The sequence below is a fragment of the Candidatus Sulfotelmatobacter sp. genome (genome assembly GCA_035504415.1).
Taxonomy (GTDB): domain Bacteria; phylum Vulcanimicrobiota; class Vulcanimicrobiia; order Vulcanimicrobiales; family Vulcanimicrobiaceae; genus Vulcanimicrobium.
Window position 1 is genome coordinate 1 of the sequence record DATJRY010000013.1, and the last position, 112,181, is coordinate 112,181.

At 70.2% G+C, this 112,181-nt stretch carries 115 protein-coding genes and 2 pseudogenes (1 of these 117 running past the window's edge); 34 read left to right on the top strand and 83 right to left on the bottom strand.

Going from position 1 to position 112,181, the window contains the following annotated elements; genetic code table 11:
- The first annotated feature begins 155 nt into the window (after window positions 1–155).
- Genes VMD91_11175 through VMD91_11190 form a run of 4 tightly spaced genes read left to right on the top strand, consistent with a single transcriptional unit; the run spans window position 156 to window position 3,531 of the window.
- Window positions 156–920 carry an ABC transporter ATP-binding protein gene (locus VMD91_11175; GenBank protein HTW84622.1) on the top strand — a complete coding sequence of 255 codons (765 nt, stop codon included), beginning with the start codon at window positions 156–158 and terminating at the stop codon, window positions 918–920.
- Window positions 917–1,630 carry an ABC transporter ATP-binding protein gene (locus tag VMD91_11180; GenBank protein ID HTW84623.1) on the top strand — a complete coding sequence of 238 codons (714 nt, stop codon included), beginning with the start codon at window positions 917–919 and terminating at the stop codon, window positions 1,628–1,630. The genes VMD91_11175 and VMD91_11180 overlap by 4 nt, the downstream gene beginning before the upstream one ends.
- A 6-nt stretch (window positions 1,631–1,636) precedes the next feature.
- Complete coding sequence (locus tag VMD91_11185; GenBank protein ID HTW84624.1) at window positions 1,637–2,515, top strand: branched-chain amino acid ABC transporter permease; 879 nt, start codon at window positions 1,637–1,639, stop codon at window positions 2,513–2,515.
- Window positions 2,512–3,531, top strand: coding sequence for a branched-chain amino acid ABC transporter permease (locus VMD91_11190; GenBank protein ID HTW84625.1), 1,020 nt, complete (start codon window positions 2,512–2,514; stop codon window positions 3,529–3,531). The genes VMD91_11185 and VMD91_11190 overlap by 4 nt, the downstream gene beginning before the upstream one ends.
- A 14-nt stretch (window positions 3,532–3,545) precedes the next feature.
- Here the strand turns inward: VMD91_11190 and VMD91_11195 are convergent, their stop codons facing one another.
- The 10 genes from VMD91_11195 to VMD91_11240 form a co-directional block, all read right to left on the bottom strand.
- Window positions 3,546–4,877 carry a G1 family glutamic endopeptidase gene (locus VMD91_11195; protein HTW84626.1) on the bottom strand — a complete coding sequence of 444 codons (1,332 nt, stop codon included), beginning with the start codon at window positions 4,875–4,877 and terminating at the stop codon, window positions 3,546–3,548.
- 176 nt (window positions 4,878–5,053) lie between these two features.
- Complete coding sequence (locus VMD91_11200; protein HTW84627.1) at window positions 5,054–6,037, bottom strand: hypothetical protein; 984 nt, start codon at window positions 6,035–6,037, stop codon at window positions 5,054–5,056.
- 269 nt (window positions 6,038–6,306) lie between these two features.
- A complete protein-coding gene (locus VMD91_11205; protein HTW84628.1) occupies window positions 6,307–6,822 on the bottom strand; it encodes a MarR family transcriptional regulator in 516 nt (171 codons plus the stop codon).
- 76 nt (window positions 6,823–6,898) lie between these two features.
- The gene (locus tag VMD91_11210; GenBank protein ID HTW84629.1) at window positions 6,899–7,291 is read right to left on the bottom strand and encodes a hypothetical protein; all 393 of its coding nucleotides are present in this window, start codon (window positions 7,289–7,291) and stop codon (window positions 6,899–6,901) included.
- 93 nt (window positions 7,292–7,384) lie between these two features.
- On the bottom strand, window positions 7,385–9,130 hold the full coding sequence (locus tag VMD91_11215; protein HTW84630.1) for a methyl-accepting chemotaxis protein: 1,746 nt from the start codon (window positions 9,128–9,130) through the stop codon (window positions 7,385–7,387).
- A 48-nt stretch (window positions 9,131–9,178) separates the two neighbouring features.
- Window positions 9,179–9,955 carry an SDR family oxidoreductase gene (locus tag VMD91_11220; GenBank protein HTW84631.1) on the bottom strand — a complete coding sequence of 259 codons (777 nt, stop codon included), beginning with the start codon at window positions 9,953–9,955 and terminating at the stop codon, window positions 9,179–9,181.
- 1 nt (window position 9,956) lies between these two features.
- Entirely contained in the window at window positions 9,957–11,021 is a 1,065-nt protein-coding gene (locus VMD91_11225; protein ID HTW84632.1) for a phosphotransferase family protein, read from the bottom strand.
- Window positions 11,018–11,695 carry a histidine phosphatase family protein gene (locus tag VMD91_11230; protein HTW84633.1) on the bottom strand — a complete coding sequence of 226 codons (678 nt, stop codon included), beginning with the start codon at window positions 11,693–11,695 and terminating at the stop codon, window positions 11,018–11,020. Before VMD91_11230 ends, VMD91_11225 begins: the two co-directional genes overlap by 4 nt.
- The gene (locus tag VMD91_11235; GenBank protein ID HTW84634.1) at window positions 11,695–12,894 is read right to left on the bottom strand and encodes an acyl-CoA dehydrogenase family protein; all 1,200 of its coding nucleotides are present in this window, start codon (window positions 12,892–12,894) and stop codon (window positions 11,695–11,697) included. The genes VMD91_11230 and VMD91_11235 overlap by 1 nt, the downstream gene beginning before the upstream one ends.
- A complete protein-coding gene (locus VMD91_11240; protein HTW84635.1) occupies window positions 12,891–13,643 on the bottom strand; it encodes a TetR/AcrR family transcriptional regulator in 753 nt (250 codons plus the stop codon). The genes VMD91_11235 and VMD91_11240 overlap by 4 nt, the downstream gene beginning before the upstream one ends.
- Window positions 13,644–13,711: 68 nt before the next feature.
- Here VMD91_11240 and VMD91_11245 point away from each other — a divergent pair, with 68 nt between their 5' ends.
- Window positions 13,712–15,277, top strand: coding sequence for a DHA2 family efflux MFS transporter permease subunit (locus VMD91_11245; protein HTW84636.1), 1,566 nt, complete (start codon window positions 13,712–13,714; stop codon window positions 15,275–15,277).
- Window positions 15,278–15,318: 41 nt separating this feature from the next.
- Here VMD91_11245 and VMD91_11250 read toward each other — a convergent pair whose 3' ends face one another.
- A complete protein-coding gene (locus VMD91_11250) occupies window positions 15,319–16,398 on the bottom strand; it encodes a tartrate dehydrogenase (protein HTW84637.1) in 1,080 nt (359 codons plus the stop codon).
- A 203-nt stretch (window positions 16,399–16,601) separates the two neighbouring features.
- Between VMD91_11250 and VMD91_11255 the strand changes: the two are divergent.
- Window positions 16,602–17,006: pseudogene (locus VMD91_11255) on the top strand (Uma2 family endonuclease).
- Here the strand turns inward: VMD91_11255 and VMD91_11260 are convergent.
- The 8 genes from VMD91_11260 to VMD91_11295 form a co-directional block, all read right to left on the bottom strand.
- Window positions 17,003–17,899 carry a hypothetical protein gene (locus VMD91_11260; GenBank protein ID HTW84638.1) on the bottom strand — a complete coding sequence of 299 codons (897 nt, stop codon included), beginning with the start codon at window positions 17,897–17,899 and terminating at the stop codon, window positions 17,003–17,005. The pseudogene VMD91_11255 and the gene VMD91_11260 overlap by 4 nt on opposite strands.
- Window positions 17,899–18,822 carry a Ku protein gene (locus tag VMD91_11265; protein HTW84639.1) on the bottom strand — a complete coding sequence of 308 codons (924 nt, stop codon included), beginning with the start codon at window positions 18,820–18,822 and terminating at the stop codon, window positions 17,899–17,901. The genes VMD91_11260 and VMD91_11265 overlap by 1 nt, the downstream gene beginning before the upstream one ends.
- A gap of 7 nt (window positions 18,823–18,829) precedes the next feature.
- Entirely contained in the window at window positions 18,830–19,792 is a 963-nt protein-coding gene (ligD, locus tag VMD91_11270; protein ID HTW84640.1) for a non-homologous end-joining DNA ligase, read from the bottom strand.
- Entirely contained in the window at window positions 19,792–21,432 is a 1,641-nt protein-coding gene (ligD, locus tag VMD91_11275) for a non-homologous end-joining DNA ligase (GenBank protein ID HTW84641.1), read from the bottom strand. The genes ligD (VMD91_11270) and ligD (VMD91_11275) overlap by 1 nt, the downstream gene beginning before the upstream one ends.
- Window positions 21,433–21,459: 27 nt before the next feature.
- On the bottom strand, window positions 21,460–21,705 hold the full coding sequence (locus VMD91_11280; GenBank protein HTW84642.1) for a hypothetical protein: 246 nt from the start codon (window positions 21,703–21,705) through the stop codon (window positions 21,460–21,462).
- On the bottom strand, window positions 21,705–21,953 hold the full coding sequence (locus VMD91_11285) for a hypothetical protein (GenBank protein ID HTW84643.1): 249 nt from the start codon (window positions 21,951–21,953) through the stop codon (window positions 21,705–21,707). Before VMD91_11285 ends, VMD91_11280 begins: the two co-directional genes overlap by 1 nt.
- Window positions 21,954–22,030: 77 nt before the next feature.
- A complete protein-coding gene (locus tag VMD91_11290; protein ID HTW84644.1) occupies window positions 22,031–23,203 on the bottom strand; it encodes a hypothetical protein in 1,173 nt (390 codons plus the stop codon).
- The gene (locus tag VMD91_11295) at window positions 23,200–24,675 is read right to left on the bottom strand and encodes a DUF2723 domain-containing protein (protein ID HTW84645.1); all 1,476 of its coding nucleotides are present in this window, start codon (window positions 24,673–24,675) and stop codon (window positions 23,200–23,202) included. The genes VMD91_11290 and VMD91_11295 overlap by 4 nt, the downstream gene beginning before the upstream one ends.
- Window positions 24,676–24,679: 4 nt before the next feature.
- Here VMD91_11295 and serA point away from each other — a divergent pair, with 4 nt between their 5' ends.
- The 3 genes from serA to VMD91_11310 all read left to right on the top strand — a co-directional run bounded on the left by serA (window position 24,680) and on the right by VMD91_11310 (window position 27,883).
- The gene (serA, locus tag VMD91_11300) at window positions 24,680–26,296 is read left to right on the top strand and encodes a phosphoglycerate dehydrogenase (GenBank protein HTW84646.1); all 1,617 of its coding nucleotides are present in this window, start codon (window positions 24,680–24,682) and stop codon (window positions 26,294–26,296) included.
- Window positions 26,296–27,153 carry a hypothetical protein gene (locus VMD91_11305; GenBank protein ID HTW84647.1) on the top strand — a complete coding sequence of 286 codons (858 nt, stop codon included), beginning with the start codon at window positions 26,296–26,298 and terminating at the stop codon, window positions 27,151–27,153. Before serA ends, VMD91_11305 begins: the two co-directional genes overlap by 1 nt.
- A 103-nt stretch (window positions 27,154–27,256) precedes the next feature.
- Window positions 27,257–27,883 carry a histidine phosphatase family protein gene (locus VMD91_11310; GenBank protein HTW84648.1) on the top strand — a complete coding sequence of 209 codons (627 nt, stop codon included), beginning with the start codon at window positions 27,257–27,259 and terminating at the stop codon, window positions 27,881–27,883.
- Here VMD91_11310 and VMD91_11315 read toward each other — a convergent pair.
- The 5 genes from VMD91_11315 to VMD91_11335 form a co-directional block, all read right to left on the bottom strand.
- Window positions 27,880–30,300: a methyl-accepting chemotaxis protein gene (locus VMD91_11315; GenBank protein ID HTW84649.1), complete on the bottom strand. Its 2,421-nt coding sequence runs from the start codon at window positions 30,298–30,300 to the stop codon at window positions 27,880–27,882. The two genes, VMD91_11310 and VMD91_11315, sit on opposite strands and share 4 nt — an antisense overlap.
- 78 nt (window positions 30,301–30,378) lie before the next feature.
- On the bottom strand, window positions 30,379–30,981 hold the full coding sequence (locus VMD91_11320; GenBank protein HTW84650.1) for a hypothetical protein: 603 nt from the start codon (window positions 30,979–30,981) through the stop codon (window positions 30,379–30,381).
- Window positions 30,982–30,989: 8 nt separating this feature from the next.
- The gene (locus VMD91_11325) at window positions 30,990–31,472 is read right to left on the bottom strand and encodes an RNA polymerase sigma factor (protein HTW84651.1); all 483 of its coding nucleotides are present in this window, start codon (window positions 31,470–31,472) and stop codon (window positions 30,990–30,992) included.
- Entirely contained in the window at window positions 31,469–32,350 is an 882-nt protein-coding gene (locus VMD91_11330; protein HTW84652.1) for a metallophosphoesterase, read from the bottom strand. Before VMD91_11330 ends, VMD91_11325 begins: the two co-directional genes overlap by 4 nt.
- Window positions 32,347–32,664 carry a cupredoxin domain-containing protein gene (locus VMD91_11335; GenBank protein HTW84653.1) on the bottom strand — a complete coding sequence of 106 codons (318 nt, stop codon included), beginning with the start codon at window positions 32,662–32,664 and terminating at the stop codon, window positions 32,347–32,349. The genes VMD91_11330 and VMD91_11335 overlap by 4 nt, the downstream gene beginning before the upstream one ends.
- Window positions 32,665–32,726: 62 nt before the next feature.
- On the opposite strand from VMD91_11335, the gene VMD91_11340 reads away from it, so the two are divergent.
- On the top strand, window positions 32,727–33,443 hold the full coding sequence (locus VMD91_11340) for a FecR family protein (GenBank protein HTW84654.1): 717 nt from the start codon (window positions 32,727–32,729) through the stop codon (window positions 33,441–33,443).
- 16 nt (window positions 33,444–33,459) lie between these two features.
- Here VMD91_11340 and VMD91_11345 read toward each other — a convergent pair whose 3' ends face one another.
- Window positions 33,460–34,101: a hypothetical protein gene (locus tag VMD91_11345; protein ID HTW84655.1), complete on the bottom strand. Its 642-nt coding sequence runs from the start codon at window positions 34,099–34,101 to the stop codon at window positions 33,460–33,462.
- Window positions 34,098–36,719, bottom strand: a complete 2,622-nt coding sequence (gene alaS / locus VMD91_11350; protein ID HTW84656.1) for an alanine--tRNA ligase — start codon at window positions 36,717–36,719, stop codon at window positions 34,098–34,100. The genes VMD91_11345 and alaS overlap by 4 nt, the downstream gene beginning before the upstream one ends.
- Before the next feature lie 64 nt (window positions 36,720–36,783).
- Here alaS and VMD91_11355 point away from each other — a divergent pair, with 64 nt between their 5' ends.
- Window positions 36,784–38,853 carry a radical SAM protein gene (locus VMD91_11355; GenBank protein HTW84657.1) on the top strand — a complete coding sequence of 690 codons (2,070 nt, stop codon included), beginning with the start codon at window positions 36,784–36,786 and terminating at the stop codon, window positions 38,851–38,853.
- A gap of 11 nt (window positions 38,854–38,864) precedes the next feature.
- Here the strand turns inward: VMD91_11355 and VMD91_11360 are convergent.
- From VMD91_11360 to VMD91_11370, 3 genes and pseudogenes are all read right to left on the bottom strand, one after another.
- Window positions 38,865–39,533: pseudogene (locus tag VMD91_11360) on the bottom strand (SAM-dependent methyltransferase).
- Window positions 39,494–39,742: a hypothetical protein gene (locus tag VMD91_11365; protein ID HTW84658.1), complete on the bottom strand. Its 249-nt coding sequence runs from the start codon at window positions 39,740–39,742 to the stop codon at window positions 39,494–39,496. Before VMD91_11365 ends, VMD91_11360 begins: the two are co-directional and overlap by 40 nt.
- Before the next feature lie 34 nt (window positions 39,743–39,776).
- Window positions 39,777–42,320 carry a helix-turn-helix domain-containing protein gene (locus tag VMD91_11370; protein ID HTW84659.1) on the bottom strand — a complete coding sequence of 848 codons (2,544 nt, stop codon included), beginning with the start codon at window positions 42,318–42,320 and terminating at the stop codon, window positions 39,777–39,779.
- 247 nt (window positions 42,321–42,567) lie between these two features.
- Between VMD91_11370 and VMD91_11375 the strand changes: the two genes are divergently transcribed.
- Both VMD91_11375 and VMD91_11380 read left to right on the top strand, forming a co-directional pair.
- On the top strand, window positions 42,568–43,170 hold the full coding sequence (locus VMD91_11375; protein ID HTW84660.1) for a TetR/AcrR family transcriptional regulator: 603 nt from the start codon (window positions 42,568–42,570) through the stop codon (window positions 43,168–43,170).
- Entirely contained in the window at window positions 43,154–44,431 is a 1,278-nt protein-coding gene (locus tag VMD91_11380) for a TCR/Tet family MFS transporter (GenBank protein ID HTW84661.1), read from the top strand. The genes VMD91_11375 and VMD91_11380 overlap by 17 nt, the downstream gene beginning before the upstream one ends.
- A 7-nt stretch (window positions 44,432–44,438) precedes the next feature.
- Here the strand turns inward: VMD91_11380 and VMD91_11385 are convergent, their stop codons facing one another.
- From VMD91_11385 to VMD91_11435, 11 genes are all read right to left on the bottom strand, one after another.
- Entirely contained in the window at window positions 44,439–45,266 is an 828-nt protein-coding gene (locus VMD91_11385) for a SigB/SigF/SigG family RNA polymerase sigma factor (GenBank protein HTW84662.1), read from the bottom strand.
- A gap of 3 nt (window positions 45,267–45,269) precedes the next feature.
- Window positions 45,270–45,710, bottom strand: coding sequence for an ATP-binding protein (locus tag VMD91_11390; protein ID HTW84663.1), 441 nt, complete (start codon window positions 45,708–45,710; stop codon window positions 45,270–45,272).
- Window positions 45,707–46,051 carry an STAS domain-containing protein gene (locus VMD91_11395; GenBank protein HTW84664.1) on the bottom strand — a complete coding sequence of 115 codons (345 nt, stop codon included), beginning with the start codon at window positions 46,049–46,051 and terminating at the stop codon, window positions 45,707–45,709. Before VMD91_11395 ends, VMD91_11390 begins: the two co-directional genes overlap by 4 nt.
- An 8-nt stretch (window positions 46,052–46,059) precedes the next feature.
- The gene (locus tag VMD91_11400) at window positions 46,060–46,317 is read right to left on the bottom strand and encodes a YtxH domain-containing protein (GenBank protein ID HTW84665.1); all 258 of its coding nucleotides are present in this window, start codon (window positions 46,315–46,317) and stop codon (window positions 46,060–46,062) included.
- Between the two features lie 28 nt (window positions 46,318–46,345).
- Window positions 46,346–46,792 carry a DUF948 domain-containing protein gene (locus VMD91_11405; GenBank protein ID HTW84666.1) on the bottom strand — a complete coding sequence of 149 codons (447 nt, stop codon included), beginning with the start codon at window positions 46,790–46,792 and terminating at the stop codon, window positions 46,346–46,348.
- A 60-nt stretch (window positions 46,793–46,852) separates the two neighbouring features.
- Window positions 46,853–48,001 carry a cysteine desulfurase family protein gene (locus VMD91_11410; protein HTW84667.1) on the bottom strand — a complete coding sequence of 383 codons (1,149 nt, stop codon included), beginning with the start codon at window positions 47,999–48,001 and terminating at the stop codon, window positions 46,853–46,855.
- A gap of 1 nt (window position 48,002) precedes the next feature.
- Window positions 48,003–49,403: a replication-associated recombination protein A gene (locus VMD91_11415; GenBank protein ID HTW84668.1), complete on the bottom strand. Its 1,401-nt coding sequence runs from the start codon at window positions 49,401–49,403 to the stop codon at window positions 48,003–48,005.
- A gap of 5 nt (window positions 49,404–49,408) precedes the next feature.
- On the bottom strand, window positions 49,409–50,152 hold the full coding sequence (locus VMD91_11420; GenBank protein HTW84669.1) for an LptA/OstA family protein: 744 nt from the start codon (window positions 50,150–50,152) through the stop codon (window positions 49,409–49,411).
- 38 nt (window positions 50,153–50,190) lie between these two features.
- Complete coding sequence (locus VMD91_11425) at window positions 50,191–51,222, bottom strand: rod shape-determining protein (GenBank protein HTW84670.1); 1,032 nt, start codon at window positions 51,220–51,222, stop codon at window positions 50,191–50,193.
- 113 nt (window positions 51,223–51,335) lie between these two features.
- Complete coding sequence (gene murA / locus VMD91_11430) at window positions 51,336–52,682, bottom strand: UDP-N-acetylglucosamine 1-carboxyvinyltransferase (protein HTW84671.1); 1,347 nt, start codon at window positions 52,680–52,682, stop codon at window positions 51,336–51,338.
- On the bottom strand, window positions 52,679–53,308 hold the full coding sequence (locus VMD91_11435) for a hypothetical protein (protein HTW84672.1): 630 nt from the start codon (window positions 53,306–53,308) through the stop codon (window positions 52,679–52,681). Before VMD91_11435 ends, murA begins: the two co-directional genes overlap by 4 nt.
- A 98-nt stretch (window positions 53,309–53,406) precedes the next feature.
- Here VMD91_11435 and VMD91_11440 point away from each other — a divergent pair, with 98 nt between their 5' ends.
- Genes VMD91_11440 through VMD91_11450 form a run of 3 tightly spaced genes read left to right on the top strand, consistent with a single transcriptional unit; the run spans window position 53,407 to window position 57,116 of the window.
- Window positions 53,407–54,711, top strand: coding sequence for an MFS transporter (locus VMD91_11440; GenBank protein ID HTW84673.1), 1,305 nt, complete (start codon window positions 53,407–53,409; stop codon window positions 54,709–54,711).
- A gap of 3 nt (window positions 54,712–54,714) precedes the next feature.
- A complete protein-coding gene (locus tag VMD91_11445) occupies window positions 54,715–56,226 on the top strand; it encodes a gluconokinase (protein HTW84674.1) in 1,512 nt (503 codons plus the stop codon).
- Window positions 56,223–57,116 (top strand): DMT family transporter, encoded by an 894-nt coding sequence (locus VMD91_11450; GenBank protein ID HTW84675.1) that lies wholly within the window; start codon window positions 56,223–56,225, stop codon window positions 57,114–57,116. Before VMD91_11445 ends, VMD91_11450 begins: the two co-directional genes overlap by 4 nt.
- Here VMD91_11450 and VMD91_11455 read toward each other — a convergent pair.
- On the bottom strand, window positions 57,064–57,891 hold the full coding sequence (locus VMD91_11455; GenBank protein HTW84676.1) for an isocitrate lyase/phosphoenolpyruvate mutase family protein: 828 nt from the start codon (window positions 57,889–57,891) through the stop codon (window positions 57,064–57,066). The genes VMD91_11450 and VMD91_11455 overlap by 53 nt on opposite strands.
- A gap of 78 nt (window positions 57,892–57,969) precedes the next feature.
- Between VMD91_11455 and panE the strand changes: the two genes are divergently transcribed.
- Genes panE through VMD91_11470 form a run of 3 tightly spaced genes read left to right on the top strand, consistent with a single transcriptional unit; the run spans window position 57,970 to window position 59,688 of the window.
- Window positions 57,970–58,896 carry a 2-dehydropantoate 2-reductase gene (panE, locus tag VMD91_11460; GenBank protein ID HTW84677.1) on the top strand — a complete coding sequence of 309 codons (927 nt, stop codon included), beginning with the start codon at window positions 57,970–57,972 and terminating at the stop codon, window positions 58,894–58,896.
- The gene (locus VMD91_11465; GenBank protein HTW84678.1) at window positions 58,896–59,303 is read left to right on the top strand and encodes a tautomerase family protein; all 408 of its coding nucleotides are present in this window, start codon (window positions 58,896–58,898) and stop codon (window positions 59,301–59,303) included. The genes panE and VMD91_11465 overlap by 1 nt, the downstream gene beginning before the upstream one ends.
- A gap of 1 nt (window position 59,304) precedes the next feature.
- Window positions 59,305–59,688, top strand: a complete 384-nt coding sequence (locus VMD91_11470; GenBank protein ID HTW84679.1) for a tautomerase family protein — start codon at window positions 59,305–59,307, stop codon at window positions 59,686–59,688.
- Window positions 59,689–59,700: 12 nt separating this feature from the next.
- Here VMD91_11470 and VMD91_11475 read toward each other — a convergent pair whose 3' ends face one another.
- Together VMD91_11475 and VMD91_11480 are read right to left on the bottom strand one after the other, a co-directional pair.
- Window positions 59,701–60,588 (bottom strand): fumarylacetoacetate hydrolase family protein, encoded by an 888-nt coding sequence (locus tag VMD91_11475; protein ID HTW84680.1) that lies wholly within the window; start codon window positions 60,586–60,588, stop codon window positions 59,701–59,703.
- Window positions 60,585–61,046 (bottom strand): cupin domain-containing protein, encoded by a 462-nt coding sequence (locus VMD91_11480; protein HTW84681.1) that lies wholly within the window; start codon window positions 61,044–61,046, stop codon window positions 60,585–60,587. Before VMD91_11480 ends, VMD91_11475 begins: the two co-directional genes overlap by 4 nt.
- A gap of 51 nt (window positions 61,047–61,097) precedes the next feature.
- Here VMD91_11480 and VMD91_11485 point away from each other — a divergent pair, with 51 nt between their 5' ends.
- Window positions 61,098–62,288 (top strand): aminotransferase class V-fold PLP-dependent enzyme, encoded by a 1,191-nt coding sequence (locus VMD91_11485; protein ID HTW84682.1) that lies wholly within the window; start codon window positions 61,098–61,100, stop codon window positions 62,286–62,288.
- A 4-nt stretch (window positions 62,289–62,292) separates the two neighbouring features.
- Entirely contained in the window at window positions 62,293–65,232 is a 2,940-nt protein-coding gene (locus VMD91_11490) for an FAD-linked oxidase C-terminal domain-containing protein (protein HTW84683.1), read from the top strand.
- Here VMD91_11490 and VMD91_11495 read toward each other — a convergent pair.
- From VMD91_11495 to upp, 20 genes are all read right to left on the bottom strand, one after another.
- The gene (locus VMD91_11495) at window positions 65,207–66,160 is read right to left on the bottom strand and encodes a hypothetical protein (GenBank protein HTW84684.1); all 954 of its coding nucleotides are present in this window, start codon (window positions 66,158–66,160) and stop codon (window positions 65,207–65,209) included. The genes VMD91_11490 and VMD91_11495 overlap by 26 nt on opposite strands.
- A 130-nt stretch (window positions 66,161–66,290) precedes the next feature.
- Window positions 66,291–66,803 carry a hypothetical protein gene (locus VMD91_11500; protein ID HTW84685.1) on the bottom strand — a complete coding sequence of 171 codons (513 nt, stop codon included), beginning with the start codon at window positions 66,801–66,803 and terminating at the stop codon, window positions 66,291–66,293.
- Window positions 66,804–66,865: 62 nt separating this feature from the next.
- Entirely contained in the window at window positions 66,866–67,837 is a 972-nt protein-coding gene (locus tag VMD91_11505) for a zinc-binding dehydrogenase (protein HTW84686.1), read from the bottom strand.
- 54 nt (window positions 67,838–67,891) lie between these two features.
- Entirely contained in the window at window positions 67,892–68,074 is a 183-nt protein-coding gene (locus VMD91_11510) for a hypothetical protein (GenBank protein ID HTW84687.1), read from the bottom strand.
- An 86-nt stretch (window positions 68,075–68,160) separates the two neighbouring features.
- Window positions 68,161–68,577, bottom strand: a complete 417-nt coding sequence (atpC, locus tag VMD91_11515) for an ATP synthase F1 subunit epsilon (protein ID HTW84688.1) — start codon at window positions 68,575–68,577, stop codon at window positions 68,161–68,163.
- A 126-nt stretch (window positions 68,578–68,703) separates the two neighbouring features.
- Window positions 68,704–70,203 carry a F0F1 ATP synthase subunit beta gene (gene atpD, locus VMD91_11520; protein ID HTW84689.1) on the bottom strand — a complete coding sequence of 500 codons (1,500 nt, stop codon included), beginning with the start codon at window positions 70,201–70,203 and terminating at the stop codon, window positions 68,704–68,706.
- 29 nt (window positions 70,204–70,232) lie between these two features.
- Window positions 70,233–71,090, bottom strand: a complete 858-nt coding sequence (atpG, locus tag VMD91_11525) for an ATP synthase F1 subunit gamma (protein HTW84690.1) — start codon at window positions 71,088–71,090, stop codon at window positions 70,233–70,235.
- Window positions 71,091–72,590 carry a F0F1 ATP synthase subunit alpha gene (gene atpA, locus VMD91_11530; protein HTW84691.1) on the bottom strand — a complete coding sequence of 500 codons (1,500 nt, stop codon included), beginning with the start codon at window positions 72,588–72,590 and terminating at the stop codon, window positions 71,091–71,093.
- 16 nt (window positions 72,591–72,606) lie between these two features.
- Window positions 72,607–73,143, bottom strand: a complete 537-nt coding sequence (gene atpH / locus VMD91_11535; protein HTW84692.1) for an ATP synthase F1 subunit delta — start codon at window positions 73,141–73,143, stop codon at window positions 72,607–72,609.
- A complete protein-coding gene (locus VMD91_11540; protein HTW84693.1) occupies window positions 73,143–73,634 on the bottom strand; it encodes an ATP synthase F0 subunit B in 492 nt (163 codons plus the stop codon). Before VMD91_11540 ends, atpH begins: the two co-directional genes overlap by 1 nt.
- Window positions 73,631–74,059, bottom strand: a complete 429-nt coding sequence (locus VMD91_11545) for an ATP synthase F0 subunit B (protein HTW84694.1) — start codon at window positions 74,057–74,059, stop codon at window positions 73,631–73,633. Before VMD91_11545 ends, VMD91_11540 begins: the two co-directional genes overlap by 4 nt.
- 30 nt (window positions 74,060–74,089) lie before the next feature.
- A complete protein-coding gene (atpE, locus tag VMD91_11550; protein HTW84695.1) occupies window positions 74,090–74,389 on the bottom strand; it encodes an ATP synthase F0 subunit C in 300 nt (99 codons plus the stop codon).
- 12 nt (window positions 74,390–74,401) lie between these two features.
- Window positions 74,402–75,136 (bottom strand): F0F1 ATP synthase subunit A, encoded by a 735-nt coding sequence (gene atpB / locus VMD91_11555; protein ID HTW84696.1) that lies wholly within the window; start codon window positions 75,134–75,136, stop codon window positions 74,402–74,404.
- Window positions 75,136–75,468 carry a hypothetical protein gene (locus VMD91_11560; protein ID HTW84697.1) on the bottom strand — a complete coding sequence of 111 codons (333 nt, stop codon included), beginning with the start codon at window positions 75,466–75,468 and terminating at the stop codon, window positions 75,136–75,138. The genes atpB and VMD91_11560 overlap by 1 nt, the downstream gene beginning before the upstream one ends.
- 115 nt (window positions 75,469–75,583) lie before the next feature.
- Window positions 75,584–75,769: a hypothetical protein gene (locus tag VMD91_11565; protein ID HTW84698.1), complete on the bottom strand. Its 186-nt coding sequence runs from the start codon at window positions 75,767–75,769 to the stop codon at window positions 75,584–75,586.
- Window positions 75,766–76,944, bottom strand: coding sequence for a UDP-N-acetylglucosamine 2-epimerase (non-hydrolyzing) (wecB, locus tag VMD91_11570; protein HTW84699.1), 1,179 nt, complete (start codon window positions 76,942–76,944; stop codon window positions 75,766–75,768). Before wecB ends, VMD91_11565 begins: the two co-directional genes overlap by 4 nt.
- Entirely contained in the window at window positions 76,944–77,945 is a 1,002-nt protein-coding gene (locus VMD91_11575; protein HTW84700.1) for an MraY family glycosyltransferase, read from the bottom strand. Before VMD91_11575 ends, wecB begins: the two co-directional genes overlap by 1 nt.
- Window positions 77,942–78,451, bottom strand: coding sequence for a cytidine/deoxycytidylate deaminase family protein (locus VMD91_11580; GenBank protein ID HTW84701.1), 510 nt, complete (start codon window positions 78,449–78,451; stop codon window positions 77,942–77,944). Before VMD91_11580 ends, VMD91_11575 begins: the two co-directional genes overlap by 4 nt.
- Window positions 78,452–78,525: 74 nt before the next feature.
- Window positions 78,526–80,019, bottom strand: a complete 1,494-nt coding sequence (locus VMD91_11585) for a hypothetical protein (protein HTW84702.1) — start codon at window positions 80,017–80,019, stop codon at window positions 78,526–78,528.
- Window positions 80,020–81,136: 1,117 nt separating this feature from the next.
- Entirely contained in the window at window positions 81,137–81,793 is a 657-nt protein-coding gene (gene upp / locus VMD91_11590; protein ID HTW84703.1) for a uracil phosphoribosyltransferase, read from the bottom strand.
- 81 nt (window positions 81,794–81,874) lie between these two features.
- Here upp and VMD91_11595 point away from each other — a divergent pair, with 81 nt between their 5' ends.
- The 3 genes from VMD91_11595 (at window position 81,875) to VMD91_11605 (ending at window position 83,909) form a co-directional block, all read left to right on the top strand.
- Window positions 81,875–82,138 (top strand): hypothetical protein, encoded by a 264-nt coding sequence (locus tag VMD91_11595; protein ID HTW84704.1) that lies wholly within the window; start codon window positions 81,875–81,877, stop codon window positions 82,136–82,138.
- 95 nt (window positions 82,139–82,233) lie between these two features.
- Complete coding sequence (locus VMD91_11600) at window positions 82,234–83,367, top strand: aminotransferase class I/II-fold pyridoxal phosphate-dependent enzyme (protein ID HTW84705.1); 1,134 nt, start codon at window positions 82,234–82,236, stop codon at window positions 83,365–83,367.
- A complete protein-coding gene (locus VMD91_11605) occupies window positions 83,364–83,909 on the top strand; it encodes an isochorismatase family protein (GenBank protein ID HTW84706.1) in 546 nt (181 codons plus the stop codon). The genes VMD91_11600 and VMD91_11605 overlap by 4 nt, the downstream gene beginning before the upstream one ends.
- On the opposite strand, the gene VMD91_11610 is transcribed toward VMD91_11605, so the two are convergent.
- On the bottom strand, window positions 83,906–84,658 hold the full coding sequence (locus VMD91_11610; GenBank protein ID HTW84707.1) for an AraC family transcriptional regulator: 753 nt from the start codon (window positions 84,656–84,658) through the stop codon (window positions 83,906–83,908). The two genes, VMD91_11605 and VMD91_11610, sit on opposite strands and share 4 nt — an antisense overlap.
- Window positions 84,659–84,712: 54 nt before the next feature.
- Between VMD91_11610 and VMD91_11615 the strand changes: the two genes are divergently transcribed.
- A complete protein-coding gene (locus VMD91_11615; protein ID HTW84708.1) occupies window positions 84,713–85,105 on the top strand; it encodes a VOC family protein in 393 nt (130 codons plus the stop codon).
- Here VMD91_11615 and VMD91_11620 read toward each other — a convergent pair.
- From VMD91_11620 to VMD91_11630, 3 genes are read right to left on the bottom strand one after another with little or no spacing between them, the layout of a single operon-like run.
- On the bottom strand, window positions 85,102–85,626 hold the full coding sequence (locus tag VMD91_11620; GenBank protein ID HTW84709.1) for a GNAT family protein: 525 nt from the start codon (window positions 85,624–85,626) through the stop codon (window positions 85,102–85,104). The genes VMD91_11615 and VMD91_11620 overlap by 4 nt on opposite strands.
- Before the next feature lie 40 nt (window positions 85,627–85,666).
- Window positions 85,667–86,914 carry a serine hydroxymethyltransferase gene (glyA, locus tag VMD91_11625; protein HTW84710.1) on the bottom strand — a complete coding sequence of 416 codons (1,248 nt, stop codon included), beginning with the start codon at window positions 86,912–86,914 and terminating at the stop codon, window positions 85,667–85,669.
- Window positions 86,915–86,925: 11 nt separating this feature from the next.
- The gene (locus VMD91_11630; protein ID HTW84711.1) at window positions 86,926–87,183 is read right to left on the bottom strand and encodes a hypothetical protein; all 258 of its coding nucleotides are present in this window, start codon (window positions 87,181–87,183) and stop codon (window positions 86,926–86,928) included.
- A 44-nt stretch (window positions 87,184–87,227) separates the two neighbouring features.
- Here VMD91_11630 and VMD91_11635 point away from each other — a divergent pair, with 44 nt between their 5' ends.
- Window positions 87,228–87,953, top strand: coding sequence for a hypothetical protein (locus tag VMD91_11635; protein ID HTW84712.1), 726 nt, complete (start codon window positions 87,228–87,230; stop codon window positions 87,951–87,953).
- Between the two features lie 225 nt (window positions 87,954–88,178).
- Here VMD91_11635 and VMD91_11640 read toward each other — a convergent pair whose 3' ends face one another.
- Together VMD91_11640 and VMD91_11645 are read right to left on the bottom strand one after the other, a co-directional pair.
- Window positions 88,179–89,219 carry an LCP family protein gene (locus tag VMD91_11640; protein ID HTW84713.1) on the bottom strand — a complete coding sequence of 347 codons (1,041 nt, stop codon included), beginning with the start codon at window positions 89,217–89,219 and terminating at the stop codon, window positions 88,179–88,181.
- Between the two features lie 54 nt (window positions 89,220–89,273).
- Window positions 89,274–89,921 carry a hypothetical protein gene (locus tag VMD91_11645; GenBank protein ID HTW84714.1) on the bottom strand — a complete coding sequence of 216 codons (648 nt, stop codon included), beginning with the start codon at window positions 89,919–89,921 and terminating at the stop codon, window positions 89,274–89,276.
- 99 nt (window positions 89,922–90,020) lie between these two features.
- On the opposite strand from VMD91_11645, the gene nudC reads away from it, so the two are divergent.
- Window positions 90,021–91,001 (top strand): NAD(+) diphosphatase, encoded by a 981-nt coding sequence (gene nudC / locus VMD91_11650; protein HTW84715.1) that lies wholly within the window; start codon window positions 90,021–90,023, stop codon window positions 90,999–91,001.
- Here the strand turns inward: nudC and VMD91_11655 are convergent.
- The gene (locus VMD91_11655) at window positions 90,962–92,374 is read right to left on the bottom strand and encodes a deoxyribodipyrimidine photo-lyase (protein HTW84716.1); all 1,413 of its coding nucleotides are present in this window, start codon (window positions 92,372–92,374) and stop codon (window positions 90,962–90,964) included. The two genes, nudC and VMD91_11655, sit on opposite strands and share 40 nt — an antisense overlap.
- Window positions 92,375–92,451: 77 nt before the next feature.
- Between VMD91_11655 and VMD91_11660 the strand changes: the two genes are divergently transcribed.
- The 5 genes from VMD91_11660 to VMD91_11680 are packed head-to-tail and all read left to right on the top strand — an operon-like array spanning window position 92,452 to window position 97,536.
- Window positions 92,452–93,462 (top strand): dipeptide epimerase, encoded by a 1,011-nt coding sequence (locus VMD91_11660; protein HTW84717.1) that lies wholly within the window; start codon window positions 92,452–92,454, stop codon window positions 93,460–93,462.
- Window positions 93,463–93,515: 53 nt separating this feature from the next.
- Window positions 93,516–94,517, top strand: a complete 1,002-nt coding sequence (locus tag VMD91_11665; GenBank protein HTW84718.1) for a DUF1611 domain-containing protein — start codon at window positions 93,516–93,518, stop codon at window positions 94,515–94,517.
- A complete protein-coding gene (locus VMD91_11670; protein HTW84719.1) occupies window positions 94,510–96,135 on the top strand; it encodes a peptide ABC transporter substrate-binding protein in 1,626 nt (541 codons plus the stop codon). The genes VMD91_11665 and VMD91_11670 overlap by 8 nt, the downstream gene beginning before the upstream one ends.
- A gap of 1 nt (window position 96,136) precedes the next feature.
- Window positions 96,137–97,021, top strand: coding sequence for a C39 family peptidase (locus VMD91_11675; GenBank protein HTW84720.1), 885 nt, complete (start codon window positions 96,137–96,139; stop codon window positions 97,019–97,021).
- A complete protein-coding gene (locus VMD91_11680; protein ID HTW84721.1) occupies window positions 97,018–97,536 on the top strand; it encodes a tRNA (cytidine(34)-2'-O)-methyltransferase in 519 nt (172 codons plus the stop codon). Before VMD91_11675 ends, VMD91_11680 begins: the two co-directional genes overlap by 4 nt.
- Here the strand turns inward: VMD91_11680 and VMD91_11685 are convergent.
- Window positions 97,494–98,696 carry an MFS transporter gene (locus VMD91_11685; GenBank protein ID HTW84722.1) on the bottom strand — a complete coding sequence of 401 codons (1,203 nt, stop codon included), beginning with the start codon at window positions 98,694–98,696 and terminating at the stop codon, window positions 97,494–97,496. The genes VMD91_11680 and VMD91_11685 overlap by 43 nt on opposite strands.
- Window positions 98,697–98,746: 50 nt before the next feature.
- The gene (locus tag VMD91_11690; protein ID HTW84723.1) at window positions 98,747–100,057 is read right to left on the bottom strand and encodes a hypothetical protein; all 1,311 of its coding nucleotides are present in this window, start codon (window positions 100,055–100,057) and stop codon (window positions 98,747–98,749) included.
- Window positions 100,058–100,107: 50 nt separating this feature from the next.
- Here VMD91_11690 and VMD91_11695 point away from each other — a divergent pair, with 50 nt between their 5' ends.
- Entirely contained in the window at window positions 100,108–100,809 is a 702-nt protein-coding gene (locus VMD91_11695) for a uracil-DNA glycosylase (protein ID HTW84724.1), read from the top strand.
- A 118-nt stretch (window positions 100,810–100,927) separates the two neighbouring features.
- On the top strand, window positions 100,928–101,125 hold the full coding sequence (locus VMD91_11700; protein ID HTW84725.1) for a hypothetical protein: 198 nt from the start codon (window positions 100,928–100,930) through the stop codon (window positions 101,123–101,125).
- A gap of 695 nt (window positions 101,126–101,820) precedes the next feature.
- Here the strand turns inward: VMD91_11700 and VMD91_11705 are convergent.
- The 11 genes from VMD91_11705 to rfaE1 all read right to left on the bottom strand — a co-directional run.
- Window positions 101,821–102,666 (bottom strand): BglII/BstYI family type II restriction endonuclease, encoded by an 846-nt coding sequence (locus VMD91_11705; protein HTW84726.1) that lies wholly within the window; start codon window positions 102,664–102,666, stop codon window positions 101,821–101,823.
- 337 nt (window positions 102,667–103,003) lie between these two features.
- Window positions 103,004–104,773, bottom strand: a complete 1,770-nt coding sequence (aspS, locus tag VMD91_11710; GenBank protein HTW84727.1) for an aspartate--tRNA ligase — start codon at window positions 104,771–104,773, stop codon at window positions 103,004–103,006.
- Window positions 104,766–105,662, bottom strand: a complete 897-nt coding sequence (locus VMD91_11715; protein ID HTW84728.1) for a glycosyltransferase — start codon at window positions 105,660–105,662, stop codon at window positions 104,766–104,768. The genes aspS and VMD91_11715 overlap by 8 nt, the downstream gene beginning before the upstream one ends.
- A complete protein-coding gene (locus tag VMD91_11720; GenBank protein ID HTW84729.1) occupies window positions 105,659–106,636 on the bottom strand; it encodes a glycosyltransferase family 9 protein in 978 nt (325 codons plus the stop codon). The genes VMD91_11715 and VMD91_11720 overlap by 4 nt, the downstream gene beginning before the upstream one ends.
- Before the next feature lie 5 nt (window positions 106,637–106,641).
- A complete protein-coding gene (locus VMD91_11725; GenBank protein HTW84730.1) occupies window positions 106,642–107,568 on the bottom strand; it encodes a glycosyltransferase in 927 nt (308 codons plus the stop codon).
- A gap of 7 nt (window positions 107,569–107,575) precedes the next feature.
- Window positions 107,576–108,568: a glycosyltransferase family 9 protein gene (locus tag VMD91_11730; GenBank protein ID HTW84731.1), complete on the bottom strand. Its 993-nt coding sequence runs from the start codon at window positions 108,566–108,568 to the stop codon at window positions 107,576–107,578.
- On the bottom strand, window positions 108,558–109,502 hold the full coding sequence (locus VMD91_11735) for a glycosyltransferase family 9 protein (protein HTW84732.1): 945 nt from the start codon (window positions 109,500–109,502) through the stop codon (window positions 108,558–108,560). The genes VMD91_11730 and VMD91_11735 overlap by 11 nt, the downstream gene beginning before the upstream one ends.
- 5 nt (window positions 109,503–109,507) lie before the next feature.
- A complete protein-coding gene (locus tag VMD91_11740; GenBank protein ID HTW84733.1) occupies window positions 109,508–110,365 on the bottom strand; it encodes a glycosyltransferase in 858 nt (285 codons plus the stop codon).
- Entirely contained in the window at window positions 110,362–111,573 is a 1,212-nt protein-coding gene (locus VMD91_11745; protein HTW84734.1) for a hypothetical protein, read from the bottom strand. The genes VMD91_11740 and VMD91_11745 overlap by 4 nt, the downstream gene beginning before the upstream one ends.
- A 6-nt stretch (window positions 111,574–111,579) precedes the next feature.
- The gene (locus VMD91_11750) at window positions 111,580–112,065 is read right to left on the bottom strand and encodes an adenylyltransferase/cytidyltransferase family protein (protein HTW84735.1); all 486 of its coding nucleotides are present in this window, start codon (window positions 112,063–112,065) and stop codon (window positions 111,580–111,582) included.
- On the bottom strand, window positions 112,058–112,181 hold the end of the coding sequence (rfaE1, locus tag VMD91_11755; protein HTW84736.1) for a D-glycero-beta-D-manno-heptose-7-phosphate kinase. Its footprint extends 863 nt past the window's final position; 124 of the gene's 987 nt are visible here — the last part of the coding sequence; its start codon lies off the right edge, out of view; the stop codon is at window positions 112,058–112,060. Before rfaE1 ends, VMD91_11750 begins: the two co-directional genes overlap by 8 nt.

Consider the following 112,181-nt stretch of genomic DNA (forward strand, 5'->3'; position numbering starts at 1 on the left):
GGAGGTGGTGCGCGCCGCCGACCACGCGCTGCTCCAGCCGATGTTCGTGGCCAAGCTCGAGCCGGCCGGGACCGGCTTCGAGCCCAAGCTGCTGCGCACGATCCCGCGCGAGGCGGTCGCACCGCCGGTGCGTCCCTTCAAATAGCACCCAGGTGATGGCCGCGGACGGCCCGCCGGTGCTGCGCACGGCGGGCCTCGGCTTGCGTATCGGCGGCGTCGCGATCGTCGACGACGTCTCGCTGGACGTGCGGGAAGGCGAGTTCCTCGTCATCATCGGCCCCAACGGCGCGGGGAAGACGACGCTCTTCAACCTGCTCTCCGGCGTCACGCAGCCGACGTCGGGTACGATCGACTTCGCCGGTCACGACGTGACCCACGCGCCGACCTACGTGCGCGCGCGGCTGGGAATGGGACGCACGTTTCAGACCTCGACCGTGTTCGCCGGCCTCTCGACGCTCGAGAACGCGCGCCTGGCCGCGCAAGCGTACCTGGGCGGAAGCGCGTCGCTGCTGCGGTTGGCCGACCGCGAGCGCGCACCGCTGGCGCGGGCGCGCGAAGCGCTGGCGAAAGTCGGTTTGAGCGCTCGCGAGAACGTGCACGCGGCTTCGCTCTCGCACGGTGAGAAGCGCAAGCTCGACCTGGCGATCCTGCTGTGCGGCGATCCGCGCGTCGTGCTGCTCGACGAGCCGACGGCGGGGATGGCGGTCGAGGACGTCCCCGAGATGATGGAGCTGATCGACCGCATCCACCGCGACGAGAACAAGACCGTGCTGATGGTCGAGCACCGCATGGACTTGATCATGGGGCTGGCCGATCGCATGGCGGTGATGCACCACGGCTCGCTGCTCGCCGTCGACACGCCGGAGGCGATCGTCGCCAACGAGACCGTCCAGTCGGCCTACCTGGGAGACCCGCTGTGAGCGCGTTGCTGAGCGTGCGCGACCTCAACGTGCACATCGGCGAGTCGCACATCCTGCAGGGCGTCTCGTTCGACGTGCGCGAGGGCGGCATCACCGGACTGCTGGGACGTAACGGCGTGGGCAAGACGACCACGCTGCGCGGGATCCTCGGCTTGGTGCCACGGACCGGCAGCGTCACGCTGGCCGGCGAAGAGCTGATCCACGCGCGTACGCACGACATCGTGCGGCGCGGCGTCGGCTACGTCCCGGAGGACCGCGACGTCTTCGCCGGCCTGACCGTCGAAGAGAACTTGCGGCTGGCCGAGCGCGCCGGCTCGCCGCTGCGCTACGACCTGGTCTACGAGCTCTTCCCGGAGCTCAAGGAGCGTGCAAGCCAGCGGGCCGGCACGCTTTCGGGCGGCCAGCAGCAGATGGTCTCGCTGGCGCGCGCGCTGCTCAACGCACAAAACCGGCTGCTGCTGATCGACGAGCCGACCAAGGGACTCTCGCCGCTGTACGTGCGCAACGTCGCCGACGCGCTGCGCCGCGCCACCGAGGTCGCGACGATCCTGCTCGTCGAGCAGAACCTGCGGGTCGCGCAGGCGCTGGTCGGCGACGTCGTCGTGCTCGACCAGGGCCGGGTCGCGTTCACCGGCCACGTCGAGCAGCTGCTCGAGGATCCGGCGCTGGCGCGCCAACATCTCGGTCTCGCGACCGCGGGGAGTCACTGACCAGCGTTGAGTACGATCGCGTTGCTCGCCATCACCGGCATCGGGTTGGGAGCGCTCTACTTTCTCATCGCCGCCGGCCTCTCGTTGATCTGGGGCCTGATGCGGGTGCTGAACTTCGCGCACGGCGCGTTCTTCACGGTCGCCGCGTACGCCGGCTGGGTCGCCGGAAGCGCCGTCCCGGGTGGCCCGTGGCTGCAATGGCTGGTCGGTCTGGTGGCGGCGATCGTCGCCGGCGGCGTGTTCGCGACGCTGACCGAAGTCGTGCTGATCCGCCCGCTCTACGCGCGCCACGTGGGTCAGGTGCTGGTGACGGTCGGCCTCGCGCTGGCGACCGTCGCGCTCGTGCAAGGCGGCTTCGGCAGCGATCCCAAGCAGCTGACGCTGCCCGACTGGATGGGCGGCACGACGCCGGTGCTCGGCGCCGACATTCCGAACACGCGCTGGATCACGATCGGCGCCGCGCTGCTGGTGCTGGCGCTGCTGCTGTTCTTCCTGCGGCGTACGCGCTACGGTTTGATCGTGCGCGCGGGCGTCGAGAACCGCGCGATGGTCGAAGCGCTCGGCATCGACGTCCAGCGCGCCTTCACGCTGGTCTTCGCGATCGGCGGCATGGCCGCGGGTTTGGCCGGCTGGCTGGCCGGCGCATACTACGGCACGATCGATCCGGTGCGCGGCAGCGCGATGCTGATCTTCGCTTTCATCGTGGTCGTCATCGGCGGATTGGGCTCGGTCGTCGGCTCGGCGATCGCGGCGGTGGTGGTCGGTGTCCTGCAGCAATTCCTCAACTTCTACGGCGCCGCCGGCGTCGGCGATTTCGCGGTCGTGCTGCTGCTGGCGGGCGTCTTGCTGATTCGACCGGGCGGCTTCGCCGGAGCGGCGGCGTGAACCGCGTCGCGCGCATCGTGGTGCTGGCGCTGATCGGCGTCGTGCTGATCGCGCTGCCCTGGATCGGCGTGTCGATTCCGGCGATCTTCGACGCGCCGCTCGACGCGCCGGGAACGCTCAACCTGCTCGGCCTGTGCTTCGTGTTCGGCGCGCTGGCGCTCACCTACGACCTCGTCTTCGGCTACGTCGGCCTGCTCTCGTTCGGGCACGCGCTCTACTTCACCGCCGGCGTCTACGTCACGGCGATCGCGCTCAACCGCTGGCACTTGCCGCTGGGCGGCGCGATCGCGGTGAGCGCGGTGGTCGGGATCCTCTTGCCGCTGGTGCTAGGCGCGATCTGCCTGCGCATGCGCGACATCCCGTTCGCGATGGTGACGCTCGCCTTCGCCGAAGCCGGCTCGATCCTGGTGATGCAGAATCCCGGCGGCCTGACCGGCGGTGAGGAAGGCTTGGCGCTCGGACCGGACGTGCTGCCGTCCGCGCTGGTCGGCGTCGCCAACACGCACAACCTCTACTGGATCGCGCTGGCCGCGCTGATCGTCACCTACGCCGTCGCCTGGTGGGCGGTGAACTCGCCGGCCGGGCACGTCTGGCAGGCGATTCGCGAGAACGAGCGCCGGGTCGGCGTGCTCGGCCTCAACCCGTATCTCTACAAGCTCGGCGCGTTCGTGCTGGCCGGCTTTCTCGCGTCGTGCGCGGGGATCGTGTACCTGCTGCTGCAGGGCGGCGCGAATCCCGAAGTGACCACCTCGAGCTTCACGCTGGCGCTGCTGGTGATGGTCGTCTTGGGCGGTGTCGGAACGCTATGGGGCGCGGTGCTGGGCGGGATCGTTTACGAGTATCTCGACTTCCGCCTCGTCGGCCTCTCCAACAGCGGCGCCGTCGCCTCGCTGCCGGCGTTGCTGCGCGTCCCGCTCTCCGAGCCGCTGTTCTTGCTCGGCGTGCTCTTCATCGTGCTGGTGCTGTTCGTCCCCGGCGGCCTCGCCGGCGCGGTCCGACGGCTACGGCCCGCCTAGCGAGGCCGCAAAGCCTAGTAGTAATTGACCCAGTTCAGGTAGAGCTCGGAGTCGGAAGACGTCGCCGTCCCGGTCGCCAGCGTATCGCCGCTAACGCCGAGCATCGTGTCGTTCTCGAGGTTCCAATAGGTCGCCGTTTGACCATAGTCAAGGTACGTGCCGCCGCTCTCCACCTCGGCGCCGTATATCAGGACGCTTCCGACATCGGTCAGGTCGTACTCGTCGCTGCCGTTGAGCGTCGGGCGCTCGAGGATCCATTCGGCCGAGTCCATCGCGAACGCCGAACCGACGTTGCTCCAGTTCCCCGATGACGCCGTCCCCGACGTCAGGTCTTCGCAATAGTGACGGACGCTGACGCCGCTTCCGGTCACCTGGGCGGTGGAGCAAAAGACCGTGTCGCCGGGCGCGACGTTGAAGTCGTTCTCGTCGCTCGGCTCGACGGGGTAGTACTCGTGCCACATCACAAAATCCCAAAACTGCGGCAGCCAGATGCCGAACTCGTCCTTCTCGTGGGTCGCGTTGATATCGACGCCCTCTTGGAACACGTTCGCGTGCTCGACGGGTCCATTGCCGTCGATTCCGACCCAGATCGCCGACTCGCAAAACGTCGTCGCGCAGACCGGATCGGCCGGGATTGTCCAATACCCTTGCACGTATTGAAACGTGCCCTGCGGACCTTGACTAGTGTAGCCCGACCAATTCGGGTACCCGACGAAGGTGGTGGTATGCTGAACGTTCGGATCCGCGGTCGAGGTAGTGACGAAATGCTGAATCGGCGTTACGGCTGCCTTCAACCAGGCGTTGTAGGACGCGGTCCCCGTGGTCGCCGGCGGCCGTGTCGGCAGGTGCGCCGCGATCAGTTGCTCCGGTGTGGCGGACCGCGGGTCAAACCCGAGTCTCGCAATCGCCTGCTGGACGTCGCTGTCGCTTGCGATCGGCGCGATCGGAGCCGCAGCCGTCACGGGTCGCGCGGTCTTGGGATCGATGGTGATCGTTCGTTGACCCGCTCCGGAACCGCAAGATGCGGTCACGGGATCCAGCTTGCTGGTCGCCATCGCGCTGACGTAGAGCGTGCCGTCCCCGTTCTGATCGGTATAGAATGCCAATGGCGCTGAAGCGCCCGTAGACGACGACAGCGTGCAGCGAACGTTCGGCGCAGCTGCAATTCGAATCGCGCTGAACTGCTGCGGCGGGTTCGACGGCAGTGAGGCCGTTCGCCGAACGACGGACGCCGGGGCGTCCGCGTGACCAGGATCAACGAACGAACCAGCTCCTCCTGAGCACGCGTTCAGCACGAACACAGCAAAGGGCAAAGAAGCCGCAGCAAAGCCAGCGAAGAGCCGCATCGGTTCTTCCTTTCTCAACACCCTAAGAAGGCAAAGTGTCAAGTTGCTTTACGATCGTATGGTGACGCAACCGGATCGTCAACTTATCAAAACAGATAAGAAAAAGCGACCCGGCGTAGCCGGGCCGCTTTTCGTTGTACGGGGGTTCTGGACTTCGTTCGTTGTCTCTTCGGCGGCTAACCGCGGAAGTGGAAGTCCAGGCCGATGTTGACGGTGGTCAGACGGACCCAATCGTTGGTCGCGCCGGCCGGGTTGGGCAACCCGTCGCGGATCGTGCCGAACGGGTAGTTGAGGCTCGTCTCTTCCTTCAGGTTGACGATCGCGGCGTGGAACACCAGCCACGGCGCGAACACCTTGACCAGACCGGCGACCGTCACGTTGTAGTATTCCGGACCCGGGTCGGAGGCGAAGTAGTCCGCCAGGCGTCCGAACTGGAAGAACGGGATGATCGTGTGGTTGTGGTCGATCGGAACGTGCACGGCAATCGACGCCGGATAGATGAAGCCACTGCCGCCATAGGGTTGATAGACGGGGTTCGACTGCGGCAGACCGGTGAACGCGTTGATGATCGTCGGCGTCTGCCACGGCGCGGCCAATGCGGCGTTGTACGGGTGGTCGACGTACTGAGCCTGCAGGTCGAAGTCGAAGATCGGCCCGATCGAACTCAGCGGCCCGAAGGCGTAGTTCACGCCGACGAACGGACCGTGGTAGCCGATCCAGCCGGGGTTCTGGGCGTCGGCCGGGCAGCATTCGCGGCTGCGGTTCTTGTAACCGGCGGTGATCGAGACGCCCGAGCCGGCGTTCCATTTCAGACCTTCGGTGTCGAAGCGGTCGCGCAATTGCCCGATCGGGACGCGTGCCGGACCGATCTGGAGCGTGTCCAGGGTGAAGTCGGCGTTGTCGTGCGAGTAATAGATGCTCAGCGCCTTGTTGATCGTGATGTTGGCGCCGTAGTCGAGGAACGTTTCGTTGGTGTCGCCGGCCGCCGTCTGATTCTGTTCGGGCTGACCGCCGTTCGTCGACACGACGTAGAGCGGGGTCACGGTGAGAACGACGCGGCTGAATGGGTCGTCGGCGAAGGCGGGAGCGGCTGTCGTTGCCGCCAGCACTACGCCGAACGCGGCGGCGGCCGCCTTGGCGAAGAGAGTGCGTCCTGTCATCGGCTCTCCTGAAAGAGATGAGGAGTGGTGAGACGCTCTCGCTGCAGGTTCCGAGGCCCGGACGTGGGGAGCCGCTCCGAAACGACGCGCCCCATGAAGAAAGTCCCGTGCGTCTACGCCGACGCCCGAAACTCCTTTGTGCCCTTGATCGTGCAAAAAGAACGTTTTTCCGTTAAGCAGCCCTGTGAGGCAATACTTAACACCCCAACGACCTGCTCGTCAAATAAGTTCCTGAAAAGGGTGCCGCTAGGCCTGCCGGGGACCGCGGCCTATTCGTCGCTCGACGTGCTCGAATGGGCCGCCCAGGGGCGGTGCGTGACCGTCTCGGTGGCGGCGGAGGCCAGCGCCACGGAGCAGCGCTGCAGCGCGCTCATGAGCGTGTCGAACTGCTCGGGGCCGAGCTCGTCGCGCAAATAGTTCTCGATCGCGGCGGCCCGCGTCTCGGCGCGCGCGAGGAGATCCTCGCCGGCCGGCGTCAGCCGCGTCTCCAACGTGCGCCCGCCGGTCGGGCACGGAACCCGCCGGATCAGGCCGCGGGCCTCGAGCCGCGCGACGGTCGCGCTCATCGCCTGGGGGGTCACGAAGCTCGCCCGGGCGAGCTCGGCGGCGGAAATGTCGGCGTTCATCGCGATGAGCGCCATCGCCAGGAACTGTTGACCGGTCAGGCCCAGCTCGTCGAGCTCGCGCTCGAGGGCCGCTTTCGAGACGCCTTGGGCGTACTTCAGGACGGCGAGCAGGTGGCCACTGTAGCAGTAGAGGGCGGCGTCGGGGAGGAGATTTTCCATGGGGCGGGGTCCGGCCATGGCCGTCCCACTTCGGGACGGCCACGACGGGTCTTGCAAGAAACCTTCTTGCGCGGGGCTAGGCGTGCCAGGTGGTGCCGTCGCTGAACGTGACGGCCTCGACGTCGCACGAGGTCGGGGCGGCGACGGTCGGGACGAAGTCGTTCGTGATCTCGGTGCCGGGGGCGAAGCTGCCCTGGGCGACGATGGTCTGCGTCTGGCCGCCGGCGTGGACGGCGAACTCGACGGCGGTCGCCGGGCGGTCGCCGTTGTTGACGAACGAGATGCTCAGGTCGCCGGAGCTGAACGTCGGGGACGCGCCTTCGTTGTAGGCGCCGTTCTCCTGCACGTTGACCGCGCAGCCGACGACGGAGACCGGAGAGACGCCCTGTTGTGCGCTGGCGGGGAGGGCCGCGGCCGACACGCCCAGGGTGGCAGCGGCGAAGGAGGCGAGGAGAAGCTTGCTGGTCATGGTGTGTCCGTTGGTGTCCTTTGGCGGCCGAGCCGCCGGTAGTTCTTGAACACACCCTTTATATCATATTGATTGATATAAAGACAACAGACTTTAGTCGGAGAGCTCCTTCGTTTCGCTCAGACCCTCGCTGGACTCGTAGCCGATGCGCACGCAGCCGAAGCGGTCCTCACCCAGGTAGACCGGGACGGCCAGATCGTTGAGGATGACGCCGGTGTCCCGGGCGTACGTCTGCAGCGCGAAACCGCGCGGGCCGGCGGGCCGGCGCAGGTCGATCCCGTGCCGGGCGAAGTCGGCCCGCCGGGCGCGCTTGGGGACGCCCGTCGCGCCCAGCCCGGCCCGCGCGGCGCCCAGGCCGATCGGGTCCTCGAAGATCCGTTTGACCCGGTTGCCGGCCAGGTCCAGCGCGCGTTCACCCGTCCAGTCGCACCGCAGCGCGCGCGAGGTCATCACCGCGAAGCCGTTGAGGTCGGTGACGCTGGCGAAGACCAGGCGCGGATCGCACGCGGCCCAGGCGTCGCAGACCGGCGCCAGCGCTTCGTCGACGAGCTGGTCGCCGGCGGTGCGGTACTTGGGCGGATCGAAGCCCGCGCCGGCGCGCGTGACGTCGAACAGGCGCGCGAGGGTGCGCACCAGCGCGCCGGTCAGCGGCTCGTAGGTGTCGTCGAGCAGCTGCGCGCGTTGCGCGTGCCCGCGCGCGAGGGCGTCGGCGAGCACGTGCTCGACCTCGGCGGCGAAGGCGTCGCCCCAGCCGCGCACGCGGTCGAAGAAGGTGCCCAGCGCGAAGCCGCCGGCCAACCCGAAGATCGCGGCGTTGATCTCCCCGAGCACCAGACCGCGCGCCCGCGCGGCGTGCGCGGCCGACTCCTCGCCGTGCTGATTCAGCGTGGCGACGTTGCGCGAGACTTGGTGCAGCGTCGCCGACTGCTCGTCGACCGCGGCCGCGATCGCCGCGATCTGACTGCTCGCCTCCAGCACGACGCTGCCCATGCGGGTGAGGTCCTCGCGCACGGCGGCGGAGTCGCTGGTCACGGCGGCGGTCTCGCCCGCGCTGTGCGTCGTCGCCTCGTGCGCGGAGCCGACGGCGGCGCGCACGTCGCGCACCAGCTGCGCGATCGCGCGCGTCGAGCTGCGGGTCGAGTCGGCCAGCTTCTTGATCTCGTCGGCGACGACGGAGAAGCCGCGCCCGTGCTCGCCGGCGTGCGCCGCCTCGATCGCGGCGTTGATCGCCAACAAGTTGGTGCGCACCGAGACGTCGTCGATGACGTCGAGCATCAACTCGATCTGCCCGGCGTGCTCGACCACGACGGCGACGTCGGCGACGGCCTGCTGCGCGTGCGCGCGCAGCTCGCCCAGCCGCTCCAACGAGCGGTCCATCGTTTCGAACGAGGTCGCCGCAAAGCGCTGCAGCTCGTCGGTCAGCGAACGGGTCGCGTCGCTCGACTCGGCGACGACGGCGGCGGCTTGCGCGGTCTGATGGACCGCCGTCGCCAACTGCGCGGTCTCGTCGGCTTGCCGTTCGGTGACCTCGGCGATCCGGCGCAGCAGGAACGCGTTCTCGGCGGCGGCGCGCGAAGCGTCGTTCGAGCTGCGGCAGATCGCGGCCAAGACGCCGTGCACGCGCGCGACGAACGCGTCGAGCGCGGCGAACGCCTCCGCTTCGAGCGGACCGGCGCCCGGCGGCGGTGCGAAGGTGCGGGTCAGATCGACGACGTGCTGCGGGTTGGCCAGCTCGCGCAGATGCGCGGCCAGAAGCGCGAGCGCCGGCGCAGCGACTTCGCCGCGCACGCTGGAGTCGAGTTCCATGCGGACCACCGGGACGAGGGCTATGGTTCCCATCATCGGCAGTTCGGTTCGCTCCCGGCTACCCCCGAAAGGCTAGGTGCGCTACATCCCCGCGTCGATCGTCAACCCGCCGTCGACGACGATGGTCTGGCCGGTCACGTACGCGCTGGCGCGCGAAGCCAAGTAGAGCGCGGTCCCCGCGACGTCGTCGGGATCGGCCAGCCGCCGCAGCGGCGCGCGCGCGACGGCCGGGTCGGCGACGGCGGGATCGTCCCACAGCGCCTTGGCGAAGTCGGTCCGCACGATGCCCGGTGCGATGCAGTTGACGCGGACGCCGCGCGGGCCCCACTCGACGGCCAAGCTGCGTGCCAAGCCGATCAGCGCGGTCTTCGAGACCGCGTAGGCGCCGATGTTGCGCGTCCCGGTCAAGCCGACGATGCTGCTCAAGAAGATCGCCGCGCCGCCGCCGCGCGCGGCGATGTGCGGAAAGCTCGCCTGTGCCAGCCACAGCGTGCCGCGCACGTTGCTCTGCAGGATACGATCCCAAGCGTCGTCGCCGATCTCGGCCAACGGCCCGTAGTAGGGGTTGACGGCGGCATTGGCGACGACGACGTCGAGCCCGCCCCAGTGCGCGACGGTGCCGGCGACGAGCGCCGCGAGCTGCTCCTTCTTGCCGACGTGCGCCGGAATCGCGAGGGCCGCGTGGCCGGCGGCGGCGAGCTCCGCGACGACCTGCGCGCAGGCCTCCGCGTCGCGGCTGGAGATGACGACCCGCGCGCCGCGCTGCGCGAACCGGGTCGCGATCGCGCGCCCGATCCCGCGCGAGGAGCCGGTCACGATCGCGACCTTCCCGCGCAGGTCGAAGAGATCGTCGCTCACCTCAGAGCGAACCGCGTTCGAGCAGCTCCATCCCGCGCTCGGTGACGACGTTCACCGCCGCGCCGAGATTCTTGAAGCGCTCGTCGTGCGTCTGCCCGCGCACGTAGCGCACGTAGATCTGCTGCAGGATCACCGCATAGCGGAAGGTGTTGAAGACGACGTACCAGTGCAGGTCGGAGAGGTCGGCGCCGGAGACCTGCGCGTACCGTTCGGCCGCTTCGCGCCGCGTGTAGAAGCCGGGGTGATCGGTCGGCATCCGGCCGTGCTGCCCGGCGGCGCCGTCGCCGCGTTCGCCCCACAGGCACAGCAGCGCGCCCAAGTCCATCAGCGGCTCGCCCCGGGTGGACATGTCCCAGTCGAGCACCGCGACGGTGCGGTCGGGATGCTCGGCGTCGAGCAACGTGTTGTCGAGCTTGTAGTCGTTGTGCAGCAGCGTCGCGCGGCGCGCGGCGGGGACCGTTTGGCGCAGCCACCCGACGTACGGCTCGACCGGCGCGACGTCGGGCGTGAGCGCGTTGTTCCAGCGCTCGATCCAGCCGTCGACCTGGCGCTGCACGTAGCCGTCGGGCTTGCCCAGCTCGCCCAGCCCGACCGACGCCGGATCGACGGCGTGCAGCGCGGCCAGGTTGTCGATCAGGCTCTTGCCGACGCCGTGCATGATCTCCGGACGCGACGCCCACTGCACCGGGATCTCGCGCCGGAACGCGATGCCGTGCCGGCGCTCCATGACGAAGAAGTCGGCGCCGATGATCGCGTGGTCGGTGCACAGCAGGTAGCTGCGCGGCGCGAGCGGATAGCTGGCGTTGAGGACCGAGAGGACGCGGTGCTCCCGGCGCATGTCGTGCGAGCCCGGCGCGACCGGGCCGAGCGGCGGCCGGCGCAGCACCCACTCGCGCTCGCCGAAGCGGATCAGATAGGTCAGGTTGGCGTGACCGCCGCCGAACTGCCGCAGCTCGAGCGGGCCGCGCGCGCCCTCGAGGTGCTCGTGCAAATAGGTTTCGAGCCGCCCGACGTCCAGCCGTTCTTCCTCGCGGACGTCCATCGTATCGGCGTCGCGCTGGATCACGGCGTGCTCCGCGCCGGCGCGGCCGTCAGGTGCGCCGTCTCGTTCGCGCTCATCAGCAGCCGCCGGCCGCCGCCGATGCGCACCACGCAGATCGACGTGTTGGCCAGCGGAAACAAGAAGTCGTGCGCGGTGCCGGCGATCGCACCCACGGCGGCGTTGATCGCGCCGGCGTGCGAGACGACGGCGACCCGCTCGCCGCGATGGCGCGCGGCGATCCCGTCGAGCGCGCGCAGCATGCGCTCGCGCACCCGCGCGCCGTCCTCCGTACCGGGAATCCCGCGCCACGAGCCGTCGCGCATCGCGACCATCGCCAGCCACGCCAGCCGCGCGCGCAGCGGCATCCCCTCTTCGACCGGCCCGATGGTGATCTCGGTGACGTCCGGCTCGAGCTGCACGGGCAGTCCGCTCGCCGCCGCGATCGCCTCGGCGGTCTCGCGCGCGCGGCGCACCGGGCTCGCGTAGATCGCGGTCAGCCCGACCTCGCGCAGCCGCTGCGCGGTGCGCTCGGCTTGATCGCGTCCGCGCGCGCTGAGCGGGTGCTGCTCGTAGTCGTCGTAGACGGTGAACGCGTCGTCGGATTCCGGGACCGCGTCGGCGTGCCGCACCACGTACAGCTCCGCCGCGCCCGACCCCAGGCTCAGGCCCAGTTCCTCGAGCGGGTCGACGCGCGCCACTATCGCGTGCCTTTCCGCAGCTCTTCCTTGGCGATCGTCACGCGGTGGACTTCGTCCGGGCCGTCGGCCAGCCGCAGCGTGCGCTGGTGCGCGTAGGCGCGCGCGAGGAAGGTGTCGTCGCTGACGCCCTTCGCGCCGTGGATCTGGATGGCGCGGTCGAGGACGCGCAGCGACATCGACGGGCAGACGACCTTCGCCATCGCCAGCGAGGCTTTCGCGGCCTTGTTGCCGTGCTCGTCGAGCTGCCGCGCGGCGTCGTACACGAGCAGGCGCGCCTGATCGATGTCCATGCGCGAGTCGGCGATCGCTTCCATCACCACGCCCTGCTCGGCGAGCGGCTTGCCGAACGCGACGCGCTCCTTCGACCGCGCGACCATCGCTTCGAGCGCCCGTTCGGCGACGCCGATCGAGCGCAGGCAGTGGTGCAAGCGCCCGGGGCCGAGCCGCCCTTGCGCGATCTCGAAGCCGCGGCCCTCGCCCAGCAGCATGTTCTCGGCCGGGACGCGCACGTTCTCGAAGCGCACCTCGCAGTGACCGTGCGGCGCGTCGTCGTAGCCGAACACCGGCAGCGGGCGCACGACGCGCACGCCGGGCGTATCGATCGGCACGATGATCATCGACTGTTGCTGGTGCTTGGGCGCGTCGGGGTTCGAACGGCCCATGAAGATCAGCACCTTGCAGTCGGGATGACCGGCGCCCGACGTCCACCACTTGGTGCCGTTGACGACGTATGCGTCGCCGTCGCGCCGGATCGTCGACTGGATGTTGGTCGCGTCGGACGATGCGACGTTGGGCTCGGTCATCGCGAAGCCCGAGCGGATCGTCCCGTCGAGCAGCGGGCGCAGCCAGCGGTCCTGCTGGTCCTTGGTCCCGTAGCGCGCGAAGACTTCCATGTTGCCCGTATCGGGCGCGCTACAGTTGAAGACTTCCGGACCGATCGTCGAGCGGCCCATCACCTCGCACAACGGCGCGTACTCGCGGTTGGAGAGCCCGGCGCCGTACTCCGGTTCGGGCAAGAACAAGTTCCAGAGCCCCTGCGCTTTGGCTTTGGCCTTGAGCTCCTCCATGATCGCCGGCTGTATCCACGGCGAGGGACCCGCGCGCAGCTGTTGCGCGTAGACGGACTCGCTCGGATAGACGTCGGAGGCCATGAACGCCTCGAGACGCTCGAGCAGCGAAGCGGCGGCGGTTGTCGTCATGATGTGACTATCTTTCGCGTCGGATCGGGGAATACTGCGCGGTCGAGCACGTCCGCCGCGGCGGCGAGACGCGCCTCGTCGGGGCCGACGCCTTCGACGATCGCTTCGCGGGCCATCCCCTGCAGCAAGTTCAGCACCACCCCCGCGGTTGCATCGGGATCGCGCACGTCGGCCAGCCCGCGCGCGCCCAGGGCCCGCAGATGCTCGGCCAGCCGGCGCGTCGCCGCCCGCTGGAACGCGCGGCGCTCTTCGATCAGCACCTCGTCGCGCAGCGCCAGCACCTGGGTAGCCCGCAACAGTCCCGGGTGCTGCAGCGGTTTGCGCAAGCCGTCGACCAGACCGCGAATCTGCGCGCGCGCCTCCGCCAGGCCGGCGACCGCGTCGTCGAGCCGGTCGAAGCTGACCCGGTTCTCCTCGCGGACCCGGCCCAGCGCTCCCCGCAGGGCATCGCGCTTGTCGCGGAAGTGCCGGTAGAAGGTCCCGTGGGCCAGGCCGGCCTCCGCCGCGATGGCGTCGGCGGTGACCTGTTCGTAGTCGCGGTCGGCGAGCAAACGCTCGAACGCGTCGAGCAGCCGCTCCCGTGCGTTCCCGCGGGGTGCCCGCGGGCGCGCGACCCCGTCGGGGTCGGGGGATGCCCGGCCCAGATAGGTCCAGCGGTTGCGGCGCTTCCCGCTGGTCTCGTCGCGGACGCTCTCGACCCGGTAGCGGTAGGCGCGACCGGCGATCGTCTTGGTGACCTCATACGCCATGTGTGGTAAGATGACTTGAACGTCATGCGCGATTTACCTACAAGGAGACGGACCGAGGGCGGCGCGTCATGAGCGCGTCCCTCGCCGCCCGCCCGGCTGCCCAGGCGGCGGCCGCTCCGGCGCGCGCCGCCGAGCCGCCGCTGGGGATGATCACGCTGACGGTCATGCTCGGCCTGATCATGGCGATCATCGACACCTCGATCGTCAACGTCGCGCTCAACGACATGGCCGGCAACCTGGGCGCCTCGCTCGACGAGATCGGCTGGGTCGCGACCGGCTACATCCTGGCCAACGTCATCATCATGCCGCTCAACGGCTGGCTGACCGCGCGCTTCGGCCGGCGCAACTATTACGCCACGTGTCTGGCGGTGTTCACGCTGGCCTCGCTGCTGTGCGGTACCGCCACCAGCGTCGGTCAGCTGGTGTTCTATCGCGTCATCCAAGGCTTCGGCGGCGGCGCGCTGCAGCCGACCGCGCAGGCGATCTTGTTCGAGTCCTACCCACCGGCCAAGCGCGCCGGCGCGATGGCGATCTTCGGTCTGGGCGCGATGGTCGGGCCCGCGATCGGGCCGACGCTGGGCGGCATCATCGTCGACAACTACAACTGGCCGCTGATCTTCTTCATCAACATCCCGATCGGCATCGTCGCCTTCATGATGACGCTGACGTACATCAAGGACCCGGTCTACGTGAAGCGCGATCGCTCGCCGATCGACTTCATCGGGCTGGGCTTGCTGACGGCCGGCGTCGCCTCGGTGCAGTACGTGCTCGAGCGCGGACAGCGCGAGGACTGGTTCTCTTCCTCGACGATCGACATCCTCACCGTCGTCGCCGTCGTGGCGCTGACGCTGTTCGTCGTGCGCGAGCTGCGCGACCGCCTGCCGCTGGTCGACCTGCGCGTGTTCAAGTCGCGCGCCTTCAGCGCCGGCAGCGGCTTGGGCGTCATCACCGGCTTCGGCCTCTACGGCACGGCGCTGATCTTGCCGTTGTTCTTCCAGAACGTCATGGGCTTCACGGCGACCGACACGGGCCTGGCGCTCTTGCCCGGTGCGATCGCGACGGCGGTGAGCATGCCGATCGCCTCGCGACTGGTCGCCAAGGCGGACGGCCGCTGGCTGATCGCGAGCGGCTTGGTGATCTTCGCCATCGGGGCATGGTGGATGGGCGGCCTCACCCAAGAAGCCGGCTATTGGGACGTGTTCTGGCCACGCGCGGTGCAGGGCTTCGCGCTGGGCTTCCTGTTCGTGCCGCTCTCGACGGCGACGCTGGGCGAAGTCTCGCGCGAGAAGATGGCCAACGCGACCGGCATCTACACGCTGGTGCGTCAGCTGGGCGGCTCGCTCGGCATCGCGATCCTGCAGTTCTTGCAGACGCGCGATCAGGACAACGACTACGCGGCGCTGGCCTCAGGCGTCACCGCCGCGAACCCCGCCGATCAGAACTACCTGCAATCGATGCACGGCACCGCGACCGGCTTGTGGAGCATGGTGATGACCAACGCCACCGTCATCTCGTACGACCAGGTGCTGCGGCTGTGCGCCGTCATCTTCATCGCCTCGATCCCGCTGGTGCCGCTGCTGAACTGGAAGCGCGTCGGCGCCGCACCGGCCGAAGCAGCGGCGGTCGCCGACTAGGGCGCCACGGTCCTGGGGCGCCCCGCTCTTCGAACGGATCCTTAGCGCGCGACCGGCGCGAGCGTGAGTTGTTCGCAGACCGCGGCGGTGACTTCGGCGGTGCGGGCCGTGCCGCCCAGATCGGGCGTGCGCACGCCGGACGCGGTCACCGCTTCGATGGCCTCCATCAGGTGCGCGGCGTGCGCGCGTTCGCCGAGGTGATCGAGCATCATGACCGCCGACCAGAACGCGCCGATCGGGTTGGCGACGCCTTTGCCGGTGATGTCGAACGCCGATCCGTGGATCGGCTCGAACATCGAGGGGTAGCGGCGCGATGGATCGAGGTTCGCGGTCGGCGCGATCCCCAGGCTACCGGCACACGCGGCAGCCAGGTCGCTGAGGATGTCGGCATGCAGGTTGGTCGCGACCACGACGTCGATCGACTTCGGTTTCATCACCATGCGCGCGCTCATCGCGTCGACCAGCTCGCGCTCCATGGTGACGTCCGGGAAGTCGCGCGCGACCTCGGCGGCGACTTCATCCCAGAGCACCATGCCGTGACGCTGCGCGTTCGATTTCGTCACGACGGTGAGCAGCTTGCGCGGCCGCGTGCGCGCCAGCTCGAACGCAAAACGGATGATGCGCTCGACGCCGACGCGCGTGAAGACCGCGACCTCGGTGCCGACCTCGATCGGTTGGCCGCGATGCGCGCGCCCGCCCATCCCGGCGTACTCGCCCTCGGTGTTCTCGCGCACGATCACCCAGTCGAGATCGCCGGGCTCGGCACCGCGCAGCGGGCTCTGCAGGCCGCGTAGGATGCGCGTCGGGCGCACGTTGGCGTACTGATCGAACCCCTGGCAGATCGCCAGGCGCAAGCCCCACAGCGTGACGTGATCGGGTACCTGTTGGCTGCCGACCGCGCCGAAGTAGATCGCGTCGAACGGTCGCAGCCGCTCGACGCCGTCGGCCGGCATCATGACGCCGTGCCGCGCATAGTAGGTCGAGCCCCAATCGAAGCGCTCGACCGCCAGCCGCAAGGCCGGATCGCGTCGCTGCAACGCGTCCAGCACCGTCAGGCCCGCCTCGATCACCTCGGGCCCGATCCCGTCCCCACCGATCGCCGCGATCTTGTAGCTGCCCATAGCCCCGCCGTCTACGCCGACGGGCGTCCGCACCCCCTCGTCAGTCTGCGCGACCGCGTGATAGAGTGGCGAAGGAAGACGCACATGATCGTACCGCCTCGGCCTCTTACCGACGACGAGTTGATGGCTCTGAGCGCGGCCAACCCTGGCTGGCACATCGAGCGCGAGCCTGACGGCTCGCTGCACGTGAGCCGCCGGCTTCGTACCGTAACAGCATTCGGGCGGCTGAGGCGACCCGTCAGTTGCAGGGCTGGGGCGGCGAGCGCGGCTGGGCCGCCTCGGCCGACGGTGGCGTGAAGCTGCCGGACGAGTCGGTCCGCGCCCCGGACGCCTCGTGGATGTCGTTCGAGCGGTGGGGCGCGCTGAGCGAAGACGACCGCTCCAACTATCCGCCGATCGTACCCGACGTCGTCATCGAGATCGTGTCGGAGTATGATTCTTACGCCGCGCAGCGGCGCAAGACACAGCGCTACGTCGAATACGGCGCACGTTTCGCCGTTGTGATCGATCCCGAGCGACGCATGGTGGAGACGTTCGGAGAGCCGCCGGCGGGACTCGTACTCGACGTCGACCGAATCATCGACGCCGGAGCGTGGCCGAAGCGCTAACGCCCGGTCGGCGTGGCGTCGACGAGCGCGACGAAGTGGGTGGCGTCGAGTGCTTCGAGGGTCAGCAGCGTGACGTAGGCTTGGCCGTCGACGGTTTTGGTGAAGCGCTGTGCGCGCAGCGTCGCCGAATGCGCCTGGTCGCCCGGCGCCCAGCCGGCACCCTGCAGCTGCGCGGCCAGGCCGGCGAAGACGCCGTCGAGGCCGAGCGAGGAAACGATGCTCGCGCCGCTCGTCGAGCCGTCCGTGGCGGGGCCGGACGCGATGAACGTGACGCCCGCCGGCGCGGTGAACGACGGGAGGGGCGAAGCGAACGGGCTCGCGTTCCCGGCCGGCGGCGTGCACAACGAGATCGGACCGGCTAGGGCCGTGCCGATGCCGATGTCGAGCGCGCGCGGATCGCCGGCGGGCTGCGTCACCGTCACGGTCGTCGCGTGCGCGCCGGGCGAGCACCAGATGCGATTCCCGCTATCGGGCAACTGCAGCGGGAAGCCGCCGCGCGGGAGCAGCTGCGCGAACGCCGCGAAGCCCGGCGAGCGCGACCAGCCGGCGCTGGTCAACGCTCCCTCGAACGCGGCGACGACTGCCGCCCGGTCGGGGGCGTCGTAGAACAGCGTCGTGTCGTCGCCGCGCGCGCCGAAGGTGAAACCGCCGAACGGGCTCGTCTCGTTCGCCGGCGGTTCGGTGACCACGCTCGCCAGCAGCGGCGCCGCGGGCAGCGGCAGTCCCGCCGGCAGACCGGGCGGCAGCGCGTGCAGCCGCACGTGCGCCGTGCGCATGCCGCGCTCGGCGAGCCGTTGCGCGAGGCGCAGGGCGTCGTCCGCATCGTTCGCGCGCACCGCCAGGGGCGCGACCGCGACGACCAGCGCGAGCACCCCTGCGACGCGCGCGCGCATCACGCGGCCGGCTTCTTTCGCTTGGGTTTGGCGGCGCCGTTGGCGGCCGACTTCTTCTTGGCGGCGGCCGGCGCTTTGGCGGCCGACTTCTTGGCGGGCGCGGCGGCTTGCGCGGCGCGGGCGGGTTTGGCGGCGCCCTTACGCGCCTGCGACTGCTCGAGCGAACGCTGCAGCACGTCCATCAGGTTGACGACGTTGGTCGCGGCCGGGCGATGGACTTCCTCGACCTCGACCGTCTCGCCGTTGGCGCGGGCCTCGATCATCGCCAGCACGGCTTCCTTGTAGTTGTCGTGGAACTCGGCGGGGTCGAACTGGTCGACGCTCATCGTGTCGATCAGCATCTGCGCGACCTTCTTCTCGGCCGGCGCGACGTGCTCGTTGGCGGCCGGGAAATCGAAGCTGCCGGCCTCGACCAGCTCGTCGTTGAAGTGCATCAGCTCGAGCACCAGCGCCTCGCCGTTCGGTTTGACCGCGGCCAGATGCTCGCGCGAGCGGATGACGACGGTCGCGATCGCGACCTTGCCCGACTCGATCAGCGCGTCGCGCAGCAGCGCGTAGGCGTGGCGGCCCTTCTTCTCGGGTTCCAGGAAGTAGGGCGTGTCGAAGAACATCGGGTTGATCTGATCGAGCGCGACGAACTGCTGGATCTGCACCGACTGCGTCGCCTCCGGCCGCACCGACTTGAGGTCGTCCTCGGTGATGACGACGTAGCGGCCCTTCTCGTACTCGAAGCCGCGCACCAGGTCGCCGTACTCGACCTTCTCGCCGCAGACGCTGCAGTGGCGCTCGTTGTAGATGCGCCCGTCGTCTTCTTTGTGCAAGAAGTTGAAGCGGATCTCGTCGGTGCGGACGGCCGTGTAGAGCTTGACCGGGATCGTGACGAGTCCGAAGTTGATGGCGCCGGACCAGATCGCGTGTGGCATGCGAAGTCTATTCCCAAAGCGAGCGAGCGCGTTTCAGGGCGCTTTCGAGCGGCTGGGTCTTCCAGCCCTCGTTTTTCCACGGGTCGCCGCCCGTGGCCAGCAGCTTCGGCACGGAGGCCATCGTCCACCGCCGCATCTCGGCGGTCGTCTCACGGGCCCGTTTGCGCCGCATCGCCTCGACCTCGTCCCACACCAGCGGCATCGAGACGGGGGCGCCGTCCCGCGGCCGCACGCTGAAGGGCGCGACGTACGTCTTGCCTTTGCCGACCTGCACCCAGTCCAAGTAGACTAGGTCCTCCGGCCGCTTCTTGATGGTGCGTTCGAGGGTGGTGTCGTCCGGCAGCACGCCGTGCACGCGACGGGCCACCAGCTCGGCGATCCCCTTGGCCTGCTCGTAGTCGTACTTGGGCGCCAGCGGCAGCACCACGTGCAGTCCCATCCCGCCCGTCGTCTTGACCAGCGGATGCAGGCCGATCGCGGCCAGCTCGTCGCGGAAGGCGAGCGCGACCTTGGCCAGCCGCGCCAGCGGGCACCGCTCGCCGGGGTCGAGGTCGAACAGCACCAGGTCCGGGCGGTCGAGGTTCGGCTCGCGCGAGGTCCACACGTGCAGCGCGATCGCGGCCAGGTTCGCGACCCACGCCAGCGTCGCTTCGTCCTCGCACACGACGAAGGTGACCTTGCGTTTCTCGCCGGTGCTGGGCTCGGTCTCGACGCGGTGCACCCAGTCCGGCGTGAAGCGCGGCATCTGCTTCTCCCAGAACGCGCGCGTCGCGTCGATGCCGTCGGGATAGCGCTCCATCGTCAGCGGCGCGCCGTGCAAGTACGGCAAGATCGCCGGTGCCACGGCGCGATAGTACGCGACCAGGTCGCCTTTGGTGTAGCCGTCGCGCGGGAAGAGCACCTTGTCCTGGTTGGTCAGCGCGACCGCGTGGCCGTCGATCGTCGCGCTCTGCGGCGCTGCTTTGGGCATCAGGCGTCGGGATCGGCGTGCTGCTCGCGCTCGCGCACGACGTCCTTGGCGTCCTTGTCGCTGCGCAGCGCCACGAACGCGGGCTGACGCAGGATGCCGTCGCGGGTCCACTCGGCGAAGACGACCTCGCAGACCAGCTGCGGGCGCACCCAGTGCGCCGGCGTGTTCGTCTTCGGCGCGTCGACGAACGGCGAGGTCTTGCGCTCGAGCGGTTCCATGCGCTTGGCGATGTCGCTCAGCCGCGCTTCGTCGAAGCCCGTGCCGACGTGCCCGGCGTAGCGGAACGCGCCCTGGTCGTAGTAGCCCAGCAGCAGCGCGCCGAACTTCTTGCGGCTGCCGCGCGGCTCGGTCCAGCCGCCGATGACGAACTCTTGGCGCCGCCGCACCTTGATCTTCACCCACTCGCGCGAACGCATCGAGCGATACGGGGAAGTGCGCACCTTCCCGACGATGCCTTCCAACCCGCGGCGTGTCGCCAGCGCGTACAGCTCCTTGCCGCGCCCGATCCAGTGCTTGGAGAAGAGCACGTTGCGATCGGGGACGATCAGCTCCTCGAGCAAACGTTTGCGCTCCTCGAGCGGCTGCTCGCGCAGATCGCGGCCATCGGCGTAGAGCAGGTCGAACACGACGTAGGTGACGACGGTCGCCTTCTTCTTGAGGCCCTTGACCGGTTTTTCGCGCGCTTGCAGCGCTTGGAAATCCGGCCGCCCGTCGGCGTCGAGGACGCACAGCTCGCCGTCGACGACGATCGGCAGCGAGCGAAACGCGTGCGGCAGCTCCTTCATCTCGCGGAACTGCTCGCCGAAATCCTTGCCGGTGCGCGAGGTGAGCGTGACCGCGTCCTTCTCGATCGTACCGATGGCGCGGTAACCGTCCCACTTGAGCTCGAACAGCCAGCGGTCGTCGTCGAACGGCTCGTCGACCAGCGTCGTGAGCATCGGCGAAACGTCGCGCGGCAGCGGGTCCTTGCGCGCCTTGGCGCGCGCCGCGGCGCGCCGCACCAGCGTGCCGTCGGGCGAGGCGGCACGGTTGCTGCGCCAGATCGGCGCGTCCTTGCGCTCCGCCTGCAGCTCGGCCAGCGTGCGCCCCGTCTTCACGCTCTCGGCGTGATCTTCGATCTTCCAGTCCGGCTCGTCGTACTCGTCGCGGTCCTTGAAGAGCAGCCACGGTTCGCCGTGCTCGCCGGCGCGCGGCTTGATCTTGACCAGCGTGAAGAGCCCCTTGAGCTTCTTGCCGTTGAGAACGAACTTCAGCTTGCCCTTGGCGATCTCGGCGGCGGGATCGTCGCCTTCGTAGAGCGCGTAGGTGCCCTCGTCCCACACGATGACCTCGCCGGCGCCGTAGTTTCCCTCCGGGATGACGCCCTCGAAGGTCCGGTAGTCCATCGGGTGGTCTTCCGTCTTCATCGCCAGCCGCTTCTCGAGCGGCACCAGGGTCGGGCCTTTGGCGACGGCCCACGACGGCATCACGCCGTCGGCCTCGAGCCGGAAGTCCCAGTGCAGCCGCGTCGCGCGGTGCTCCTGCACGACGAAGCGGAGCCCTTTCTTCGAAGTGCTCCGCTTGCCCCCGCTGGGTTCGGGCGTCGCCGAGAAGTCGCGCTTACGGACGTACTCGGCGAGCTTTTTCTTCGGTGTGCTCAGACGCGGTGCTCCGGCACGCGGCCGACTCTACGGCTCGCGCTCGATCTCGTCGCGCGTCTCCCGCGCGCCCTTGTCGATGTTCGCCTTGACGTCGTGCCCCAACTCCTTGGCGTGCGAAACGACGTGCTCGCCCGGCGACATCGACCCGCCCGCGACGGCGCGCTTCGCGCGCTCGCCTGTCGCCAGCGTCCGTTCCTTGGCCTCGTCGACCAGGTCGCGCGTGTCGGCCTTCACGGTCTCGACCTTCTCGCGGTTGCGATCAGTGCGGTCCATCAGTGCGATCCTCCGTTGGTGCTCGAGGAGCCGCCGGCACCGGACGTGCCGCCCGCGGCGGTGCCGCTGTTCGCGCCACCGGCCGGCGTGGTGACCGTGGTGGTCGTCGAGCTACTGGTGCGCGTGGTCCACGGCTGCCAGACGAACAGGCCGATGAGCGCCGCGACGACGACGACGGCGATCAGGCTGAACATTGCCAGCGAGCTGCCGTTGTCGGTCGAGTCGGTGATCACGTTACGTCGTTCCATTAGGGCTCCTCACGGTCGATGATTGCGACTGAAGGTCTACCCATGTAGAACGCGCCGTAACGGAACGTGGCAAACGTTCAGTAGACGCCGAGCTTGGCGCGCATGACGTCCCAGTACCAGCAGCCCCACAGGCCGACCGCGACGCTCCACACGATCGCCGCCTGGCCGATCCGCCACGGAGCGCCCGTCTGGTCGCGCACGCCCAGCGCCATCAGCAGCACCAGGAACGGTTCGAAGTCGAGCGCATGCCGCATCCCGAACTGCGAGCCGCCGTTCGCATAGTAGAGCAGCGACGGGGCGGCGACCAACAGCGTCGCGACCCACAGCGAGACGACCAGCGCGCGCGGACGGCGCGCGAACAGTGCCAGCACCAGCGCGGGACTGGTGAACCACAGCGCCGTTCCGCTCAGCGCGAACTCGACCCAATGGCCGTCGGCGTGCCAGATCGGCGGCTGGATGAGGAACGACCACAGCTCGACCGGGACGTTGGCGAGCCCGAACGGCGACCCCGTCGGCGCGCCCATGAACGGATCCTGGTGAAAGAAGATCGTGTGCCCGCTGTCCCACGGCACGCCCCAGCGCACTTCGTTGTAGCCGATCCAGGCGAGGAAGAACGGCACGAGCGTCAACGCGAACGCGCGCGCCGCGCGCGGCCGCCGCTCCGGCGCGAGAAAGCCGTTCCAGCACCACCAGAACAGGACCGGCAGCGCCATCACCAAGGTGAAGCGCGAACCCAGCGCGAGCCCCGTCCACAGCCCGACCAACCAGCCGCGGCGCTTACCGGCCAGCTCGCACATCGCGAGCAGCGTGAACGCGACCGCACAGGTCTGCGCGAAGAACCAGACGTCGCCCAGCATCGAGCACCACAGCAGATCGGTTCCGGCCAGCAGAAACGCGACCATCCAGATGCTCTTCACGGTGGTAAGGCCGAGCCGTTCGAGCAGATGCCACGCGGCGCCGATCGCGATGCCGCACATCAGGCACGCGACCAGCGTCTCGTTCGCCGCCAGGCCGAAGACCGCGACCAGCGGCAGCATCAACAGACCCGGGATCGGATCGTTGACGATGTAGCGATGACCGTGCCAGAGCACGGCGTCGATCGCCGGGCCGGGCCAGGTGGCGTCGATCCACACTTGGCCGTGCAGCAGCGCGTACGCGAAGAGCACGTAGTTGTCGTACGGCGTCGCATGGCCGCGCGAGACGGCCAGGGCGACGATCGCGCCGAGGATTCCGGCCAGGGCGGCGTTCACGGAAGCACCTCGACGATGACGTTGCGATCGGCGGCGGCGAGCAGTCTGGTGTGCAGGTCCGGCAAGTCCGGATCGTTGGCGTCGACGATGGCGACCTGACGCGTGCGCAGCCAGGTGCGGTATTCGTGCTCGTGCTCGTCGGGCAGCGCGCACAGCAGAATGCGATGCCCGAACGCGTGCTGCACGTACGCGCGGTACGCCAGCGGAGCGGCCAGGTTCCACGGCGCGACGACGATCGCGTCGTCGCGCGTCGCCGCGACCACCGCGGCGCCCAGGTCCGCGGCCGTCCGGTCGTGGCGCACGTCCCAAATGGCGCCCGAGACGAGCGCGTCGTGCAGCAGCGCCAACGCCAGGATGCCGGCGACCACGAACTGCGCGAGCGCCGGGAGCTCGCGGCCGAACGCGCGCGCCGTGCGGTCGGCGGCGACCGCGATGCCCAGCGCCGAGACGACGTACAGCGCCAACACATAGCGCTCGGGGTCGGCTTCGGCCTGGTACGACGCGCCGAACAGCGCCGGCAGCAGGGCGGTCGCGATGAGACCGACGCCCACCAGCGGGACGTCGCCGAGCACGAAGCAGACGCCGATCAGCGCGGCGACCAGCAGCCCCTGCGGCTCGGCGTCGGCCAGCGCGTCGCCGTAGCGGGCCTGCGCGTTGGCGAACTCGTCGGGGCTGATCAACCGCGCCAGCGTGTACTGCGGGCTCCACTCGTCGCCGGTCACCAGCGAGCGCAAACCGTCGAGCGAGCGCGGATCGTGATCGTCCCAGTACGGGCGGCCGGGCGGCACGCCGAGCGCGAGGGTCGGGTCGAGGCGATGGGCGACGACGTAGGCGCTGCGCAGCGGCAAGTAGGCGTAGGTCGCGAGCACCAGCACCGCGCCGGCCAGCAGCGCCAGCGCCGGGGCACGCAGCGGCCAGCGGCGGCCCAGGGCGATCAGCACCGCGCCCGGCAGGACCAGCACGACCGTGTCGTCGACCGCGACGGCCGCCGCCGCGGCCAGAACGGCGGCGGTCAGCGCGCGCACCTCACCGCGGCGCATCCAGCGCACCGCGCAGACCAGCGCGGCCAACGCGAGCGCCAGTCCCAGCGGGTGGACGTCGGCGTAGGTTCCGCGCTCCCAGACGACCTTGGCGAAGGCGAACAGCCAGGCGCCCAGCACCGCGAAGAGCGGAGCGACCTCCAGCTCGAGCGCCAGCGCGGCGACCAGCGCGGCGCAGGCCGACACCGCCGCCGCCGAGAGCGCGTTCAGCCGCGCGGCGACTTCGCCGATGGCAAAGATGTGCGTCCACAGCCAGCCGGCGAGGACGTAGCCCGGATAGCCGGTGGGATAGGGGATCCCCGCGATCCAGGCAACCGTCTGGAGGTCTCCGGTGTCCCAAAATCCTACCGACGTCCGAATCGACGCGAGCAGCACGGCGAGTGGGACTGCGAACGCGATCGCGACGACGATCCCACGAGAGCGGAGGACCAAGCACGTGCAAGTACGCCTGACGACGGTGAGCGGCCTCTCACGGCCGCGCGTCGTCGTCGCCGAGCCGTTCGCGGAAGCGGGGCTGGCCGTGCTGCGCGATGCCGGGATCGAGGTCGACTCCCAGGTCGGCGGCTCGCGCGCGGACCTGGTCAGCGCGCTCGCGCTGGCGGACGGCCTGATCGTGCGCTCCGAGACGCGCGTCGATCGTGACCTGTTGGCCGCCGGGCCGAAGCTGACCGTGGTCGCCCGCGCCGGCGTCGGCGTCGACGCCATCGACGTCGGCGCGGCGACCGACGCCGGTATCCTCGTCCTCAACACGCCGGGCGCCAACACCATCGCCGCCACCGAGCAGACCTTCGCGCTCATGCTCTCGCTGGCACGCCGTACGCCGGCCGCCGTGCAACAGCTGCGCGAGGGGATCTGGGACCGCAAGCAGCTGATCGGGTCCGAGCTGTTCGGCAAGACGCTCGGCATCATCGGGCTGGGCCGCATCGGCGGCAACGTCGCGACCCGCGCCCGCGCGTTCGGGATGACCCTGCTGGCGTACGACCCCTACATCACGACCGCGCGCGCCGACGCGTTCGGGGTCAAGCTGGTCGAGCTCGAGACGCTGCTGCGCGAGAGCGACATCGTCACCTTGCACGTGCCGCTCAACCGGCAGACGCGCGGGATGATCGACGCTGCGCACTTGCGGCTGCTGCAGCCGCACGCCTTTCTCGTCAACTGCGCGCGCGGCGGCGTCATCGTCGAACGCGACTTGCTGGCCGCACTCGACGCGAACGTGCTGGCCGGCGCCGCCATCGACGTCGTCGCCGAAGAGCCGCCGCCGCCCGGCGGCACCGGCGCGCAGCTGCACCGCCATCCGAAGGTGTTCGCGACGCCGCACTTGGGCGGCTCGACCCACGAAGCGCTGGCGCGCATCGCCACCGAGCTGGCGCAAGACGTCGCGCGCGTGCTGCTGGGCGCGCCGGCCAGCGGCGCCGTCAACGCGCCGGTGCCCTCGGGCCCGGGCGCCGAGCGCGCGCTGCCGTTCCTCGAGGTCGCCTACCGGATCGGCCGCTTCTATCCGCAGTACGCGCGGACCGAAAGGCTGCCGCGCTTCGCGCTGGTCCTGGGCGGCGCGCTGGCCGAGACCGATACCGCGCCGGTCGTGCGCGCGTTCCTCAGCGGCCTGTTGCAGACGACGACCGACCGGCGGGTCTCGGTCGTGAACGCCGAGGCGATCGCGCAGGAGCTGGGAATCGTCGTCGACGCGCGCGCCGACGCGACCGCGTCGGCCTACGGTGCGTCGCTGCAGCTGCAGGCCGAGGGGACCTCGATCACCGGCACGTCGATCGGCGGCGCGCCGCGCATCGTCGAGCTGGACGGTTACGAGATCGACGCCACGCCGGTCGGCGGGATGCTGATCACGCAACACGCCGACGTGCCCGGGATGATCGGGCGGGTCGGAACGATCTTGGGCAACGCGCAGGTCAACATCTCGACGATGCAGGTCTCGCGCAACACCGTCGGCGGCGACGCGATCATGGTGCTCTCGATCGACCGTCCGGCCGACGAGGCGACGCTGGCCGCGCTGCGCGCCGTCAACGGCGTCGGTTCGGTTCGCAGCCTGGACCTGTGATGGTCGGCGTGCGCCGCTGGCGGACGTTCGCGTTCGCGCTCGTGCTCCTGACGCCGCTCGCGGCGTTCGCCCAACCCGCGCCCGACCAGCCGCGTCCGGAATATGCGTTCGATCCGCCCGAGGGCTGGGCCGTCTCCTCGCGCGACGCACACGCGACGGTGTACCGCATCGGCGGCGGCGAGCAGCGCCACGTCATCGTGATCGCGACGGCGGCGTCGAGCGACGAGGCGGCCGTCGCCGAGGCGATGATGCAAACGCTTCATGCCGACACGAAGGACGTCGTCGACGAAGGCGCGGCGACGGTCTGCGGCGGCCAAGCCGCGCACCGCTGGTCGGCGATCGGACGGATCGAGGACCGTCCCGTGCGAGTCCATCTCGTCCTGGCACCCGTCACCGGCGGCCTCGCCGGCGTCGAGTACCTGCACGCGCCCGGCGTCGCCGACCGGGCGGACGCGATGGCGGCACTCGACACGATCTGCCCGGCGCCGTTCGCATTCCCGGCCATCGCGGGATGGGCGGCGTCGACGAGCAGCCCGGCGGGGATCTTCGTGCTGCGCGCGCCCGACGGGGCCTCGTCGCTCTACGGCAGCTATCGCCGCCTGCGGGCCGACCGTTTCCCGTCCGTGTTTCACACCGACCCGCGGGCCGTCGTCGTGCGCAGTTGGTCCGAACCGTGCGGCGTCGGTCAGTTGCTGCGTTTCTCGCTGCGCCGCGACTCCACCTTACTCGAGGTCGCGCAAGGCTACGAGCGCGGCTACGCCTACGCGTTCACCTACGAGCGAACGGCACCGGCGGCCGATCCGGCGGCGATGGCCGTCTTGACGTCGATTTGCCAACCCACCACGGTACACGACTGACTCAATCGTTCGCGAACTCGACGGTGAACAAGGAATCGGCGGCGACGGGCTTGCAGTCGGCGCGCGGCAAAGGTTCGCGCACGGCGGCCCGAAGGAGAAGCGCATGCGCGTGTACGTCGCACGGCACGGCGAGACGACGTGGAATCTCGCCGGCCGCTATCAGGGACGCCGCGAGTCGGCGCTGACGGCGCTCGGGATGCGGCAGGCGTTCGCGCTGGCCGGCGCGATGGACGCGCTCGCGATCGGCCGCGTCGTCGCCTCCCCGCTGCTGCGCTGCACCGCGACGGCGAAGCCGACGGCGGAGCGGCTCAACCTGCGCGTCGAGACCGACGACCGGCTGTTGGAGATCGCGCACGGCACCTGGGAAGGCCGCATGCGTGACGAGATCGCTGCCAACGACGGTGCGCGCTACCGCGCCTGGCGCGAAAATCCCGATCAGGTCGCGTTCGACGGCGGCGAGACGCCGCACGCCGTGCTCGCGCGCTGGCGCGACTTCGCCGGTACGCTGCGGCCGGCGATGCCGACGCTGGTGGTGACGCACGACGCCGTCGTGCGCGTCGCGCTACTGGACGGCTTGGGCGCGGACGTGCCCGCCTTCTGGCGCACCCGCGTCGAGAACGGCGCCTACGCGGTCTTCGAGGTCGAGGCCGAACGGTGGACGCTGCTCGAGGAACGGGTCGACGCGCACCTGACCGGGCTGCGCGCCGACACCGGCACCCAGGCGCTTTAAGCGGCCGCGATCGCGGGCGCCCGCGCGCCCCCTTCGCCACGCACCCGCTGCAGCAGCGCTTCGAGCTCGGCGCGCTGCACGCGGTGCGCCTCGGCGGCCGCGGTCAAGCCGCGCACGGACTCGATGTAGCTCGCGACCAGTGCCTGCTGGGCCGTGTTGTGCGCAAGGATCGCAGTGCCTTCGGCGCGGATCTGCGCGATCACCGTGAGCAGCCGGTCGTTCGACGCGGTCTGCTCGTGGAGCGACCGCGAGCCGTCGCGCATGACCGCGGTCATCTGGCCGAGCGAGCCGCTGATGGCGCCGATCGCCGTCGCTTGTTCGCCGGTGGCCCGGGCGATGTGCGCGATCTCGCGGTTGACGCCGCCGACGGCGGCCGACACCTCACCGATCGACGCCGCCGCGACGTCCGCGAGCGCCAGCGCGCTGGTCGCGCTCGCTCCCGATGCCGACGCCGCCGCCACCACGCCGGCGATGTCCTCGCGAATCGCCGCCACCAGCTCGCGAATCTGCCGCGTCGCGGCGGCCGATCGTTCGGCGAGATTGCGCACCTCGGCCGCGACGACGGCGAACGCGCGGCCGTCGGCACCGGCACGCGCCGCTTCGATCGCGGCGTTGAGTGCCAGCAAGTTCGTCTGCTCCGCGATCCGCTCGATCGCTTCGATGATGGTGCCGATCTCGGTCGAGGTCACTTCCAGCTCGCGCATCCGATCGCTGACGGTCGCGACGTCGCCGACGATCTCGCGCGTCGCGCGAATCAGCTCGTCGACGGCGGCCGCACCCTCGCGCGTCTTCTCGTCGGCCGATCGCGCACGCTCGGCGGCGTCGCCGGCGCCCTGAGCGACGGTGCGAATCGAGCCGCCGAAGGTCGTCACCGCGTCGCTGACGACGGTGACGTTTTGCGCCAGCGCGACGCTATTGGCCGACACGCTGGCCACGGACGCCACCATTTCCTCGACGCCCGCGCTCGCGACCGCGGCGTCGTTGGCCAGCTTCGTGCTCGACTCGTTGACGGCAGCCAACTGCTCGACGACCACGCGAAACGGTTTGCGCGCTTCGGCGCCGGCCGCGTCGCGCCGGCGCTGCAGGCCTTCGATGACGGCGTATTGCTGGTCGAACGCGCCGAGCGCGCCCTGCAGCGCGGGCGTCGATCGCGCGTCGGCCAGCGCATCGACGGCCTGGTCGGCGCGATTGGTCGTGCCGTCGAGCTCTTCACGAACGCGGATCATGACCGCGGAGGTGCCGAGCCAGATCTCTTCGGCATTCCGCTCGGCCGCGATCGCCTCGTGCAGCGCGCGGCCGTACCCTTCGATCGCGTGCACGACCTGCGAGAGGTGTTCGCCGGTGCGCGCCTGCTCCTCGAGCGCCGCGGCGGCTTGCCCGAGCAGCTGCGCCATCGAGTCGACCGACGCCAGTACCGCCGGCGCGGCTCGGACGTGCTCGGCCGCCGCTGCCGCGATGCCGTCGATCGCCACCGTGGCCTCGCCGACGGCGGCGGTGATCGCGGCAACGATCTCGGCCGACACGTCGGCGGCGTGCAGGCCGTGCTCGGCGCGTTCGATCGACGAACGGGTCGAGGTGGCGACGCTGCGCGTCTTGGCGCGTACTTCCTCGACCCGCGCGCCGATGTCGCGCGCAGACACGGCCGAGTACTCGGCCAGCGCGCGCACCTGCTCGGCGACGATGCTGAAGCCGCGGCCCGTCTCGCCCGAGCGTGCCGCCTCGATCGCGGCGTTGAGCGCCAGCAGGTTGGTCTGATAGGACAGGCTCGCGATCGTCGCCACGATCTCGGCTACCCGCTCCGAACCGGCGTCGAGCGCGCGCATCTTCTCGTCGACCAGCGCGACTTCGCCGGCGATGGCGCGGGTCGCACCGATCAGCTGCGCGACGGCCTGCGCGCTCTCGCGTGCTTTGCGTTCACCCTCGCGCGCGCGTTCGAGACCCTCGCGACTGCGTTCCGCCGCGTGTCCGAGCGAGACTTCCATCTCGCTGACGGCCGAGTTGACGTCGGAGACGCCGCCGGCGAGCGAGGATACCGCGGCGTTCAGCTCGCTCAGCGTCGCGATCGCCACCTCGACTGCGTCGCCGGCCGCGCCGATGCTCGAGGCGAGCGAAGCGGCCGCGGTGACCCCGGTGCTGGCCGAGTCGCGGAAGCCGCGCTGCAAGCGGATCCCCTCGGAGCCCGCCTCGTCGCGCACGACCGACGCTGCGCGGACGCGAGCATAGACGTCCGCGATCTCGCCGGCCAACGCGACGAGTGCGGGCTCGGCGGCCGGCGCGACGACCAGCGCCGGCGCATCTGCGCCGGCCGTCTCGGGACGCGAGCGCCGCCTGCGCCGCCGCGCGACCGCGACGAGACCGAGCAAGCCTAGCAGCACGGCCGACGCCGCGACGATCACCGGCGCGACGGTCGCTATCACATTGGCTAGATCGGCGGCCCTGCGGCGCGCTTTATGGCCACGTGACGCGCTTCACCGAAGCATTACCGACGCACGCGGTCAGTATCCCGGTATGCCGCTGGCCTCGACGGTCGTGCCGGCGACGATGGCGAACTCGGAGACCCGGCCGGGACGGCGGACGAACAGCGTCGCCGGCCGCGTCCCCGCGAGCGCGCCGAGGTCGCGTCGCGCGCCGTGCTGCGTGACGACGACGTGCGCGCCGGCCGGAACGCCGTCGGCGACGACGTAGCACCAGGCGCCGTCGCGCGCATAGATGGCCTTGGCGATCACGCCCGGCCGACCGGCCAGCGTCGTGTGCATGAAGTGCGCCGACGCCATCGCCAACAGCGCGGTGTCGGTCTGCGCGACGTGCGTGCCTAGCGCGCGCTCGTGGACGACGTCGACGCCGCCGACGACCAGCACGAAGGCCGCGGCGAGGGCGAGCGGCCACCACGCGCGCCCGCCGCGCGGGCGCAGCCGAACGACGTTCGACCCGGGAACCGGGGGCAGCGTCGCCGCCAGCAGCGCGCCGACTTCTTCGGCGGCCCGCACGCGATCGGTGCAAGTCGCGCACATGCGCAGGTGCGCTTCGATCTCCTCGCGGCGATCGGAGAGCATGCCCAGCGCGTAGAGTTCGGCGTCCTCGCCGAGGTGGTCGGTCATGGATTCCTTCATCGAACGAGCTCCGCGGCGAGGCGGCGCAGTCCCAGCGAGACGCGTCCTTTCACCGTTCCCAGCGGCAGGTCGCACGCCCGCGCGATCTCGCTTTGTGTTTGGTTGCCGTAGTACGCGCGCACGAGCGCGTCGCGCTGCTCGGGCGGAAGCCGCTGCAGCGCGGCGCGCACGCGCGCCGCCTCGATCGGGTCGACGCTCGGCCCCTCGTCGATCAGCGGCGCTTCGCGCGCCACCCGCTCCTCGCGCGCGCGCCGCCGCCCTTCGCGCCGCAGCTGATCGAAGGCCTCGTTACGCACGCAGGTGATCAAGAACGGCAACAGCGCGCCGCGCTCGGGCCGGTAGGCGTCGGGCGCGCCCAACAGGCGCGTGAACACGGCGTGCACGCAGTCGTCGGCCGCGTCGACCTCACCGAGCACGTGATACGCGACGGCGCGCAGACGGGCGCGATGCTCGCGATACGTCTGCGCGACCGCGTTCACGCCGTGCGCAGGGTGTGGTTCTCCCACGTCGCCGTCCCGCCGACGAGCTCGACGGTCCGGTACCCGATGACGTCGAGCAGATGATCCGGCGGCACTGCCAGCGGGCCCGGGCCGGGCGCCGTCCCCGGCGCCGGTTGCGGGTACGCCGTCGCGGCCGCCGTGGCGAAGCGGATCGCGCCCTCGCGATGCTCGATCACCTGATGGATGTGCCCGTTGAGGACCGTCACCGAGGAGAACCTCCGCAGCAGCGCCAGCGCCTTGGTGCCGTCGTCGGTCGTCCACCCCCACGCCGGATAGAGCGCGTACAGGGGGACGTGTCCGAACACGACGATCGGCGTGTCGGCCGAACGCGTCTGCAAGTCGTTCGCGAGCCAGCCCAGCTGCTCCGGCCCGAGCAGCCCCATCGTCTCGCCCGAGAAGACGTTGACCAGCGCGACGTAGTGGACGCCGCCGGCGTCCCACGAGAACCAGCCCTTCGGCGCGTCGGCGCGGCCGAACGTCGACCGGAACCGCGCGCCGCCTTCGGCGTTGATCACGTCGTGCTCGCCGGGAATCACGATCAGCGGCGCCTTGAGCGTCGCCAAGATGTCGTGCGCGGTGGCGAACTCGTCCGCCTTCGCCAAGTGGGTGACGTCGCCGGTGTGCACGACGAACGCCGGCTGCTGCGGCAGCGCGTTGAGCGCGTCGACCGCCATCTTCAGCGTGTCGGCCGGATGATCGTTGACCTTGCCGGTGAAGCCGATGTGGCTGTCGCTGATCTGCGCGAACGCGATCCGTTCGCCCGGCGTCGCGGCGCGCGCGACGCCGTCGGCGCTCAGCGCAAAGCTCAGCCCGAGGCCCGTCCAGCCGACGTGCGAGAGAAACGTGTCGCGCTTCACGGCTTCACCATCACGATGCCCTTCATGAACGGGTGCATCGTGCAGTGATACGCGTAGCTGCCGGCGCTCGTGTAGGCGTGCTTCCAGCTCTCGCCGGTGCCCAACCCGCCGGAGTCGTAGGAACCGTTGTCCGCCGTCGCGGTGTGCGCGTCGTCGTCGTCGTTGACGAAGACGACGATCGTCCCCGGCTTGACCACGACGCGCGCCGGGACGAACGCGTCGTTGCGAATGTGGACCGTGGCGCTCGGAGCCGGCGCGGCGACCGGCGCGGCGGTGGCCGCGAGCAGGAGCGCGGCGGCGAAAATCGTCTGCATGCCCCTGGTACGGCGCTGCCGCGCCGCGCGGATCAATCGCCGCCGCGGCGAAGTACGGGCCCATGCTGCCGCCCGCGACGGCCGCCCTGGTCGCCGCTGCCACCGCGCCCGCACCCGTGCTGATCCGGCTGACGGGAACGGTCGGTTTCGCGCTCTCCTCGACCGACGTGCTGCAAAAGCTCGAGGACCGGCTCGACCTGGGCGCCGGCGGCTACGCGCTTACGCTGGCGAGCAGCCAGGCCCAGCTCAGCTTCGACGACGGCACCCGCGTCGCGATCGGCGAACGCACCATGCTCGGTTACGCCGCGTCCGACGGCAAGACGGCGACCATCGAGCTGGCGCGCGGCGCGGTGCACGTGATCGTGCGCCCGACCAGCGTCATCGCGATCCTCACCCCGACCGCCGGCATCGCGCTCTCCGATGCCGACGCGTTCATCGTCACCGGTCCGCGCGGAACGCAGATCGCGTGCGTGCGCTGCGCGCCGACGACCGTGCTGCGCACGCCGGCCGGCCATGCACAGCTCGGCAACTGCACGCTCGGGGACGCCGGCGCGAACGCGCTGCGGGTGCGCAGCTCGATCGCGAGCGAGAACCCGGCGATGGACGCGCTGGTCGGCGGTGCCGACGCGACCGCCGGCTGTCCGCGCAGCTCGCGCACGCACGTCGATCCGACCGGCTCGGATCCCGGCGCGCGCGATCCCTTGGCCAATGGCTGGGGAACGTTCACGGCCGGGGCGCTGTTCGCCATCTTGACGATGATCGGTCCGCACGCGGGCTGACGCGCGCGCGGTGCGCTCAGAGCGTGGGCGGGCTCGGCAGCGGTCGCGCCACCGCGAAGGTCGATCGCGGCAACTCGGTCGGGAAGTGCCAGCCGCTGAACGTCAGCTGCTCGTAGGCGTCGCCGCCGGCTTCGTGCGCCGACGCCTCGGCGCCGCTCGCCACCCAGTACGAACCGCTCTTCGAGAAGGTGACGCGCCCGCGGCCGCTGTGCCCGCTGGTGAACGCGATCGAGTCCGGCAAGAAGGTCAGACCGTCGATGACGACCGCGGTGTGCACGAAGGCGCGCGCGTGCCGCGGCGTGAGGTCGAACGCGTAGTCGGTGTGGTGACCGTCCTTGACGGCGCCCGCGTAGGTGAAGACGTAGTCGGCCGGGCGCGGTGCGAGGCGCGTAACGGCGTAGCGGTAGGGGCGATTGCGGAAGATGCGCACCTCGGGCTGCGTCGCGCGCGTCCCGTTGACGGCGATGACCTCGTCGCGTTCGTCCTTGCCGCTGCGGAAGATGCGGTGCGTCTGCTCGACCGAGCGCGTCCCGGTCTGCTCGAGCGTGTACTGCACCGTGAAGACCTGCGGGTCACGCACCTGCGCCAGCGCCGTCGCGTACTTGGCGACCACCGCCTGCGGCGCGAGCAGGGTGAGCGCGGCGAGGAACGCGATCATGCCGGCTGTTTGGCCAGCGCGTCGCGCAGCGCCGCCAGCGCCGCCGGCGCACCGGCGGGATCCTTGCCGCCGCCTTGTGCTTGACCCGGCGCGCCGCCGCCCTTGCCGCCGAGCAGCGGCGCGGCCGCGCGCACGAGGTTGCCGGCGTGCACGCCGGCCCGCACCGCGTCCTCGCTGGCGTTGACGAACACCGACGCCGTGTCGCCGTCGACGCCGATCAGCGCGATCACGCCGGACGGCATGCGCGAACGGATCGCGTTGCCGAGCGCGCGCAGCGCCTCGGCGTTCGCTTCCCGCACGATCGTCGCGACGACGCGCACGCCGCCCAGCTCTTCGGCCTGCGCGAGGTAGCTCGCCGCGTCGCCGGCGGCCAGGCGCGCCTTGATCTCGGCCAGCGCCTTCTGCAGGTCGCGCACGTCGGACTGCAGCCGTTCGACCCGTTCGACCAGCTCGTCGGGCTTGACGGCCAGCGCCTCGCCGAGCGTGGCCAGCGTGTCCTGCTGCGCTTCGACGTACGCCTCCGCGGCCTTCGAGACCACCGCTTCGATGCGCCGCACGCCGCTTCCGATCGAGCTCTCGGCGAGCATGACGAACATTCCCAGCTCGCCGGTCGTGTGCGCGTGCGTGCCGCCGCAGAACTCGACCGACGGGCCGAACTGCACGACCCGCACGCGATCGCCGTACTTCTCGCCGGCCATCGTGATCGCGCCCGTCTCCTTGGCTTCCGCGATCGGCAGCTCGCGCATCTCCTGGTGGAAGTCGTCGCGGATCAGCTCGTTGACGCGCTGCGTCACCGCGCGCCGCTGCGCGGGCGTCAACGCGCCGCCCGGGCTGCGGAAGTCGAAGCGCATGCGATCGACGCCGACCCACGAACCGGCCTGGACGATCTCCTCGCCGAGCACGTCCTTGAGCGCGCGCTGCAAGAGGTGCGCCGAGGTGTGATGGCGCCGAATCTCGCGCCGCCACTCTTCGTACACGCGCGTATGGACCTGATCGCCCAGGGCCAGCACGCCGTCGACCAGCCGCCCGTGGTGCGCGATCGCCTCGCCGACGAATTGCGTGTCGGTCACCTCGAAGCGCGCGCCGGACGCGGTGGTGATGACACCGTGGTCGCCGACCTGGCCGCCCTTCTCGGCGTAGAACGAGGTGCGGTCGAGCAGCAGCTGCGCCTCGGTCTCGGGCTCGATGACGGAGACGACGGCGCCGCCGACCAGGATGCCGCGCACCTCGCCATCGGCTTCGAGGCCTTCGTAGCCGGTGAAGTCGGAGCTGAGCGCGGGCGCCTCGCTGACGCTGACGACGGCGCGCTTGCGCGCCGCATCGCTGCGCGCGCGTTCGCGCTGCTCGCTCATCCGGTGCTCGAAGCCGAGGCTGTCGACCGCGACGCCGCGCTCGGCCGCGATCTCGCGCGTCAGCTCGAACGGAAAGCCGTACGTATCGTGCAGCGTGAAGGCGTCTTCGCCCGAGATCAGCATCGTGCAGTCGCGCACCGCGTCGTCGATCAGCGCCTCGAGCAGCTCGCTGCCGCGATCGAGCGTGCGCGAGAACGCCGCTTCCTCGTTGCGCAGCGCGGTCTGCACGTCGTTCAAGCGCGCCGGCAGCTCGGGGTAGCCGCTCCGGAGCGAGGTGACGACGGCGGCGGCCAGCTCGGCGAGGAACTCGCGCGGATAGCCCAGCAGTCGTCCGTTGCGGATCGCGCGCCGGATCAGGAAGCGCAGCACGAAGCCGCGATCGGTGTTCGAGGGGTAGACACCGTCGGCGACCAGGAAGGTCGCCGCGCGCGCGTGGTCGGCGATGATGCGCCGGCGCACCAGCTGCTCGGCCGCGGCGAGCGAGGTCTGCCCGATCGACGGCTGCGCCGCGATGAGGTCGGTGAACAAGTCCGTCTCGTACATCGAGACCTGACCGTTGGCGACCGCCAGCATCCGCTCGAAGCCGGCGCCGGTGTCGATCGCCTTGCGCGGCAGCTCGGTCATCCCTCCGTCGGCACCGCGGTTGAACTGCTGGAAGACGACGTTCCAGATCTCGACGTAGCGGTTGCCCTTGTTGGGGCCGTCGTCGTCGGGACCGAGCGCGTTGGCCGCACCGGTGTCGTAGAAGATCTCGCTGCACGGTCCGCACGGGCCGGTCGGCCCCATCGTCCAGAAATTGTCCTCGTCCCAACGCGTGATGCGCGAGGACGGCAGCCCGATCTCGCTCTCCCAGATCCGCTGCGCCTCGTCGTCGCCGGTGTGGACGGTGACGTACAGCTTGGCGGGATCCAGGCGCATGACCGCGGTCATGAACTCCCACGCGAAACGGATCGCCTCGCGCTTGTAGTAGTCGCCGAACGAGAAGTTGCCGAGCATCTCGAGGAACGTCCCGTGGCGACCGGTGCGGCCGACGTTCTCGATGTCGGACTTGGCGCCGGCCACGCGCAGGCAGCGCTGCACGGTCACGGCGCGCGGTGCCGGCGCCGGCTGTTCGCCCAAGAACACCGGGACGAACTGCTCCATCCCGGCGATGGTGAAGAGCGTCGTGCTCATCTCGTCGGGGATCAACGAGGCCGACGGCAGATGCGCGTGGCCGTTGCGCACGAAGTAGTCGACGAAGGCTTGGCGGAGTTCCTGGGACGTCATGGGCGACCCTCGGGGTTCCACACGGCGACCGGGAAACCCGGTTGGTCCGCAGGAAGGGGTGGGCGTGCGGGTCGTTCTCGTCGACAACGTGCTGCTGGAGCAAACGGGCACCGGGTTCACGGCGACGCTCCAGCCGCACTTGGGCTTGATCTCGCTGATCGCGGTGCTGCGGGAGCTGGGTCACGACGCGCGCCTGCTCGACCCCAAGCTCGACCTGGTGCGCGGCGAGGTCGCGCTCGGGCCCCACTTCTACGGCGCGGTGGCGGAGCGGATTCTGGCCGGCGATCCGGACGTCGTGGGCTTCACCTCGCTGGGCTGCAACTTCGCCTGCACGGTGCGCATCGCCGCGCGCGTCCGCGCGGCGCGGCCGGCGCTGCCGATCCTGTTGGGCGGCCCGCACGCCAGCATCGTCGACGAGCCGATCCTCGCCGCGTACCCGCAGTTCGACGCGATCGTGCGCAACGAGACCGAGGCCGTCATCGGCGCGGTCCTCGACGCGCTCGGCGGCAACGGCAGCCTGGCCGACGTCCCCGGGGTGACCTACCGGCGCGAGGGCGCGATCGCGCGCACCGCCGGCGCCGGCCCGCTGCTCGAGCTCGACGCGCTGCCGTTCCCCGCCTATGACGTCTATCCGATCGCGGAGCTGGCGCTGACGACGCTGCGCGTCGATGCCGGGCGCGGCTGCCCGTTCGGCTGCACGTTCTGCTCGACGGCCAGCTTCTTCGGCCGGCGCTACCGGCTCAAGTCGCCCGAGCGGCTGGTCGGCGAGCTCGACCGCCTGGCGCAGACCTACGGCGTGCGGCGCTTCAACCTGACCCACGACCTGTTCACCGTCGACGCGCGGCGCGTACGCGCGTTCTGCGAGGAGGTCGCCGGCCGCGGCTACGCCTGGACGTGCTCGGCGCGCATGGATTGCGTCGACGACGCGCTGCTCGCGCAGATGCGCGACGCCGGCTGCAGCGCGATCTACTACGGCGTCGAGACCGGTTCGACGCGCTTGCAGCCGCTGGTCGGCAAGCATCTCGACCTGGCGCTCTACCGGCCGATCGTCGAAACCTCGTTGCGGCTGGGGCTCGACACGACGGTCTCGTTCATCACCGGGTATCCGAACGAGCTGGCGTCCGACGCGGACGCGACGCTGGAGCTGCTCGGCGAGAGCATCGAGACCTATCCCGACGCGCTCTCGGTGCAGCTGCATCTGCTCACGCCCGAACCCGGCACCGCGCTGCACCACGAGTACGCGCACGCGCTGGCATACGACGGTCACGTCAGCGACTTCAACTTCCCCGCGCTGGTCGACGGCGACGAAGAGCTGATCGCCGCCGACCCGGCGTCGTTCGTCTGCCACCACTACTTCGCCGCCGGTCTGCCGCGCGAGGAGCACCTGGCCGCGACCGAAGGGTATCGCATCCTCTACGGCCTGGGGCACGCGCTGGTGCGCGCGATCCGGCGCGCCGCCGACATGCCGTTCGCGGCGCTGGTGCGCGCGGTGGGCCGCTTCGTGCGCGGCTATCCGGGTCCGGCCGACGCCGCGCTGGTCGCGTTCCTCGAGGCGCGTTTCGGCGCCGGTTCGTCGTTCGCCGAGATCGTGCGCTACGGGCGCGCGGCCGCGAGCCTGCGGCCGGACGACGCGCCGCGCGCCGCGCACGTCGACGCCGGCACGCCGCTGCGCCTGGCGCGCACCATCGCGCCGGTCGCGTTCGGACGCGACGGCGCCGAGCTCACCCGCCGTGTGCGCGCGGGGCTGCCGCTCGACGAGCCGGCCCTGCCGTCGTCATGGTGGCTGACCTTCGGCGACGGGCGCGCGGCCGGAGCGTCGTTCGCCGTCGATCGCGTCACCTACGAGCTGGCGTGCGTCTTGCGCGAGGGGACGACGCGCGCACAGCTCGAGCAGCGCTTCGAGACCGCCGACGTCGAGGCGCGCTTGTGGTCGCTGAGCCTGATGAGCGGCCTGTGTTACGCCGACGACGCGACGGCCGGCTCGTCGTCCGTCAGCCCCAGCCGGCGCAGCATCGCCGGATCGGCGGCCGCCGGCGCCGCCGGCGGGACGTACAGCGTCGACATGGTCGGAATCGCCGCCTCGGCGAGCCGCGCCAGCGGCACGCGCTCGATCTCGGGATCGCAGATCTCGTAGACGGCCGCCTTGTAGACGACCACCTCGTGTCCGGCCGGGTAGTGCGGTGCGAGCACCTCGGCCAGCACCGCCAACCCGTCGCGGTTCCACGGACCACCGCCCTCGCGCATGCCGCGCTCGGCGATCACGCCGATCTGCCAGATGATCAGCGCGCTGCGTGGATCGAAGACACGCCGGTGCACGAGGAAGTCCGTCGCCTCGAAGCTCTGGCAGCCGCCGTCGCCCGGATCGACGCCCAGGTCGGCGAACAGACAATCCTCCGCCGACACCGCCGCGAACATCGTGGCGGGATAGCCTTCGGCGCGCGCGCGGCGGATCGACTCGTGGGTCGGGAACGCGAACACGCCGGGATGGCCGTAGACCGCCAAACACACGTCGAGGCCGTCGCGCACGGCGCCCAGCACGTGCTCGACGATCTCTTCGTAGGTGCGCCGGCGCGGCTTACCGACCTCGTAGTGCGCGTGCAGGGGCTCCGCGCTCGGATTGAGCCCGCGCAGCCAGTGCAGCGTGAGCGAGTCGGCCGACAGAAAGAAGACCTTCTGCGCCCGCTCGATCGCGACCAGCGTCTCCGCCGTGACCTGGGCGCCGACCCGGATGCCGGTGCCGACGACGCACAACGATCCCGCCACGGTGCGCCCGCCTAGCGCAAGTCGATCATGAAGACCATCAGCACCGGCCATGACCCGCCGCCCGGGTTGGGTGGGAACTCCGCCTGGATCGCCTTGCTGATGCGATCGGAGTCCTTGCTCAGGATCGCGTCCTGCTGCGCCGCCGAGAGCCCCGCGGCGCTCATCGCCGCGCGCGCGTCGGCGTCGGATTTCCGATGGGTGGCGGCGGCGGCGGGATCACGCGCAAGCGCGAGCAGATAGTCGGCGATGGATGCGGCCATGGTCGTCCTCCCCGGTTCAGGTGCGAGCTGGGTGCTATCGCCCGTCCGCCTCCTCGGCCGCTTGTTCCTCGTCGAACAGCGCACCGATGCTGGCGAGTCGGTCGAAATCGGTTCCGCCGAGCCGCTCGATGAGCTCCGCCCGGGTGCGATCGCGCAGCCGCGGAATCAGGAACACCGAGCGGAACGGCAGCGCGCCGGCGCGCGCTTGCGCGAAGCCGAGCAGTCGCGCCGCGCGCAGGTCGTCGCCCGCCCGGACGTGGACCGCCGCCGCGACGATGATCGCTTCCAAGAACGCGATCGGGTTCTGCGCCTCGAGCAGGTCGGCGATCGCGCGCGTGACGTGCACGCGCGCCTCGGCGATACGCCCTTCGGCGAGCAGCGCGTGCGCGAGCCGGTAGTGCGCGGTCGCGATGCGGCGCGCGTCGCGCAGCCGTTCGGTCAGCGCCAGCGAGCGTTGCGAGAGGTCGACGGCGCGCGGGGCGTCGTCGACCCACAGCGCGGCCTCGGCGAAGCCGCGCAGCACCAGTGCCGCGTCGCGGTCGCGCTTGGTGCGCGCCGTGACTTCGTCGGCTTCGGCGAACCGTTCGAGCGCCTGCGAGAGCTCGCCGGTGTAGAGGTGCACGAAGCCGAGCAGCGCCAGCATGCGGCCCGCCGCGATCGCGTCGAAGGCCGCGCGCGCCAGCGCGATCCCTTCGTGCAGCGCTTCACGCGCATCGCCGTAGCGGCCCAGGTTGATCAGCGCCTGCGCGCGATACGCGAGCGTCTCGTAGGTGCCGGTCGCGTCCGCGACGTCGCGGAAGCCGGCCAGCGCGCGCTCCGCCAGCGAGAGCGTCTCGTCGGAGAACAGGTGCACGCGCACCGACTCGAGCAGCACGCGCGAGGCGAGCTGCGGCGAGAGGCCGTCGGAGGCCGCACGCGCCAGCCCGAGCCAGTACGCGCCTTCCTGGAAACGCCGCGCGTCCCAGAACGGCCCGAGCAGCGCCGCGATCTGCGCGCCGGACGCGACGTCGGCGCGCTCGCCGAGCGTCCAGGTCAGCGCCGCGCGGACGTGCTCGATCTCGCGCTCGACTTGCGCCAGCCAGACGTCCTCGGGCAACTGCCGGCTGGTCGTGCGCGCGCGGTGCGCGAACGCCAGCTCCATCGCGACGTGGCGCGCGCCGACCTCGGCGCGCTCGCCCAGCTCGTCCAGCCGCGAGAGCGCGTACGTGCGGGCCGACTCGAGCAGATGGAAACGGCCTTCGCCGTCGTCGTCGGCCTCGGCCACGACCAGCGACTTCTCGACCAGCGAGACCAGCAGCTCGGGGACGTCCTTGGCATCGATCGCGCCGCCGCCGCACACCGGGATCGCCGCTTCGAGCGTCCACGAACCGGCCAGCACGCCGAGACGGCAGAACACCGTCGCCTCGTCGTGAGTGAGTAGCTCGAAGCTCCAATCCATCAGCGCACGCAGCGTCCTTTGCCGGGGAACGTTCCGTCGGCCGGCGGTGAGCAGTCGCAGTCGTTCGTCCAATCGCGCGGCCACCTGCGCCACGCCCAGAGCGGGAATCGTCGCCGCCGCCAGCTCGAGCGCCAGCGGGATGCCGTCGAGACGACTGCAGATCGTCGCCACGGCGGCGCCGTTGCGTTCGGTCAACTGGAAGCGTGGGTCGTGTGCGGCGGCGCGCTCGATGAACAGCTCGACCGCGCCGAAGCGCAGGGCGTCGTCCGGCCCGACGGGGGCGCCTTCGTCGGGAACGGTGAGCGGCGGCAGGCGGTAGACGACTTCACCGTCGACGTGCAGCGGCTCGCGGCTGGTCGCCAGCACGTCGACGTACGGACAGCGCGCCGCGATCTCGGCGGTGACGCGCGCGGCCTCCTCGACGACGTGCTCGCAGTTGTCGAGCACCAGCAGCAGCGAGCGAGCGCGCAAGCCCGCGACGATGATGTCGAGCAGCGGCCGATCGGCCTGCTCCGGGATCTCGAGCGCGGCGGCGACCTCCTGCGCGACCAGCCGCGCGTCGCTGACGTTGGCCAGCTCGACCACCCACACGCCGTCGCCGTACCGTTCGAGCAGCTCGAAGCCGAGCTCGAGCGCGACGCGCGTCTTGCCGACGCCGCCGATCCCGGCGACGGTCACGACGCGACCGTCCGCGATCAGCCGGCGCAGCTCGCGCCGTTCCCCCTCGCGACCGACGAAGCGCGTGAGCGGACGGTTCAGGTTGTGGCGCCGGGCCGGCGCGGCCGGCATCGTCGTCGCGGTGACCAGCGTGAGCGGCGTCGGCCGCGTCGCCGCCGCTTCCAGACGCGCACGGTTCTCGACGTCGAGCTCGAGCGCTTCGATCAGGAGTGCGAGGGTTTGACGCTGCGGAACCTTGCGGCTCCCGCGTTCGAGCGTGCTGATCGCGTCCACGCTGAGCGTCGCGCGCTCCGCGAGGGCTTCCTGCGACAGCCCCCGCGCCAGCCGGAGCTGACGCAGGAGCCTGCCGAACGGCGCCCGCCCGGGTTCGTCCACCACCCATCCCCCGATTGAGTCCGCCACACCCAGTGCGGACCCGAAGCGACGGGACGTGTACTCATACGAAGGTAGGCTTTCCCCCACCGTTGCCTGCCCCGTACGCCTTTCGGGGGCGACCCGGACCGCGTTGACTTAGAGCGCCTTCGATCGGAGCGCTTTGGAGCTCGTCGATTGATCGATGGTCATGCGGGCGTCCTCCACACTCGAACGGTTGCCATCATGATGCGCGAGGACGAAGGGGCGAACCACCGACAACCCGTTTGTCCGGGTCGTACGCACGCCGCGCCGCATACTTGAAACGATCGTTTCAAGTATGCTACCTTCGGAGCCCATGACCCGGACGGTCGACCTCGCCAACCGGTCCAAGCTGCTCGAGCGGGTCGCGGCCTATGTCCTCGACCACGGGCTGGCCGATCTCTCGCTGCGCCCGCTGGCCGAGGCCGTCGAGAGCAGCCCGCGCACGCTGCTCTACCACTTCGGGTCGAAGGAGCGGATCGTCGCGGCGGTGCTGCGCGGGATCCGAGAACGGCAACAGGCGCTGTTCGCGCGGCTGGGCGGCGAGCAGACCACGCCGGTGGCGATCTGCCGCGCGGCCTGGGCCTACATGAGCGACCCGGCGGTCGGGCCGGCCCTGCGGCTGTTCTTCGAAACCTACGCGCTGGCGCTGCGCGCGCCCGAGCGCTTTCCCGGCTTTCTCGAGGGCGCCGTCGAGGACTGGCTGCGGTTCCTCGCCGCGCCGCTGTTGGCCCAGGGCATGGAGCCGGCGCGGGCGCGCGCCTTCGCCACCGTCGTGCTCGGCGGTTACCGCGGCTTCATGCTCGACTACGCCGCGACCGGCGACGCCGAGCGCGTCGGCGCCGCCATCGATCTGTGGAGCGCCGCGCTCCACGCGCTCGAACCCGCACAGGAGAACGACGATGCTCACGCGCCGTAGCGCCGCCCTCACGTTCATCTTCGTCACCGTCCTGCTGGACATGATCGCGCTGGGGATCATCATCCCGGTCTTCCAGCCGCTCTTGTTGAGCTTCACCCACGGCGACTACACGAGCGCGTCGATCGCCAGCGGCGCCTTCTCGGTGCTGTTCGCGCTGGTGCAGTTCTTCGCATCGCCGATCTTGGGGACGCTCTCGGATCGCGTCGGCCGCCGCCCGGTGGTGCTGCTCTCGAATCTCGGCACCAGCCTGGACTACGTGATCCTCGCGGTCGCGCCGAACCTGGGCTGGCTGCTGGTCAGCCGCGTGCTGGCGGGCGGGACGACGGCCAGCATCGCCGTCGCAAGCGCCTACATCGCCGACGTCACGCCCGAGGACAAACGCGCCGGCGCATACGGCATGCTCTCGGCGGCGTTCGGTGCCGGCTTCGTGATCGGTCCCGCCATCGGCGGCCTGCTCGGCGCGCACGGTCTGCGGCTGCCCTTCTGGGTCGCCGCCGTGCTGAGCCTGATCAACTTCGTCTACGGCCTGCTGGTACTGCCCGAGTCGCTCGCCCCCGAACATCGCAGCGCGTTCTCGTGGGCGCGCGCCAACCCGCTCGGCTCGCTCAAGCTGCTGCGCCGCCACGCCGAGCTGGCCGGCCTCTCGCTGGCGAACCTGTTCGGCTTCGTCGCGCACGAAGCGCTGCCGCAGCTGTTCGTGCTCTACGCGCTCTATTCGTACGGCTGGACGCAGAGCACCATCGGGCTCTCGCTGGCGGTGGTCGGCGTGTTGACGATCGTGATCTCGGCGCTGGTCGTGCAGCGCGTGGTCAACCGGTTCGGCGAGCGCCGCGCGGTCGTGATCGGGCTGTTCCTCGGGGCGCTCGGCTACGCGCTCTTCGCCGGCAACCAGATCGTGTTCTGGGCCGGCATCGTGATCAGCATGTTCTGGACGGTCGGCACGTCGGCGTCGCAAGCGCTGATGACGCGCCGGGTGGAAAAGCACGAGCAGGGCGAGCTGCAAGGTGCGATCAACCTGCTGCGCAGCGCCGGGACGCTGGTCGGACCGCTGCTGTTCGCCGGCATCTTCTCGTACTCGGTCAGCGGCGCGCACGGGTGGAAAGCACCCGGCGCCGCCTGGTTCGCCGGCAGCGCCCTGCTGCTGATCTCGCTCGTCATCGCCTGGCGGGTGACGACCGCCGACGACGACGTGCGCGCGATCGTCGACACCGCCGCGGCGCTCGAGTCCTCACTCCCCGCCGAGACGCCGCTGGTGGACTAGCGCGGCGTCATTTCTCTTGCAGGAAGTTCTTGAGCTTCTCGAGCGCTTTTTGCTGCAGGCGGGAGACGTGCATCTGCGAGACGTTGAGGCGCTTGGCGATCTCGGTCTGCGAGACGCTCTCGTAGAACCGCAGGTATAGGATCACGCGTTCGCGGCCGGTCAGGACCTGGAAGGCGCGTTCGAGGTTGGCGCGGTCTTCGAGCAGCTCGAGCCCGGCGTCGTTCTGACCGACGTAGTCCGCCAGCGTCTGCGACTTCTTGTCGCCCTCGCCGTTGAGCTCGGTGTCGAGCGAGAGCAGGTTGTAGGCTTGCCCGAGCTCCTGCGCTTCGAGGATGTCTTCCTCGGAGGCACCCAGGTGCGAGGCCAGCTCGGCGACGGTCGGCGAGTGGCCGAGCTTCACCGTCAGCTTCTCGATCGCGCGGTTGACGCTCAGGTTGAGCTCTTGCAGCCGGCGCGGCACCTTGACCGCCCAGCCCTTGTCGCGGAAATAGCGCTTGATCTCGCCGACGATGGTGGGCGTCGCGTAGGTGGTGAACTCGACGCCGCGCTCGAGGTCGAACCGATCGATCGCTTTGAGCAAGCCGACGGTGCCGACTTGAATCAGGTCGTCGAGCGCCTCGCCGCGATTGGCGAATTTGACCGCCAGGTAGCGGACCAAGTTGAGGTGCGCGACGACGAGCTCGTTGCGCAGCCGGTCGAACTCGTCCACGCCGGTCGAGTCGGGGCCGCTGTCGAGGCTACGGTCGGCGCGGAGCTCGGCGAACCGCGCGAACGCTTTGCGTGCCCGGTTGCGGTCCCAGCGCTCCTCGTCGACGTGTGGGGCCGATGAAGACATCTGCTAGGCGAGAACGCGCTTCGTCATGATGAGTTCCGTTCCGCGCCCGTTGTCGGCCGTGTATTCCACGGAATCCATGAGCGCTCGGATCAGGAACACGCCCAGCTCTTCGGTCCGTCCTTCGGTCAAGCTTTGGGCGCGCGCTCCCTCGAGCTTGTGGCCGGTCGAGTGGTCGCGGACGACCACGCGCAGCTCGTCGTCGAGGGCGTCGCAGACGATCTCGATCACGCCGGCGTCGACGCCGCCCGCGCTCTGGATCGAGTTCGTGCAGGCCTCGGCGATGGCGAGCTTGATGTCCTCGATCTCGTCGACCGAGAACCGCAGCCGGCTGGCGACCGCGGCGACCGCGAGCCGCGCGACGGCGACCCACTCGGCGCGACCGGGAATCTTGACCTCGACGGTACCGTGCGAGGTGCGTTCGGCGGACTGTGCGATCGGGCTCACACCAGCGCCTTCATGGCGCTCTGCTCGTCGTCGAAGATCCCGAAGATCTTGACCAGCCCGGTGATGTCGAAGATCTTCTTGATCTGCGGGTTGGTGCAGACCAGATTGACCGAACCGCCGTGCTCGCGCACGCGCTTGAGGCCGCCGATGAGCACGCCCAAGCCGGTCGAGTCGATGTAACGCACCTTCTCGAGGTTGATGACCAGGTTGTAGTGCTCTTGGTCGATCAGCTCGGTGATCGCGTCCTTCACCTTCGGCGACGTGTACACATCGATCTCGCCGGTCAGGTCGACGACGTACGCGTCTCCCTCCGACTCCCGAACGTTGACTTTGATATCCACCTTGTCTCCTAGCTTTCGTTCTCGAGGGTGCTGCGTTGCCGCGCGGCGGCATCCTTGCCTTCGGCGATGGCGTCGTCCAGGCGCGCCCGCGCGTCGGCGACGATCTTGCGGCCGCGCGCCAACAGGTCGTTCGCGTCTTCCGCGACATCGCGCGCGCGCTCGCCCGCTTCGCGCGCTTTGGCGACCATCAGGTCGCGGGTGTCTTCGCCGGTCTGCGGCGCGAGGATCATCGCGAGCGTCGCGCCGGCCAGCGCGCCGATGGCCAAGCCGGTCACGAAACCGGCACCGCCGCGATCAGCCATGATACGCCGACTCCGTTTCCCCGTGAGCAGGCGGGGCCGGCGGACCGGAGCGCCCGCCCAGGACGAGGCGGCGAAGGCCGGCCGTGAGGCCCGCCAAGATCGCCCCGAGGTTGACCACGGCGGGGGCGACGGCGTCCGATGCGAGCTTGGCCGTGCTGCCCACCCCGTCCGCGACGATTTCGAGCGTCCCCACCACCGTGCCGAGCTTGGCGACGGCGGCGTCGGCGCTGTCGGCGATCCCGCCGACGTGGCCGAGCGTCTCGACCACGGGGGTAGAGAGCGCGCCGATCTGACGGTCGAGCTCATCGAGCGTGCCGCTCATCCGCCGGACGAGCCGCGCCAGGGCGAGGCATACCACCAGGATACCGATCCCGACCAACAGCACGCCGATGCCGACAAGGACGTCGCGAATCAACGCGCCGTCGAGCCCCGAAGTCAAAACCATTCCTCCGCGTGCTCATGCGAGCCACGGTTGGTCGTTTCCCACATTTGGCACCCGTTACACGGCAAGAGGGGTCCGAACCCCTACTAGGAGAGCTGGCAACCGGGCCAACACCGTCTCGATCTCCTCGGCGGTGGTCGTCCGACCGAGCGAAAACCGGATCACCCCCAGCCGGAAGCGCGGGTCGAGTCCCAGCGCCAGGGCGACGTGGCTGGGTTCGAGCGATCCGGCGGCGCAGGCGCTGCCGGCCGAAGCCGCGATCCCCTCGAGGTCCAGCCGGATCAAGAGCGCGTCGCCCGGCGCGTCGGCGAAGGCCGCGGAGAGGATCGAGGGCAGCCGCGGCGCGCCGGTGCCGTTGACCCGCACGTCCGGGATCGTGGCCAGCACCCCGGCTTCCAGCCGATCGCGCAGCGCGGCGACCCGCTCGGCGACGGCGGGCCGCTCGGCCTCGGCGAGCGCCAGCGCCGCGGCGAAACCGGCGATGCCGGCGACGTTCTCGGTCCCCGACCGCAAGCCGTGCTCTTGGCCGCCGCCCACGATCTGCGCCTCGACCGGCGTCCCGCCGCGCACATACAGGACGCCGACGCCCTTGGGGCCGTTGAACTTGTGGGCGGAGAGCGAGAGCAGGTCGACGCCCAGCGCGCCGGCGTCGAGCGGCAGCCATCCCGCGGCCTGCACGGCGTCGGTGTGGAAGCGCACGCCGCGCGCGCGCGCCAGCGCCGCCAACTCCGCGATCGGCTCGATCACGCCCAGCTCGTTGTTGGCGAGCATGATGCTGGCGACCGTCGTCCGGTCGGTCAGCGCCGCCGCGAAGGCCGCCGGATCGACCAGCCCGCGCGCGTCGACGGGCAGCCGCGTGACCGTCCAGCCGTCGCGCTCGAGCACGTCGACGGCGTGCAGCACCGCGTGGTGCTCGATCGCCGAGGTGACCACGTGCCGGCCGCGCTCGCGCAGGGCACGCGCGGTGCCGACGATCGCGAGCACGTCGGCCTCGGAGCCGCCGCCGGTGAACACGATCTCGCGCGGCGCCGCGCCGAGGATGCGCGCGACGGTCGCGCGCGCCTCGTCGACGACCGCGCGCGCGGCGCGTCCTTCGGCGTGCAGCGAGCTCGGGTTGTAGCCGCCGCCCAACAGCGGCGTCATCGTCGCAACGACCTCCGGCCGGACCGTCGTCGTCGCCGCGTTGTCGAGATAGATGCGCGTCACGCTACTCTTCCTCGTCGTCCTCGCCGAACGGGTCGTCCTCGGCCGCCGCGTGCGCGCTGCCCCGGCGCGCGTCGATCCAGGCACGCAGCCGCGCTTCGGCGCCTTGGCTGCCCGGATCGAAGTAGTGCCGGCCTTCGAGCGCCTCGGGCAGGTTCGACTGCAGCGCGATCGCCGGCGGCAGATCGCCTTCGGCCTGCATCGCGGCGTAGTCGTCGTGCGCGTAGCGATAGCCTTCGCCGTAACCGAGCTGCTTCATCAAACGGGTCGGCGCGTTGCGCAGGTGCAGCGGAACCGGATCGTTGCGCGAAGACTGCACGTCGGCCTCGGCGGCGCCGAAGGCGCGCCCGACCGTGTTCGACTTGGGCGCGGTCGCCAGGTACAGCGTCGCCTGCGCCAGCGGAAACTTCGCCTCGGGCAAGCCGATGAAGTGCGCGGCCTGCTGCGCGGCCACGGCCACCGCCAGCGCCTGCGGGTCGGCCAAGCCGATGTCCTCGCTGGCCAGGATGACCAGCCGGCGCGCGATGAACCCGATGTCCTCGCCGGAGTCGATCATGCGCATCAGCCAGTAGACGGCCGCGTCGGGATCGCTGCCCCGCACGGTCTTGATGAAGGCGCTGATCGTGTCGTAGTGCGCATCGCCGCCCTTGTCGTAGCTGAGCGCGCGGCGCTGCAGCGCGTCGGCGACGGTCTGCTCGTCGATCTCGCGCACGTCCTCGGCGTTGCGCGGCGGGGCCGACGCCGCGAACTCGAGCGTGTTGAGGGCGATGCGCGCGTCGCCGTTGGCCAGGTTGACCAGCGCGTCGAGCGCGGCCGGCGTGATCGCGACGTGCTGCTTGCCCAAGCCGCGCTCTTCGTCGTGCAGCGCGCGCTCGATCAGGGCGCGGATGTCGTCGTCGCCCAGCGCGCGCAGCACGAACACCCGCGAGCGCGAGAGCAGCGCCGAGTTGACCTCGAACGAGGGGTTCTCAGTGGTGGCGCCGATCAGCGTGACGGTGCCGTCCTCGACGTACGGCAGCACCGCGTCTTGCTGCGCCTTGTTGAAGCGGTGGATCTCGTCGATGAACAGCACGGTGCGCTTGCCGGCCGCGCGCAGCTTCTGCGCGTCGGCGACGACGCGCCGCAAGTCGGCGACGCCGGCGCTGACGGCCGAGAGCGCGGCGAAGTGCGCGCCGGTGGTGTGCGCGATGATCTGCGCGAGGGTCGTCTTGCCGGTCCCCGGCGGCCCCCACAGGATCATCGAGGGAATCTGGTCGCTCTCGATCGCGCGGCGCAGCGCGCGCCCCGACCCAACGACCTGTTCCTGGCCGACGAACTCGTCGAGCGTGCGCGGCCGCATCCGCGCCGCGAGCGGCTGACGAACCGTCCTCCCGCCGGATTCGCCGGCGTCGAACAGTCCCAGCATCACGCTCAGAAGGGGAAGTGCTTCTTTTTCTTCTTGGGCGCCGGTGTGGCGGCCGAAGGCGCGTGCGTCGGTACCGGCTGCCGGATGATCAGCGGTGCGCCGGTGACGTCGACGTCCTTGGTGTTGAGGTTGTAGTTGACGTCCTTGGCCGAGAGCGACGAGTCGCCGTCGTGCAGGACGACCGCGCCTTCGAGGTGCAGCAGCCCGGTGCCGCGATCGAGGATCCCCTTGTCGGCGACGCCGTTGCGCGAGCCTTGCTTGAAGTGCACGTGGCCGATCGCGGTGTAGAGCTTCGCCTTCGAGTCGATCTGCAGCTCGTCGCAGGTCAGCGTGGCCGGACCGTTGCCGTGATAAGCGTGCTCCGAGCCCGCCTCGGGTGCGTCGCCGCTGTCGTGCACGACCACGTTGCCGGTCAGGATCGCGGTGCCTTGCTTCGAGTTCCCCTTCGCCTTGTCGCTGGTCGCGTCGGTGCCGGGCCGGAAGAACTTCACCCGATGCGGCATGGTGAACTCGCCGGTGTTGAAGTTCCAGTGCGTCTCGTCGGTCTCGATCTTGTAGTCGCTGGTCGTCAGTCCCGACGCGCCGGCGTCGCCGAGTCCCGCCGACGTGCTCTGCGCCGCGGGTGAAGGATTGGGCGAAGGCGCCGGCTTCGTCGAGGGCGCGGGCGAGGCCGCGAGCACGAGCAGCCCGCCGACCAGTGCGAGGGTCGACAGGCAGGCTGAGCGTCGGAGCGAGGTGCCCGGGGGCATCATTCCACTAGTACCGGCGATGCGCGAAAAACGTTCCGTCAGCCGTGCGAGTTGCCGCTGAAACCGACCCGCTGGCCGGTCCCGATCGCGACGCACGACATCGGATCCTCGGCCACGATGACGGGAATGCCGGTGACCTCACCGAGCAGCGTGTCGAGGCCGCGCAGCAGCGCTCCGCCGCCGGTCAGGATGACGCCGCGGTCGATGATGTCGGCGGCCAGCTCCGGCGGCGTCTTCTCGAGTACGGCCTTGACCGCTTCGACGATCGCCTGCACCGGCTCGGAGAGCGCTTCGCGCACTTCTTCCGAGGTGATCTTCACCGTCTTGGGCAGTCCGTTGATGAGATCGCGCCCGCGAATCTCCATCGCCAGCTCTTGATCGAGCCGATAGGCGGAGCCGATCTTGATCTTGATCTCCTCGGCGGTGCGCTCGCCGATCATCAGGTTGTAGACGCGGCGGATGTGGCGGATGATCGCCTCGTCGAGCTTGTTGCCCGCGACGCGGATCGACTGCGAGACGACGATGCCGCCCAGCGAGATCACCGCGACGTCGGTCGTGCCGCCGCCGATGTCGACGACCATGTTGCCCGAGGGTCCGTCGATCGGCAGACCCGCGCCGATCGCGGCCGCCATCGGCTCTTCGATGATGTCGACCGACTTGGCGCCGGCCAGCTTGGCGGCGTCGCGCACCGCGCGCTCTTCGACCGAGGTGATCTCGGCGGGCACGCAGATGACGACCGAGGGCTTGGGACGGAACAGCATGGAGAGAAAGGAGCGCTGCCGCGTGACCTTCTTGATGAAGTAGCCGAGCATGGCTTCGGTGACTTCGAAGTCGGCGATGACGCCGTCGCGCAGCGGACGGATGGCCTGGATGTTGCTCGGTGTCTTGCCGAGCATCTGCCGCGCCTCCTCACCGACTGCGAGCGTCTTGTTGGTGCGCACGTCTTTGGCGACGACGGACGGCTCCCGTAAGACGATGCCTTTCCCCTTGACGTAGACGAGGACGTTGGCGGTACCCAGATCGATCCCGATGTCGATGACACGAACTCCCGGACTGCACCGGCCGCACACACGCGGTCCGGCGTCGTTTGATTACAATGAAGCGGCCTCCGGGCTTTCGGCCCCGGCCTGGGGATTCCTCAGCGGCGACGCCTAGAGGAAGCGAGCGGCTGGCGAATTCGGCGTCAGACGCTGGGGTATTCGGCGGTCTCGAAGACGCCGGCGGGCTCGGCGAAGGGGATGATGCCGCTGGCGCGCTGGACCTGGCCGCCCAACGACGAGAGCATCTCCTCGAGCCGCTCGTAGCCGCGGTCGATGTACTCCAGACCGATGATCTCGGTCTCGCCCAAGCCGGCTAGGCCCGCCAGCACCAGCGCGGCGCCGGCGCGGATGTCGGGCGCTTCGACCGGCGCGCCGGAGAGCTGGTTCACGCCTTTGACCAGCGCGGTGTTGTTGTCCATCGCGACGCGCACGTCGGCGCCCATGCGCACCAGCTCGTTGACGTACGAGAAGCGCGCGTTGAAGATCGACTCCTCGACGACGCTCACGCCGGGCGTCGTGCACAGGAAGGTCAGCATCTGCGGCTGCAGGTCGGTCGGGAAGCCAGGATGCGGCGCGGTGACGACGTCGGTCCCGCCTTTGATCTTGGTTCCCTGCGCGCGCACCCAGTCGTCGCCCGAGGTGACGGTCACGCCGCACTCGCCCAGCGCGAACTGCAGCGCGGCCAGATCGTCGGGCTTGGTCTGACGCACGGTGACGTCGCCGCGGGTGATCGCGCCGGCCAACAGCAGCGTGCCGGTCGTGATGCGGTCGGGGATGATCTCGTACTCGACGCCGTGCAGCTCGCGCACGCCGGTGATGCGCAGCGTGTCGCCGCCGGCGCCGTGGATCTTGGCGCCCATCGCGATCAGGAAGTTGGCCAGGTCGACGACCTCGGGCTCCATCGCCGCGTTGCGCACGATCGTGTCGCCGTCGGCCGTGACCGCCGCCAGCATCGCGTTCTTGGTCGCGCCGACGGACGGCATGCGGAACTCGATCTCGCCGCCGCGCAGCCGTCCGCCGCGCGCGCTGGCGATCAGGTAGCCGTGGGCGACCGAGACCTCGGCGTCGAGCGCGCGGAAGGCCTGCTCGTGCAAGTCGGTCGCGCGCGTCCCCAAGACGCAGCCGCCGGGCAGCGGTACCTCGGCGCGGCCGAAGCGCCCCAGCAGCGGCCCGCACAAGTCGAACGAGGCGGCCAGCTTGCGGACCAGCGTGTAGGGGGCGCGGAACTTGTTGACGTTCGAGGCGTCGATCGTCAGCGTGTTGCGCTGCTCCATCGAGAGCCGCGCACCCAGCGCCTCGAGCAGCGACCACATCACCGAGACGTCGGTGATGCGCGGCACGCGGTGCAGGGTGACCTTCCCGCGCGCCAACAGCGCCGCGGCCATGATCGGCAGCGCCGCGTTCTTGGCGCCTTGCACCTCGACGCTGCCTTCGAGCCGGGCGCCGCCGACGACGCGCAGGGTGGTATCGAGACGATCGAGCACGTTCATGCGACACTCCATCCGACGAGGGGAACCAAGGCGAGGGTTTCGCCCTCGTGGAGTCCGCCGGTGAACGTGGCCTGTAAACCGCCGTCGATCCCGACGCCGATCTGGACGGTGAAGGCCCGCGTCCCGCCGACTTCGCGCAGCCGCGCGCGCGCACTCTCCGCCTTACCCGCGTAGCAGCCGCCGTCGACGTCCGCGAACCGGATGCTGCCGTCGGCGTAGAAGCCGAAGACGAACGCGTCGGCGCCGGTCCCGCGGGCCAGCTGCGCGGTCGGGTCGGCCGCCTCGGCGATGAAGCCCGGCACCCGGTCGGGCGCGGCGGTGGACGCGGCCGGCACGGATTCCTCGGCGACCGGTTCCGGCGTCCCCGGGCGTTCCGGCGGCGGTCCGAACAAGGGCACGTTCGGCGGAGGCGGGGGCGCCGGCACGGGGCTCGGCGCCGGCGGCGGCGGTTCGGGGCCGGCGCTCGCCTCGGGCGGCGGCGACGGGGGCGTCTCGTCGGCAACGTGCGGCGCGCGCGCACGCGCGGGCACGCCCGAACGTCCGATGGCGTACACCACCAGCACCAGCACCGCCAACGGGAGGCACGCTGCGAGGATCCAGACCCACGGCGGTATGCGGCGCTTCATCCGCTGACCGGATTCGTCGTCGTCCCCGATGGTTCTTCGGGCTTCTCGGCGTAGACGGCCAAGCCTAGCGCCACCTTGCGAAGGGGGAAACGACGACCGTGCAACGCAGCATCATCGCACCCGCCGAGCGCGTCACCAACCTGCGATGGGGCATCGGGCTCCTGCTCGGTTTCGGCGTTCTGGTCAATTACATCGACCGCAGCGCGCTCAGCGTCGCGCAGCCGTCGTTGCAGACCGACCTCGGATTGACCAAGGCCGACTTCGGCTTGCTCAGCGGTGCATTCTTCTGGATCTACGCGCTGGCGCAGGTTCCGATCGGATATCTGCTCGACCGGTTCGGCGTCAAGAACCTCTCGCGGATCGGCGCGTTCTTGTGGAGCTGCGCGTCGGTGCTGACCGCGATCGCGCCCAACTTCGGTTCGATCTTCGCCGCGCGCTCGTTCCTGGGTATCGCCGAAGCGCCGACCTTCCCCGCCAACGCGAAGGCCGTCGGCTATTGGTTCCCGCGCAGCGAGCGGGGTCTGGCGACCTCGCTGTTCGACGCCGCGGCGAAGCTCTCGAGCGGCATCGGCGTCTTGTTCGCCGCGTACCTGCTGGTGCGGTTCGGCTGGCGCGGGATGTTCTGGTCGACCGCGATCCTCAGCTTCGTCTTCTTCCTGCTGTTCTACGTCTTCTACCGCAACCCGAGCGAAGACAAGCGGCTCACGCACGCCGAGGCGGAGTACATTCGCGAAGGCGGCGGCGAGCCGGAGAATCCGCCGACGACCGCCGCCGGCAAGCCGGCCAGTCTCGCATACTTGCTGGCGCAGCCGAAGGTGTGGGGGCTGACGATCGGCTTCACCGCGTACGACTATCTGTTCGGCTTCCTGCTGACGTGGCTGCCCGGCTATCTGACCTCGACGTTCAAGGTCAACATCATCAGCGCGGGCCTGGACGCGCTGCTGGTGTGGGGAACGGCGACGCTGACCGACCTGATCGTCGGCGGCTGGCTCGTCGACTATCTGATTCAGCGCGGCTACGATGCGAACCGCGTGCGCAAGACCGTGCTGATCGCCGGACTCATCATCGGCTTCGCCGTCATCGGCGCGGCCTACACGACCGACATCCGCGTCGCGCTGTTCTGGATCACCTTGGCGACCGCCGGCATCGCGTTCCACGCGCCGGTCGCGTGGTCGATGCCGGGCCTGATCGCGCCGCGCAACTCGACCGGCCAGGTCGGGGGCATCATGAACCTGTTCGGCAACCTGGGCAGCTTCGCGGCGCCGGTCGCGACCGGGTTCATCGTGCAGGCGACGGGCTCGTTCAGCATCGCGCTGGTGACCGCCGCCGTCATCCTGATCGTCGGCATCGCCTCGTACGTCTGGCTGCTGGGCCGCATCGAACCGATCCCCGAGCCCGCATAGTCGATGCGCGCCTCGCCGCCCGCGGTCGTCGGGATCGACCTGGGCACCTCCGCGGTGAAGGTTCTCGCCGTCACCGCGGAGGGCAAAGAGGTCGCGAGCGGCTCGGAGTTCTACGGGCTCGAAGCGCCGCAGCCCGACTTCGTCGAGCAGGACGCCGACACGGTCTATCGCGCGACGATGCGCGTGCTGGCGCGCGTGCTGGCCGACGTGCGCATGCGCGGCAACGAGGTCGCCGCCATCGGCTTCTCGAGCGCGATGCACGGCGTGCTGTGCGTCGACGAGGGCGGCGAGCCGATCTCGCGCGCGATCACCTGGCTCGACCGGCGCGCGCACGCGATCGCCGACGCGTGGCGCGCCGACGGTACGGCGGCCGCGCTCTACGCGCGCACCGGCGCGCCGATGCACCCGATGCTCCCCATCGCCAAGCTCCGTTGGCTGGCCGAGCACGATCCGCAGCTGGTCGCGCGCACGCGCCGCTTCGTCGGACTCAAGGAGCTGGTCGTCTTTCGCTGGACCGGCGAGTGGCTGGTCGACCACGGCATCGCCTCGGCGACCGGGATGTTCGACGCGCGTGCTCGCGGGTGGGATCCGCCGGCGCTGGCGCTCGCGCACGTCGACGCCGACCACCTCTCGACGCCCGCGCCGCCGTCGACGGCGCTGCGCGCGTTTCGGCCCACCGTCGCGCGCGAGCTGGGCTTGGGCGGTGACGCCGCCGTCGTGCTGGCGTCGGCCGACGGACCGCTGGCGAACATCGGCGTGGGCGCCTACGGGGCGGGCAACGTCGCGCTCACGCTCGGCACGTCGGGCGCCGTGCGCGTGCTGGCCGACCAGCCGCTGCTGGACGCGCAGGGGCGCACCTTCTGCTACTGCGCCGACGACACGCGCTACGTCGTCGGCGGTCCGACCAGCGCGGCGGGCGCATCGCTCGACTGGATCTTCGCGCTGCTGCTGGCCGAGGTCGCGAAGGACGAGCGGTTCGCGCACGCCGTCGAGCTGGCCGAACAGATCGCGCCGGGTGCCGGCGGCGTCACCGTGCTGCCGTTCTTCGGCGGCGAGCGCGCGCCGTATTGGAACAGCGAGCTGCGCGGCTCGTTCGAGGGGCTCGACCTCTCGCACGACCGCCGCGCGATCCTGCGCGCCGGATTCGAAGGCGTCGTCTACGGCGTCTACTCGGTCTATCAGGTGCTGCGCGAGCTGGTCGGCGCCGCGCAGCGGCTGCTGCTCAGCGGCGGGCTGACGAAAGCACCGCTGGTGCGTCACCTGCTGGCCGACGTGTTCGGCGTCGCGGCCGTGCAGCCGCATCAGCAAGAAGCCTCGGCGTTCGGCGCCGCGCTGCTGGCCGCGCAAGCGGTCGCGCTGATCGGCGACGCCGGCGCGACGGCGCGCGCGGTCGGCTACGACGAGCCGACCGCGCCGAACGCCGATCTGGCCGCGACGTACGCCGACGCGTTCGACCGCTACCATACCTTGGCAGCCACGCACCTGGAGCGGCTGGAACGTCAACACCGACCGTGAACACCAACGGCGCACGGGAGCGCGAAGCCTACGGCGTGATGGCGGTCCTCACGCTGATCTGGGCCTACAACTGGGTCGTCATCCGCATCGCCACCGCCGACGGCTCGCCGGTCTTCGTGGCCACCCTGCGCACGGCGATCGGCGCGACGTTCTTGCTGCTCATCCTGGCCGTGCGCCGGCAGGTGCGCCCGACGCCGTTCGTACCGACGCTGATCCTGGGCTTGTTGCAGACGGCCGCGTTCACGCTGCTGCAGACGGTCGCGGTCGCGCTCAGCGGCGCCGGCAAGGTCGCCGTGCTGGCGTACACGATGCCGTTTTGGGCGACGCTGATCGCCTGGCCCGTGCTGGGTGAGCAGATCGACCGTCTGCGCTGGTGCGCGCTGCTGCTGGCGGCGATCGGTCTGGGCTTCGTCGCCGCGCCGTTCAGCGCCGCCACGCTGCCCGGCGACGTGCTCGCGGTGCTGGCGGGACTGGCGTGGGGCGCGAGCGTCGTGTGGGCGCGGCGCATGCAGACCCGCCAGCGGATCGAGCTGCTGCCGCTGACGGCGTGGCAGACGGTGTGGGCGTTCGTTCCGATGCTCGTCATCGCGCTGTTCGTGCCGACGCACGTGCGCTGGACCGGCACGTTCTTGGGCGCGATGGCGTTCCTGGGGATCGCGCAAGGCGTGGCGTGGGCGATGTGGCTGTTCATCGTCGGCCGGTTGCCGGCCGGCGTCGCCGGTCTGGCCTCGCTCGCGACGCCGGTGCTCGGCGTGCTCTTCGCCGCGCTGCAGCTGCACGAGATCCCCTCGCGCGCCGAGATCTTCGGTTTGGCGCTGATCGTCGTCGCGCTGGCGCTCAACCTCCTGCCGGCGCTGGTGGGAACAGCGATGCGACGGCAGCCGTCGTGACGGCCGCGCGCACGGGCGTGAAGTCGCCGTTCGCGAGCGCGGTCGCGTCCGCGATCAGGTGCGCCATCGCGCTCTTGTAGAGCGCGCCGCCGACGCTGACGCGCCGCACGCCGGCCGCGCTCAGCTCGGCCAGCGACGGCGTCGACGCCCGTGGGCCGATCAGCACGTTGACGGGCTTGGGCGCGACCGCGCGCACCACCGCGACGATCGCGTCCATGTCGGGGAGTGCCGGCGCGTAGAGCACGTCGGCGCCGGCTTCGGCGAACGCGACCAGCCGGCGAATCGTGTCGTCGAGGTCGGGACGTCCGTTGAGATAGTTGTCGGTGCGCCCGGTCAGCACGATCCGGCCGCGCGCGGCGATCGCCGCGGCGCGCACGCGCGCGACCGCGTGGTCGAACTCGTGGATCGGGCGGCTCGGGTCGGCCGTCGTGTCCTCGATGCCGACGCCGCCCAATCCGGCCGCGATCGCGGCCTCGACCGTCGTCACGCAGTCGGCCGGGGCGGGTCCGTAACCGTCCTCGAGATCGCCGTTGACCGGCAGCCCGGAGACGCGCCCGAGCAGCACGCCGTTCTCGATCGCCTCGTCACGCGAGACCGCGTGGCGGCCGTCGGGGCGGCCGAGCGCCCAGGCAATGCCGAGCGACGTCGTGCCGAGCGCGAGAAAGCCCGCGCGCTGCAGCAGCAGCGCCGAGGCGCCGTCCCACGCGTTGGGCATGACGAAGGCGTCCCGGCCCTCGTGCAGCGACCGGAAGCGCTCGTACGCGGTCGTCGTCACCATCTCTCGACCCTCCACCCCACGCAACCCTGGCGAACCGCGAAGGGCTCCACGATTCGCGTGACCCATCTCTCGCCCATGCGAATGCTCGTCGTCGGTGCCGGCGCGGTCGGCGGCTACTTTGGTACGCTCTTGGCGCAAGCCGGCCGGGACGTTACCTTTCTGGTTCGGCCCCGTCGGGCCGAGGCGTTGCGCGCGTCGGGTCTGCAGATCGTCAGCCCGCACGGAAACCGCACGCTCCAGCCGCGGCTGATCACCAGCGCCGAGCTGCACGAACCGTACGACGTCGTGCTGTTCGCGGTCAAAGCGTTCGCGCTCGAGGACGCCATCGCCGACTTCGCGCCCGCGGTCGGCCCGCGGACGATCATCGTCCCGTTCCTCAACGGCATGCGCCACATGGACCTGCTCGACGCGCGCTTCGGGAAGCAGTCCGTGTTCGGCGGCGTGTGCTACGTCGCGACGACGCTCGACGACCAGGGACGCATCGTGCAGGTCGACCCCAACCTCCAGCAGCTGATCTACGGCGAGCGCGACGGCAGCACGTCGGCGCGCGCGGCCGCGCTCGACGCGCAGCTGCAAGGTGCCGGCTTCGAGGCGCGGCTCTCGACCGACATCATGCAAGAGATGTGGGAGAAGTGGCTGATCCTCGCCTCGCTCGGCGCGATCACGTGCCTGTTGCGCGGAAACGTCGGGCAGATCGAGGCCACGCCCGGCGGCGCCGCGCTGGCGCTGCGCCTGCTGGCCGAGACGACGGCGATCAACGGCGCGGCCGGCTATCCGCCGCGTGACGCCTATCTCGCCCGCGCCAAGGCCGTGCTGACCGAGGCCGGTGCGCCGCGCGCGACCTCGATGTACCGCGACCTGTGCGACGGCCGGCCGGTCGAGGTCGAGCAGATCCTGGGCGACCTGCTCGCACGCGGCCGCGGGTTCGGCCTGGACACGCCGCTGCTCGACGCCGCCACCACGCAGTTGCGCATCTACCAGCGCGGACACCAGAGCGCCTGATGCCGTTCGTCCAGATCCACACCAGCCGCCCGGTCGGCGCGCAGACGCGCGACGCACTCGGGCGCGCGCTGGCCGCGGCGTACGGCGAGCACATGCGGACGACGCAGCGCATCGTCAACGTCGGCTTCGTCCACTACGCGCCCGGCGAGCTGGTGCGTTACGACGCCGACGACGGCGGCTCGCGCGAGATGACGATCGTCACCTGCGCGGTGCGCGGCGGCCGCACGCCGGCGATGCTCGAAGCGCTCGGCCGCGCGATCACCGACGCCTGCGCCCGCGAGCTCGGCATCGACGCGGCGCGCGTCGCCGTCTATCTCGACGAACATCCGGCCCACACGATCTATCGCGACGGCGGCGTCGCTCCGGCCTGGTCGGCCGCCGAACGCGACGCCGCCGAGAGGAGCTGACATGCCGCTGGCCCGCATCGATCTCACCGCCGGAAAGCCGCCGGAGTATCGCGCCGCGCTCGGCGAGGTCGTCTACGATTCGATCGTGAGCACGCTCAACGCGCCCGAGCACGATCGCTTCCAGATCATCACCGAGCACCCGCCGGGTGGGATCGTCGCCGACCCCTCGTACTTGGGGATCGCGCGCTCACCCGATGTCGTGTTCGTCTCGGTGACGCTCAACCAAGGCCGCACGCTCGAGCAGAAGAAGGCGTTCTACGCGGCCGTCGCCGACGGGTTCAACGCGCGCGTCGGCCTGCGGCGCGAGGACGTCGTCATCTCGCTGGTCGAGGTCCCCAAAGAGAACTGGTCGTTCGGGAACGGGATCGCGCAGTACGCGACCTGACCCGCGCGCCCCTCAGCCGACCGCGTTGGTCAGCGTGCCGATCCCTTCGATCGCGATGCGCACCACGTCGCCGGGCCGCAAGAACTTGGGCGGCTTGAAGCCGATGCCGACGCCGGCCGGCGTTCCGGTCGCGATCACGTCGCCCGGGTAGAGCGTGATCCCGGCCGAGATCGTCTCGATGAGGGTCGGCACGTCGAAGATCAGGTCGCGCGTGTTGGCGCGCTGACGCAGCTGGTCGTTGACCCAGCAGCGCACCTCGAGGCTCGCCACGTCGACCTCGTCGGCGGTGACGATCCAGGGCCCCATCGGACAGAACGTGTCGAACGACTTGCCCAGGAACCACTGCTTGTGGCGCCCTTGCCAGTCGCGGGCGGTCACGTCGTTGACGATCGTATAGCCGAAGACGTGGTGCAGCGCGTCGGCCTTGCCGATCCCGCGGCCGCCGCGCCCGATCACCACCGCCAGCTCGGCTTCGTAGTCGAGCGCGTCGCTCACGCCGGCGGGGTAGCGGATCGGGATGCCGTCGCCGATGACCGACTCCGGCACCTTGGTGAAGATGATCGGCGCGTCCGGGACCAGCTCGCCGCCCGTCCCGACGCTGCTGTCGAAGCCGCTGCCGCCGAACTCGCGCGCGTGGTCGTAATAGTTCTTGCCCACGCACATGATGTTGCGCGCGGGCCGTGGGATCGGCGCCAGGAGCGCGCCGCCGGCCAACTCGACCGGCGCGCCGTCGGCCGCGAGCAGCGTTTCGCGCACCGCGTCGTAGCGCGCGATCAGCGCCAGCATGTCCGCCGGTGCGCGTTCGCCGACGAGCGCGGCGAGCGGGACGATCCCGCTGCCGTCGGGTTCGATGCGCCCGACGGCCGGCGCGCCGTCGAGCAGAAAGGTCGCGAGCTTCACGCCTTGCGCAACGCCTCGCCCCAGCGGGGCTCCCACTCGTTGCCCTGCATGTCGTGCGTGACGCCGTCGACGTCGAAGAACCGGTTGGGGATCTGGAAGATCGCGATGAAGGTCGCGCCGCGCGGCGTCCAGGCGGCGTGCCGGCTCCCCGGCGGGCGCCAGACGAACTCGCCCGGGCCGACCGCCAAGCCGGCCTCGGGGCCGTCCTTGTCGACCAGCGAACCTTCCAGCACGTACGTCTGCTCGATCATCACGTGCTCGTGGTCGGGCAGCACGGCGCCGGGATCCATCTTGATCAGCACCGTGGCCATGCCGGTGGTGGGATCGAACAACAGCGTCTTCCCGTTGACGCCGGGGAAGCGCGTCGGCTCCCACGGCAAGTCGTCGGCGCGGACGGTGCGCGAATCGTACGGTCCCAGCCCGTCGTGAGCGGTCGCGCGCGGGGTGAGGGCGGTCATGGCGGAGCCTTCGGGCGAGGGGCACCGGGGCCCGCTCGCCAAGCGAGGCGCATGGCCCACGTCAGCGGCATCCACTTCTTGCAGATCCCCGGCCCGACGAACGTCCCCGAACGCGTGTTGCGCGCGATCGACCGGGCGACGATCGATCATCGCGGCCCCGGCTTCGCCGGCCTCACGCTCGAGATCCAAGAGCTGATCCGCCCGGTGTTCGGCACCACGAGCCCGGTCGTGATCTTTGCCGCCTCGGGTACCGGTGCGTGGGAAGCGGCGCTCGTCAACACGCTCTCGCCCGGCGATCGCGTGCTGATGGTCGAGACCGGTCAGTTCGCCGCGCTGTGGCAGAAGCTCGCGACACGACTCGGGCTCGAGGTCGAGGTGATCCCCGGCGATTGGCGTCACGGCGTCGATCCCGACGCGGTCGCGGAACGGCTGACCGCCGACCGTGCGCACGCGATCAAGGCCGTCGCGATCGTGCACAACGAGACGTCGACCGGCGTGACCAGCCGCGTCGGCGCGGTCCGCGCCGCGATCGATCGCACCGGTCATCCGGCGCTGTTCCTGGTCGACACCATCTCCTCACTGGCGTCGATCGACTACCGCCACGACGAGTGGAAGGTCGATGTCACCGTCGGCGGCTCGCAGAAGGGGCTGATGCTCCCGCCGGGACTCTCGTTCAACGCGGTGTCGGCGAAGGCGCTGGCCGCCAGCGCGACCGCGAAGCTGCCGCGCTCGTACTGGGCGTGGGACGAGATGCTGGCCGCCAACCAGACCGGCTATTTCCCGTACACGCCGGCGACCAACTTGCTCTACGGCTTGCGCGAAGCGCTGCACATGCTGCACGAGGAGACGCTGCCGGCGGTGTTCGCGCGTCACGCGCGGCACGCCGAGGCGACGCGCCGCGCGGTGCGCGGCTGGGGCCTGGAGATCCTGGCGGTCGATCCGCGCGAATACTCCAACACGCTGACGGCCGTCGTCGTGCCCGACGGCGTCGACGCCGACGCGATCCGCGCCACCATCCTCGAGCGTTTCGACATGTCGCTCGGCACCGGGCTCGGTAAGGTGAAGGGCAAGGTGTTCCGCATCGGGCACTTGGGCTCGTTCAACGATCTGATGCTGGCCGGCACGCTCTGCGGCGTGCAGATGGGGCTCGAGCTGACGGGCGTCGCGCACGGTGACGGCGTCACGCCGGCGCTGACCTACCTGGCGGCGCCGGCGGCAGAAAAGCAGCTCGCGGCGGTCTGAGCACGTGAGCGCGCAGGCGACCGCGCGCGAGCCGATCCTGACCCGACGCATCGAAGCACGGCTGCGCGCCGCGACCAGCGGCGAGGTCTGGTTCGACCGCACGACGCGCGGCATGTACGCGACCGACGCGTCGATCTATCAGATGATGCCGCTCGGCGTCGTCGCCCCGCGCCACGCCGACGAGCTCGACGCGATCCTGACGATCGCGCGCGAAGAAGGCGTGCCGGTCACCGCGCGCGGCGGCGGGACCTCGCAGTGCGGGCAGACCGTCAACCGCGGACTGATCGTCGACGTCAGCCGCCACCTGCGCGAGCTGATCGCGCTCGACGTCGCCAACCGGCGCGCGCGCGTCCAGCCGGGCATCGTGCTGGACGTGCTCAACCGGGCGCTCAAACCGCACGGCTTGTTCTTCCCGGTCGACCCTTCGACGGCCAGTCGCTGCACCATCGGCGGCATGACCGCCAACAACAGCTCGGGTGCGCGCTCGATTCGCTACGGCATCATGGCCGACAACGTGCTCGGCATCGACGCGCTGCTGGCCGACGGCACCCGCGCGTGGTTCGGCGAGGTCGGAACGAACGGCGACGTCGGGCCAGCGCGCTACGCCGAGCTGCTGGCGCGCGTGCGCGCCATCGCCGCGCGCGAGGCGACCGAGCTCGACGCCCGCATTCCCAAGGTGCTGCGCCACGTCGGCGGCTACGCGCTGCACAAGGTGCGCCCGGAGGCGGCCTTCAACGCGGCGACGCTGCTGGTCGGCTCGGAGGGGACGCTGGCGCTGTTCCGCGAGGTCGAGCTGGCGCTGCAGCCGCTGCCCGAGCACAAGGTGCTGGGCGTCTGCCACTTCCCGCGCTTCGCCGACGCGATGCGCGCGACGCAAGCGCTGGTCGCGCTCGATCCGGTCGCGGTCGAGCTGGTCGACCGCACGATGATCGAGCTGGCGCGCGGCATCCCCGCCTTCGCCGCGACGATGGCGAAGTACGTGCGCGGCGAGCCGGACGCGCTGCTGCTGGTCGAGTTCACCGCCGACGACCCCGAGCCGTTGCGTGACCGGCTGACGGCGCTGGCCGACGCGATGGCGGACCTCGGATTCGGGGGCGGCGTCGTCGGGCTGACCGATCCGGCGCAGCAAGCCGAGATGCTCGACGTGCGCTCGCAAGGCCTCAACATCATGACCTCGATGCGCGGCGACGCCAAGCCCGTCTCGATCATCGAAGACTGCGCCGTCCCGCTCGAGCACCTGGCCGAGTACACCAGCGCGCTGACCGACGTCTTCACCAAGTACGGCACCACCGGCACCTGGTACGCGCACGCGTCGGTCGGCTGTCTGCACGTGCGGCCGGTGCTCGACATGAAGTCGGACGCCGACGTCGGCAAGCTGCGCGCGATCGCCGAGGAGGCGTTCGCGCTGGTGCGGCACTACGGCGGCGCGCACTCCGGCGAGCACGGCGACGGCATCGTGCGCTCGGAGTTCCACGCCGAGATGTTCGGGCCGCGCATCGTCGCCGCGTTCGGCGAGGTCAAGGCGGCCTTCGATCCGGCCAACCTGCTCAACCCCGGCAAGATCGTCGACGCACCCAAGATGGACGACCGCGCCAACTTCCGCTATGGTCCCGGCTACGCGCCGCTCCCGCTGGCGACAGCGCTGGACTGGTCGGCGTGGGGCGGTTTCACTGGCGCCGTCGAGATGTGCAACAACAACGGCGCCTGCCGCAAGGACGCCGGCGGCGCGATGTGTCCATCGTACCGGGTGACCGAGGACGAGCACGACGTCACCCGCGGGCGCGCCAACGCGCTGCGGCTGGCGTTGACCGGTCAGCTCGGCGCCGACGCCCTGACCTCCGCGGGCCTCTACGACGCCCTCGACCTGTGCGTCTCGTGCAAGGCCTGTCGCCGCGAGTGCCCGACCGGCGTCGACATGGCGCGCATGAAGATCGAGTTCCTGGCCCACTACCGCAAGGCCCACGGCATCCCGCTGCGCAGCCGCCTCGTTGCGGCGCTGCCGTGGATCGCGCACTACGCCGGGCCGCTGCGAGCGCTGGCCAACCTGCGCGATCGTATCCCGGGTCTCGCGCGGGTGCTGGAGCCCCTGAGCGGGATGAGCGCGCAGCGCGAGCTGCCGCGCTGGAGTGCGCGTCCGTTCCGCGAGCGCGAAGCGGCAGCGACCACTTCGGCGCCGCAGGGCGAGATCGTGCTGTTCGTCGACACGTTCAATCGCTGGTTCCAGCCCGCGGTGCTGCGCGACGCGCTGCGGGTGCTGGTCGCAGCCGGCTACGCACCGCGCTTTGCATCGGCGGACGGCGCGCAGCCGCTGTGCTGCGGACGTACGTACCTGGGCGCGGGGATGACCGACGCCGCGCGGAAGCAAGCGACGCGCACGATCGCCGCGCTGCTGCCGTTCGCGCGCCGCGGCGTACCCATCGTCGGTCTTGAACCCTCGTGCCTGCTCACGCTGCGCGACGAATTTCTCGCGCTCGTCCCCACCGACGACGCGCGCCTGGTCGCCGACCACGCGCTGCTGTTCGAAGAGTTCGTCGCGCGCGAACTGGACGCCGGCCGGTGGAACCCGCCGCTGCGTTCACTCGACGCGCGGGCCGTCGTCCACGGCCACTGCCACCAAAAGGCGTTCGGCGCGATGCCGGCCGTCCTGCGCGCGGTGCGCGCGATCCCCGGCCTCGCGGCCAGCGCGATCGAGTCGTCGTGCTGCGGGATGGCCGGGACGTTCGGCTACGAGCGCGAGCACGTCGGCATCTCGTTGCGGATGGCCGAGCGCGACCTGCTGCCGGCGGTGCGCGCCGCCGGCGAAGACACGTACGTCGTCGCCGACGGTTTCAGCTGCAAGCACCAGATCGAGCACGGCGCCGGGCGCGAACCGCTGCACGTGGCGCAGCTGTTCGCGCTCGCGCTCGACCGTGCGGAGACTACGGCAGGCCGAGCTCCGACTTGATGTACTGCCAACCGCTGAAGAGTTTGAGCGGGGCGCCCGAGTCCTGGATGGTCGCGACGTGGATGCCGATCAACGTGACCTTGTTGTTCGGCTTGTCGTTGTAATAGAACACCGGGCCGCCGCTGTCGCCGGCTTGCGACTGATAGTTCGCCCCGTACTGGTTCTTGAGCGTGCCGTAGTCGCTCTGCCAGGTGATCCCGGTTTTGGTGATCTTGCCGGTCGAAAGCGGCACCGTGATGGCGCCCTGCATGCAGATGTCGGTGTTGACGGCGGGCGGCGCGGTCTTCGCCGTCACCGTGAAGTAGGCGTCCTTGGCGCGCCAGATCCGGTCCTTGGTCGCCGTGACGAACGGATCGATGATCGTCAACGCCGAGTCCGAGCTGCGATTGTTGTACGGCGGGTTCTTCTGCACCGAGCCGATCTTGTTACCGCCGCCCATGTCGGGCTGACCGACGTTCGAACCGGTCGTGCCGACCCCAACGACGTGTGACGACACGACCGCGTAGACGCTGCTGGCCTCGACGATGACCGTCAGCGTACCGTAGCCGGTCCCTTGGCCCAACATTTGCACGCCGCCCCACAGCGGGCGCACTTTGCTGTTCTTGCTCGGTGCATCCAGGGGCATCGCCTGGGTGCTGGAGTCGAACGAGGCCGTCACGCGCTCGACGTGCAGCGGGACGTCGCCCGCCAGCCGCCGCAACGCGTCCTCGCGTGCTCGAACCAAGTCGTCCGGCGCGCTCTTGTCGATGCCGATGTAGAGCCGCCCGTCGTCGTCCACGTACGTGACGCGCACCGGCAGGTCGTCCAGCTCGCGAACGACGCTCGCGTCGAGGCCCGCGGCCAGCGGTGCGGCGCGATCGGTCCGACCGCGATGCACCATGAAATCCGACACGCGCTCGTGCGCGCGCGCCAACTCGTCTGTTGCCATGATTCACACCCTTTGCACACCCGTTCGCTCGCCGCTCGGCGAGGGGAACCGCTCACGAAGAGCAAGGTTCCTCGCCGAGTATAATCGCCTCTTCGCACGGGCGCAAGAGGCGATTATACGCCGCGCGCGATCAGTCGTCGCGCAAGACGAAGAACTCTTCGCGCACGACCGCGACGGGCGGGGCGTCCTCGATCGTCCGGTCGGCCGCATCACCCGCGGGGTGGCGTTCGGCGGCTACCATGCGCGAGGCGGCCAGCGGGTCGTCGCCGGATGCGTCGTCCTCGATCAGCGCCGAACGGACGGTGCCCCCGTGCGCCGTGACCTCGCGCTCGATCTCGACCGGATCCATCCCCTCGGCCACCAGCACCGCGTCGCCCTCGACGATCGTGCCGTCGACGAGCAGCGCGTCTTCCTCCTCGACACCGTGCTCGCGCAACACATCGTACAATGTACGGTCGCTGTCGCGATGAAACCACCGCATGATCGGGTTCCGCTCAGCGGCGCGCTGACTCGTCTGTGCACCGTGCGTCACGCCGATCCAGGTGTGCATGCCGTCGCGGTGCAAAGCGTGCGCCGTCTTGTTGGCCGCTTCGCGTGACGGGAAGCTGGCCACGATCGTGATCTTGTCGTCGAATTCGTCCATGCGAAACCTCCGCCGTGCACGTACCCGGCGTCGCCTCCGCCCTATCGACGATCTGCGTCACGTTAGGGGACGAGCAGCACCTTGCCGGTGCTCGCGCGCGATTCGACATGGCGCTGCGCTTCGGCCGCGTCTTTGAGCGCGTATCGCGCGCCGACGACGACGTTCACCGCGCCGCTCGCGACCAGGTCGAGCGCGGCTTGCATGCCGGGGCGCAGGTCCGCCGGCCGGGCCGCGCGATAGCCGCCGGTCGAATAGCCCAGAACCGCGCGATTCGACATGTGCAGATCGTTGCTCGCGACGTGCCCGGGCTCGCCGGACGCCATCCCGAACACCGCGTAACGGCCGAACGGGGCGAGCACCGGGAAGAGCGCGGCGAACATCGGGCCGGCGACGGAATCGAGCACGACGTCGACGCCGCGATCGCCGACCGCGGCCTTCACGCGCGCCGGGACGTCGGCGATGTGGTGATCGATGGTGACGTCGGCACCGGCTTCGCGCGCGACGGCCAGCTTCTCCGAGCCGCCGGCGACGCCGACGATCGTCGCCGCGCCGAGCGCGCGCGCCATCTGGATCGCGATCGTGCCGACACCGCCGGCGGCCGCGCTGATGGCGACCGTCTCGCCGCGCTGCATGCGCGTCGTCATCGTCAGCAGGTTGTACGCGGTGACCAGCATCGTCGAAGCCGACGCCGCCTCGTCGGAGACCGCGTCGGGCAACGGATACGTCAGCACCGTCTTGGCGCGCGCGATCTCGGTGTAGCCGCCGTCTTCGGGGAACGCCGCGACGCGCTGGCCGACGCGAAAATCGGTCACCCCCGCGCCCAGCGCGAGGATCGTACCGACGCAGTCCAGGCCCGGCGTGAACGGCGGCGGGCTGCCGCGATAGCCGCCCTTACGCCGCTGGATGTCGGCGAAGTTGATGCCGCTCAGGGTGACCCGGATCGTCACCTCGCCCGGGCCGGGCGTGGGATCGGGTTGCTCTTTCCAGAGCAGGACCTCGGGGCCACCGGTTTGCTCGACGACGATCGCGTGCATGCGGCGCGCCTTCGCGCCGACGGTCGAACACCCCGCCCGCGCGGGGTGCGAACGCTACTCCGCGCGCGTGATGGAGAGAACGCCGTAGCGGCGCTCGAAGCGCTTGCGGTCCTCGGCGAACATCGCGCGAACGCGATCCGATTCGACCTCAGCCGCGCGCTGCGCCGCCTCGTCGTTCTTCGCCTTCAGGGCCGCTTGGGCTGCCTTCACCGCGGCGACGGTCGGTTTCGTACGCATAGAGCGTGGTTGCGCGTCGGCCCGAAACGACCTGCGCGCCGGATCGGCCGCAGGCCGAACGTGACGGCTTCGCCGCAGCGAAGCGACTATACGCCGGCGACGTGCAGGCGAGCGTGGGCGAAGTCGATCTTCGCCTGCGCGCGGCGCCAAGCAGCCTGATCGCCGCCGGCCGCACGCTGCTCGTCTTGCGCCGCCTGGAGGTCGGCGCGCGCCTGGCCGATGTCGATCTCGTCGCGTGCGAGCGCCGCGTCGGCCAGGATCGTGATCTTGCCGGGCAGCGCTTGGAGAAAGCCCTCGCCGCACGCCAGCTCGAGCCGGTGCGTCGCGCCCTCGCCTTCGCGGACGTTGGCGCGCAGCACTCCCGGCCGCAGCGCCGTCAAGAACGGCGCGTGCGATGGGAGAATACCGACTTCGCCTTCGGTGCCGACGGCGATGACCAGCTCCGCCTGTCCATCGTACTTGACCGACAGCGGCGTGATGAGCTGAAACGGGATCGCGCTCATTTTAACGGCGCTCCGCCCCGGGCTCCGCGCCCCCCACGCGTAGCGTGGGGCCCCCGGGACCGACCTCGCAACAACATGGTGCTCAGGGCGCGATGGTTCTGCGCTCGGTCCATCACCATACTGCTGCTAGCCCTTGCCGAGCTTTTCGGCGGCGGCTTTGACTTCGTCGATGCCGCCGACGTAGAAGAACGCCTGCTCGGGGAGATCGTCGACCTTCCCGTCGAGGACTTCCTTGAACGAGGCGATCGTCTCTTCGATCTTGACGTACTTGCCGCTGCGGCCCGTGAACTGCTCGGCGACGAAGAACGGCTGCGAGAACAGCCGCTGCATGCGGCGCGCGCGGCCGACGATGACCTTGTCGTCGTCGGAGAGCTCTTCGACGCCGAGGATCGCGATGATGTCCTGCAGGTCGCGGTAGCGCTGCAGCGTCTCCTGGACGCCGCGCGCGACCTTGTAGTGCTCCTCGCCGACGATCGCGGGATCGAGGATGCGCGAGGACGAGGCCAGCGGGTCGACGGCCGGATAGATGCCCAGCTCGGAGATCGGCCGCGAGAGCGCCGTCGTCGCGTCGAGATGCGCGAAGGTCGTCGCGACGGCCGGGTCGGTGTAGTCGTCGGCGGGGACGTAGACGGCTTGCACCGAGGTGATCGAGCCCTTGTGCGTCGAGGTGATGCGCTCTTCGATCTGACCCATCTCCGTCGCCAGCGAGGGCTGATAGCCGACGGCCGAGGGCATGCGGCCCAGCAGCGCGGACACTTCCGAGCCGGCCTGCATGAAGCGGAAGATGTTGTCGACGAACAGCAGCACGTCGGCGCCGAGCTCGTCGCGGAAGTACTCGGCCATCGTCACGCCGGTCTGCGCGATGCGGAAGCGCACGCCCGGCGGCTCGTCCATCTGGCCGAAGACGAGCGTCGTCTGCGCGAGCACGCCCGACTCTTTCATCTCGACCCACAGGTCGTTGCCTTCGCGCGTGCGCTCGCCGACGCCGGTGAACACCGAGAAGCCCTTGTGGACCTGCGCGATGTTGCGGATCAGCTCTTGGATGAGCACGGTCTTGCCGACGCCGGCGCCGCCGAAGAGACCGACCTTGCCGCCGCGCGTGTAGGGCGCCATCAGGTCGATGACCTTGATGCCGGTCTCGAAGATCTTCGGGGTCGGGTCCTGCGCGGCGAAGTTCGGCGCGTCGCGGTGGATCGGCCACATCGCGGCGGCCTTCACCGGTTCGGACGAGTCGATCGCCTGGCCGAGCACGTTGAAGATGCGGCCCAGCGTGCCTTCGCCGACCGGGACGGTGATCGACTCGCCGGTGTTCTTCACCACCGCGCCGCGCACCAGACCGTCGGTCGAGCCCATCCCCAGGCACCGCACCTGGTTGTTGCCGAGCTCGCCCTGGACTTCGAGCACCAGGTCGCGCTCGGCCATCGCGGTGCCGGCCAGCTCGACGCCGGCCTGCGCGCCGGTCGAACCGTTGCTGCCGCCGGCGTGCGAAGCGCCGCCGATGTGCACGATCAGCGCGTCGTTGATCCTCGGCAGCGACTCAGCGGGGAACTCGACGTCGACGACGTTGCCGAGGACCTGGACGACCTTGCCGGTCGCGAGGGTCGTGGGGGTAGCGGTGGCGGTCACGATACGTGCTTCCTTCTTCTGTTCTCTGGCTAGCCCGCGAGGGCTTCGGCGCCGCCGACGATCTCCAGGATCTCCTTGGTGATCGCGGCTTGGCGGGCTTTGTTCATCTCGACCGTGTTCTGGTCGATCAGCTTCTTGGCGTTGTCGGTGGCGTTGTTCATCGCGACGAGCTGCGCGGCGTAGAACGACGCGTTCGTCTCGAGCATCGCCGAGTACAGGGTGAACTCGAGGTACTTGGGCAACAGCCGCCCGAGCACGAACTCGGGCGAGGGTTCGAACTCGACCGCGCCGCTGGTCTTCTCGGCCTTGGCGCTCTCGCCGGCGACGATCGGCAGCAGCGCGCGCGTCTCGGGCCGCTGCGTCATCGTGTTGACGAGCTTGGGCGAGATCAGGGTCACCGACGAGATCGTGCCGGCGACGAAGTCGTCGGTGACATGCTGCGCCAGCTCGCGCGCGTTGGCGAACATGTCGCCCTGCTGCAAGGCCCAGAAGGCCTTGGTCTCGCTGCGGCTGCGGCGCAGCGCGTTGCGCGCCTTGATCCCGACCGCGTACCAGACCAGACCGGCGTTCTCGCGCCCGTGGATCTCACCGGCGCGAATGAGGTTGGCGTTGAACGAACCGGCCAGGCCCTTGTCGGCCGTCATCAGGATGACGGCGCCCGGCGCGCCCTGGCGGCCCGGCTTCATGAACGGATGGTCGACCGCACCGACGTTCGCGATCAGGTCGCGCAGCATCGCCCCGATCGCGTCCGCGTACGGACGCGACTGCTTCTGCAACGCCTCGGCGCGACGAATCTTCGCCGCGGCGACTTGCTTCATCGCCTTGGTGATTTGCTGCGTGTTCTTGAGCGACCGAATCCGGTCGCGCAGATCGCGAACGCTCGGCAACTAGAACCCCTTGTTGAACTCTTCGATCGCGCCGACGAGCTGCTTCTGGACGTCGTCCGAGAGCGCGCTCGTCGTGCGAATCGTGTCGGTGATGGCGGCGTGCTTCTCGTGAACGAAGCCGAGGAAGCGGTGGACCCAGTCCTGCAGCCGGCCGGTGTCGATGCCGTCGAGATAACCGCGGGTGGCGGCGAACAGGACGATGACCTGGTCCTCGAACGGCTGCGGGTCGAGCTGCGGCTGAACCAGCACGGCCGTCGTCTTGTCACCGCGCGCCAACTGGCGCTGGGTGGCCGGATCGAGGTCGGAGGCCAGCTTCGCGAACGCGGCCAGCTCGCGGTACTGCGCGAGGTCGAGCTTGAGCTGACCGGCGACCGACTTCATGGCCTTGGTCTGCGCCGACGAGCCGACGCGCGAGACCGAGATGCCGACGTCGACGGCGGGCCGGATGCCCTGGAAGAACAGCGCCGACTGCAGGTAGATCTGACCGTCGGTGATCGAGATGACGTTGGTCGGAATGTACGCCGAGACGTCGCCGGCCTGCGTCTCGATGATCGGCAGCGCGGTCATCGACCCGCCGCCCTTCTCGTCGGACAGCTTGGCGGCGCGCTCCAACAGGCGCGAGTGCAGGAAGAAGATGTCGCCCGGGTACGCCTCGCGGCCCGGCGGACGGCGCAGCAGCAGCGAAACCTCGCGGTAGGCCTGCGCGTGACGCGTGAGGTCGTCGTAGATGATCAGGACGTCTTGGCCCTTGAGCATGAAGTGCTCGCCCATCGCGCACCCGGCGAACGGGGCGATCCACTTGAGCGAGGCGGGCTCCGCCGACGAGACGACGACGATCGTCGTGTAGTCCATCGCGCCGTGCTTCTCGAGCGTCTGCGCCACCGACGCGACGGTCGAGTTCTTCTGCCCGATCGCGACGTAGATGCAGATGACGTTCTGGCCCTTTTGGTTGATGATCGTGTCGATCGCGATCGCCGTCTTGCCGGTGCCGCGGTCGCCGATGATCAGCTCGCGCTGGCCCTTGCCGATCGGGATCAGCGCGTCGATCGCGCGGATCCCGGTCTGCAGCGGCTGCTTGACCGATTGCCGCTCGATCACGGTGGGCGCCGTGTTCTCGATCGTGCGGTACTGATTGCTCTTGATCTCGCCCTTGCCGTCGACGGCCTGGCCCAGCGCGTTGACGACGCGGCCCAACATGACCTCGCCGACGGGGACCGAGGCGATGCGGCCGGTGCGCCGGACCTGGTCGCCTTCCTTGATGTCGGTGTCGTCGCCCATGATGGCGACGCCGACGCTGTCCTCTTCGAGGTTCAGCACGATGCCCTGCAGGCCGTTGGGGAACTCGACCAGCTCGGACGCCTGCGCGTTGTCCAGGCCGTAGATGCGCGCGATGTTGTCGCCGACCTCGATGACGGTGCCGATCTCGGCTTCGTTCGTTCCCGTCGCGTAGGTGGCGATGCGCTGTTTGATGATTCCGGCGATTTCGTCGGCGTTGATCATGGCGTGCTTTCTCGGGCTAGTTCGTGGACAAGAGGCGGGCGATGTCGGCCAGGCGGCCGGCGACGGTCCCGTCGGCGACGCGGTCGCCCAGCGTGATGCGGACACCGCCGATCAGATTGGGATCGACGCTCTGCGTGACGTCGAACGGCGTGCCGTAGGCCTTGGTGAGGCGGTCGACGATCGACTGCAGCTCGCCGGGCTCGAGCGGCCGCGCACTGGTGACGCGCAGCAGCTGCGCGCCGCGCGCTTCGCGCTCGAGGATCTCGTACTGGCGCAGGATCTCTTCGGCCAGCGACTCGCGGCGCTTGCGGATGAGCAGCAGCACCGTATGCAGCGCGATCGGGTCGAGGCCGGCGAACGCCTGCGCGATCACCGACTCCTTCTCTTTGCGGTCGACCACCGGCGAGCGGTAGAAGCGCCGGACCTGTTCGTCCGACATGAGCGCGTTGACGAAGGTCCGCAAGTCGCGCTGAATCTGGGTCGTCTTGGCGGCGTCGGTCGCCAGGCCGAAAACGGCCGTCGCGTAGCGGCGGGCGAGTGTTTCGTTCGGCATCAGCCGGCCTTCCGCGCGGCGAGATCGGACACCGTGGCCTCGACCAGGCGATTGTCGGTCGCGGTATCGATGCGCGACCCGGCCTGCGCGCTGGCTTTCACCAGCGCCTTCTCGATGAACTCGACGCGCAGCCGGTCACGCGCCTGCATCCGGGCCCGCTCCAGCTCGTGGTCGGCGTTGCGCAGGATGCGCTCGGCCTCGGCCTTGGCTTGCTCGAGCGCGTGCGCCCGCTCGCGCTGCGCGACGGACTCGACCCGGCTGCGGATCTCGCGCGCGTCCTCGTCGGCACGCTCGATCTCCGCGCGGGCCTCGGCGACGGCGCGTTTCATCTCCTCGCGGTGCTTCTCGGCTTCCGCCAACTCGTCGTTCTTGGCGGCCTGGTAGCTCGAGAGCGCCGGCTTGATCCACTTGTTGAAGCCCCAGATCGCGACCAGTACGAAGATGACCGCGCCGGCCATCTGCGAGACGAGCGCCAAGGTGTCCAGGCTCATGCCGCTCCTCCGATCGCGCGGCCGACCATCTCATCGGCCAGCGCATCGACGATGCGGGCTTCTTGCGCCCGCGCCGACTGGAGCTCGGTCTCGACTTGGGCGTGCGCCTTCTGCACGATCTCCAGCGCGCGCCCTTGCGCGTCGCTGATGATCGCGTCGGTCTCCTTGCCGAAGGCCTGACGCTTCGCCGCGATCGCCTCGTCCGCGGCCAGCCGCGCTTCGTGGCGGCGTATCTCGGCCTGGCCGCGCAACGACTTCACGTCCTGATCGAGCGCCTCGACGTCATGCTTCAAGCCGTCGATGTACGCGCGGCGACGCGCGATCGCCGCACCGACCGGCTTGAAGAAGATGACGTTCATGATCGCCAGGAAGACGATGAAGTTGACGATTTGGACGACGACCGTCCCGTCGAGAGAGAGCAGCATACTCTGTTCTATCCGCGCGCCGTGCGCAGGTTAGTGACCGGCTCCCACGAGCGGGGCGACGATCTTCTGGACGAGCGTCGGGACCGGCGCGACGACCAGCAACAGGTAGAACGCGAGGACCAGCGCGATGATCGGGAAGGCTTCCAGGACGCCGACGCCCAGGAACATGAAGGTGAAGATGTTGCCGCGGGCTTCGGGCTGGCGCGCGATCGATTCGACGGCCTTCGACGCGACGATACCGTCGCCGATGGCCGAGCCGAGGGCGACCGCCGCGACGATGATGGCGAAGCCGACGATCAGCAGGGCGACGACCAAACTCTCAGGACTCACGATGGACCTTTCTCAGTGTTCCTCGGACGTAGCCAAGGACAGATAGACGATGGCGAGGAGGGTGAACACGAACGCTTGGATCGTGCCGATGGCGAAGTTGAAGAACTCGATCCCGATCGGCGCGAACGCGGCCGCGACCGAGACGTTGACCGGGCCGATGACGATGTTGGCGACGATCAGCGTCGCGACGACGAACAGCAGAATCTCGCCCGCGAGGATGTTGAACGCGAGGCGCATCGCGAGGACGACCGGCCGGGCGATCTCCTCGAGCAAATTGATCGGGAAGAGCAGCCAAAACGGCTGGAACAGGTGCGCGTAGGCCTTGATCCCGCTGCGGCGGATCGCCAAGAACTGGATGCCGAAGAACACGACCAGCGCGAACGCCGCCGTGGTGTTGAGATCGGCCGTCGGCGAACCGCCGAACGGCAACCCGAACGCCTTCACGAACAGCACGCCGAACTCGTTGAGGATCCAGATGAACAAGAAGATCCCGACGAAGATCGGGACGAAGCGTTCGCCTTTGGGCCCCAGCGTGCCGACCGCGAGATCGGAGAGGAACTGGATGATCCCTTCGAACGTCGCTTGCCGCTTGGTGAGGCGATTCGAACGGTACGACGCACCGATGTACCAGAAGAACGCGAGGGCGATCGCCATCGCGACCCAGGTGGTGAGGATCGTGTCCTTATGGACCGTCCCCAGCACGGGCCACACCCAGGTGGTGTGTTCTCCGATCTGCTCTTGGTGCACTAGTGTCCCCGTTGAATGCTGCGCCGGTACTCGAGCGCGTACAATGCCAGTGGCGTGAAGAACCCCGCGATGTACAGCCCGATCGTCCAGAACTGTCCGAGGCGAAGGGCGACTGCCACCGGGAGGATGCCGACCGCGAGAATGCGGACCTGACCGTTGAGGGTGAAGATGGCTCGGGAGCGACCGCCGCCCAGGAGCCGTTCGTTCTCGCGCATCACCAACAACATGTTCAGCACGCCGAGCGCCCCGCCCAACGCGAGCTGAAGGCTCGCGAGGGGATTCCGCAGTGCCACGAGAGCGACCAGCGGGATGAGGAAGAACGACGTCCGCACGCAGACCAGCCGCTTGCGGGCATGATATTCCCGCAGATCGGCTGATGACTCGGCGCCGCCCTCATTAGGCCCCCGTTCGGGCCTGCCCTCCTCGACGTTTCTCGCAACCATCCTGCTACCGCTGGGCCAGGAACGGCCGGAGCGCGACGACGATCGCTGCGACGCCGGCGGCCAGTCCGACGAGCAAGCCGACGAGAGGCCACTCCTGCCCACCGGTTTGCCGTGCCAAGATGATGCCCACCGCGAAGCCGCCGATCACCGTCGCCGCGAATGCGGCGGCGGCCGCGAGCAAGCGCGTCACGCCGCGGCGGCCGCCGGCGCGAATTCCTCGGGGGCGGGGCCGTCTCGCAGGACGTGGAGCAAGCCGGCGACGATCCGTGCCGCCGCGTGCCCGTCACCGTACGGGTTGGAGGCGCGCGCCATTGCGTTGTAGAGCGCGCCGTCGCCGAGCAGGCGGCGGGTCCAGCTCACGATGTCGTCTTCGTCGGCACCGATCAAGCGCAAGGTTCCCGCGTCGAGCCCCTCGGGCCGCTCGGTCTCGCGCCGCATGACGAGGACCGGCTTGCCGAGCGTCGGCGCTTCCTCTTGCAGGCCGCCGGAATCCGTCAGCACCAGGTGCGCGGCCGCAACGGCGGCCACGGTCGCGGCATAGTCGAGCGGCTCGACGAGCCGCACGCCCGGCACGCCGTCGAGCACGCGGTGCACGACCGGGCTGACCATCGGCGAGGGGTGTACCGGCCAGAGCACCAGCGGGCGCTCGGGCGCGGCGACGATGCGCGCGACGGCGCGCGCGATCCCTTCGATCCGCTCGTGGTTCTCGCGGCGGTGAGCGGTGACGAAGAGCAGCGGTCGCGCCGGGTCGAGTCCGCTCAGCGCGGCCGGCGCGGGCACCTGGCCGCCGCGTACGCGCGCCTCGGTTTCGAGGAACGCGTCGATGACGGTGTTGCCGGTGACCAGCACGTAGGCGTCGTCGACGCGTTCGGCCAGCAGATTCTGCTTGGCACGCGCGGTCGGCGCGAAGTGCAAGCGCGTCAGCACCCCGGTGATGCGGCGGTTCGCCTCTTCGGGAAACGGCTCGGCGGTGGTCGAGGTGCGCAGGCCCGCCTCGACGTGACCGACCGGGATGCGCTGGTAGAACGCCGCCAGCGCGGCCGCGGTCGAGGTGGTCGTGTCGCCGTGGACGAGCACGACGTCGGGGCGCGCGTCGAGCAGCGCGCGCTCCATCCCGATCAGCACGCGGGTCGTGATCTCGGTCAGCGACTGGCCGGGCGTCATCACGTCGAGATCGACGTCGGGGACGATGCCGAACAATCGCAGCACGTCGTCGAGCATCTCGCGGTGCTGCGCGGTCACGCACACGATCGGCTCGATCGCGGGACCGGCGTTGCGCAAGGCGTGCACGACGGGGGCCATCTTGATCGTATCGGGACGCGTGCCCATCACGGCCATCACGCGCAGCGGCCGCACGGCGGCCATCAGGCGAGCTTGAGGGCGTGCGCGCCGCCCGAGAGGAACAGCGCCACGACGCCCAGCGCGACGCACAGCGCGTAGATGAGCAGCACGGCTTGGCGCACGTTCAGGCCGAAGCGGAACACCAACTGGTGGTGGAAGTGCCCGCGGTCGGCCTCGTAGATCTTCTTGCCGGCGCGCGTCCGCCGCACGATCGCGACCGCCGTGTCGACGATCGGCAAGCCGAGCACGATCAGCGGGACGAGCAGCGAGATCGTGAAGGCCTGTTTGCTGCCGCCCAAGATCGAAACGGTCGCGAAGACGTAGCCGATGAACAGCGCGCCCGAGTCGCCCAGGATGATCTTGGCCGGGTTGTAGTTGTAGGGCAGAAAGCCCAGCGCGCCGCCGACCATCGCGGCCAGGATCAGCGCGATCTCCGGGTGCCCGAGCGTCAGGTTGATGACGAGCAAGAACATCCCCGAGATCGCGGCCAGCCCCGAGAGCAAGCCGTCGAGCCCGTCGATGAAGTTGATCGCGTTCATCATCCCGACGTACCACAGCAGCGTGAACGGGATCGCGACCCACAGCGGCAGGTAGATCAACGCGCCGTGCGCGTGGAACGGATCGCGCACGAACCAGATGCCGAACCCGTAGAGCATGGAGACCGACGCGACGATCACCTGCGCGAGCAGCTTCATGCGCGGCGACATCCCCATCACGTCGTCCCAGATGCCGACCAGCATGATCAGCGTGCCGCCGAAGATCAGCCCGACGATGTCGTGGACTTGGGTCAGCTCGCGCAAGTAGTGCGCGTTGATCAGGTAGCCGATCGACGAGAACAGCGCGAACGCGAAACCGAGATAGACGGCGATCCCGCCGATGCGGGGCTTGGGGACGTCGTGCATCCGGCGCTCACCGGTCTCGTCGAGCATCCCGACGGAGAGCGCGAGCCGGCGCACGTACGGTGTCGTGAACAGCGACGTCGCGAAGGCCAGCACCAGGACGGCGGCAATCAGCAGGGCGGTCACGAGATGGGGTGTTCGACGCCGGGGGTGTACGGTTCCAGGTCGACACCGGCCTCGGCCAGCAATTCTTGCGCCACCGGGTCGGGATACGGGTCGGCGTAGACGATTCGCCGCACGCCCGCGCTGATGAGCAGCTTCGAGCAGCCCGCGCACGGCTGGTGGGTGCAGTAGGCGGTCGCCCCCTCGAGGCTGACGCCGTGCAGCGCCCCCTGGACGATCGCGTTGGCCTCGGCGTGGGTCGCCCGCAGGCAGTGCCCGTCGACCATCAGGCATCCCACGTCGCTGCAGTGCGAGACGCCGCGGGGCGCCCCGTTGTAGCCGGTGGTCAGGATGCGCCGCTCGCGGGTCAGCACCGCCCCGACCATGGCCCGCGGGCAAGTCGCCCGCGTCGCCACCGTCCGCGCGATCTCCATGAAATACTCGTCCCAGCCCGGCCGCGCCGTTCCGGATACGACCCCGGTTCCGTTGGCCCGCTTCTCGTCGTGCACCGAGTTCCACGTATTCGGCATCCCGTCGGAAGCCGCCCGTCCGACGCGCTTTCTGGACCCGGGCTTGCGGTACGTCAACGTACCATCGCCTACTCCTAGGGGGTGAGTGCGAGGGCGCTCGGCGTGCCGGCGAGCGTGTAGGTCCGCGTCACGGCGGTGTAGGGCGGGTCGATCTCGACGACCGTGCCCGCGAGCGTCGCGGCAAAGAGGTTGCCGGCACCGTCGACCACCATGGCCGTGGCGGGCCGGCTGAGGTGGACGGTCGCGAACGGCGCGTCCGTATACGGCGGCGCGAACACCGCGATCGGGTCGCCGGTGCCCGTCGCGCCGACGAACAAGTCGCCGTTTCCGGCGAGCGCCAGCGCAACCAGCCGAAGCTGGGTCGTCGTCGCGAGCAGGTTCGTACCGTCCGCCGGCGGCCCGAACTCCGTGACGTCGAGCGACCCCACGTTGCCGACGAACAGGTCACCGACCGCATCGAGCGCGAGCGAGCCCGGGTTGTTCACGCCGCTGGCGATCGTGTACGTCGTCGTGTACGGCGCTGCGAAATCGTAGACCGCGTTGAGGTCGGGCGCCGACACGAAGATGTCGCCCGCCGGATCGACGAGCAGGCCGGTGAGACTCGAGCTGGCGGTGTTCTCGGTGAGGACCGGTGCAGCGGTATACGGCGGCGCGTACTTCGTGACGTTGTTGGCCCCGCTGTTGAGCGCGTAGACGTTGAGCGCCGCGTCGACACCGACGCCGGTCACCGAGTCGGTGCCGTTCGTGATCGAGACCGCCGGCGCGCCGGTATACGGCGGGACGATCTCCGCGACGTCGGCGCCGTCGGCAACCCACAGGTTCTTCGCGCCGTCGACCACGAGTCCGACCGGATCGGTGAGTCCGCTCGAGAGCGACGCGGTCGCCGTCGTGCTCGGCGGGACGAACTCCGCGATCTGGTCGGCCGCGCCTTCGGCGGCGAACAGCGTCTGCACGTCGTTCGTCACCGTGAAGCTCGCCGTGCAGACGGCGCCGCTGGTCTGGCAGGTCGCGTCGCCGTAGCTCGCGGTCAAGGTGAACGTCTCGACGCTGCCGTTCGTGCCGGGCGGCGTGAGCGCGAGCGTGTTCGGCGTCGTCGTCGTCGGGTTCGCGATCGTGAAGCCGCTTCCGGCGGCGGACGCGACGGTGAACGTCGGCGCGCCGGGGCCGACGATGACGTTGCCGTCGGCGTCGAGCGCCTGCACCAGCAGCTTCTGCGCCGCGGTACCGTAGAGCGTGAAGCCGGCGCCCTGCGAGCCGTGCACCGCGTAGGCACCGCTCGCCACCGCGAGCGCGGTCGGGATGCCGTTCAGCGTGAGGGCAACCGTGTTCGTCTGTCCCTGCGCGACCGTGAAGTCGACGAGCTGGCCGGCGGAGAGCTCGTTGCCGGTCGCGTTCGCGCCGTCGTACGTCGCGAGCGACGCATCGTAACTCCCCGGAGGCAGCGTGATCGTCAGCGTGCACTGCGTGCTCGCCAGCGTCGAGGTGCAGCCGGCCGCGGTCGGCGTGAGGGCGACGGTCTGGTTCACGACGCTCGTCCCGCCCGGATCCGTCGTCACCGCGATTGTCATGCTCTGCGTCGCCGGCGACACGTAACGCGGCCCGCGCCGCGCCGCACTCGCCGCGTTCGCCTTGGGAATCGCGATCGTGAACCGCGCTATTCCGCGCCCGTGGCCCGCGGGTTGTACGCTCGTGCCGGGGCGCGGAGCGACCGAATCGGTTCCACTCCCGGAGCACGCGGTCAGCGCGGCACAGAAAATGATGGCCGACCATGAAAACGCGGTTCGCATGGCCGCCCCTTCGACAAGCCGGACGACCAGCCTACGGTACGGTTACTCGTTAGCGACTTCTTTACCGCCGGCGCTGACCGGACCCGGATCGCCTGCGTCGACTCCCCCGGGTCGAGCACGCAGATGCTTGGCTGCGCCAACGAGATGCGATGCTACGGTGAAACGAAGATATATTCGTTGAATGCGATTGAGCAGCCCTTGGGCAAGTGCATGAGTTTCCGACGAGCAATTCGCGAGAGCAGGCCTCTTTGCCGGCGAAGCTGACGCTGCTCGGCACTCGCCGCGACTTGCTGCTCCCTGGGCGAAAACTCGCTCGAATTTTGAAACGTGCTCACGGCGATAAGACTGTTGTCAAGACTGACGTAGAACCACGCTGGTCGTGCAGTGCCTCTTTTGCCGACGCTGATCCTCGGCGGAACATCCAGCGTTAGACAGACACGCCGCGGGACCAATCCAGGCTTCATGAAGCTCGTCTGAGGCATCGGGTTGAAGGTCGGCTTCCCGTGCGGGAACGGACCTGAACCAATTGCTACGGCCGAACTTCCTTCGTTGCAAAAGAGAAGAAGCGCGAGAACGGCGGCACAGGAATTCAGAAGGACCCTCAAGACGCCGCATTGCGGCCGAAGCCGAAGCCGTGGGGCCGGTATACGCGGCACCGCGCTCTCGGGCGACGAGCTTTACGTCGGGCGCTCGCTGTTCCGTCCCTCGGACATCACCTTCCAGAGCGCTTCGCCGTGATCGACGACGTGCGATTCCCGGCACCTGCCGCAGTAATACGTCCGCAGGTCACGCCCCGAAGAGGTGTCTTTCTCCTCTTGGTTCATCTCGATCCCGCACCGTGGACACTTCATCGGACTGCCTTCGGGCTCGCGCGCCCGCGCGCCCCTGAAAAGCGGCTCTACGGCGTGCGCGCGCTGACCGGAACGCTGCTGGTCGAGCCGAACATCCGATCCCCGGCGTCGCCGAGGCCGGGGACGATGTAGCCGTGGTCGTTGAGCCGCTCGTCGACCGCGGCGGTGACGATGCGCACGTCGGGATGCTCGTCGCGCAGGGTCGCGATGCCTTCGGGCGCGGCGATCAAGCAGATGAACGTCGCCCGCGTCGCGCCGCGCTCGGCCAAGACCGAGAGCGCCGCCGAGCCGGAGTGGCCGGTCGCGAGCATCGGGTCGAGTACGAACACCTCGCGCGCGGCCAGATCGTCCGGAATGTTGGCGTAGTACGGAATCGCCGCCAGCGTCTTGGGGTCGCGATAGAACCCCAGGTGCGCGACGACCGCGTCGTCGACGACGGCCAGAAATCCCGGCAACAGGCCTAGCCCGGCGCGCAAGATCGGCGCCACGACCGGCCGGCTCGCGATGCGCTGCACGCGCGCCAACTGCACCGGCGTCTGGATCTCGAGCTCGGTGAGCGGAAGCACACGCGTCGCCTCGTACGCGAGCAACTGACCCGTCTCTTCCACCAAACGGCGGAAGACTTGCGTCGGCGTCGAGGCGTCGCGGATACGGGCCAGGCGGTCCTGGACGGCCGGATGATCGACGATCAGCGTCTCGCTCATCCCGCGCCGGTTCTCGAAACGCGGCGCCGGCCCTGGGCTCGGTAGATATACTGTTCGATGACGGGGTACAAGTCGCGGGCCATGACCGCCTTCGACCGTCTCGACACCGCCATCGACACCAATCTGCCCGCGACCCGCGTGCGCCGTGAGCATGGACGCACCCACTGGGTGCTGGGCGAGGACAGCTTCGAAATCGCGGCGGACGGGGCGCACCGCGCGGACCTGCGGGTGCTGCGCGGCGTATTGCGGCCGACGGTGCTCAACTACGACGTGCGGCTCGACGATCTCGACGCCTTCGTCGGCGATGTCGCCGGCGTGCTCGGCGCTGGCGCTTCCGCGGCGTAGCCGCGTTTCGACAGCCCGTTACGAGACCCGCGCGGTCGTCAAAGCTGAACGGACCCGCAGCAGGATGCCGGGCGCCGGCGTGGGAGCGAAGGGCGATGGCCACGACGGACACCGCTTTCGTGCACGGCCCCGCGCGCGCGCCGTACGCTGACGACGCCGTCGCCGAGCCGCTCGTCCTCTCGACGACGTTTCTGCGCGGCGCCGACGGCAGCTATCCCGCGCAGGGATACTCGTACGCGCGCGACGCGAACCCCAACCGCAGCGAGCTCGAAGCGCGCATGGCGCTGCTCGAAGGGGGCGTCGACGCGGCGGCCTTCGCCAGCGGGATGGCGGCCGCGGTGGCGCCGTTCCAAACACTGACGCCCGGGGATCACGTCGTCGTCGCCGAGGACAGCTATTACGGCGTGCGCGAGACGCTGCGCACGCACTTCACCGGCTGGGGGTTGCGCGTGTCGCTCGTCGACGCGAGCGACCTTGACGCGCTGGCCGGCGCCCTCGAGGAACGCACGCGGCTCGTCTTCGTCGAATCGCCGTCCAACCCGATGCTGCGCGTCTGCGATCTGACCGCGATCGCCGCGCTCGCGCACCGCGTCGGCGCGTTGCTGATCTGCGACAACACGCTGGCGACGCCGGTCTTCCAGCGCCCCCTCGCGCTGGGCGCCGACCTGGTCGTGCACGCGACGACGAAATACGTCAGCGGCCACTCCGACACGCAGGGCGGCGTGATCGTCTGCGCCGAGCGAACGCCGCGCTGGGAGGCCGTGCGCAGCCTGCAAAAGGCGCTCGGCGCGATTCCCTCGCCGTTCACCTGTTGGCTCTCCTCGCGCGGCTTGGCGACGCTCCCGGTGCGCATGCGCCAACAGTCGGCCTCGGCGCTGCGGCTGGCCGAGTTGCTCTCGGCGCATCCGGCCGTCGAACGCGTGCTGCATCCGCTGCTGCCCGACAATCCGGAACGCGCGCTCGCGCTGCGCCAGATGAGCGGCGCCGGCGCCGTCTTCTCGTTCTGCGTGCGCGGTGAGGAACGCGACGCAATGCGCGTCGCGGCTGCGGTGACGCTGTTTCAGCGCGCGACCAGCTTCGGCGGACCCGAAAGCCTGATCGAGCACCGCGCCTCGGTCGAGGCGCCGGGGACGAAGACGCCGCGGACCCTACTGCGGCTGGCGATCGGGTTGGAGGACGTCGACGACCTCTGGGCCGATCTGCGGAACGCTTTGGAGACGAACGGATGAGCGACGATGCGACGACCAGCGCGGTGATCGTGATCGACCTGCAAACCGGCATGCTCGACGGCGAAACGTTACCGCGCCTGCACGATGCCGACGCGCTGCTCGAGCGCGTGCGGGCCGTCATCGCGTGGGCGCGGCGAACCGGCCGTCCGCTGGCGTTCATCCGCCATGACGGGGAGCCCGGCGATCCGCTCGAACCCGGCGCACCGGGCTGGCCGCTGTTCGCGGCGTTGGGGCGACGCGACGACGAGCCGATCTTCTCGAAGACCGTCGCCGACGCGTTCAGCCAACCCGCGCTCGGCGCGTGGCTCGATGCTCAGGGTACGAGCGAGGTGATCCTGCTGGGCGCGCAGAGCGACGAGTGCGTGGCGGCGACCACGCGCGGTGCGCTCGGGCGCGGGCTGCGCGCGATCGTCGTCGGCGACGCGCACAGCACCTATCCGTCCGGCGGCCTGAGCGCCGCCCAGATCATCGCGCGCGAGAACGACGCGGCGGCGCAGGCCGGGGCGCGGCTGACCTCGACCCAGACGCTGATCGCGCGCTAGCGGGACACGCGTCGCGCACGCCGACCCGGCGTCGTTCCGAACGCGCCGCGGAAAGCGGCGATGAACGCGCTCGGCGAGGCGTAGCCGGCATCGAACGCGGCGTCGGTGACCGAACCGCCCGCGCACAGCGTGCGTTCCGCGACGACGAGTCGCAGGCGGCGCTGCCAGGCCGCAACGCCGCAGCCGAGTTGGGCCGCGAAGACGCGCTCGAGCGTGCGCGGGCTGACGCCGGCGCGCTGCGCGAGCAACGCCGCCGGGAGCGGCGCGTCCGGATTCGCCAGCGCGTGCTCGGCCGCGCGCCGCGCGCGTGGATCGGACGGCAGCGCGAGCGCATGCGGGACCTCGGCGAGCGCGGCTACCTCGTCGAGCACCACACCGATCAGCCGCGCGTCGCCCGCGTCCCGCCGATCGAACGTGCCACGCGCGACGAGCCGTTCGATCAGCGCGTGCAGCAGCGGCGTGACCGCGACGGCCCGCGCCGTGCGCGGCGTGGCCGGCGGCAGGTAGAGGATGCGCAGCTCGACCCGGCGTGAGGCGTGCAGCGCGACTGGCGTTTCGGGCGCGACCAGCAGCGCTCGATCCGGTGCGACGGTGGCCAGCAGGTGCGGCGCACGCGCCAGCGCCGCGCCGGTCTGCGTCGTGATCAGGCGGTCCCAGCCGGGCGGTGCCGGCGGCGTCAGCGCCGCGCCCGCGAAGCCCAGGCCGAACCAGCGCAGCGGGTGGATCTCGTCGTGGCGCGTTCGCGACATCGCGTGGCGCGGCGACGCGAGACGAGTGCCGATCGAATCGGTTATGGTCTGGCCATGCACGACGACCGTCCCTCCGCCCCCATCACGCACTTTGCGATCAACGCCGACGACGTCGAGCGTGGCCGCGCCTTCTACGAGTCCGTGTTCGGCTGGCGCTTCGACGCGTGGGGTCCGCCGGACTTCTACATGATCGAGACCGGCGCCAAGCCGCACGGCTCGCTGCAAAAGCGCCGCGAGCTCGTGCCCGGCACGAAGACGATCGGCTTCGAGTGTTCGGTCAACGTCCCGGATCTCGGCGCGACGCTGGCACGGGTACGCGCCGCCGGCGGCGCCATCGTGATGGAGCGGGTCACGATCCCGACCGTCGGCGACCTTGCCTTCGTCGAGGACACCGAAGGCAACGTCATCGGCATCATGCAGCCGGTCCCGGGCGGACCTGCGACCTAATCGGCCTGCCAGTTGGGGTTGGTGATGCTGACCAGGATCGCGTCGCGCCAGTCGCCGGCGATGCGCAAGTAGTCGCGTGCGTACCCTTCGACGACGAAGCCCAGGCGGCGCAGCACGCGCCCGCTGCGCTCGTTGGTCGGGTGGTAACTGGTCTCGACGCGGTGCAGGTTCAGCGCGGTGAACGCGTAGTCGAGGACGGCCCGCGCGGCTTCGGTCATGTATCCGTGACCTTCGTGCGCCGCGTCGAGCGAGTAACCGATGACCGCGGCTTGGATGTTGCCGCGACGGATCGCCCACAGGTTGACGATCCCGATCAGCTCGTCGCCGTCGCCGACGTGCAGCGCGAAGCGCGCGCAACGACCGTCGAGCTGCTCGCGCCACGTCTGCTCCAGCTCGCGGCGATGGAAGGCCACCGTGAAGAACTCCGGCGCGCGCTGGGGTTCCCACGGATCGAGGTGCGCGCGGTTGCGCGCGTAGTACGCGCACGCCGCCTCGGCGTACGCGGGCACGAGCGGCTCCAAGCGGAGCCGCTCCGTTCGCAGCGCCGGCACGACCGCGCCGCTACGGAACGTCGTGCCGCGCCGTCAGCTCGGCGACGCGTGCGCGCAGCGTCTCTTTCTTCTCGCCGGCGACGACGTCGTCGAGCGCCGCGCCGATGATGCGCCCGACTTCGCGCGCCTCTTCCTCACCGAAGCCGCGCGAGGTGATGGCGGGCGAGCCGATGCGGATGCCGCTGGTGACGGCCGGCTTCTGCGGGTCGAACGGGATGGCGTTCTTGTTGACGGTGATGCGGATCTCGTCGAGATACTGCTCGACGGCCTTGCCGGTCAGGCCCTTGGGTCCCAGATCGACCAGCAGCAGGTGCGTGTCGGTCCCGCCGGCGACCAGCCGCGCGCCGGCACGCTGCAGCTCTTGGCCCATCGCCTTCGCGTTGGTCAGCACCTGTTGCTGATAGGTGCGGAACGAGGGCTGCAGCGCTTCGTTGAACGCCGCCGCCTTGGCGGCGATGACGTGCATGAACGGGCCGCCTTGGATGCCGGGGAACACGCTCTTGTCGATCGCGGCGCCGTGCGCTTCGGTGCACAGGATCAGGCCGCCGCGCGGGCCGCGCAGCGTCTTGTGCGTCGTCGAGGTGACGAAGTCGGCCAGCGGCACCGGCGAGGGATGCAGGTCGACGGCGACCAGCCCCGCGATGTGCGCCATGTCGACCATCAGCAACGCGCCGATCTCATCGGCGATCTCGCGGAAGGGCGCGTAGTCCATCGTGCGCGGATACGCGCTGGCGCCGGCGACGATCAGCTTCGGCTTGTGCTCGCGCGCCAGCCGGAAGACCTCGTCGTAGTCGATCAGCTCGGTGTCTTTGCGCACGCCGTACGCGACGGCGTTGTAGAGCTTGCCGCTGAAGCTGACCTTCGTGCCGTGGGTGAGGTGACCGCCGTGCGCGAGCGACATGCCTAGGATCGTGTCGCCGGGCTGCAGCACCGCCATCATGACGGCCATGTTGGCCTGCGCGCCGGCGTGCGGCTGCACGTTGACGTGCTGCGCGCGGAAGAGCGCCTTGGCGCGATCGATCGCCAGCGTCTCGGCGACGTCGACGAACTCGCAGCCGCCGTAATAGCGCCGGCCCGGGTAGCCTTCGGCGTACTTGTTGGTCATCACCGACGCGGTCGCCTCGCGCACCGCGCGGCTGGCGTAGTTCTCCGAGGCGATCAGCTCGAGGTTGTCGCGCTGGCGGCGCTCTTCGTGCTCGATCGCGGCGGCGAGCTCGGGATCTTGGGCGGCGAGCGTCAGCGGCTCCAGCAAGTCCATCGGTTGCGAATCTAACCTCGGTCGTCGGTGTCGGTGCGGCGGCGTATCAGCGTGGTGGCCGAATAATCGGGCTTCGCCGTCGGCGTGCGGCGCGCCCCGGTGAACCGTAGGACGTTCACCAGCACCAGCAGCCCGACGGTCACCACCAGCGCGATCCAGAACCAGGGGCTGGTGTAGCGCGGGACGGTGTGGTCGAGCAGATACTCGGCCAGTGCCACGACGACCGCGACCAGTGGGACGAGGTTGGCGAGGGTTTGGCGGTCGATCACGGCGGCACGATGGACACGGCGGGCTCCCGGTGAAAGCGCAGGCGATGCGCCTCGCCCTTTCGAGTTCGTCGTTTCGACGACCGCTCGCGACCGCCGCGGTCACGCAGCTCGAGTGGCTCGAGCGCTGCGCGAACGTGCTGGACGTCGACGGGGTGCTGGTCGCCGCCGCCGACTTCCCGCGCACCGACGCCGACTACGTCGCGCAGGTCCGCAAGGTCGCGGTCGACCTGGGGATCGTCCCCTTCGGGCTCGATCTGCCCGGCTTGCTCGACCCGGCCACGCCGGTCGCCGTGCGCGAGCTGCTGCTGGCGCTGGCCCAGCGCTTCGGCGCCGCCGTGGTCCGCACGACGCTGCCGCCGCCGGGCGAGGTTCCGCCCGCCACCTTCGTCGAGACCGTGGTGGTCGCCAAGGCCGTCTCCAAGGCCGCCAAGGCCGCCAACGTCACGGTGCTCGTCCCGGCCGCGCCGGGGACGCTCGGGGCGACCCTGCCCGAGGTCCGGCACCTGCTCAAGGACGTCGACAGCGCCTGGCTGCGGGCGGTGCCGCCCGCCGTGGCGGCGGCTGCCGATCAAGCGGCGCGAGGGCCGGTGCCGGCCGTCAGCGCCGGCCCGCAGGACGACCCGGCCGCGGTAGTCGCGGCGGCCGGCGGCTCGTGGGTGCTGCTCGAGCTCGCGGCGTCGGCCGACCCGTGGGACGAGGCCGCGCAGGCGGTTGGGCGCTTGCGCGACGCCGCCGCGGCGCGCCGGCTGGCGGCGCGCTCGCGGGGCTGAGGGGCTGAAAGAGGGGGACGAGACCGCAAGGGCCGTCTGGAACCAGGTAGAGACCTGCCTATGGCAGGTGGGTGCGGCCCGGGCGCCCAGATACCGGCCGCAGAGCGGTCGGCAATGCCGGTCGTATCCGGAGCTTGTGCTCCCTAGGTTTCGACGTTGGTCCACCACCGTGGAACTACGCGAGCCAGCGCAGTCGTCGTCCGCCCAGCCATCGTATACCCCCGGTCAAGTCTTGACAGCCGCCGCGGCAGGCGCCGGGTCGGCTGGAACGGTCAACAGCATCTGGCGGACGAGCCGGGCCTTGGCCGCCTCGTCCGGGATGATGCTGTCGCCCTCGCCCGGCAGATCGACGTCGCCGGTGTAAGGCACCTGCGCGCTGCGGAACGCGGCCGGGGTGAAGTCGCGGAAGGCGTTCGCGAGGCTGATCTCCTCCGCCGCGCTCAGGTTCGTCTCGACGTCCTTGCGCACGACGCCCAGCAGCGCCGCGGCGTGCGCCAGCGTCGCCAGCTTGTCGCCCCGCAGCTTGGCGAGGATCGCACGGATCACTTGCTGCTGGCGCAGGATGCGGCACGGATCGCTGCACCAGTCGTGACGAAAGCGCGCGTAGCCGATCGCCTGCGCCCCGGTCAGATGTTGCCAGCCGGGCTTGAGGTGGACGTGGAGATGACCCCACGAGTCGTCGTAATCGATCGGCCCGTTGCGGCCGGCGTGCCGCAGCGCCAGCGAGTTCTCGACGTCGAGATCGATCCCGCCCAGCGCGTCGATGAGATCCTTCGTCGTGTCGATGCGCAGCACGACGTAGCGATCGAAGGACGGAACGCCCAGCCAACTCGCGACGACCGCTTGCGATTCCTTGATGCCGCCTTCCGCCTGCGCGGCGTTGATCTTCGCGCGCCGGCCGCTGGGCAGCGTCGCGACCATGTCGCGCGGCACCGACAGCTCGGCGATGCGGTGGTGGACGAGATCGAGTCCGACCGCCATGATGACGTCGCTGCGCGAGTGCGCCGACGTCTCTTGGTCGAGCGGATCGTAGTCGTAGTCGAGGCCGACGACCAGCACGCGCAGGAGGTCGCGGTGGAACAGGCTGACCGGATCGGGCACGATCGCTTGCAGCGGCGAGGTCCAGCGTCCGGTGCGCGCGCCGATCGCGGCATACCCGATCGCGGTCGCGACCGCGAACAGGACGGCGAACGCCAGCAGGCGGCGCAGGAGGGGGAAACGACGACCGTCCGGCGGTTTGCCGGCGGTCGAGAGATCGACCGACATGGAGATACCTGACGAGAAGCGAGAGGTCCGGCGTGTCGCGCCGGAACGGTTCGGCTAGCTCGTGCGGTACGGCGGTGCGCGACCGGTGCGGCGGTCGAAGGCGGGGGCGAACGCGCGCCGCAGCGGGACGCGCGCGCGGGCGAGATGGGTGGGCGCGTGGGCGCCGCGCGCCAGCACCAGGCCGCACACGTAGGCGATCAGCTCCGCCGCGGCGCGGGCCGACCAACGGGTGAGGCGCGCGAACACGAAGCCCAGCGCGAAGGCGAACGATGCGTGCGCGGCGAGGCTGACCGCGACCGGGCCGCCGAGCCAGATCGTCCCGCCCATCACGTGGCCGCTGACGACGAGCTGCTCGAGCGTCTCCATCGTGCACAGGACGCCCAGCTCGAGCGCGACGATCAGGGGCGCCAAGCGCAGCACGGTGCGATCGTCGAGTGCCTGCGCCGGGACGCGCAGCCACGGCAAGCTGCGCCCGCTCGGGACGAAGATGCGGCGCACGAGGATCGCGATCAGCAGCGCCAGGCAGCCGGCACCGACGACCAGCGAGGGCAGCACGTCGAGCGTGCTGTGGTCGGTGTAGCTGTGCGGTCCGAAGAGGCCGGCGTTGGAGAGGCTCTCCAACACCGGATCGACGAGCGCGGCCGCCGAGATCGCCGTCGCGAGGACGAAGATCGCGCGCACCGCCGCCGGCGAAGGGCGCATCCCGCGACTGTTCGGCCGCCGGTCCGCCCCTCCCCGTCGCGAGAAGCCGGCGCTTGCCGTGCGGGGCCGCCCGAGACGGGCCGGGAAGCGCGCTCGCCGATGGACGGTCACGCAGTTCGCTTGCCCTATGCCGGGGTCGGGCTCGACCGGCTCGCCGTCCGGCGCAAGGACGACGCCGCGGTGGCCGCGCTGTTCGCGCACGACGCGACGCGGCTGGTTCCGATGTGGGGCGAGCGCAGCTTCCTGGCCGCCGATTCGTCGGCGCCGAACGCGCAGCGGCCGCCGTTGACGCCGGCGCTGCGCGCCGCGATGCGCGCCGCGCGGATCGACGCGGCGCTGCTGGGCGTGCGCGAGGACGGCAGCGCGCTGTTCGCCGCCGACCTCGCTCCGCTGGCCGACGGCGAGCGCGAGGCGCTGCTCGGGCCGGGCACTTTCCAGCCGCTGCGCGACATGCGCACGCGCATCGGCGAGGCCGACCTCGCGCTGCTCGGCTACGCGCGCGCGCTCTTGCACTGGCATCGCACGACCGGCTACTGCGCGATGTGCGGCGCGCCCACGCGCTCGGCCGAAGCCGGCCACGTGCGCGCGTGTCCGAACGAGCACCTGCACTACCCGCGGATCAATCCCGCCGTCATCATGCTCGTCACCTCGCCCGTGGGCGAGCCGCCGCGTTGCGTGCTCGGCCGTCACGGCGGGCTGCCGCCGCACATGTACTCGACGTTGGCCGGCTTCGTCGAGCCGGGCGAGAGCCTCGAAGAGACCGTCGCGCGCGAGGTCGCCGAAGAGGTCGGTTTGCGCGTCGACGCGATCGTCTATCAGGCCTCGCAACCCTGGCCGTTCCCGGCGCAGCTGATGATCGGTTTCCACGCGCAAGCCGCGGTCGCGCCGCTGCACGTCGATCCCGCGGAACTCGACGACGCTCGCTGGTTCAGCCTCGAGGAGGTGCGCGCGTTCGGTGAGGCCGGCGATCCCGACGCGAGGTTCACCCTGCCGCGCCGCGACTCGGTCGCGCGCTACTTGGTCGAACGCTGGATGGAGCGCTACGCCGGGGAGCGACCGCGCCCAAGCACCGCACCGTAGACCTCGATCGCGCGCCGCCGCGCGAAGGCGTGCTCGACGATCGGCTCGGGATAATCGCGGCCGATCAGGCAGCCCGCCTCGACCTGCACGAGGGGCGGCATCTCCCAGGGCGCGTGCACGTAGCGAACCGGGACGCGCGCGAGCGCCGGGAGATGCGCGCGCACGAACGTGCCGTCGGGGTCGAACGTCTTCCCCTGCAGCACCGGGTTGAAGACGCGAAAGTACGGCGCCGCATCGGTCCCGGTCGAGGCCGACCACTGCCAACCGCCGTTGTTCGCGGCGAGATCCGCATCGGCGAGGCACTGCTCGAAGTACCGCTCGCCGCGGCGATAGTCGATCAGCAGATGCTTGGTGAGAAACGAGGCGACGATCATCCGCAATCGGTTGTGCATCCACCCGGTCGCCTCGAGTTGTCGCATCGCGGCGTCGACGATCGGATAGCCGGTCGCGCCCGCGCACCAGGCGCGCCAACCGTCCTCGTCGTCGCGCCAGCGGAGCGCGCGCGCCGCCGTGACGAACGGCTCGTGCGCGACGCGCGGGTGGTGTGCGAGCAGCTGGTGGTAGAAGTCGCGCCAGATCAGCTCGCCGAGCCACGTACGGGCCTGCGCGCCGGCGTGCACGACCGCGCGAATGCCGATCGTCCCCGCGCGCAGATGCGGAGAGAGCCGCGAGGTGCCCTCGCGGGCGGGTACGTTGCGCTCCTGTCCGTACGCGTCCGCACGTTCGGCGACGAACCGCCGCAGCAACCGGTTTGCCTCGGTCGCGCCGGCGCGCGGGTACGCGCGGTTCGACGCGTGGCCGTACGCTTCGGGGCGCGGGACCGCGAGCGACGCCCCGAGCGCCGCCGCCGCGACCGTTCGTCCACGCAGCGCGCGCTGCGTCCGCAGCGGTGGACGCGGATCGGCGGCGAAACGCGCCTCCCAGCGCCGGCGGTACGGCGTGTACACGGTATAGGGCTTGCCACCGTCCTGCACGACCTCGTCGGATCCGTAATAGACATGGTCCGGCACGCCGTGCACCGCGAGTCCAGCCGCGCGAAAGAGCAGCTCGGCGCGGCCGTCGCGCGCGTGCACGTCCGGATCGGTATCGCGTCCGTAGAAGAGCGCGCGCGCATCGAGACGGCGCGCGAGCGCCAGCAGCTCGACCGGTGCGTCGCCCTCGAGCACCACCACGTCGCTACCCAGCGCGTTCAAGCGCTCGCGGAGCTCGGCGAGCGCGTCGAAGAAGAACTGGACGATCGGGGCCCCGACCCGTGGCCCGCGCAGCAGCACCGGATCGAGAACGAAGGCGCACGCGATCTCCTCGCTCGCCCGCAGGGCCGCGTCCAACACCGCATGGTCGTCGAGCCGCAGGTCGCGTCGCAGCCAGACCAACGAACGTGCTACACGCTCTCTCACCCGTTGGTCCTTCCCCGGAAGGCAGTCGCGTCCGCCCGCGGAACGCCCGGGGCGTGACGCCGATCCAGCTCACCGCCGAGCCGCTGGAGCTCCCGCTCAAGCACACCTTCACCATCACCCGTTCGTCGGCGACCGTCAGCCGCACGGTGCTCGTGCGGCTGCGCTGGAACGGCATCGAGGCGCTCGGCGAGAGCGCGCCGTCCGAACGGTACGACGAGAGCGTCGAGAGCGTCGTCGCCGGGCTGCGGGCGCACGCGCTCGGCGCGGACCCGTACGCGCTCGACCGGCTGTTGGCGGGCTTGCCGCCCGCGCAGCGGTGCGGGCTCGACCTCGCGCTGCACGATTGCGTCGGCAAGGACGTCGGCCGGCCGCTCTGGCGGCTGCTCGGCCTCGATCCCGGCGCGACGCCGGTCACCTCGTTCACCATCGGGATCGCCGCGCTCGACGAGACGCTGGCCAAGGTGCGTGAAGCCGGCAGCCACCCGATCCTCAAGATCAAGCTCGGCACCGGCGCGGAGATCGAGACGATCGCTGCGATTCGCGCCATCTACACCGGCACGATCCGCGTCGACGCGAACGAAGGCTGGACGCCCGAGCAGGCGGTGACGCTGCTGCGCGAGCTGGCGCGCTACGACGTCGAGTTCTGCGAGCAGCCGATTCCGGCCGGCACGCCCGAGCGGTTGCGCTGGATCCGCGAGCGTTCGCCGATCCCGCTGGTGACCGACGAGGACTCGGTCAACGCGAGCGACCTGCCGGCGCTGCGCGGCTGCGTCGACGGCGTCAACGTCAAGCTGGTCAAGTGCGGCGGTATCCGCGACGCGCTGGCGATGATCGCGACCGCGCGCGCGCTGGGCCTGAAGATCATGCTGGGCTGCATGGTCGAGAGCGCGATCCTGGCGACGGCCGCGGCGCAGCTCAGCCCGCTGGTCGACTGGGCCGATCTCGACGGCCCGTTCCTGACCGCGCACGATCCGTTCGCCGGCGTGACCTATGCCGACGGCAAGCTGGTCCTGCCCGACGCGCCCGGACTCGGCGTGCGCGAACGCGCGGAGGCCGTCCGCTGAGCCGCCGCTACGCGATCCTCGCGACGCACGCGTTCACCTCGCGCGCCGCCAAGATGGCGCACGGCGTCATCCGCTACGGCAGCGACGTCGTCGTCGCGGTGATCGACCCCGACTACGCCGGCCGCAGCGTGCGCGAGGTGCTGCCGTACCTCGCCAGCGACGCGCCGATCGTCGGCACGCTTGCGGAGGCGATGCGCTTCGAGCCGACCGCGCTGCTGGTCGGCATCGCGCCCGCCGGCGGCGCGCTGCCCGACGAGTTCCGCGCCGCCATCGCCGAGGCGCTGCGCGCGCGGCTCGAGGTCGTCAGCGGCCTGCACGCGATGCTCAACGACGACGCGGAGCTGGCCGCCTTGGCACGCGAGCACGACTCGCGCATCTGGGACCTGCGGCTGCCGCCCGCGGCGCCGCTCTTCTCCGGCGCCGCGTGGGACGTCGAAGCGAAGATCGTCTTGACCGTCGGCAGCGACGCCGCGGTCGGCAAGATGACCGCGTCGCTCGAGCTGTGCCGCGCGTCGCGCGCGCAGGGCGTCGAGGCGACCTTCGTGCCGACCGGCCAGATCGGGATCGCGATCGCCGGCTGGGGCACCGCGATCGACCGCGTCGTCTCCGACTTCGCCGCCGGCGCGGCCGAACAGCTGGTGCTCGAGGGCGAGCGGCGCGCGCGCGACCTGCTGTGGGTCGAAGGCCAGGGCGGGATCACGCACCCCGCCTTCGCGCCGGTGACGCTGGCGCTGCTGTACGGCAGCGCGCCCGACGCGCTGGTGCTGGTGCACAACGTCAGCCGCACCAGCATCGAAGGCTACGACGTGCCGCTGCTCTCGTACCGCGCGCTGATCCGCACCTACGAGGGGCTGTGCGCGGGCGTCAAGCCGGCGCCGGTGATCGGGATCGCGCTCAACACGCGCGACTGCGAGCCCGCGCACGCCGCCGCCGAGATCGCGCGGGCGCGCGAGGAGACGGGGCTGCCGTGCGAAGACGTCGTGCGCAACGGGCCCGACGCGCTCTACGCCGCCATCGCGCCGAAGATCGTCAAAACGGGAGTGCTGCATGTCTGAACGGCCGGCGCTGGCGCTCCTGGCGGCGTTCTTGCTCGCGAGCTGCGCGCCCAGCGCGCCGGTCGCGAGCGGCACGACGCAGCGCAACGCCTGGACCGAACCGGGCCACCTGCGCATCGGCTCGTCCGAGGAGCCCGACTCGCTCAACCCGATGTACGCCAACGATCAAGCCGCGGGCGACGTCGCGAACCTGCTCTACGAGCCGCTCTTCCGGTACGACCAGAACGGCGAGTTCGTCCCGGCCGCCGCGACGGTCGTGCCGACGCTGGCCAACGGCGGGATCAGCCGCGATGGCAAGACGATCACCTTTCACTTCCGCCACGGGATGCGCTGGTCCGACGGCGCGCCGTACGACGGACGCGACTTCGTCTTCACCTGGCACGCGGTGATGAACCCGCACAACAGCGTGCGGCTGCAGATCGGCTGGGACGACGTGCGCGCGATGCAGCTGCGCGATCCCTACACCGTGGTGGTGCGGCTCAAGGCGATCAACGCCGGGATCCTCGGCGACCTGGCCGGGATCGGCGGCTCGGGCTATCCGCCGATCCCGGCGCATCTGCTGGCCACGCTCCCCAGCCTCGACCGCGCGCCCTTCAACGCCGCCCCGATCTCCAGCGGCCCGTTCGTGCTCACCAAGTGGAACCACGGCGCCTCGCTCGAGTTCGCGCCCAACCCGTACTACTGGCGCGGCGCGCCCGGCTTGCAGCAAATCAGCTATCGCATCATCCCCAACTCCGAGACGCTGCTCTCCGAGATCCGCACGCACGAGATCGACGTCTACGACTCGGTCAGCGAGAACCAGATCGGCGAGCTGAAGACGCTGAGCGGGGTGACGATCAGCAAGCACCTCAGCGCGAACTGGCGGCGCCTGCAGTTCAACTGCGCCAAGCCCCAGCTGTCCGATCCGCGCGTGCGGCTGGCGATCGCCGAAGGCGTCGACTGGGACTGGATGCTGCGCACGATCTTCCACGGCTACGACGAGCGCGCGGCGAGCGACGTCGTGCCGACCTCGTGGGCCGCGCCGCCGATCAAGCCGTGGCCGTACGATCCGGACGCCGCGAAGCGATTGCTCGACGCCGCCGGGTGGACGGTCGGCGCCGACGGGATGCGTGCCAAGAACGGCATGCCGCTGGCGTTCTCCGTCTCGACCACCCCGGCCAAGCAGGCCAACGTGCAGGCCGAAGTCCAGATGCAGCAGCAGCTGCGCACGCTCGGCATCGCCCTGGAGATCAAGAACTACCCGACCAACCTGCTCTTCGCGCACGACGGTCCGATCTATACCGGGCGCTACGACAGCGAGTTCACCATCGAAACCAACGGCCCCGATCCGGACAACGAGGGCGCCTGGAGCGAACGCTTCATCCCGCCGGTCGGCGCCAACACCAGCTGGCTGCGCGATCCGATCATCACGCAGACCAGCCACGCCGCGCTGCTGACGTACGACCGCGCCAAGCGCCGCGCGCTGTACTGGCGCGAGGAAGCGCGCATCCACCAATTGGTGCCGGCGGTGTTCTTCTATTGGCAGAATCAGTACGCGGCCGTCAACAGCGACCTGCGCGGCTGGCGGCCGGCGACGTACTTCTCCGATCTGTGGAACGCGTGGGAGTGGCGCATCTGACGTGCTGCGTCTCATCGAGCGGCCGGAGGGGCATCCGGTGCTGCACGTGCCGGGAGCGACGCGCGCGGTCGTCTCGTGGAACAGCCCCGCGCCCAGCGGCGCGCTGGCGCTGATCGCGCACCGGGTCGACGGCAGCGTCTCCGACCCGCTGCTCTACGTGCGTTGGTCGGAGCATGAGCGCCGCTCGCTGGACGGCGCCGACACCACGACTCGCATCCAGACCGACGTCGTGCACAGCGACGTCCCGCTCTCGGGCGTGGGCATCTCGACGACGGTGCCGCTCGACGCGGTCGCCGTCGCCGCCCCGCCGCCGCCGGGTGCGCTCGCGCCGGTGCGGCCGCGCGTGAACCCGCTCGACGTGCCGCCGCTGCGGCAGGACGTCGCGACCCATCCCGAAGCGCACGGCAAGTGGTGCTCGGCCGCCGCGCTGGCGATGCTGCTGCGCTTCCACGGCATTCCGGCCGACGTGGCCGGCGTCGCGCACAGCGTCGAAGACGCGGCCTACGGCGGGACCGGCAATTGGGTGTTCAACGCCGCCTACGCCGGCGCGTGTGGGCTGCGCGGTATCGTCGCGTTCTTGCGCGGCATCGATCACGTCAGCGCGTTCGTGGCCGCCGGGCTCCCGGTCGCGATCTCGATCGCGTGGCGCCGCGGCGAGCTGTCGGACGCGCCGCTCGAGCAGAGCGACGGCCACCTGATCGTGGTGCGCGGATTCGAGCGCGGCGCGGTGCTGGTGCACGATCCGGCCCACAAGGGCGTCGCGACCCGCTACCCGCGCGCGGCGCTCGAGCGCGCCTTCCGCGGTCACGGCGGCGTCGCGTATCTGGTCGCGCCGCGCGAACGCACCACCGAGCTGGTCGTCCTGACCAACGATCCCGCCGCGTGAGCACGCAGCCGCAGCAGCGGGTGGTCGACGCGCACGACGTGCGCGACGTCCCGCTGCACCTGGTGCTCGTCGAGCCGCAGATTCCGCCCAACACCGGCAACGTCGCGCGCTTGTGCGCGGCGACCGGGTGCGCGCTGCACCTGGTGGAACCGCTCGGCTTTCGGCTCGACGACCGCGCGCTCAAGCGCGCCGGACTCGACTACTGGGACGCGCTCGGCGTCGTCGTGCACCCCTCGCTGGACGCCTTCTTCGCGGCGTTCGCGCCCGAGCGCAGCTGGCTGCTCAGCACGCGCGCGCAGCGCCGCTACGCCGACGCGTCCTTCGCGCGCGGCGACGCGCTGGTGTTCGGCAAAGAGACCGCGGGCTTACCGCAAGCGTTGCTCGACGCCCACCCCGAGCGCGCGCTGCGCATCCCGATGCGCGCCGGCGCGGTGCGCTCGATCAACCTCTCGACGGCGGTCGGCGTCGTCGCCTACGCGGCGCTGGCGACGCTGGGTTTCCCCGGACTGCGCTGACCGAAGCGCGACTCGGCCGGCAGCATGAGCGCCAGCACGAACGCCAGCAGCGCCAGGCCGCCGATCGTCAACACCGAGGTCGCGACCCCGAAGTGGTCGGCGATGGTGCCGAGCACGGGCGTGAACATCCCGCCCAGCGAGACCGCCAGCCCCAGCGTCACGCCCGACGCCAAGCCCAGGCGATTGGGCAGATACTCCTGGCCGAGCACGACGAACGACGCTTGCGCCGAGACGAAGATGAACCCGGTCGGCAACAGCACCGCGATGGCCAGCCACAAGCCGCCGCCGTGCGTGAGCGCGACCAGCAGCGGGAAGAGCAGCGCGGTCAGCCCGGTCGACCACAGCAGCACCGGCTTGCGGCCGACGCGATCGGCGATCGGACCGCCGGCGATCGTCCCGGCGACGCCGCACAACAGGAACGCGGTCAGCACCGCGCCGCCGACGGCCTTGGGCGCGTGCAGCACGTCCACGACGTAGAGCGGGATGAACGAGACCGAGCCGATGTACGCCATCGAGCGGACGACGACGTAGCAGCTCAGCTTCCAGAACGAGCGCCAATCGTCGATGCCGTTGGCGGTGCGCGTCTTCGGCTTGGCCGGCGCGAAGCTGCTCAGCCGCCGCAGCTCGAGCAGCACGAGCACGCCGACGATGGTGACCGGGATGATCGCCGCCAGCGTGCCGCGCAACGCCCACGTCGTCAGCGCGAGCGCGGCGAAGGTCGGACCGATCGCGAACCCGAGGTTGCCGCCGACGATGAACCAGCGCATTCCCGTCGCCTTCTTCTCGCCGGCCACGTAGTTGGCGAAGCGCGCCGCCTCGGGGTGGAAGCTGGCGACCCCGATCCCGCTGACCAGCGCGGCCAGGTAGAGCAGCGGCAGCGTGGGCAGCACGCCCAGCGCGGCGACGCCCGCGCCGGCCAGAAAGATTCCCAGCGCGATCAGCCACGGCATCGAGTAACGATCGGCCAGGTGGCCGATGCTGGGCTGGATGACCGACGAGGACATCGCTTGGGCGAAGACCAGCCCGGTGGCGGCCGCGATCGTGATGTGGTCCTGGGCGATCAGGTACGGCAGCAGCGCCGGGATGAAGCTCTGGTTCGCATCGTCGACGACGTGCGCGCCCGCCAGCAGCACCATGGAGCGCGGGTCGAAGCGGGACATCGAGCCTATCGTCCCATGCCTGGACGGACCGTGCATGCGAGCAAAGTCGCTCAGGCACCCCCAGGACGGAGCCGACGCAGCAGGGCGGCGAAGCGCGGGTCGCTGCGCATCGGGTCGAACTGCGGATGGTGGAGGGCCAGCACGATCCAGGGGTCGCGCTCGGTGCGGCCGCGCTCGAGCAGTCCCAGGACGTCATCCGTCTGGCCGAGCGCCTGTTGGACCAGGGCCAGGTTGGACGGCGAGACGTAGCGTCCGCGCTCGGCCAGCGCGCGCAGCTCGGCGACGATCGCGACGGCGCCGGCTCGGTCGCCCCGACCGGCCAGCGCCGTCCCGCGCAACGCCAGAAACTCTTGCTCGTAGCCGTCCGGGTGGGGCTCGTGAACCAGCTCGAGGACCTCGTCGTAGCTGCCCGCGAGCTGCAGCGCCTGAGCCAGGTAGAGCCGGGCGTGCGCCGAGGCGGCGTCGCGGGCGCGAATGGCGCGCAGCCGTTCGACCGCCTCCGGGTAGCGCCGCTCGAAGGTCAGGGTGACGGCCAGCGTCGTCTGGACGACCGTCGAGAACGGCTCGGCGGCGGCCGCCGTCGTGAGGATGCGGGTGGCCTCGGCGGTGCGTCCGTCGATCAAGTGCAGCCACGCCGCGAAGATGGCCGGATCGCTCTGGTCGGCCTCGACGGCGGCCGCCTGCGCATACCAATTCGCGGCAGCCGCGAAGTCGCGCTCGTAGTAGCACGCGACCTGACCCAAAACCAGGTACGGCTCCATCGCCGGACCGGCCAACGCCAGCGCCGTCTGCGCGGAACTTTGCGCCGGCCGATACGCTTCGTGCGGCGGCACGAACAGGTACTCGGCGGAGAGCGCGTACGCGCGCGCCAAGCCCGCGTGGGCCGCCGCGAAGCGCGGATTGACTTCCAGCGCACGACGATAGTAGTAGATGCTGCGATGCAGCGCGTCGGCGGTGCGCTTCTCGAAGAAATAGCGCGCGCGTGAGTGCCAACGCCGCGCCGCGACGTCGCCGCCGCCCATCTCGATCTGGCTCAGCGTCACGCGCGCGACGAAGCGGTAGTCGTCGCGATCGGTGATGATGAACGTCTCGCGCGGCGAGTACCGGTTGAGCACCTCGCGCAGCTGCTCGACCTCCGCGCGTATCATCGCCGGCGGCGCCGGAATGCCTTGCCCGACCACCTCGGCGACGTCGAACAGGGTGACCGTCTGCCCGGCCTTGCGCACGAAGTACTCCAGCAGCTCGAACATCCGCGGCTGCAGGCGAATCGTGGTGGCGTGGGAGTCCAGCGTGCGGGCGAACGTGTCGAGCGTGAACGGCCCGAACGCGAAAACCTCGAGCGCCTGCTCCGGGTTGGTCACCGAGCGTCCTTCTGCAAGCAGTGGCAAGGCGCTTGCCGAAATCGCGTCGGATGGCGATTCTCTCGGTGGACGCGCTCGAACGCACCGTCGTCACGTGCCGCCGCTGTCCGGAGTTGCGCGCGTACTGCGCACACGTCGGCGCGACGAAGAAGCGCGCGTTTCGCGATCAGACGTATTGGGCCAAGCCGGTCCCGGGCTGGGGCGATCCGGACGCGCGCGTGCTGCTGGTCGGCCTGGCTCCGGGCGCGCATGGCTCAAATAGGACGGGGCGCCCCTTCACCGGGGACGGGAGCGGCGAGTGGCTGTATCGCGCGCTCCATCGCGCCGGGTTCGCCAGCCAGCCGCATGCGATCGACCGCGACGACGGCCTGGTCCTGAGCGACGTCTACATCACCGCGGCCGTGCGCTGTGCGCCCCCGGCGAACAAGCCGACGCCGGCCCAGCGCGCGCGGTGCCTGCCGTACCTGCGCGACGAGCTGCGCGCCCTACGGGCCGTGCAGGTCGTCGTCACGCTTGGCAAGTTAGCCGACGACACCGTGCACTCGCTCATTCGTGAAGCGCAGGGTCAGCGCGGTCCGCGGGCACCGTTCGCGCACCTGGCCGAGAGCGCGGTCGAGCTGCCGGGCGGCCGCGCCGCGACCGTGCTGGCCTCCTATCACCCCAGCCGTCAGAACACCAACACCGGCGTCTTGACCGAACCGATGCTCGACGCCGTCTTCGCGCGTGCGCGCGCGCTGCTCACTGCTGATTGACCCGCGCACATCGTGGGTATTGCGAGTGCGACCGACGTCACGACCGTGGCGTGCGGCCGGTTTCGTGCGTGCTTGGCAGGCATACTGACTCGCGGCGCTGGGTACTTTCGCGATCGCTATGGAGTTCCGCATCGACGACAAAGACCTGAGCGCCTTCCTGGTGTACGCGAGCCGCGAGCGTAGTCTCGACGCGTCGCTGCGAGCAGCCAACCGCTACGGTCGCTCCGACGAACATCGCCGTTCGATCGACGCGCTGCGCGAGCTCAACAAGAAGATGCTCTTCCGCGAGACCCGCCGCAACTCGCACTTCTTCTGACGCTTCGGCCAAGCTCATGGGCTGGTCGCCGACGCCAGCGCGCTCGGCGACCAGCTACGCGAGCCGCAGTTGATCTTCTGCCACTTTGCTGTGATGCGCGTACGTCTTCCAGGAGATATCGTAGGCGGCGGACTGATTACCCCAAGCCGTCCACCCCTCTCGAGTTCCGCGGGCAAAAAGTTCTAGGAAGGGCCCGCGGCTGCACGCCTCAACGAGCTCATACAACTCATCCGGTTTCCGACTATGCTCACGCTTCCGCGTCTCTAGCATGTTGACTTGCCGACGACCTGGGGCTAGAGTTCGAGCATTCTTACCCTTGACTCCGAATAACACAAGCTCGGTTACGTTCCGAAAATAGAAACCCACCCCACGCCCATCAGAGCCTCCATCCTTGCGGACTTTGTGCCACACAAGGTTTGTTTTGTATCGGAAACCCCATGCTTCCATCAATCGAATCCCGTCCGGGAGCAAGGCATTCGGTACCCAGAGGTACAGGTGCGCGACGTCTGCACTAACGTCCGGCACGGGAAGCGACGCTATGTCCTCAAGCGTCATCGTTTCGTAGCGGCTGAGGCGCCTGTGTTCCGGTGCCATCTTGCCGGTTCGATTTTGAAACCGCCAAGGTGGATCGGCAAGAATAGTCCCGAACCGTTTGCCCGACGTGCATCTAAGTAAGTCGCGCGACGCTGCCTTATTCATGATTCGCTCCAATCGGATATACACGCCGGACGAATGCCTAGAGCCAGCACCGGACATCCGCCGTTCCTACCAGAATTGAGTCGATAGAGCAACTTGCCCATCCACGTCGTGCTCGCGCCGTACTTAGCCGCCGTCGGCTTTGGATCGCCGTCCTCGTTGACGGCAATCTTCCCCGTCTTTGTGAGCGCTGGTCCAAGCTTTTGAAACACCGGGTTAAGGTCGCCTGAACGTGTCACCAGGACCGCAGCATCGATGATGCCACACTCCCAGAACGCGCGAAACGCGTAGAGATCCCGGTCAAACGTTTGGTCCTTGCTGTTCCACTCCAAGTCGAACGCAACGCGCTCCTTCACGTAATCGATCTTGTGCGCGTCGATGAAGCGCTCGCGCGTCGTCTCTGCCGACTTCGAACCGCGCGAGCGCACGAGTGTTCCGCGACGATTGAGACGCGTCGTCTCTTCAAGCCAGGTTAGATAGACTCGCAAGTCCGCGCGAATAACCGTTTCATGCCATCCGTCTGGTCGAAGCATCGCGCTAAAGGCCTTGGGAATATCTGACTCGTTCCCGCCGGGCATGCGAATCTGGGTCGTGGTCAGGGTAAACGAACCGAGCGCGGCCAAGAGCTGCTCGAATTCAGCCTGACGAGTTTCTGAAAGTATAAGTGCCGCATTGCGGTAACTGTACACCTCATACTTTTCCAAAATGTGAACCGGAAGCTTCGAGCGGACGAGAGCCGGAGGGTCCGCATTCTCGTTCGGCGCCGAGGCGACATCGGAACTCTCAACAAGGAGAGAAAAAGCGTCGTCAATTTCGGCGTCGCCAGACCCGAGATCGTCGTCCAAGCTACCCCCAATACCCGACCGACCGGCTGGCCCTCGCCGCCGGATCTGGCGCGTGAATCGAACACGCGTACGTTGTTGTTATCCTATGCTCTTCTGGACGTTTCGTCAACGCGTGTCAGCCGAACAAGTCCACCGGAGACCATAAAGGCAGGGTCCTTCCGAAGATCACGCATGCAAGTCGTGCGCGGCGTCTTCCTCGTAGCGCTCGCCGTGGTGAGCTCGGGATATGACTCCGACAAGCCCCGCCACAGGTCTCGGGTCGAGCACACGGTATCTAGGTGGTGCGCTTTCAGCCAAGCCTCGGCGGCACGGGCGAAACGTGATCTCCTTCGCACGGCTATCCTTGCGGGACGATACGCAGGCCCAAGTCGGTCAGGGCCTGCGCCGGAACGGTGGACGGCGCGTCCATCATCACGTCGCGCGCCACTTGATTCTTCGGGAACGCGATGACGTCGCGAATCGACGTCTCGCCGCAGGCCAGCATCACGATGCGGTCGATCCCGAGCGCCATCCCGCCGTGCGGCGGTGCACCGTAGCGCAGCGCCTCCATGAAAAACCCGAAGCGGTCCGCGATCTGCTCCTCGCTCAGCCCCAAGCGGCGGAAGACGCGCTCCTGGAACGCGGGCGTGTGGTTGCGGATCGAGCCGCTGCCCAGCTCGTAGCCGTTGAGCACCAGGTCGTAGTGCTGCGCGGTGATCGCGAGCGGATCGCTCTCGAAGAGCGCTTCTTGGCCGGGCAGCGGCGCGGTGAACGGATGGTGCGAGAAGGTGATCTCGCCCGTCTCTTCGTCGCGCTCGAACAGCGGGAACCCGAACACCCAGCAGAACGCGAACGCGTCGGCCGGCCGCAGCCCGAGCCGGTCGCCGATCTCCAGCCGCAGCTTGCCGGCGACGTCCGAGGCCGCGCGCGCCGTGTCGCCGACGAACAGCAGCGCGTCGCCGTCCTGCGCGCCGGTGCGCTCGCGCAGCTGCGCCGCCAGCGACTCGTCGACGAAGCGCGCGATCGAGCCCTTCACGCCCTCGGCGCTGAAGGTCACGTACGCGAGGCCCTTGCCGCCGAAGGTCTTGGTCAGCTCGGTCAGCGCGTCGAAGTCGCGCCGTGAAAGCGCGGCCCCGCCGGGCCAGCGCACGGCGGCGACGCGGTTCGCCGCGCTCTGCGCGAGGGTCGCGAACAGCGAGAACGCACCGCCGGCGAACAGATCGGCGACGTCGGTCAGCTCGAGCCCGAAACGCAGGTCGGGCTTGTCCGAACCGAAGCGGCGCATCGCTTCGGCGTAGGTGAGCCGCTCGAGCGGCGGCACCGCGACCTCGAGGACGCGCTGCCAGACGTAGCGGATCGACGCTTCCATCACCGCCATGACGTCGGCTTGCTCGACGAACGTCATCTCGACGTCGACCTGGGTGAACTCCGGCTGGCGGTCGGCGCGCGGATCCTCGTCGCGGAAGCAGCGCGCGATCTGCATGTAGCGGCCCATCCCGCCGATCATCAGAATCTGCTTGAGGATCTGCGGCGACTGCGGCAGCGCGTAGAACGTGCCTTTGTGCACGCGCGAGGGCACCAGGTAGTCGCGCGCGCCTTCGGGCGTCGACTTGATGAGGTTCGGCGTCTCGATCTCGAGGAAGCCGTGCTCGTCGAAGTAGTCGCGAATCGCTTTGACGATGCGGTGGCGCATCAAGAGGTTGCGCTGCATGCGCGGGCGCCGCAAGTCCAGATAGCGGTAGCGCAGTCGCACTTCTTCGGCCGGTTCTTCGTCGGACGCGATGACGAACGGCGGCGTCTCGGAGCGATTGAGGATCTCGATGCCGCCGGCCGGCACCTCGACCTCGCCCGTCACCAGGCGCGCGTTCTCGGTCCCGGCCGGGCGCCGGCGCACGCTGCCGTAGACGCGCACGACGTCCTCGCTGCGCAGCGTCTCGGCCGCGGCGAAGATCTCGCCCATCGATGGATCGAAGGTGACCTGGGTGATGCCGCTGCGGTCGCGCAGATCGATGAAGATCAAGCCGCCGTGGTCGCGCCGGCGATGCACCCAGCCGTTGAGCGCGACGCTCTTGCCGACGTCGGCGGCGGTCAGCGCTCCACAGGTGACGGTGACGAACGAGCTATCCACGTAAGGCGGCCTTGACTCCGGTGAGGTAGTGATATTGATACGAGAGCGTGCGCCCGAAGCCGGGCTCGGCGGCGCTTCGCTCGATCCAGCCGCGCAGCGGCGGCACGGCGTTCACGAGATCGTACAACGCCAGCGAGAGCGGTGTCATCCCCAAACGCAGGCGCACGTCCCACGCCGGGTGTTTGCGGTAGAAACGCACCGTCGAACGGCCCGCCAGCTCGTACTTCTTCTGCTGCTCGTCCCACGGGATGTACTGATAGTGGTAGTTGACCGCGCGCGGCTCGTAGACGATCGGCACGCCGGCGTGCTGCAAGCGGTAACCCAGCTCGAGATCCTCGTGGCCGTAGCCGGTGAAGCTCTCGTCGAACCGCCCGACCCGGTCGAGCTCGCTCTTGGGAACCGACGCGTTGCCGGTCAGGAAGTACAGCCAGCTCAGCTTCTTGGGCTGCTCGCCGTGCAGCGGCCGGCGCAGCGCCGGATCGTCGCGTTTGCGCAGGTACTCCTCGTACGTGTCGACCTGCACTTCCATGCCGACCACGGCGCGCACGCCCGGCCGATCGTGGTGCGCGAGGTGGCGCGTGAGCAAGTCGGGCGAGGCGATGATGTCGGAGTCGGTGAACAGCACGATCGCGCCGCGCGCCGCCGCGATGCCGGCGTTGCGCGCGCCCGCGCGCCCGCTGTACGGGCCGGGCAGGTGACGCACGAACGGGTGGTCGCGCGCGACCTCGGCGAGGTACGCGGCGGTGCCGTCGTCGGAGTTCGAGTCGGCGACGATGACCTCGTAGTCGCGCGGGCGATCCTGCGCGATCAGCGCGGGGATCATCAAGCGCAGCGTATCGATGCGGTTGTACGTCGGAACGACGACGGAGAGGCGCGGCAGTTCGGTCATAGCAGAGAGGCGACGGCGGCGACGATCTCGGCGCGCGAAGCGCGCAACGAGGCGTCGGACTCGTCCGGCGGTTTCCGCAGCACGGCGTTCGGCACGCGGTACGGCGACCATTCCTGGGAGGCCAGCCGAAACCAGGCGTGCTCGAACAGGACCACGGTCGGCACGTGGACGGCGCTTGCGACATGCGTCGCACCGGTGTCGATGGTGACCACGCAGGCGGCGCGTTCGAAGGCCGCCGTCCAGACGTGGAACGGCAGCTCGCCGCGCACCGCGTCGGCGACCCCGGCCGCGGCCACCTGTGCGCCCAGCTCGCGCGCGTCCTCCCCGTAGGTCGCGACCAGCGGCCGGCCCAGCACGCGCAGCTCGCGGAACAGCTGCAGGCAGCTGGCCGTCGTCGAGCCGCGCTCGGTCCAGCGGCGCCCCAGTTGGACGATGATCGGCGCCGGCGGCAGGTCGGCGACCGCCGCGCGGTCGGCGTCGGTGACCGGCAGCACCAGCTCGCGCGAGAGCGTCGTCGCACCGGCCGCCACGACCACCGCCAGCACCTGATCGACCTCGTGCGCGACGACGCGGCTGGGGTCGCGTTCGGCGCGCACCGGGTCGGCCTGCGAGAGCACGACCTCGCTCAACCGCAAGCGCAGCGACGCGCGCGCGGCCCAGCGCGAGGCGTAGGTGTAGCCGACGCGGCGGCGCGCGCGAGTCGCCGCGATCAGCCGATGATCGACGTCGCGCGGCGCCAACGCGACCGCCAAGTCGACGTCGTGGAAGCGCGCGCCGAACACCTCCGGCCGCACCTCGGCGGGGTAGTCGACGACCGCGTCCACGTCGGGCGAGCGCTCGACGACGACCGCGTTGTAGCGGCTGGCGACCAGCGTGACGTGCGCGTCGGGGAACGAGCGGCGCACCGACGCGATCGCAGGCGTCGAGAGGATCAGATCGCCGACGCGATCGGTCCGCGAGAGCACGATGCGCATGCGGTCTACGCGCGCTTCGCGCGGGCCAGCTCGTCGTAGTAGGCCGCGCTGGCCAGGAGGCGCGCGGCCGCGAGGCGCACCGTCGAGAGCCGCTCGTCCTCGTCCGGCGTGCCGACCATCCGTTCCAACCGCCCGACCAGCGGGCTGCGCCGCAACGCGTCGCCGAGCAGCCGCTGCGGCGTGGTGTCGCCGATCGCCAGCGCGACCCGCCAGCTCGGATGGAGCTGCTCGAGCCGCACCGCCGTGCGCGCCTGCGCGCGGACTTGGCGCAGCATCCCCGCCACGTTCGTTCCCTTGGGCCGCGGCTTGTAGTGGAACGCGACCGCGCGCCGGTTGAAGACGGCCTTGGTCCCGATCGCGCGCAAGCGCAGGCCGAGCTCGATGTCCTCCCAGCCGTACTCGCTGAACGACTCGTCGAAGCGGCCGCCCACCGCGTCGAGCCGCGCGCGGCGCACCGACACGTTCGAGGTCCAGAACCAGTTGGCGCTGTAGTTGCGCAGCGACCAGACCGGCGGCGGGAGCGCGTCGAACGACTCGGTGTTGATCACCGCGCCGCGCACGACGACGTCGCCGTGCTTGGCGTCGCTGCGCAGGTGCTCGGCGGCGAAGACGGGCGTCGGCAGCACGTCGTCGTCGATGAACGCGATGCGTTCTCCGCGCGCCGCCGCGATGCCGGTGTTGCGCGCGTTCGCCAGGCCGCCGTTGGGTTGGCGGATCGCGGTGAAGGCGCACGTCGCGAGCGCCTTGGCGCGCTCGATGACCGCCGGCGTGTCGTCGTGCGAACCGTCGTCGACCAGCACGACCTCGTACTGGTCGGGCGCCAGCGTCTGATCGAAGCACGCCTCGAGCACCCGCCCCAGCAAATGCGCGCGATTATACGTACACAGTTGAATAGTGAGTGCGCAATCATTCTGCGCTCGGTCTGTCAACATAGTGGTGTCAGTGGTCGGCGGGGATCAGCAGGCCGTCCAGGGCGCGCAGGATGCCGCGCGTGTCGAGCTCGCGCACGCAGGCGAAGTCGGGGCAGGTCTCCTTGCGATGGCCGGACGGGCACGGATAGGTGGCGCGCACGACGGCGACCCGCGCGCCGAGCGGTGCCCAGCGGTCGGGCTCGTCGGATTGCAGCGCGAAGATCCCGACCGTGGGCGCGCCGACGGCGGCCGCGACGTGCATCGGCCCGGAGTCCATCGCCAGCACCGCGCGCGCGCGCTCGGCCAGCGCGCCGAACGTGCCGATGGTGGTCGCGCCCGCGACCGGGGTGACGCCGCGGCCCGAGCGATCGGCGATCGCTTCGGCGATCGGCGCGTCCTGGGCGGTGCCGGTCACCAGCACCCGGACGTCGTCGCGCGCGCGCAGCGCCTGCGTCAGCTCCACGAACCCGTCGACCGGCCAGCGCGCGCGCTGCGCCGAGAGCCCGCGGGTCGGGTGCAGGATGACGAACGGTCCCTCGACGTCGTGCACGCGCAATAGCGCGTTCGCGACCTCGCGGTCCTGCGCGGTCGGCACGAACGCGGGGCGCGCGTCGGCGGCGTCGCAACCGAGCGCGCGCGCGTAGTCGAGCAAGATCTGGGTCCAGTGGCTCGTGCGGTCGCCCAGCTCGCTGCGCACCACGACCCGTTGGGTGAAGAGGCCGGAGTAGAGGCGCCGGGCCTGGCCGACTCGCTGCGCGATCCGCGCGCGCCACGGCAGCAGCGCCGTGCCGAGCGTGGCCCAGGTGACGACCGCCGCGTCGTAACCGGCGGCCAGCTTCGCTCCCCACGGCACGACCGCGTCGAGCTCGGGGATGCGGCGGGCGAGATCGGCGTGCGCGGGCAGAACGACGGCGTCGACCGCCGGCCAACGGGCGCGCAGGGCGCGCGCCACGACCCCGGCGAGCAGCGTGTCGCCGAGCCCTCCGCCGGCGGCCACCAGCAACGCCCGATCAGAACCCATCCTGCACGGCTTCGACCAGCGCGGCTCCCGTACCGCCGGCGACCACCGAGGCGCGCAGCATGCGCGACGAAGACGCCCACGGCCACCAGCGCCGGACTTGGTCGCCGAAACGAGCGTCCGGGAACACGTCGACGACCGGCGTCCCCAGCATCCCGGCGACGTGGGCGGCGCCGGTGTCGACGGTCACCACCGCCCGGGCGCCGTCGAGCGCGGCCACCCAGTCGGCCAGCCGGGCGAACGTCGCGACGGGGACGCCGAGCGCCCGTTCGGCCGAGGCAGCGTCGCCCGGAGCGGCGACGACCAGCAGTCCCGCCGGCTGGAGGCGCATGACCGCCGAGCGCAGCGCCTCGTCGGGGACGCCGATCGCGGCCCACTTCGGCCCCGCCTGCAGCAGCACCGGGCCGCGCTCGCGCGGCGGCGCGGTCGCGACGAACAGCGAGCGCAGCCGGGCGGCGTCGGTGGTCGGCCGTTCGGGTTCGACCAGGCCGCGGCCGAGCCGGTAGAGCACCTCGACCTCGTGCGCCGCCTCGCCGCCGATGCGCTGCGAGCGCGCGACCCGCGCGGTCGTGCGCGCGCGCACCCAGAGCGTCTTGAACGGCCGCGCCCAGCCGGTGGTGAAGCCGATTCGGCGCGGGATCGGCGCCGCCAGCGCGAACGCTTCGGGCTCCTCGCTGGCGATCAGCGCGACGTCGTAGCGCATCGCCGCGATCTCGTCCTTCGCGCGCGCGGTGCTGGCCGGCGTCGAACCGTGCGCGGGCCACGGAATTCGCTCGAGCACGTGCTCGGCGATCAGCACGCCCGGCGCGTAGAGCCCCGCGTTGCGCGTCGTGAGCGCCATCCCGACGGCGTGACCCGCTGCGCGCAGGCCGGCCACCAGTGGCGCGCAGACCGCGGCGTCGCCGATCCCGTCGAGCCGAACGACCAGGACGCGCACCGCGCTCAGTCGCGCAGGTGCGTGCGCAGCTCGTTCGTGTAGACGTTGTCGAGCAGCGCTTCGCGCGCCAACGTCTGCACGACGCGCGGCGCGTGCGGCGTGCTGGCCAGCCCGGCCAGCAGCGGCTGCGCGAACGGCGGCGCGAACACGCGCGCGCGCAGCAAGTTCAGCGCGTACGCGCCGGTGGCGAGCTTGACCCGCCCGGTCGGGTGCTTGCGCACGAAGCGCGCCGCCATGCGCGCCTTCTCGATCGCTTTCCCGAGCGCTTCTTCCAGTGACTCGGTCGTCGGCGGCTTGATGTGCCAGAGGTAGGCGTCCCAGGCGAAGGCGCGTTTGACGCCGTGCTGGCGCAGCCGCACGCCGACGTCGGTGTCCTCCCAGCCGTACAGGTCGAAGCTCTCGTCGAAGCAGCCGACGGCCCGCAGATCGTCGGTCGGCACCGAGACGTTGCACGTGACGAAGAAGGCGTTCGAGAAGTTGGCGGCGCTGGGCACCGGGCGGTCCGCCGCCGAAGGGACGTTGACGATCGGCCCCGAGACCGCCAGCGCGCCGCGTCCGTCGTGCGCCCGCGCGTGCGCGGCCAAGAACGTCGGCGGCAGCACGACGTCGTCGTCGACGAACACGACGTGATCGCCGCCGGCCTGCGCGATCCCCGCGTTGCGGGCCTTGCCGCGATTGGGTTCCGCGACGTACACGTAACGCGCGTCGTGCGCGCGCGCGACGGCGGGCGTCGCGTCGCTCGAGCCGTTGTCGGCGACGACGATCTCGAACGGCGGCGCCTCGACCTGCGCGCGCAGCGAGGCCAGCGCGCCGTCCAACAGCGGCGCCCGGTTGCGGGTCGCGATCACCACCGAGAGGTTCACGCGGCCTCGCCTTCGAGCAACGCCCGCGCCATCCGCTCGGCGGCACCGGCTTGGCCCGCGTAGAGGGCCCGCAGCTCGGCCCCGGTCTGCGCGCACCAGGCGGCGTCGTGCCAGCGCTCGGCCGCGGCGTGCGCGACCTGCGAGGGCAGCAGCGTCCCGATGATCTCGAGGTCGAGGGTACGCCCGGCGTCGATGTTCGGCTGCGCGAAGTGCGTGAAGCGGCGGGCGACGGCCAGCGCGGCGGCACGTTTGATCGGCGTGCCGATCAGCGGCAGCTTGCCGACGTACTGCAACGGGCCGCCGATGACGGCCAGCTCGGGCGCATTGAACGGCGTGCAGACGACGGCCGGGACTCCCAGCGCCGCCAGCTCGATGACCTTGGTGCCGGGGATCGAGATCGCGAGCCGCGCGCGCGACGCCGCGCGCATCGCCGCGCGCACCAGCGGAAAGCGTTGGCCGTCGGCGACGATCGCACCGTCGAGCAGCTCGGCGTGCACGCCGTAGGAGAGCGGATGGATGCCGCCGCGCCGCAGCGAGACGCGCAACTCCTCGTCGGTCACGAACGGCGAGCCGGCGAACGCGATCGGCACCTCCGGCAGCATCCGGCGCAGGTTGAGCGCGACCCGCACGAACAGCGGAAACACGTTCGCGACCTCCAGCTTGCGCGAGCCGGGGAACAGGACGATCCCGTCGCGCGCGTCGTCGCTGGGCGGATCGCCGAACGCGCCGGCCGCCTCGCCCAGCGCGCCGTCGATGGCGAGGTTGCCGACCACCTCGATGCGCTCGGGCGGCGTCCCCCAGCCCAGCAGCTGCGTGCGGTTGGCCTCGTCGACGGCGAACACGCGCGCGAACAGCTTGGCGTACGAGCGCCGCGAGAACTTGTACGAGGTTGCGACACCGCCCAGCCGCGCGTGCACGCGCGCCGCGTGCGCGAGGTCCCCGCCCAGGTACTGCACGCGGTCGACGCGCTCCGGCAAGCCTGCGACGCCGCGCCCGAGCGCGAGCCGCAGGTAGGCCGCCGGCGGATAGGCGTGCACGCCGGGAAACAGCGCCTCGACGTACCCCGCTTCGTGACCGGTCGCGAAATCGTCCGGCACGCCGATGACGTGGATCTCGGTCGCCGGGTCGCGCGCGCGCAGCGCTGCGACGAGCGGCCGCACCCACCCGGCGAACTCGCCCGGCCCGTTGGCGGTCATCGCGATGCGCACGGCGCGCTAGCTCTGCGCGCGCACGCGCGCCAGCAGGTCCGTCGTGCTGCGGCCGGGCTGGTGCGGGGCCAGCACGATGTGCCCGCCGTGCGACTCGACGACGTAGCGTTCCGGCAGCTCGTCGATGCGGTACTGCGCGCTCTTGACGTGCACGTCGGGCGCGAGTCGGTCGAGCGCGACCTCGGGGGTGCGTTCGGCGAAGCCGACGATCGCGTCGACGCTGCGCAGGGCGGAGAGCACGCGCGCGCGATCGTCGAAGCCGACAATGGGGCGGTCCGAGCCCTTGCCGAGCTGGCGCACCGACTCGTCGCCGTTGAGCAGCAGCAGCAGCACGTCGCCTTGCGCGCGCGCCCAGGCCAGATAGCCGACGTGGCCGGCGTGCAGCAGGTCGAAGACGCCGTTGGTCGTGACCACGGTGCGGCCGGCCGCGCGCTGCTCGTCACGCCAGCGCGCCGCCTCTTCGAGCGAGAGCACGGGCGCGAACTCAGCCACCGTTGGCGTGCTCCAGCAGCGCGACGATCTCGGCCGGGCCGGCGGTGGCGGTGCCGAGCTTCTCGACCACCGCGCCGGCGGCGAAGTTCGCCAGCTGCGTCGCCGACTCGGCCGGG

What these genes read in the sequence shown, in the direction of transcription:
- VMD91_11685 (HTW84722.1), bottom strand. Translation starts at nt 98,696, where the DNA reads ATGTCCCGCTTCGACCCGCGCTCCATGGTGCTGCTGGCGGGCGCGCAC.
- VMD91_11600 (HTW84705.1), top strand. Translation starts at nt 82,234, where the DNA reads ATGGCCACGACGGACACCGCTTTCGTGCACGGCCCCGCGCGCGCGCCG.
- VMD91_11175 (HTW84622.1), top strand. Translation starts at nt 156, where the DNA reads ATGGCCGCGGACGGCCCGCCGGTGCTGCGCACGGCGGGCCTCGGCTTG.
- panE (HTW84677.1), top strand. Translation starts at nt 57,970, where the DNA reads ATGCGAATGCTCGTCGTCGGTGCCGGCGCGGTCGGCGGCTACTTTGGT.
- ligD (HTW84640.1), bottom strand. Translation starts at nt 19,792, where the DNA reads ATGCCCAAAGCAGCGCCGCAGAGCGCGACGATCGACGGCCACGCGGTC.
- VMD91_11195 (HTW84626.1), bottom strand. Translation starts at nt 4,877, where the DNA reads ATGCGGCTCTTCGCTGGCTTTGCTGCGGCTTCTTTGCCCTTTGCTGTG.
- atpC (HTW84688.1), bottom strand. Translation starts at nt 68,577, where the DNA reads ATGAGCGCGATCCCGTTTCAGCTCATCACGCCGCTGTCGGTCAAGTAC.
- VMD91_11435 (HTW84672.1), bottom strand. Translation starts at nt 53,308, where the DNA reads ATGAAGCGCCGCATACCGCCGTGGGTCTGGATCCTCGCAGCGTGCCTC.
- atpH (HTW84692.1), bottom strand. Translation starts at nt 73,143, where the DNA reads ATGCCGAACGAAACACTCGCCCGCCGCTACGCGACGGCCGTTTTCGGC.
- VMD91_11380 (HTW84661.1), top strand. Translation starts at nt 43,154, where the DNA reads ATGCTCACGCGCCGTAGCGCCGCCCTCACGTTCATCTTCGTCACCGTC.
- VMD91_11205 (HTW84628.1), bottom strand. Translation starts at nt 6,822, where the DNA reads ATGGAAAATCTCCTCCCCGACGCCGCCCTCTACTGCTACAGTGGCCAC.
- glyA (HTW84710.1), bottom strand. Translation starts at nt 86,914, where the DNA reads ATGGACTTGCTGGAGCCGCTGACGCTCGCCGCCCAAGATCCCGAGCTC.
- VMD91_11260 (HTW84638.1), bottom strand. Translation starts at nt 17,899, where the DNA reads ATGCGCGCGCGCGTCGCAGGGGTGCTCGCGCTGGTCGTCGCGGTCGCG.
- VMD91_11725 (HTW84730.1), bottom strand. Translation starts at nt 107,568, where the DNA reads ATGTTGACAGACCGAGCGCAGAATGATTGCGCACTCACTATTCAACTG.
- VMD91_11420 (HTW84669.1), bottom strand. Translation starts at nt 50,152, where the DNA reads ATGCCCCCGGGCACCTCGCTCCGACGCTCAGCCTGCCTGTCGACCCTC.
- VMD91_11305 (HTW84647.1), top strand. Translation starts at nt 26,296, where the DNA reads ATGGTCGGCGTGCGCCGCTGGCGGACGTTCGCGTTCGCGCTCGTGCTC.
- VMD91_11715 (HTW84728.1), bottom strand. Translation starts at nt 105,662, where the DNA reads ATGACCGAACTGCCGCGCCTCTCCGTCGTCGTTCCGACGTACAACCGC.
- VMD91_11730 (HTW84731.1), bottom strand. Translation starts at nt 108,568, where the DNA reads ATGGGTTCTGATCGGGCGTTGCTGGTGGCCGCCGGCGGAGGGCTCGGC.
- VMD91_11720 (HTW84729.1), bottom strand. Translation starts at nt 106,636, where the DNA reads ATGCGCATCGTGCTCTCGCGGACCGATCGCGTCGGCGATCTGATCCTC.
- VMD91_11415 (HTW84668.1), bottom strand. Translation starts at nt 49,403, where the DNA reads ATGCTGGGACTGTTCGACGCCGGCGAATCCGGCGGGAGGACGGTTCGT.
- VMD91_11465 (HTW84678.1), top strand. Translation starts at nt 58,896, where the DNA reads ATGCCGTTCGTCCAGATCCACACCAGCCGCCCGGTCGGCGCGCAGACG.
- VMD91_11235 (HTW84634.1), bottom strand. Translation starts at nt 12,894, where the DNA reads ATGACGACAACCGCCGCCGCTTCGCTGCTCGAGCGTCTCGAGGCGTTC.
- VMD91_11495 (HTW84684.1), bottom strand. Translation starts at nt 66,160, where the DNA reads ATGGCAACAGACGAGTTGGCGCGCGCGCACGAGCGCGTGTCGGATTTC.
- VMD91_11580 (HTW84701.1), bottom strand. Translation starts at nt 78,451, where the DNA reads ATGCCGAATACGTGGAACTCGGTGCACGACGAGAAGCGGGCCAACGGA.
- VMD91_11320 (HTW84650.1), bottom strand. Translation starts at nt 30,981, where the DNA reads ATGACCGACCACCTCGGCGAGGACGCCGAACTCTACGCGCTGGGCATG.
- VMD91_11385 (HTW84662.1), bottom strand. Translation starts at nt 45,266, where the DNA reads ATGTCTTCATCGGCCCCACACGTCGACGAGGAGCGCTGGGACCGCAAC.
- VMD91_11215 (HTW84630.1), bottom strand. Translation starts at nt 9,130, where the DNA reads ATGGGAACCATAGCCCTCGTCCCGGTGGTCCGCATGGAACTCGACTCC.
- VMD91_11615 (HTW84708.1), top strand. Translation starts at nt 84,713, where the DNA reads ATGCACGACGACCGTCCCTCCGCCCCCATCACGCACTTTGCGATCAAC.
- VMD91_11510 (HTW84687.1), bottom strand. Translation starts at nt 68,074, where the DNA reads ATGCGTACGAAACCGACCGTCGCCGCGGTGAAGGCAGCCCAAGCGGCC.
- VMD91_11335 (HTW84653.1), bottom strand. Translation starts at nt 32,664, where the DNA reads ATGCAGACGATTTTCGCCGCCGCGCTCCTGCTCGCGGCCACCGCCGCG.
- VMD91_11595 (HTW84704.1), top strand. Translation starts at nt 81,875, where the DNA reads ATGACCGCCTTCGACCGTCTCGACACCGCCATCGACACCAATCTGCCC.
- VMD91_11640 (HTW84713.1), bottom strand. Translation starts at nt 89,219, where the DNA reads ATGTCGGTCGATCTCTCGACCGCCGGCAAACCGCCGGACGGTCGTCGT.
- VMD91_11605 (HTW84706.1), top strand. Translation starts at nt 83,364, where the DNA reads ATGAGCGACGATGCGACGACCAGCGCGGTGATCGTGATCGACCTGCAA.
- VMD91_11240 (HTW84635.1), bottom strand. Translation starts at nt 13,643, where the DNA reads ATGGCGTATGAGGTCACCAAGACGATCGCCGGTCGCGCCTACCGCTAC.
- VMD91_11445 (HTW84674.1), top strand. Translation starts at nt 54,715, where the DNA reads ATGCGCGCCTCGCCGCCCGCGGTCGTCGGGATCGACCTGGGCACCTCC.
- VMD91_11365 (HTW84658.1), bottom strand. Translation starts at nt 39,742, where the DNA reads ATGGCCGCATCCATCGCCGACTATCTGCTCGCGCTTGCGCGTGATCCC.
- VMD91_11345 (HTW84655.1), bottom strand. Translation starts at nt 34,101, where the DNA reads ATGATCGCGTTCCTCGCCGCGCTCACCCTGCTCGCGCCGCAGGCGGTG.
- VMD91_11210 (HTW84629.1), bottom strand. Translation starts at nt 7,291, where the DNA reads ATGACCAGCAAGCTTCTCCTCGCCTCCTTCGCCGCTGCCACCCTGGGC.
- VMD91_11200 (HTW84627.1), bottom strand. Translation starts at nt 6,037, where the DNA reads ATGACAGGACGCACTCTCTTCGCCAAGGCGGCCGCCGCCGCGTTCGGC.
- VMD91_11245 (HTW84636.1), top strand. Translation starts at nt 13,712, where the DNA reads ATGAGCGCGTCCCTCGCCGCCCGCCCGGCTGCCCAGGCGGCGGCCGCT.
- VMD91_11375 (HTW84660.1), top strand. Translation starts at nt 42,568, where the DNA reads ATGACCCGGACGGTCGACCTCGCCAACCGGTCCAAGCTGCTCGAGCGG.
- VMD91_11250 (HTW84637.1), bottom strand. Translation starts at nt 16,398, where the DNA reads ATGGGCAGCTACAAGATCGCGGCGATCGGTGGGGACGGGATCGGGCCC.
- VMD91_11280 (HTW84642.1), bottom strand. Translation starts at nt 21,705, where the DNA reads ATGGACCGCACTGATCGCAACCGCGAGAAGGTCGAGACCGTGAAGGCC.
- VMD91_11545 (HTW84694.1), bottom strand. Translation starts at nt 74,059, where the DNA reads ATGCTGCTCTCTCTCGACGGGACGGTCGTCGTCCAAATCGTCAACTTC.
- murA (HTW84671.1), bottom strand. Translation starts at nt 52,682, where the DNA reads ATGAACGTGCTCGATCGTCTCGATACCACCCTGCGCGTCGTCGGCGGC.
- VMD91_11645 (HTW84714.1), bottom strand. Translation starts at nt 89,921, where the DNA reads ATGCGCCCTTCGCCGGCGGCGGTGCGCGCGATCTTCGTCCTCGCGACG.
- VMD91_11500 (HTW84685.1), bottom strand. Translation starts at nt 66,803, where the DNA reads ATGGACGAATTCGACGACAAGATCACGATCGTGGCCAGCTTCCCGTCA.
- VMD91_11700 (HTW84725.1), top strand. Translation starts at nt 100,928, where the DNA reads ATGGAGTTCCGCATCGACGACAAAGACCTGAGCGCCTTCCTGGTGTAC.
- VMD91_11285 (HTW84643.1), bottom strand. Translation starts at nt 21,953, where the DNA reads ATGGAACGACGTAACGTGATCACCGACTCGACCGACAACGGCAGCTCG.
- upp (HTW84703.1), bottom strand. Translation starts at nt 81,793, where the DNA reads ATGAGCGAGACGCTGATCGTCGATCATCCGGCCGTCCAGGACCGCCTG.
- VMD91_11485 (HTW84682.1), top strand. Translation starts at nt 61,098, where the DNA reads ATGGCCCACGTCAGCGGCATCCACTTCTTGCAGATCCCCGGCCCGACG.
- VMD91_11265 (HTW84639.1), bottom strand. Translation starts at nt 18,822, where the DNA reads ATGCCACACGCGATCTGGTCCGGCGCCATCAACTTCGGACTCGTCACG.
- VMD91_11310 (HTW84648.1), top strand. Translation starts at nt 27,257, where the DNA reads ATGCGCGTGTACGTCGCACGGCACGGCGAGACGACGTGGAATCTCGCC.
- VMD91_11695 (HTW84724.1), top strand. Translation starts at nt 100,108, where the DNA reads ATGGCGATTCTCTCGGTGGACGCGCTCGAACGCACCGTCGTCACGTGC.
- VMD91_11505 (HTW84686.1), bottom strand. Translation starts at nt 67,837, where the DNA reads ATGCACGCGATCGTCGTCGAGCAAACCGGTGGCCCCGAGGTCCTGCTC.
- VMD91_11670 (HTW84719.1), top strand. Translation starts at nt 94,510, where the DNA reads ATGTCTGAACGGCCGGCGCTGGCGCTCCTGGCGGCGTTCTTGCTCGCG.
- nudC (HTW84715.1), top strand. Translation starts at nt 90,021, where the DNA reads ATGGACGGTCACGCAGTTCGCTTGCCCTATGCCGGGGTCGGGCTCGAC.
- wecB (HTW84699.1), bottom strand. Translation starts at nt 76,944, where the DNA reads ATGGCCGCCGTGCGGCCGCTGCGCGTGATGGCCGTGATGGGCACGCGT.
- atpA (HTW84691.1), bottom strand. Translation starts at nt 72,590, where the DNA reads ATGATCAACGCCGACGAAATCGCCGGAATCATCAAACAGCGCATCGCC.
- VMD91_11610 (HTW84707.1), bottom strand. Translation starts at nt 84,658, where the DNA reads ATGTCGCGAACGCGCCACGACGAGATCCACCCGCTGCGCTGGTTCGGC.
- VMD91_11340 (HTW84654.1), top strand. Translation starts at nt 32,727, where the DNA reads ATGCTGCCGCCCGCGACGGCCGCCCTGGTCGCCGCTGCCACCGCGCCC.
- VMD91_11635 (HTW84712.1), top strand. Translation starts at nt 87,228, where the DNA reads ATGCGCCTCGCCCTTTCGAGTTCGTCGTTTCGACGACCGCTCGCGACC.
- VMD91_11665 (HTW84718.1), top strand. Translation starts at nt 93,516, where the DNA reads ATGGCGCACGGCGTCATCCGCTACGGCAGCGACGTCGTCGTCGCGGTG.
- VMD91_11585 (HTW84702.1), bottom strand. Translation starts at nt 80,019, where the DNA reads ATGACAATCGCGGTGACGACGGATCCGGGCGGGACGAGCGTCGTGAAC.
- VMD91_11540 (HTW84693.1), bottom strand. Translation starts at nt 73,634, where the DNA reads ATGAGCCTGGACACCTTGGCGCTCGTCTCGCAGATGGCCGGCGCGGTC.
- VMD91_11480 (HTW84681.1), bottom strand. Translation starts at nt 61,046, where the DNA reads ATGACCGCCCTCACCCCGCGCGCGACCGCTCACGACGGGCTGGGACCG.
- VMD91_11470 (HTW84679.1), top strand. Translation starts at nt 59,305, where the DNA reads ATGCCGCTGGCCCGCATCGATCTCACCGCCGGAAAGCCGCCGGAGTAT.
- alaS (HTW84656.1), bottom strand. Translation starts at nt 36,719, where the DNA reads ATGACGTCCCAGGAACTCCGCCAAGCCTTCGTCGACTACTTCGTGCGC.